Here is a 115,343-nt window from a genome sequence, read left to right as displayed (position 1 = left end):
ACCGCTTCCCGCTCCGTCATCCCCACCCGCGCCAGCGGCGGCGTGATGAAGGTGGTGGCCGGCACCGCCACCCGATCGGCCGTGGACCGGACCCCTTGCCCGGCAAGCTGATCCAGCACGATTCGGTTGTCGTCCAGCGAGACGTAGGTGAACTGCGGACCGCCGTTCACGTCCCCCACCGCGAACACCCCGTCGGCCGTCGTGCGCAGGTGTTCGTCGACCCGGACAGCGCCGCGCTCGGTCAGCTGAACACCCGCCGCGGCCAACCCGAGTCCGTCGGTATTCGGCCGGCGGCCGACCACCACCAGCACCGCGTCCGCCGCGACCGAGCCCGGCCGCTCCCCGACCGTGTAGCGGACGGTGGCGGCATCGGCACCGTCGACGATCTCGGTGACCGATGCGCCCTCCAGCAACGTGATTCCGGTGTCGGTGAGGATCTCCCGGACCGCGGCCGCCACATCGTCGTCCTCCCGGCCGAGGATCGCCGGCGCGCCCTCGAGCACGGTGACCTCGGATCCGAACTCCCGGTACATGTTCGCCAGTTCCAGACCGATCGATCCGCCGCCGATCACCGCCAGCCGGCCGGGCAGCTCGGTGCCGGCGATCAGGTCGGTGCTGGTGAGCACCCTGCGGCCGTCGATGCCGGGGATCTTCGGCAGCACCGGTAGGGCGCCGGTGTTGATCACCACGGTGTCGGCGGTGATCGTCAGCCGGTCGTCGCCGCCGGTCACCTCCACCTGCTTCGGGCCGGTGAAGGTGGCCCTACCGGTGATCGTGGTGACGGTGTCCACCGTGTCCAACATGGCGAAGTTCTTGGCCCGCATGGCCGCCGTCAGCCGGTTCTTGCGGTCGATCGCCGCGGCGTACCCAGCCCGGCGATCGCCACCCCGGACCGATGCCTGATCGGCGTCATGCAGCAGGGTCTTGGTCGGGACGCAGCCGATGTTGATGCAGGTGCCGCCGTACATGTCGGCCGACTGCTCGACCATGGCGACGCGCTTGCCGGACCGGCCGACGGTGCCGGCCAGCGTCTTGCCGCCCTTGCCCCAGCCGATCACCAACAGGTCGACGTGCAGGGACTCCAAGTGCTGCGGCTCCACGGGCAACGGATCCATGGTGGCGCCTTCCGTTCCGCCCGGGTCCGGCGCGGCGGGCTGCCCCGAAATCTACGCCGGATCCGTGTCGCGCATCCGCTCCGCGTGCGCCCTGGCAACCGCCCGCAACGCGGTCTCCGGGTCGTCACCGCGGGCGCCGGCAGCGTAGGCCAGCCGGAAGATCTGTTCGGCAGTGGAATCGCCGTCCGGCAGCGGCGTGCGGTCGTCGAACTTCGCGGCGCGGGAACCGAGCTTGCCGGCCAACGCCACCGCCGGCTGACCGAGCGCCACCCCGTCCAGCACGTGCGCCCGGCCGTTCTTGGCGGTGCGTTCGGCCTTCTTCAGCTCGTCCCAGCGGTCCTGCTGGTCGGTGGCGGTGGTCACCGCTGCGGCCGGGTCACCGGCCGCTGTGCCAAAGACGTGGGGATGACGGCGCCGCAGCTTCTCGGCAAGGTCGCCGGCGACGTCGTCGATGGTGAAACCGCCGTCGGCGGCAGGGGTTTCGGCGGCGATCCGGGCATGGAAAAGCACCTGCAGCAGCACGTCTCCGAGTTCCTCACGGAAGGCCGCCGGCTCCCCGTCCTCGATCGCCTGCACCAGCTCGTAACACTCCTCGATGAGGTACCGCAGCAGCGAGGTGTGGGTCTGCTCGGCGTCCCAGGGGCACCCACCGGGCGAGCGCAACCGGTCCATCACCGCAACCGCCTCGAGCAGCCGAGCGCCGGCGATCTCGGGAACGGTCACCGCTCAGATCCCGGACTGCGCAGGCACTACCTGCAGAGCGACCGGATCCCAGACGCCGAACCGCGGGTTGACCGTGACCGGCTCGTTGCGTACGTACGAGGCCAACGCCAGCCAGGCCAGCGCGAACTGGTCGGCGCCGGTGGCGTTCTGGATGTTGGTGGCCAGCTGGTCGGACTCGACGACCTTGCGCTCGGTGATCCTGGCCAGCGAGGCGCCGTTGTCGATGTCGACCAGCACGATCGAGCCGACCGGCTCGGTGTACAGCCCGAAACCGGCGTACTGCGGCTGGGTGAGCAGGCTGATCGACTGCGTGCCACCCTTCTGTTCGGCGGCTGCCGCGGTGAGTGCGGTCTTCATCGCGGCCGGGTCGGCCAGGAACCGCTCCCGGGCGGCGATCGCCTCGGCCCGGTTGGCGTAGCCGCTGATGATGTCGGCCTTGACCTGCACGTCGGTGGCCTTCTTGCCCTGGTCCCGTTGCGCCAACTGCAGCACCAGCAGGGTGTCGCGGACGGCCTGCGGCACCTGAGCCTCGGTGTAACCGCCGCCGAGCACCTGCAGCAGCTGCTCTGCACCCTCCGAGGTGGTCGCGTTGACCTGGGCCTCGTCGACCGTCAGCTTCTCGGCCGCGGCGGCCTGGGTGATCAGGTCGTGCCGGATCTGGTTGGTGAGCACCTGCCGGTTCCGGAACTGCAACTCGTTGTTGCCCGGCGGAGTCTCGGCGCCGGCCGTCAGCGCGGCGGTGGTCGCCGAAACGAACGACTCGTCGATCCGCTGCCCGTTGACGGTCGCGGCGGAGCCGACCTGGTCGGTGCAGGCGTTCAGTGACAGACCGAGAATGACGGCGGCCGCGACCGCCGTCAGCCGGCGGGTACGGGGCGAGCGCGCGAGTGTGAGGGAGGGCACGTCCCTAGCTTCTCATCCCCGCCGGGCTGACGAACGATCAGGCGTGCTTGCGGCCGGACCGACGCGCGCCGAGCACCACCAGGGTGATGCCGAGCAGGATGATCGCCAGTCCGATGCCTACGGTGAGCCCCACGTTCAAGCCGGCTCCGGTGGAGGCCAGGTCGACGGCCGGCTGGACCGGCACCGGCGCGGGCGGCACCACAGCAGATGAGGTGGTGAGCGGGACGGCCGACGAGGTGGTGAGCGCGATCGTGCTGCCGGTCACCGGGGGTGCCGGGTACGGGGCGACCGTGTCGGCCCAGCCCTGAGCGGCGGATACGACCATCGTCAGCAACGCGACGGCCGTGACGACTGCGGCGGCGGTAGCTTTACGTAACATGCTCGGTTCCCTCATCACACACTCGGGCCAGTTATTAAGTACTGATGGTAACTCTCAGCAGGCAGATTCCGGGTTCAACTGGATATCTTACGCCTATCGAGTGAATCGTGCCTGGCCATTTGTGACCCGCGGCGATCGACTCAGGGCGTCGCCGGGGCGCAGGCCGGGTAACGCTCGGCGTGGTTGTCCCAGAGCCGCGGACCCGGGGTGGTGATCAGCCGGGGGTCGACCAGCGTGCTGCCGTCGCCCGGATCCGGCGCCGCCAGGTCGGCGGTCACGGTGGCCTTCTGCCCCGGCATCAGGTCGAGGGTGACGACCGCGACCTGCCGGCCGTGATCGGTGCCGCGCAGGGTCGGCACCGCCGTGCCGTCAACCAGTACGGCACCCAGCGACCCACCGGTCGGTGCGAACAGCAGGATGTTGGTGCGCAGTTGATAGGGCTTGCCGGTGCCGACGCCGCCGAGCACGTACGGCGACAGCCCGGTCTTCGGCGCATCGTTGGCGAAGGTGGCCGACAGCGCCAACTGCCGGCTGCCGTCCGGATGGCACTGGGTCGCGGACAACCGGGTGATGGCATCCAGGTAGTAGCCGAGCTTCGAGCCGCTGCCGTCGTTGACGAACACCCCGACGCTCGGAACTCCGAGCGGGTCGTCCGGCAGCCGGCCACTCACCGCGGTGGTGAGGATCTCGGCCTGCTCGGTGGGATGCGCGCTCCAGATCAGCACCCGGCGTTGATCGACCATGTCCTTGGTGTTGCTCACCGTCACCCGCAGGTCGCCGCCGCCGGAGGTGAGCGCCTGGAACACCGCAGCGGTGGCCGCACCCAGGTAGGCATCACGGGCCGGCACGTCGCCGGAGCGCGGGAACTGCTGGTAGATGCCGGACAGCAGGAACTCGACGGCGTTCGCGGAATCCAGCTGCTGTCCGTCGGCCAGGGTGATCGGGTCGTGCGCCACCAGCATCCGGGAGACGACCATCGGGTCGATCGCCACCACGCCATCGACCTGACTGCCGGTGCGCGCGGTGTACATCTTCGCGAACGTCGACGCGGCCGATGGGAAGTCGGGGGTGAAATTGACGTCGGTGGGATAGCGCGCGACCAGGTCGGTGTACAGCGATGTGGTTGCCGCGTCGACCTTCTCGATCGGCGGGTCGAAGACCGGGATGTCCCGACTGGCCGCCCCTTGGGCGGTGATCGACATCTTCCCGTCGTCGATCCGGATCGCCGCGTAGGAGCCGAAGATGCCACCGGTGGCGCGCGGCTCGGCCAGGTTCTGGAACACCAGCAGATACGTGCGCGGCCCGTCTGCACCGAGCATCGGGCCGACCAGCCGGCCGAGCCGGGCACCGGCATCGGTCATCCGCTCGACCCTGGGCAGCTCCTGTTGGAACAGCGCCACCGCATCGTCGACCGGGCCGACCAGGTGGCTGCGGTCCACGCCGGCGACCAGCGCCTGCGCCTGCTTCACGGCGCCGTCCATCGCCAGCATGCTGGTGGCACCGGACTGGACGACGGCCAGGTCCATCGCCCCGTTCTTCGGCAGCAGGTGACCGGCATCCAGCGAGCGGGTGAGTTCCGCTGCGGCCGGCAGCGGCGCGGCGACCGCGTCGACGGCCCGGGACACCTGGCCGACAGCGTCGAGGTTGTCGCCCAGCCAGGGCACCACTGTCGCCAGTCGGTACAGCGGGTCGTCGACCGCCGACCGGGCGGCCGCGGCCTCGTCGCGCAGCTTCCCGGCCAGCGCGATCAGCGTGTCCGGCTCGCTGATGCCGTGAGAATCGAACTCGGTCTGCAGGTCTGCGACGACGCCTTTCGCCGCGGTCAGATGGTGATACGCCTGATAGGCACGGAAACCCACCCAGCCGACCACGGCCAGCAGCAGGATGCCGAGCCCGAGCAGGATCCGGCCGCGCAGCCGGCGGCGCTTCCGCCCGGCCCCGATCGGCGACTTGTCGGTCGGTTCGTCCGGCGGCGCGGCAGCGGGCTGCTCCGGCGGCACGGCAGCAGGCTCGTCCGGCGGCACGGCAGCGGGCTGCTCCGCCGGTCGGGCAGCAGCTTCCTCCGTGCTCACACCGTGCTCCACTCACCGGGCCGATCGCGAGAGGCGAAGACCTCCGCTCACCCAAAAGCATGCCACTCTTGTCGCCGTTTCCCGACTGTCAGTCGCGAGTTTGTGCAGTCATCACTCTTTCGGTGGATATGAAACTGAGACCCATGGCTACCTAGCGCAACTTCGCTCGAGGTGCGACACTGACCTCATCAGAGCGTGGCCGGCAGCGGCCGCGGCACCCGGGGGTGGGCCCGGCAGGGCGTCGGCGCAGGAGGAATTCGTGGTGGGCGATCGCGGTGGGCAGCAACTGCCGGCGGGCGTCTTCGTGCACCCGCTCGGGCTCTGCGAGAGTTCGACCGTCGGCGCCGGAACCAGGGTCTGGGCGTTCGCGCACGTGGTGGACGGCGCGGTGATCGGCACCGACTGCAACGTCTGCGACGGCGCCTATGTCGAGTACGGCGCGGTAGTCGGCGACCGGGTCACCATCAAGAACCAGGTGATGATCTTCGAGGGCGTCACCGTCGAGGACGAGGTCTTCCTCGGTCCCGGGGTCGCCTTCACCAATGACCTGCGGCCGCGGGCCGCGATCAAACGCGGGGCTGACGCCCTGCTGCCCACCCTGGTCCGCACCGGTGCCACCCTCGGCGCCCGGGTGACGGTGGTCTGCGGCGTCACCATCGGGGCCAACGCCTTCATCGGCGCCGGCGCGGTGGTGGTCGCCGATGTGCCCGATCACGCGTTCGTGGTCGGCAATCCGGGCCGGGTCCGCGGCTGGGTCTGCAGCTGCGGCGAACGGCTGGACGACAGCCTGCGGTGCGCCTGCGGTCGCCGCTACCAGCGCTCCGGCGACGGTCTCGCGGCGACAGACGGGCTCGCCGACGCCGGAGCGGTACCCGCGGCCGCGACCACCGAGGCCTGATCCGATATGTACGTCACCCTGCGCGGCACCCCCGGAAAAGGTTCCACCACCACCGATTCCGGCCCGGGCCGGTCCATCCGCAAGCGGGTGCCGGGTGCGGTGCTGGGCCTGGGTTTCGTCAGCCTGCTCACCGATATCTCCTCGGAGTCGGTGGCCGCGGTGCTGCCGCTGTACATCACCGTGGTCATCGGCATGGGACCGCTCGCCTACGGCTTCGTCGACGGCATCTACCAGGGCGTCAGCGCGCTGGTCCGGATCGCCGGCGGCTGGTGGGCCGACAGCTCGGATCGGCCGAAGTGGGTGGCCGCGGTCGGCTACGGGCTGTCCGCGCTGTCCCGGTTCGTCCTGCTGATCACCCAGGGCTTCTGGTTCATCACCTCGACCATCGCCGCCGACCGGATCGGCAAGGGGCTGCGCACCGGCCCGCGCGACGCGCTGATCGCGACCGCGTCCGACCCGGATCATCTCGGCCGCAACTTCGGCGTGCACCGGGCGATGGACACCACCGGCGCGCTGATCGGCCCGCTGCTGGCCTTCGCCGTGCTGGCCATGTTCCCGTTCGGGATCGGCGGCTACCAAACAGTTTTCGTCTTCTCCGCGGCGTTCGCGGTGATGGGTGTCGCCGTTCTGGTGCTGGCCGTCCCGGATCTGCGCCGCAGGTCCCGCGATGCGAAGGACGCCGGGGCTGACGGGGCTGCCGAGCCGGTCGCGCCGCCGCGCAAGCTGCGGCTGGCCGACCTGCGGCAGCCCGGCCTGCGCCGGTTGCTGATCGCCGCCGGGCTGCTGAGCGTGGTGACCGTCGGCGACGGGTTCCTCTACCTGGCCCTGCAGGACGGTGGCCAGATCTCCGCGCAGTACTTCCCGCTGCTGTTCGTCGGCACCAACGCCGCCTATCTCGGCCTGGCCATCCCGCTCGGGAAGCTGGCCGACCGGATCGGCCGCGGCAAGGTCTTCATCGCCGGACACGTGCTGCTGCTGGCCTCGTATGCGTTGGCGGCATCGCACTTCGGCGGCCTCGGCGGCGCGGTGGCGACGCTGCTGTTGCTGGGCACCTTCTATGCGGCGACCGACGGGGTGCTGGCGGCGCTGGCCAGCCGGGAGGTGCCGGAGGCGGCGCGGGCGACCGGCATCAGTGCCGCGCAGACCGTGGTGGCGCTGGCCAGGTTCGCCTCATCGATCCTGTTCGGGTTGGTCTGGCAGGTGAGCGACCGGTCGGTGGCGTTGCTGGTGATGGGGGTCGGCATGGTGATCACCGTGCCGATCGCCGGCTGGCTGCTCCGGATCGCCAGGCCCGCATCGGCGGCGGTGACGCAGTGACGTCGGAGAAACAGTGACGGTTCGCGTCCGCCTGGTCGTGCTGGCGGTGGTCTTCGTGCTGGCCATCGGCGCCGCCGTCGGCTACCTCATCTACGCCAAGGCGCAGACTGCCAACGAGGCAGCGGCGGCGCCCGCCGTGCCGGAAACCTCGGACGTGGCAGCGATTCTCGCGGAGAATCACGTGGTCTTCCGGTCCAGCGCGCTGGGCGACAGCTACGGAAAGCTGGCCACCGTTGCGCTGGCCGACCCGGGCGGCCCACGGGCCGTTCTCGGGTCCAGCTGCGAGCGGGTGTACGCGACCTGGACCAACGGGGTGTGCATCACGGCGGAGCGCGGGATCGCGGCGAAGTACGGGGTGCAGATGCTCGACGCACAGCTGCAGCCGACGCTGTCCACCGCCCTCACCGGGCTGCCGAGCCGGGCCCGGATCTCCGCCGACGGATCGATGGTGGCAACCACCACCTTCGTCACCGGGCACTCGTACGCGGCGTCGACGTTCTCCACCGCGACCGTGCTGCAGCGCGCCGACGGCACGGTGATCGGCAACCTTGAGGACTTCGCCACCACCGTCGACGGCAAGCCGTTCACCACCGTCGACCGGAACTTCTGGGGCGTCACCTTCGTCGACGACGACACGTTCTACGCCACCGCCTTCTCGGTCTCGGCGGCCAAGACCTGGTTGGTCAAGGGCAGCATCGCGAAGAAGACGATGACGTCGCTGCGCAGCGACGCCGAGTGCCCGTCGGTGTCCCCGGACCGGACTCGGGTGGCCTTCAAGATCCGGCAAGGTGCGGCCGCGCCGGGCCAGTGGCACCTGGCGGTGATGGACCTGACGACCGGCAAGCAGACCGTGCTGGCCGAGACCCGCAGCGTGGACGACCAGGTGGAATGGCTGGACAACGACCACATCCTGTACGCACTCCCCCGCACCGGCGCCGACGCGACCGTCTCGGACATCTGGTCGGTGCCCGCCGACGGGACCGGCACGCCGGCCGTATTCATCCCGCAGGCTTCGTCGCCGGCGGTGGTGCAACGATGACGGCCGCCGCCGCGCCGCTACCGGCGCCGCTGGATGACGAACCGGCGGAATTCGTCCTCGTTGGTCAGGTCGACGAAATCGCGGCCGGCCGGGCTGGTGCCGGCGCCGGCCGATCGGCTCTCTGAACCGGTCGCGGGCAAGGCTTTCCGGCCGCTGACGGCGTCAAACACCGAGACGTAGCGTTCGGCCTGGGGACGCCAGTCCAGTTCGTCGGCCACCCGGGTGCGGGCGGCGATACCGAGATCGGCCCGCAAGTCCGGGTCATCGAGCAGCTTCTCCACCGCGTCGGCGAATGCCTGAACATCGCCCGATTCGACGTACAGCACCGTGTCGCCGCCGGAGACTCTGGTCTCGACCAGGTCGAAGGCGACCGATGGCAGCGCGTACGCCATGTATTCCATCGTCTTGTTCATCGTCGACACGTCGTTGAGCGGGGTCTTGCGGTCCGGACACAGGCCGACATCGGCGGCGCTCAGGTAATCGGCGACCATCGCCTTGTCGGCCCGGCCGGTGAAGGTGACCACGTCGTCCAGCCCGAGTCTGGTGCACTGGGCCTTCAGGTCGTCCAGGCAGTCGCCGAAGCCGAGCAGCGCGGCGCGCAGGCCGGTGCGGCCGCGCCGGTGCACCAGCTCGTCGATCACCTCCAGCACGGTGTCGACGCCGTCCTGCGGGCCCATGATGCCCAGGTACACCAGCAGGTGCTCGGCCTCGCCCCTGATGTCCTCGGGCGGGTACACCGGGCGCATCTGTCGGGTGTCCGGGCCGCTGCGCACCACGGTGACATCGGCCGGGTCACGGTGGCCGCGGGTGACCGCGATCTTCTTGTACGACTCATTGGTGGAGATCACCCTGGCCGCGGTCCGGTACGTCATCCGCTCCAGCCAGCGCAGGCCGCCGTACTGCACTTTTCCCCCGATCGAGGTCGGTTCGCCGAACCTGGACAGGTACAACTCCGGATTCAGGTCGTGCTGGTCGAAGACGAACGTGACGCCTCGCAGCCGCCAGAGCCGGGCCAGCAGCCAGTAGGTGTCCGGAGGGTTGCAGGCCTGGATCACGTCGAAGCCGCGCTCGCGTCGCACCCGCAGCGACAGCCACGCGGTGCGCAGCCAGGAGTAGACGAACTCGATGACGAAGCCGCCGAGGCCTCGCGCCTCCGGTGCCGGCCGGTATTTGTAGATCGCCACCTCGTCGATCTCCTGCCGGGCCGGGTCGCCGGGCCCCTTCGGGCAGATCACGCTGACGGAGTACCCCGCGGCCGTCAACGCCTGGCATTCCAACCAGACCCGGCGGTCCAGCGGCACCGGCAGGTTTTGGACGATGACGAGAACGCGCTCGCGCATCCCGGTCCTTTCAGCTGATTCGAATCGCGACAACTACGAACCTTTCAGCGCAGCCTCTTGGCCACGCCCTTCAGCTGAACCTTCAGCTGCGATGAGAATGCGGGCACCGGAAGAACTGTCGACCTCATCGAACTCGCGCTGTCGTCGACGCGGACGCTGAACCTGGGCTGCAGCCAAGATCCTGCCGACGAGGCACGCCGATCGCTGGAGAATACTCGGGTATATCCCAGCCCCCTCAGGGAACTCAGCAGTTGTCGGTCGTAGCGCCCCAAAGGCAACGCCGCTTGGTCGACCGGGCGTCCACTGGCATCCGCGATGCGCTCTCGGGCCTCGACGAGCTCGATTTCCCGTTCCTGCGAAGCCATTCCGCGCCAGGGTCGATGGTTCATCCCGTGGGTGCCGATCGTCATCCCCGCTCGGTCGAGGGCGCGAACATCGTCCTCGGCCAGGCTGCCGGGCTGCCCGAGCCGGCCCGCCAGGACGAAGAAGGTCGCATGCAGATCCCTTTCGACCAGTGCGGGAAGTCCGTACTCGAGATCCGACCGATTGCCGTCATCGAAGCTGATCCTGACGTTGCGCCAGGTCGCGATCTCATCGAGGATCCGGTGGAATTGGTCCACCCCGATCCAGTACCGGTCCTCACCCGGTTCCAGCTCGCGGCCGGGCTCCCCGATACCGTGGAAGCAGATGTTCAGCAGTCGATCAGCCATCGGAATCCTCGCCGTCGTTCATGGCTTCCGCCTTTGTTCGGGTCGACTCGTCCCGCCCCCAGGAATCGCCGTTCGATGACGACCGGCGCGCAAGGACGGCAGCGAGGGCGGTGATCCCGACGTACACGACCGCGGCGGGCGCGAGCCAGGGCTGCGGCAGCACCACCTCCCGGAGCCAGGCCCATCGATCCGCGTGCCGCACGTCTACCGCGACCTCGCCGGATCGGCCGGCGGCCCGCATCGCGGCATTCCCGCGGCGTACCCGGACCAACCTGCGCACCAAGTCCCTGGTCCGTAGCGGAGCCGCCACCACCGTCGCGACGGCGGTGGCTTCCTGCTTTTCCGCAGCGTCGAACAGGGAATCGAGGAACAGGTCGTCGGCGACCATTTCCGGGAAGGTGTCGAACCTTCGCCGGCCGGCTTCGGACAGGGCGATCACCCCCCGACCGAACAGACCGCTCCGGAAGGCCGGAAGTCTCTTGTTGATCGCGAAGTAGCCACGAACCAGCAGTGGTCTCCCCCGGACGTCGAGTTCTCGGCGGGGGACGACGGCAAGCACGGGAATGCCTCCGGCCGGCGGCCGCGCGCCCCGATCCAGCGCCTCGACCAACGTCCGCACGACAAAGGTCGACGCCGTGATGTCGGCATCGAGGTAGATCCGTGGATACCCGACGGCGACGGCGTCGCCCAGGTTCAGCGCTTTGGCCTTGCCGGCCTCCGCGGTGTCGACGACTCGCACGCCGGGCCGAGCGGCGGCGACACTCGCGGTCGCATCGGTGCACCCGTTCGCCACCACGGTGACGTCGAGTTCGCCCGGGGCTGCGTCGGCCAGCAGTGCATCGAGACAACGGCCGATGACGGCGGATTCGTTGTGAGCCGCGATCACCACGCTCGTCACGGCGTCGTCCGGATCTGCCCGAGAATGTCGTACACCTGGTCGCCTCTCCGTCGCGATCGACAGCACCTTCCGACAACGCCCAATCCAGTGATCGAGTGCGCTCTACGACAACAGATCGACCACTGAGCGTAACGGAGCCTTCACGTCGAGCACCCTCGTGCAGTACTTTAACCCCATGCCGGTTGTTCGTCCCGCTGTCGTCGAACCGATCACCGCCGCGGACCTACCGTCGGTGGCCGATTTTCTGCACGTCAACCTCAATTCCCGGGTAGATGCGGCGGCCTGGGCGTCGGCACTTCAACCCCCTTGGCACGCCGAACAACCGAACCACGGCTACCTGCTGCGGACCCCGGACGAGGTAGTGGGAGTCTATCTCGCGTTGTACTCCGAACGGGTGATGGCGGGGCGCGCAGAGCGCTTCTGCAATCTCGCAGCGTGGTGCGTTTTGGAGGACTACCGATCGCAAGGTCTGCGGCTGCTCCGCAGCCTGCTCGGTCAACGGGGCTATCACTTCACCGATCTGTCGCCGAGCGGCAATGTGGTGGCCTTGAACCTCCGGCTCAAGTTCCAACAACTCGATACGGCCACGGCTCTGGTCCCCAACCTGCCTTGGCCGCTGTGGCCGGCGCGCGCCCGAATTGTGACCGACCGGCGGGCGATCGCGCAGACCCTCCGCGGCGGCGATCTCGAGATCTACCGCGACCACCTGACAGCGGCCGCGGCCCAGCACCTGGTGGTCCGCCGCAATGACGACTACTGCTACCTCATCTTCCGCAAGGACCGGCGCAAGAACCTGCCGCTGTTCGCGTCGATCCTGTATGTCTCGAACCGGGAACTGTTCCGCGAGACGGCGAGCCTCGTCTACCGGCATTTCCTGTTGCGCCACCGGTTGCCGGCAACCCTCGCGGAACTCCGCGTCGTCGGCGCCGCGCCGAAGCTCTCGGTGGCGCTGAAGAAGCCGCGCCCGAAGATGTTCCGCAGCCAGACCCTGCAGCCGGATCAGATCGACTATCTGTACAGCGAACTCACCAGCGTGGCCTGGTAGACCATGACTGCACGATCAAGGAGCCCGCGGTGATCAGAACTCAGCTGCACCACCTCTTGCAGGACAGCGCCGGCATCCACGGGTCTCGGCCGGCACTCACCTACAAGGATGAGACCTGCAGCTACCAAGACCTGTGGCGCACGGTGCAGTCCGTCGCCCGTGGCCTGATCGGGTCCGGACTCGAGCGCGGCGACCGGGTCGCGATCCTGCTCGACAAGCGCATCGAAACCGTGGCGGCCATCTTCGGCACCTCGGCCGCCGGCGGCGTCTTCGTCCCGATCAATCCGCTGCTGCGCCCGGCGCAGGTCGGCTACATCCTCGGGAACTGCGACGTTCGGGTCCTGGTCACCTCGCCGGAACGACTGACGCAGCTCACGGACGAGCTCGGCGCCCGACCTTCCGTCGAGCTCGTCATTGTCGTCGGCGGCGGCCAATCATCGGCAGCGGCAGGCACTGTGCCCGGCGTCCGGGTGCGTTCGTGGGACGAGGAGTTCACCTCCGACGGGCTCGGCGAGATCGATCGTGACGGCATCGATCTGGATATCGCCGCGATCCTGTACACGTCGGGGAGCACCGGCAAGCCGAAGGGGGTGGTACTGAGTCACCGGAACCTGATCGTCGGCGCCGAAAGCGTCAGCCAGTACCTGGCGAACACCGCCGAGGACGTGATTCTGTCGGCCCTGCCGCTGAGCTTCGACGCCGGATTCAGCCAATTGACCACCGCCTTCGGCGTCGGCGCGCACGTGGTCCTGATGAACTACCTGTTGCCGGCCGACGTGGTCAGACTGTGTGCCCGACACGGCGTCACCGGGCTCACCTGTGTCCCCCCGCTGTGGATCCAGATCGCGGATCTGGCCTGGCCACCGGAGGCGGCGGCCACCTTGCGGTACTTCGCCAACACCGGCGGGCGGATGCCCAAGTCGACGCTCGACAAGCTCCGCGGGCATTTCCCACAGGCGGCGCCGTTCCTGATGTACGGGTTGACCGAGGCGTTCCGGTCGACGTACTTGGATCCTGCGGAGGTCGATCGACGACCCGACTCGATCGGCAAGGCCATCCCGAACGCGGAGATTCTGGTGGTCCGCCCGGACGGCACCGAATGCGATCCCGGCGAGGAGGGCGAGCTGGTCCACCGGGGTGCGCTGGTGTCGCTGGGCTATTGGAACGATCCGGATCGCACCGCCGAGCGATTCCGTCCGGTACCCGGACGGGAGCGGGACGCGAGCTGGCGCGCGCCGGAGCTGGCCGTCTGGTCGGGCGACGGGGTGACCAGGGACGAGGACGGCTTTCTCTACTTCGTCGGGCGCACCGACGAAATGATCAAGACCTCGGGCTATCGGGTGAGCCCGACCGAGATCGAAGAGGTCGCCTTCGCCAGTGGCCTGGTGCGGGACGCCGTGGCACTCGGCATGGACGATGCGAAGCTCGGGCAGCGGGTGCTGCTGGTGGCCAGTCCGGTTGCCGGGCAGGATCTCGACACGAAGGAACTGCTCGCGGTGATGCGCCGGCAGCTGCCGCTGTACATGCTCCCGTCGACAGTGGTGGTCAGGCCAGAGCTGCCCAGATCGCCCAACGGCAAGTTCGACCGGGTACGCCTGCGTGAGGAGATCGGCCAGTGAGTGAGCGCCCCAGCATCGCCGCCTTCGCCGGTCCGGACGGGCGGCTGGCGGTCGGCGGAATACCGGTCGGCCGGCTGACCGAGCGAGTCGGGTCGACCCCCTATTTCGCCTACGACCGTCGGCTCATCACCGAACGGATCGGGCTGCTGCGGAGCACCTTGCCGGCCGGGATCCATCTCAGCTATGCGGTCAAGGCGAACCCGATGCCGGCAGTGATCCACCATGTCGCCGGCTTGGTCGATTCGCTCGATGTCGCGTCGGCGTTGGAGATGCGGGCGGCATTGGACACCCCGACGCCGGGCGACCGGGTGAGCTTCGCCGGCCCTGGAAAGACTGACGCCGAGCTGACCCAGGCCGTGGCCGCCGGGGTGACCATCGAGATGGAGTCGCCGACCGAGGCCGACCGGGTAGTGCGGGTCGGCAACCAGCTCGGCATCCGGCCGCGGGTGGCGATTCGCATCAACCCGGACTTCCAGGTGAAGGGCTCGGGGATGCGGATGGGCGGGGGCCCGCAACAGTTCGGCGTCGACGTCGAGCAGGTTCCCGGGATGCTGACCGATCTGGCCGCCGCGGATCTGGAGTTTCAGGGGTTCCATGTCTTTCCGGGCTCGCAGAACCTGAATGCCGAGATCCTCTGCGACGCGCAGCGCAAGACCGTCGCCCTGGTGCTGGAGCTGGCCGACAAGACACCGTGGCCCATCCGGTATCTGAACCTGGGCGGCGGATTCGGCATCCCGTACTTCGACAAGGACCGACCGCTGGACCTGCCGGCGATCGGTGACAATCTCGCTGCGCTGCTGGACGAGTCGATCCGGCCGAACCTGCCCGACGCCAGGGTGGTCGTCGAGCTGGGCCGCTACATTGTCGGCGAATCCGGGGTGTACGTGACGCGGGTGGTCGATCGGAAGGTGTCGCGCGGCAAGACCTATCTGGTGGTCGACGGCGGAATGCACCACCAACTGGCGGCTTCGGGCAACTTCGGCCAGGTGATCCGGCGGAACTATCCGATCGCCGTTGCCACCCGCTCGCTGACGGACGCCGCCGAGGAGGTGACGGTGGTTGGTTGTCTGTGCACGCCGCTGGATCTGCTCGGCGACAACGTTGCGCTGCCGCGGGCAGACGTCGGTGACCTGATCGTGCTGTTCCAGGCCGGCGCCTACGGTCTGACGGCCAGCCCCACTGCCTTCCTCGGCCATCCGGCGCCGGCCGAGGTCCTAGTGTAGCACCTCACGATCGATTCACCCACCATCCACAGAATGGAGTAGCGAATGGATATCAGCTCGTCGACGCTGGAGGGCGTCAAGGAAGTTCTCGGCACCACGCTCGGGATCCAGGATCGGGTGTCGTCGCTGGAGGCCAGCACACCCCTGTTCGGAAGTATGCCGGAACTCGACTCCCTCGCCGTCGTAGAGTTGGCGGCCGCGCTCGAGGAGCGGTTCGACTTCGTGATCGACGACAGCGACTTCACCGGCGACATCTTCGAGACCGTCGGCAGTTTGGCCGAGTTCGTTCAGCGAAGCGCCACCGGTCCGCAGCCGGTCTGACGACTCAACTCACTTCGGCAGCCAACTGTCGCTGCAGCCGAGCGCTGCAGGACGACGAGACGGGCGGAGAAGCGCGTTTGCGGCTGCCCACGACGCCCGGCGCCCGAGAAGGGCCCGTCGCACCTCGGTGACCACGGCAAGCACGAGGTAGGTCCCCGAAGCCAGCGCCTTGTGCCGCCGACGGTAGATCCGCACCCGATTGACCATCTTCATCACGTGGGTGGTGGTGCTCTCGCCCGAACCGCCGCCGATGTGCATCACCACGGCCGTCGGTGCGTACAGCGTTGTCCAACCTCGGTCGCGGGCACGCAGGCAGAAGTCTGTCTCCTCGGAGTAGAGGAAGTAGGACTCGTCAAAGCCGTCCAATGCATCCCAGCATTCCCGGCGGATGAGCATGACGGCGCCCATCGCCCAGTCGACGACGTGCTCACGCCGATACTCGTCGGGGTCGTAGACGATCTCGGAGAACCGCGGACTCTTGGTGAAGCTCAGACCGCCTACCCGGCCCAGAGTGGGGTCCCGGCGCAGCGAAAGGGAGAGTTCGTCGTCGAGTTCGAAAACCTTCGGCACCACGACCCCGGCGTCCGGTCGGCTCGCCGACGCGGCCACCAGCGCTTCGATCGAACCGGGTCGAAGTGTTGCGTCCGGGTTCAGCGCAAGTACGAAGTCGGCCTCGTCGACCTGCTGGGCCCCCCGGTTCAGTCCGGCGCCATATCCACGGTTGGTTTCGGCGATGACGATGCAGTCTGTTCGAGACCTCGCGAGATCGAGAGTGCCGTCCGTGGATCCGTTGTCGACCACGACGGTCACGCCCGATACCGATCCGAACGCCGCAGGCAAACTGTCGAGAAGGTCGCCAAGGTGGCTCGCACTGTTATAGGTCACGACGACGGCAGCGACCACTGGCATATCGCTGCTCACCGGCGTGCGGCCTTGATTCCGGGCAGGAATCCCGCCTGATCGTCGAAGCTGGTCGCGCTCGTACCTGATCGGTCGGCCAATTGCAGGCGTAACGAGGCGCCGGCCAGGCCGATGAGCAGGAAGAAGGTACCGGCCGACTGCGGGAACGCGAACGTGTCGAAGAATGCCAGCCCGCAGGCACCTGCAGCGACCGATGCCACCAGTGCCTGGGAGAGCTCACGGTCGAAGTCGCTGCGTGCCGCCTTGCGTGCCTGGCGGGCGACCCAGATCGCCGACCCGATGACGATCAGCAGTCCGCCGAACCCCAGAACCCCGCCCTCGATGAGTAAACCGAGATACCCGTTGTCCAGGATCCAATACTTCGGCAAGAAGGTTCCGAACCCTCTTCCGAGCCACGGGCTGCGGCTGATGAATTGCCCGGCGACGTCGAAGCTCCCGGTTCGCGAAGCGATACTCGGATCGTCGGAGGCACCGGTGAACAGATTGGTCAGCGTGCCCAGTACACCCGGCGAGGAAAGGTAGACGACAACGGCGGTGGCGCCGGCGAACGCCAACGCCTTGAGCCGTGCAGCAGCCGACCAAGAGGAACCAAGCACGATCAGTCCGACGGCCGCACAGAGCAGGGCGGACCGGGAGATCGACAGAACGACCGCCAACGCGACGGCGCCGAGGACCACCCTGTACAGCCATCGACGCCTGGGCGCGTGCATCGCATAGGCCACGCACAACGGAAGGACCATGGTCAAAACGACGCCGTACTCGATGGGATGGGTGGAGGTGCCACTCGGCCGGGTGAGGCCGCTGCGCTCGGCCAGGGTCAGTCCGGAGGCTCCGGACGTCAGCCCGGGAATCTGAATCCGATCGATGAACAGTTGCTTGGTCGAGTACTGCAGCAGCCCGAGGATGGCGACGAGTCCGACGCCGATCACCAGTCGACGGATGACCGTGCGATGGCGCTCCAGACTCACGATGCCATCGTTGGCGATGAGCGCAATCCCGGACAACCCAACCAGCTTCAGCATGCCGTTGTCGGCGGGGCTGATCTCGTCACCGGACATCGGCGACGACATGGCGTGCGCGTACACCACGAACATGCTGATCAGCCAGGCCAGGATGGCCATCTTCACGGGCTGGAACCCGTCGAAGAGCCGCCAGTTGCGGTGGAGGTGGAACCACACCCACCAGAAGAGCGCGCCGATCGCCATCACGGTCGATGGCGCGCCGGCCGAACCTAGGGGCGCAAGCCGCATGGCCGACGGGATGGCGAGCAGCAGGACGACGTAGACAGTCAGCACGGACGTCGCATCCAAGCCCGGCGCAGCGCTCGCGCTCGGTCGGAGTCCTGGGGCCCGTGGAGCTGGCATCGGGTCGCCTGCTTACCGCTGGGCGGCTTTTGGGGCTTCCACAGTGGCCCCTGAGTCGTTCACGCTTCGCAAGCGCCCAGGCACGATGTCGTGCGCGATCTCGTCGGCGTCACGGGGCGGAGATTTGGTGGCGCCCGGCTCGTTCCGATGCCCTGGGCTCTTCCGACGTCTTCCCTTTTCGGTCCGCGGACTGGGCCGTTCGAGCTCGTCGGCCTCGGCCGTCTCCTCCGCCTCGATCGCCACCTGGTCGGCCCGCTTGCGTCGGCGGGCCATCAGGCCGTCGAACAAGCCGATCAGCAGCAGGCACACACCGAGAATCCCGACCCCGGCGACGATGCCTGCCCTGATCTGGCCCTTGTGGACGACGGTCGCAACCTTGTCGGCCAACAGCGGGCGCGAGGTGATCAACGCGGCCGACTTCAGGTCCAAGCCGGCCTGCAGGTCACTCAGAATCTTCGGTACGCGTTCGATCACGGTGTTGAGCGCGGCAGTCGCATCCTCGCCCGTGTTCGCGTGAGCTGTGATCAGGATGATCGGAGCGCTGTTCGTGAAGTCCGGCGTGGCCTCGAACGACGAATTCGGCACCTGCGTGGCGACCGCCTCTTGCGTGGACTTCGAGGTCAAGGCCCGGATGACGATGTCGCGTGCCTGCGACACGCCGTTGAGCACCAGGTAGGGGTTTCCTTGTATGGCTTGATCCTCACTGGCCCGCTGAACGGTCTCAACGGGAGGAAACACCAGCACGGACCCCTCGGCCTCATAGGTGGGACCCACGTAGTCGATGATGTACAGGGTGCCGCCAATGGTGATGGCGAGAGCCACGATGAGCAGATACCAGCGCCGGAGAAGAGTCGCTCCGAAGTCCTTGAGCTGCATACAAATCCTCCTCTGGCGCGGGCCAGAGCGAGCTCTGAAGATCCACACCCCGACGGGACCTTGGCCCAGCAGACGGCTTCTAGCCCCGAGCTCCGTTCGCTCGTCACTATCGTATCACTGCTCGACGACGCATACAGCCGAATGGGTGTACGACCTAGCGATCAGCGGTAGGACTGACCACACTCCGCTATGATGAGCCCATCGATTAGGACCAGGGACCGTGGGGAATCATGACATCTCGGGAGTTGCTCTGGCTGCTCGTGAGGCGGTGGTACCTGGTTCTGCTTGGCATGGCATTGACGCTGGTCGTGGTCTGGCCGATGAGCCACCGCGAGGGGGTGTACTGGGCCCAGGTCAACGTCGTGATCGTCCCTCCCACGTACGAGTACTTCCCGAACCAACTCGAAGACCCCCAATACTCTCTTTCGGCGCTCGCGGGAGTGATCGTCGCCGAGTACAACGGCGACAACCAGCCCGTGCAGATGGCTTCGTCCGACACCACGCTGTTCGGCGAGGGGGTGCGATCCGGCACCGAGGTCCGCATGGTGAACCGCGGAAATCAGTGGCAGCCGCTGTACCCCGTCGCACAGATCGACGTGCAATCGGTCGCGAGTACGCCGGATCAGGTCGCCGCCGACGTTGACCGGATCACCACGGACCTGGCCGCCCTCCTCAACCAACGCCAGGTGAAGCTGGGCGTCGCGCCGACAATGCTGGCCCACGCCATCAACACACCTGCAACGCCGTCGGTGTATTACGTCGCCGGCAGTCGGATGCGGGTACTCGGCGCGGGCGCGGTCGTAGGTTTCGCGGTCACCGTCGCCGGTGTGTACTGGATGGAACGGATTCGGCGGCGGCGCACGCGAGCAGATTCGTTCATGGGCACTCGATATCGTCGGGCTGGACCCGGCGTCCGTTCTCGATTGCCGCTAGGCGCGGGTAGGTAGATCGTGTCCGAAGGCGAAAGCCCCGCCGAGCGCACGGCGAATCATGTCCTACTCACCCGGTTCAACCTGCCGTCGGCTGGAGTACAGGAGCTGATCCGTGCGAAGGATGGCTGGTTGCGCGAGCGGGTGTCGCTGTTCGAGCGCTTCACCGTGCCGTCGGTGGTCGGACAGACCAACCGACACTTCACCTGGCTCATCTACTTCGACCCGGCGAGCCCGCAGTGGCTGCGTCAAATGATCGCCAAGTACGAGCACGATGGAACCTTCGTCCCGGTCTTTCGGGAATCCGTATCGACCGAGCAGATGATTTCGGACATCCGAACGATCATCGGGACGCCCGCCGACGATCTGCTCACCACCAATCTCGACAATGACGACGTCATCGCGACCGACTTCATCGCTCGCTTGCAGGGCGGTTCCGTTGCTGAGTTCCAGAGTGCGATCTATGTGCGAAACGGGCTGATCCGTACCGGGGGGCGGCTCTACACGCACAGGTATCCGCGCAACGCATTCAACTCGGTTCGAACGCCCTGGGCCACTCCAACTGCCACCTGTTGGTCAGAATGGCACACGGACTTCGACAAGCTCATGCCGGCGATCGAGATCGGTGGCGACGCCGGCTGGATGCAAGTAGTGCATGGTTCCAACGTCAGCAACCGGGTGAGGGGGCGCCTGGCATCACCCGGTCCGTTCCGGCGGCTCTTTCCGTCCGCCCTGGACGGCTTGCCCGAACCCAGTGCGCGGGAACTGAACCTCGATCGTTTCGTGGTCTCGCCTGCCCGCACTAGCCGGGAGCGAGTTCGGAGCGCCGGCAAGCACCTGATCCTGACGCTCTTCGGCCGCGATGCCCTAGACCGGATCAAGGTCATCCTGCAACCACGGAACGGGTCGGGAGAAGCCGGGTAGTTCGCCTAGCTTGCCGCCGTCCCCCACGCTGCGGCCGGAGCTCACTCCTCCGGTCGCCCGATCGCTGCGCCGTTGTCGTACCGATTGCCGGACCAGGTGTTGCCGTTGGGCTTGCCAACGCCGTTCAGGCTGTTCGTCGGTCCGAAGACGCCACACTTCCCGTTGTAGCCACGTCCGAAGATGTTGTCCGTCACCTTGACGTTCGAGGGAGCGGGATAGGGCTTACCCGGGTAGTAGCCCGGATTCAGGCAGTATCCGGGTTGACGATCGGACGCGTTCGGCACTGCCGAATTGATCCGCGAACCAGCCAGGAAATTGCGGTTGATGGTCACGTTCTGGATCGGCGCGAAGTCACCATAGAAGCCGATGTCCGCGGAACAGCCGGCGTCGCCGCCCGGGCTCGACACCTTGTCCCAGTCACCGCATGATGCCCAGTTGTGGTCGATCACGAACTGATTCGTGCCGTTGCCACCGAAAGCGTTGTAGTGGTACTCGAGGCCCAGATTCATGCCATGGACCCAATTGTCCTTTGCCTCACAATATGAATCGCACTTGATGACGCCCTGACCGCCGTGCGAATTCACGCGGTACACGAAGATATTGCTGCGTCCAATGTTCTCCCACCATGGGAGGTCGGACGGGACCACCTCCGTGTCCGTGACAAGGACCGGACCGTAGTTGTCCTGCTCGGCAAAGATGACACCCTTCACCAGGCTGTTCTTGATCGTCACGCACGGCGTCGAAGCGCTGTGCGTTCCGTTACCCACCTGAACGAGAATGGTGTCATTCACTATCTTCGAGTCGATCACCACACCACAGGACTTGATGGTGGTCGGCCCGGTGTAGTTCGTCAGAGTGACCGGTTTGCGCGTGTCGCCCGGGAGCCCGTGCGGATACCCGGTGTTCTGCGGGCCGGGCCAGCACCCTCCCCACGGATCGGGGCCGCCCGGCGTGTTTGCCGCACCGACACATCCGGCGCTCGTCGGAGGAGGCGTCGAAGTAGGAGGCGTGGTGGTCGGCTTGGTCGTCGTCGGAACCGTCGTCGTCGGCCTGGTCGTCGTCGGCTTGGTCGTCGTCGGAACCGTCGTCGTCGGCTTGGTCGTCGTCGGAACCGTCGTCGTCGGCTTGGTCGTGGTGGGCTTGCTGGTCGTCGGCCTTGTCGTGGTCGGCTTATTCGTCGTCGGCTTGGTCGTGGTCGGCTTGGTCGTGGTGGGCTTGCTCGCCGTCGGCTTGCTCGTTGCAGTCGGCTTGGGAGGTGTCACCGACCCGGTGGCCCCGGTCGATCCGTTCTTGATCCGGACATCGACAAAGTAGTTGGCGTTGTTCCACGTATAGGTCGGATACCCGAGCGCATAGCTGTATACGCTGGATTGTGCCGTCGCGTGACCGTTGCTGACTTGAGACCTACCGCCGAGCGTGTACTGATCCGCCGGGTATCGCCCGGCCGGCGCGGTGTACGACGCAACGTATGACTTGTTTGCGAGAACAGTAACCTGGTGCGGAAGCGTCGCGACCTGCCAGCCGACGGCCGTTGCGCTCGTCGCGCTGAATGTCGCTCGCGCCAACACCTTGCCCTCGGGACTCCACAATGTCGCTGCGGTCGCGGGTTTTGTTTGGGCCAGCTTGTAGTACCGAATCGCGTCGACGGTGCCGGTCTGCAAGGGCTTGAAGCGAACGCCAAGCTCGACCTTCTTCGTGTCGGGGTCAGCGCCCGATCGGGGCTTGGTGGCGTTGGACCAGATCCAATTCCCGGTCGACGCGGGGACCGCGGCCAAGCCAGAGGTACTGACGGCGGCGGTCGCGCCGGCAGTGCCGACGACGCCCGCCACCCCGAGCAACATGAGGATGGACACCAGCAAACGTGGCGCAGCCCGCCTTGCCGAACCCTTGGGCTGGACGGCGTGGCCTCCTGATCGGCGTGGCATCGTAGTAACTCCTAAGAATTCATTCGATAGCAGACTTCGAGAATCTGCGAATAGTTCGTTATCCAGAATTTCTGTCGCTGCTGCCGAAACGTTACCCACTGCCTTGACGGCGATCAACCTGGCGAACGCCCGCGCGGGTGAAGGCCAGCTTCGCGATTCGACACTGTGCCCCGGAAACGAAGACTACCGGGCGATAACGATTCGATAACGGAGATCTCGTCCCCTGATTGCCCTATCGACTAACACGTTCCGTAGCTAGGCGTCGCAGTGAGCCACTGACAGCACGCGTCCGGGGGAATCTCGATGCCAGTCCCGTCGGCCACACCCGAACACCTCGGAGGCCACGGCGTGAGCGCGCCGCCGTATCCCAGGAAACGTAGATCCGGTAGCGCGGCGCTACGTCTAGTGGCGCTCACTCCGCTGCGGAGTTGCCTGGAAGAGCGGGACGGCACGTTGGTCCAACCACTCGTCGGGGAGTCGGCCGGTCACCGGGCCGGCGATCAGCCACCACCCGCCACGCTGGACTCCCGCGATGCAACTGTTGCGAACGCCCGAACGGCTGAGGCGATCGAGATCATTCAGCAACAGGTCGGGCGCAAGGACGGACTCCGTTCCCGAAACAGCGTTGAGCCTGTCGATGAGGTCGTCAATGCTGGTGCAGGTCACAAAGATCACCGGTCTGCCGCGGCGCGCGAGCCGGATCGGCTCTTGATCGAATTCGGCGAAGCCGCCGCCGGTGTCGAGATTGAGCACGTGCAGTGGTGCGTCACGGGAGTAGTCAAGAAGATCAACATCGTGGCGAATGTCGGCGAGCACGACCGGTACCCGCAGTCCTTGACGCAGCTTCGCAGCTGATCCGGACTGCCGCAGCCACCGCAGACGCCACCCGTGCTTGCGAAGGGGGCCGGCCGATTTCCATGGAGCTGGTGTACGGGCGATGGTCCCGCAGGTGGTGTTCACCGGAAGAACGCCCGGGTGCAGTGATGCCACGCGGCGATGCGCCTCGTCCAGTCGGTCCAGGTTCACCGTCAGACTGTTGTGGGTGATCGCGAGATCGATGGCTCCGACTCGCAGCCCCAAGGACTTCATCCGGAGGCCGTATTCGACGGCGTAGGCATGCCAGGCCAGATCCGGATCCTCCGTCAGTGGGTGTTGGAGCACTTGATCGCGCCGGATCATGAAGAGAACCTCGTCGAGGCTGTCCACATCGACCGGTGCCGGAGCGCTCCGTCCTATCAATTGGACGCGATCGCGGAGCCGACCGACGGAGCTCCCGGTCGAGGTCACGCCGTTGGCTCCGAGCACTCCCCAGGTCTCGTCGCTCAGGAAGGATGCAGACTCGACGATTCTGTCCAAGGAATGCAGATAGACGTCCTGGTGGGCGAAGACCACAACGTCGTTGCGCGCGCACCGAGCCCCGTGATTGAGCGCGGCACCTGCCGTCGAAAACGTGTGCGCCGAGTTGTCGACCGGGATGAACTCGATGGCCGCAGTACCGGTGTACGCATCGATGGCTCGGTCGAGACAATCTCGGCGCACGTCGACGTCGTTGAACACGCAGATGATCGTCACGCCCGGCGCCTGGGTGCCGGGGTCCGGCCCGGAAGTCTCCGAGGGACCATCGCCGTCAGTGGGTTCGAACACGTGCACCGCCTGATCCTGCCGACTGGACGATCCGGTTGAGCGTCTCACTGAATGCCTTGGTCGAGAACGACGACTGGGCCCGCTGCCGAGCCGCCACCGCCAACTCGACTCGCTCCTGCTCATCACCGAGCAATCTACGAACGGCGCCGGCGAAGGCAACCGTGTCGCCGGCCGGGACCACGATCCCGGCATCGCCCACCTGCGCTCTGACGCCACCGACATCGAAGGCGACGACAGGCAGTCCGAGCAGCATCGCCTCGAGGACGACCAGCGGGAACGGGTCATCTCTCGAAGGCAACGTGAAGATGTCGAACTGGGACATGTACGAGTACGGGTTCTTCCGCTGTCCGATGAACTCGACGGCCGGCGGTAGGTTGCCCCGGGCACCGGGATCATCCTGGCCGACCCAGACGAACCGCACGTCATGATCGGTCGATGACGAGGCGAGGATGGAGCTGGCCATCTCCACCCACAGATCCGCCCCCTTCCGAGGTTCGACCGCCCCGCAGGCCCCGACTATCAGCTGCCCGGCGGGCTTCGGCATCTCTGCCGTTTCCTCGGCGCGGGTTGCTACTTCGGCATCGTCAGGTACCGACGGGAGCAGCTCGATCGATTCGGGTTCCAGACCCGTGATCTCTGTGAGATCACGGTGGGTGCTCGGGGAGCAGGCGACCAGGTGAACTCTCACCAGCTCGGCAGCGGCACCCGTCTTGGACAAGAACTCGGAGGTCACCGCGCCCGACTCGTGGACATGCAGGATGACCCGGCGGCCGAGCCATCGCGCCGGACGCAGATAGGCCGCCGCCGCCACCGAGTTCACATAGACCAGGTCGGGACGGTGCCGCAGAATTGTTGACGCCGCGACGGCCGAGTCCATGCCCCTGGCGACCGCGTCGAGTATCGGAAACCTGCGCATCCGTCGTCGCAGACGATGCAACGGTTCCACGCTCGTTGGGGCTGCCTCGGCAAAGTCGGCAAGCATCGGCCCGGGGAAGCGGGAGATAACCCGGACGTCGTGCCCTTGACCGGCAAGGGCGCGGGCAGCGGTGACCGCAATCCGCGGTGCACCGCTCCGGGATGCCTCGTGGCTCACCATCAGCACTCGCATGTCGTTGACGTCAGCCTTCTGTCCGACTCGCGTCGACGGGCGTCCCGACCCGACCCCGCATCGAATCCAAACGGCGCTTGGTCGCCGCTCGACCCTGATGAGCCATCGCTCTGACCAACGTTTCGAGACCGAAGACAGTGCGCGCAGCGGTACCGGCACCCCGGCGGATCTCCGCGCGGTACATGCTTACCAACGAGTCAGTGGCGGCGCCGAGGCCGAATTTGGAGATGACGAGTTCGTGGCCGATGCGCCCGAGTTCAACACCGCGTTGCGGGTCTATCAGCGACTCCAGTTGCTCGGACAAGACGGCTATCGGATCGGCAGCAGGTTCAGTTCCATAGAATCCGGACTCAAGAAAGTATGGGATTGTCCGGGGCTCAAGCGCCTTGGCGAAGCCCCTTTCACCCAATACGATGACCGGCTTGCTGTGCGCCATCGCGCGCAGGGCGGAGCCTCCCATTCCCATGACGACATCCGCGGCCGCGTAGGCGGACCGCGGATCGTCTAGTGCTCCGGTGAGCACCACCGCCGGTCGGCGCAATCGGGAGTTCATCGCCTCGGCACGTCCCGCGATCTCATCGAACGCGTCTCCGTCGCCGACGATCACCAGCCGCAGCCGTGGGTGGTCGAGCCTCCCCAAGGCCGCGATCGCATATCCAATACTCTCGGCCTTCATGATCGAGGCGATCCGGCTCACGATCGTCACAACGATGTCGTCGTCAGCGAGTCCGGCGGCGAGTCGGAACTCGGCCGCGCCGCGCGCCCCGGCGAGCTCCGCCTCGATATCGACGGGAGGCTCCATCAAATGGACGGCAGCGCCGTGGAATCCCTGTGCCTCCACCTGCATGGCCCTCGTCCCGACGATCATCGGCGTTTGCCGGGGTGTGTACCTCACGTTTTCCATCGTCCAGTTGGTCACGACAGCGATGCGTCGGGATCGCCCGCCGATCGACGCCACCGCGGCTGATCCGAGCCACGGCGCGAAAACATGGATCACATCTGCAGAATGAGCGTCCGCGAAGCGCCGGATCTGCCTGGTGCGGGCCAGCGCTCCGGCTCGTGCGTCGATGCGGGTGAGAGGAAATCCAGACCGTTCGGCGTAGCTGGCGATCGACACCGGCCCGGGTTCGTCAATCGCGAAAACGTTGACGGTGTGCCCCCTCTCGCGCAGGGATCGGCCGAGGTCCAGTGCGTTGATCGGACAACCACCGAGCGCCATGCTTTCCAAGCCGATCACCACGCTCAGTGGTTGATCCGGGGTGCTGGGGCCGGCACCGAGGTTCACCGCAGACAACGGCTCGGACATCACGTTCCCCCTCACGAGCCGGCCGGCTCGACGCGGCCCCAGCGCGGCACCCAGCTCGGAACGAAGCGCGGTGGAACGAACCTGACGACAATCGGCAGGACAAGGCACGCATAGACAAGAACGCCGACCGTTCCACCGGCGGCCAGGGCCAACCACGGCGACGAGGGCAGCTGGGAGACCGCCCATGCCGCCGCTGCTGCGACGACTGCTGCACCCGCGGGCGGCGCGACGACCCGAATGACCTCCGCCATCGAGATGTTGGCGACGCGGACAACGCACACCAGATAAGCAGGCACTGCCACCAATCCGATCGTCAACACGTGAGCCCACGCCACCCCGGCCAGACCCCAGGCATGTTCGCCGGCGAGCATGCCAGGCACCAGGAACACGACCCAGAGGAACTGGATCGCCAGCAATCGCCCGGTTCGCCCGGCCGCCACCAGAACGTTGACGTACAGCAAGCTGAACGTGTACAGCACCCCGTAGCCGGCCAACACGGCGAGGACGGGGATCGACTCGGCCCATTTGGCACCGAAGAGCGACAGGATCAACGGGCCGGCCAAGGCGAGGGTGAGCGCTCCCACCGGAAATGCGAGCAAGGCGACCAGCCGCGAAGCCATCGTCAGTGCATTGCCCAGCCGCGCTCTGTCGTGGCTGACCCGGCCGAATGCCGGCACCACCACATTGTTGAGTACTGATCCCAGGACAGCAGTCGACCAACTCGCCACGTTGAAGGCGATCATGTAGACGCCGACCTCGGCGGCGTTCACCAACCGGCCGAGGATCATGTAGTCGGCATTGAGCAGCGTCCAGTTCACCAGGTTGGCCAGAGCGAGCGGCAGGCCGAATCGCAGCAGGGGTCCGATGCACTGGCTCCGCCATCCTGGTCGGTAGCGACGGGACGTGCTGAAGTAGAAGACCAGTCCCGTGGCGACCTGGCCGATCACTCTGGACCAGGCAAACGCTGTCGCGCCGCCGCCGTTCACCGCCAGCAGCACGAGAATCGGGTTCGCGACCAGGAACCCGACGACCGTTCCCAGGAAGATGCGGTTCTGCTTGAATTCTCGAACCAATTGCGCGCCAGGAACGGCGAAGATCCCGGTCAGCGCCAGGCAGATGGACAGCACCCGGATCGGCTCGGCAGCTTCGGGTTGGCCGAGTGCCGACGCCAACCAGCCCGCGCTCGCAAACATTCCGATGCCCAATCCGGCGCTGACCAGGATCGACATGGAAGCCGCCGTCGGAGCAATGTCGTCGGGCTCCTTGGCAGAGCGCGCGATCGCTGATCCCAGCCCTACCTCGGAGAGGCTGGACACCACGAGGAACACCGCGAGAGCGATCGCGAAAATGCCGAAGTCGTCAGGAGCCAGGAGCCGGGCAAGAATTGCCGTGATGGCGATGCTGGCGAACCGCATGGTCAGGTTCGAAGCAACCGACCAGAGCGCCCCACGACCAACTTGCCGACCCAGCGAATCAGGCGTCGTCTGCGCACCATCATCCGAGAGATGATCTGTGGCCGGCTCATCTCCAGTGTCGTCGGTGCCCACAAGGGCTTCTGGGTCTCGGATTGTTCTCACCTGTCGGCGTTGACCGCCGAGCGCAGTGCGTCGGCAACGTATGCCTGTTGCGGCCGGGTGAGGTGCGGATAGACGGGCAGGGAAAGGATTCGCCCGGCAGCGGCCTCTGCCACCGGGAAACACCCCTCGCCTTGTCCCAGATCGGCGAAAGCCGGAGTCAGGTGCACCGGGTCGGGATAGTGGATGCCTGCGCCGATCCCAGTCGCCTGCAACGCGCCCAGCACCTCGTCCCGGCGGTCGACCTGAACCACGTACAGGTGCCAGACGTCCTCGTTGCCGTCCAGAGGCCTCGGGAGCACGACCTCGGGCAGGTCGGCCAACAGCTCGGCATAGTAATCGGCCACGGTGCGCCGCAATTGATTCCAGGCTGCGAGCCGCTTGAGCTTGGCAGAGAGCACCACGGCCTGAAGGGTGTCCAACCGGGAATTGAACCCGATGGTCTCGTGGACGTACTTCTTCTCGCTCCCATGCGCTCCGAGCAGCCGGGCGCGGCGAGCCAGGTCGGGATCATTCGTCAGAACAGCTCCGGCATCGCCGGCGGCACCGAGGTTCTTCCCTGGGTAGAAGCTGGTTCCGGCCGCGATGCCGAAAGATCCCGCCGCCTTGCCGTGCCGGCGCGCACCCTGCGACTGCGCCGCGTCCTCGACGATGACAGCTCCGCACTCGGCGGCGAGCGGTTCCAGGAGTTCGACCGGTGCGGTCTGGCCGAACAGATGGACCGGAACGATCGCCTGGGTGCGCTCGGTGACCGCCTCGGCCACCCGATCGGGATCGATGAGCAGATAGGTGGGATCGACGTCGACCAGCACCGGCTTGGCGCCGATACGCACCACGGCTTCCGCGGTTGCGATAAACGTGTTGGCCGGCAGAATCACCTCGCCGGTCGAGTCCACGCCGGCGGCTCGCAAGGCGAACTCCAGAGCATCGGTGCCGTTACCGACGCCGACGCAGTATTCGACGCCGATCTCCCGCGCATACGCCTGCTCGAACTCCGCCACCTGCGGGCCACCGATAAAGGCCGTGGCGGCGAGAACGGCGTCCCACCCCTCGCGCACCTCATCGGCAATCTCGGCCTGCTGTGCGGCCAGGTCGACCAAAGGAACCTTCACTGCTGAGCACCCCTCGCTGTGTATTGAAACTCGTTCTGTGGCAACCCGATCGGGTGGGACGGCACGCCGACCCAGGTCTGGCCAGCTGGCAGATCCGTCAGCAGCACAGATCCCATCCCGAGGGTGGACCGGTCACCCACCCGAACACCCTGCCGGACGGAGGAATTCATGCCGAGATACGTTCCCCGGCCGAGCCGGACAGCGCCGCCGATGCTGACCCCGGCGCAGAGCGTGACGAAATCGTCGACCACCACGTCATGGGTCAGAGTCACGTTCGGCATGGCGACGACGTGCTCGCCGACCGCCACGTCACAGGTGAGGACGACGTTCGCGAGCAGGATCGACCCCGACCCGGTCGTGCAGCCTGTGCCGATCGTTGCGCTGGGATGAACCACTGTCGCGTATCGATCGCCGCCGACGCCACGTCCATTGAGGCGTTCCACGATCGCGGCTCGGGCAATTCCGGACCCGGCGCAGACGACGACCCTCGCATCGATACCTCCGGCGGCCTCCCAGCTACTCCCGAGTACCCGGACGCCGCCCACCTCGCTGTTGTGCAATTCGACGTTGTCGTCGAACAGACCGATCGGGTCCAGCTCGCCCGCCGCTCGAATGGCAGCAAGCGTCTCGCGGGCGAGGCCCCCGGCCGCGATCAACACAACAGGTTCGAGCGCCACCGGTCAGCTCACCGCCGAGCCCGCGCGCAACACATCGATCACCCTGGCCTGCTCGGAGTCCGACATCTGGTGGTACAGCGGGAGAATCAGTGTGTTGTCGGTGAGATGGTCGGTGACCGTCAGCTCGGCACTGCCGTGGTCGCCGTCGGCATAGGCCGGCTGGCGATGGGCTGCCATGATGCCGCGGCGCGCGGAGATCTCGCCGTTGGCGAGCTCCACCAACAGTCCGTCTCGATCCAATGCATAACCAGGGCCCACCTCGACCCAGCAGGACTGGAAGTTGGTGGTCCCCCACTCCGGGTCCGCTACCAGCCGCAGACCGTCGATCTCGCCGACCGCCTTCGCGTATCCGGCGGCGAGTTCGCGACGCCGGTCGACGACGCCCGGTAGTCGACCGAGCTGCACCAGGCCCATCGCCCCTTGCAGATCGGTCATCCGGTAGTTGTAGCCAACTTCCAGGTACTGTTCCGGCGGCGCCAACACGCTGGCGTGCCGGTCGGCGGCCGACACGCTCATCGCGTGCTCGCGCAACAGTCGCGTGCGGCTCCCCCAGTCGTTCCGCGAGGTGGTGACCATGCCGCCCTCGCCGGTGGTGACGATCTTGCGGGGGTGGAACGACCAGGCGGTGATCTCGGCGCCGGCGCCCACCGGCCGCCCTCGATAGGTCGATCCGGCGCCGCAGGCGGCATCCTCGATCACCACGATGCCGCGTGGGTCGCACAGCGCGCGGATATCGGCCAGGTCGACCGGGACGCCGCCCTGGTCGACGGCGATCACGGCCCTGGTCGCCGGGGTCAACGCCGCCTCGACGGTGGCTGCCGTCAAGTTCCCGGTCGTCACGTCGACGTCGGCGAACACCGGGCGGGCACCGACGTACATCGGCGCATTGCTGGTGGCGATGAACGAGAACGACGGGACGACGACGTCGTCGCCCGGCCCGACGCCGGCAACCACCATGGCCAAATGCAGTCCGGTGGTGCAGCTGGAGACGGCGATCGCGTGTTCGGCCTGCATCGCCTGGGCAAAGGCGGATTCGAAGGCTGCGACCTTCGGGCCCTGCGCTACCCAGCCGGACAGGATCACCTCGGTGACGGCGTCGACCTCTTCCTGGCCGAGCAGCGGCTGCATCACATTGATCCGGGCCATCTCAGCCACCCGTCCCCGCAGTCGCCGACACGGCGTCCACGGGTGCGACCACCTGCTGCTCGGCCCGCCACCAGGCCACCAGGTCGGACAGACCGGCTGCCAGGTCAACCTCGGGCGTGAACCCGAGATCCCTTGTTGCGGCAGCAGTGTCGGCAAGCCGACGGGTGACTCCGTTCACCGCGCGCTCCGGGCCGTGCTCCACTCCGAGGTCAGAGCCCATTGCGGCCAGCAGCCCCTCCGCCAGGCCCTTGAGGGAGGTCTCGGCGCCACTGGCGATGTTGTACACGCCCTCCCGAACGTCGCTGGTCGCCGCCAGCAGGTTCGCCCTGGCAATGTCGGTGGTGTAGACGAAGTCCATGGTCTGGGCGCCGTCGCCGAAGATCAGCGGCGGCTCGCCACCGGCAATGCGTTCCATCCAGCGGATCAGCACCTCGGTGTACAGCCCATGAATGTCCATCCGCGGCCCGTACACATTGAAGTAGCGCAAGGCGACGTAATCGATGCCGTACATCGCCCGGAAGCTGCGCAACATGCCTTCGTTGAACGACTTCGCCGCCCCGTAGAAGGTGTCGTTGTTGTGGTGGTGGTGCCGCTCGCCGGTCGGGAACTGCTCGGCCAGGCCGTAGACCGACGCCGACGATGCGGCGATCACCTTGTCCACCTTGTGTTCGGCGGCGGCCTCCAGGACGGTGAAGGTGCCGTCGACCAACACCTGCAGGGCCAGCCGCGGCTCTTCCGCGCACTGGGTGATCCGGATGGCCGCCTGGTGGAAGACCAGGTCGGACCCCCGCACCACGTCGTGCACCAGGTCGACGTCACGGAGGTCGCCGACCACCAACTTGACCCTCGGATCGGGCAACGCGGTTGCCAGGTTCTCCCGGCGCCCCCGGACCAGGTTGTCCAGGACGGTGACGCTACCGACGCCGGCGGTGAGCAACTGGTCGACGATGGTCGAGCCGATGGTGCCTGCGCCGCCCGTCACGAGCACGCTGGCGCCGCTGAGTGATGACATGATTTCGCTCCGTTACTGCAATTAGCCCAGCTGGGTCATGAAGACATCATGACGCCGCCGTTGGTTACGAGCAAGCCCCAACCGGGTGTCAGGGTGTGACGCTTTCGAGTGATACCGGCGCGCCGCCCCGTTCCAGGGAGTGGCTCACCGCGTCCAACACGGACAGCACTCGCAGCCCGGCCGGGCCGTCCGTACGGGGGGCCCGCTGCTCGCGGATGGCCGCGGCGAACTCGCCGACCATCGACGACAGCGCCTCCTTCTCCGGCAGCGCGGGGACGGTGATGTCGCCGAGCCGGTACGACACCGTCGCCGCCCGTCGCTGCTCCTCCGCGTCGGCGGCCTGGATGGCCAGGTCGACGCCACGATCGTGGATCGCAATCCGCTGCTGCGGGTTGAGGTCGTCCCAGACCAAGGTGCGCCGACTGCCGCCGATCACCATCTGCCGGATCTTGGTGGGCGAGAGCCAGTTGACGTTGACGTGCGCGATCGCGCCACCGGGCAGCGGCATCGAGAGGTAGCCGACGCAGGCCTTGCCCGCGCCGAGCGGGTCGGATCCGTTGGCCGACACCGACTCCGGAGCCAGCCCTCCGGGCAGGATGTAGTCGAGGATGGACAGGTCGTGTGGCGCCAGGTCCCAGAACACGTCGACGTCGGGCTGCACCAGCCCGAGGTTGATCCGGACCGAGTCGATGTACAGGATGTCGCCGAGCATGCCGTCGGCGACCACATCGTGGATGTACTGAACGGCAGGAGTGAAGCAGTAGGTGTGATCGATCATCAGCACCCGGCCGGCCTCGTCGGCGGCGGCCACCATCGTGGCAGCCGCTTCCGGGGTGTCGGCCAGCGGCTTCTCCACCAGGACGTGTTTGCCGGCAGCCAGCGCCTTCAGCGCCAGCGGCGCATGGGTGCGGGCGGGCGTCGCGATGGCCACGGCGTCGATGTCGTCTCGCTGCAAGAGCCGATCGATATCGGTCTCCACCTCGACCGTCGACCGAGCGCCGATCACCTTGCGTGCCCGCGCCTCATCGAGGTCACAGACCGCCACCAGGTCCCAATCGGATGACCCGCGGAAGTTCCGGACCAGGTTGGGTCCCCAATAGCCGGCGCCGATGACGGCCCCCCGGTACTGCTCCGTCATTGGTTGTCTCCATTCCCCGACGCGCTCGCGTCGGTAGCGCCGACCTCGTTGCCGGCTGCCGATCCACTGATGATGGTCGTGCTGGTGCTTGCCGCGGTAGTCCCCGTGACTGACTGAGATGTAGTTGTTGCAGTCGACGATGCCGTGGGCGCGGCATCGTCCGTCGGCGCACTGGGGTGCGTCGTGGTTGGTGTCGCCGGCGCGGTCGAACCGGCCGGTGGTGCGGAGCTGGTCGGCGCGCTGCTCGACGACGCTGTGCCCGGCGAGGTGCTCCCCGGCGTCAGTGGCCCCGTCGAGGTCGGAGTCGTCGTGGTGACGGCGGTGGTCGTCGACTCCGGCTCCCGGGTCGGGTTGTCGGCCACCCGGTTCGCCGCGGCCTGATCGGCGGGGTCGTTCGGCACCACCAGGACGATGTCGACCCAGAAGTTCGTCAGCGACGCATTGGTCGGGAAGGCATTGCCCGGATAGTTGTAGACGCCACCGCCGGCCGGAATGTGTAGATACCCGGAATCGATGCCCGCTGCGAGTCCACCGGACGTCACCGCGTAATGACCGTGCGGAGCGGTGTAGCTGGCGGTGTAAGTGGCACCGACCGTGATCGGCACGGGTGTGTCCAGCCGGACGGAGCGCCAGCCAGTGTCGGTGCTGGTCGACTGCCCCGAGCCGATCTTCGCCCCGGTCGCGTCCCAGATCGCCACCGGCTGCGGGCCGGTGTTCCCGGGTCCGGCGTAGAACTTGACGGCGGTGACCATGCCGGCCTTGTCCGAGGTGAATCGGATGCCGAGTGCGACGGAGTCGGAATCGTTCCAGGCCGGCGTGTCCGGGGTGGCGGAATCCGACCAAATGCTGCTGGCCGTTCCCGGCGGCGGCGCTGGGACACTGGCGAATGTCCAGGTTTTCGGCTCGGCCATCGCCACGCCTGAGGCACTTGCTGCCGATACCGAAGCGGTAAACGACGTGCCGTAGGCGAGCGCGGTGGTCGGGGTGAAGGTCGCTGTCCGGGTCGCGGCGTTGTACGCGACTCCGCCCGAAACCTGACCGCCGCCGGACGCCGTCACAGTGAATGTGAGCGATTGTGGGTCGATCGCGCGGGCGAAGGTCGCCGTCACCGGCGCATCGATCTCCGCGGTGGACCCGGCGGCCGGCGTCAGGCTCGTAATTTGCGGAGGCGTGGTGTTATCGGTCTTGAAAACAACGTCCACGTAATAGTTGCTGTTGTTATACGTCGAATTCGGGAATGCGTCGCTACCGTATCGGTAGGTTCCGGTCAACCCGGTGAGTGGTGTGTTGGTGACCGGCTGGTCGAAGTAATCCAGCGCGACGGAGTAGTGCCCGGTGGGCATGAAACTAGAGGCCACGTAGGTGGTCCCGCCGGTGATCGCCACCGGCGTCGAGAACTGGGCGGTCTGCCAGCCGGGTGGCTGCTCGGTGAACGTCAGTGATGCCAGCTTTGTCCCGTCCGCGGTGTACAGCGCCCCGGTATGAGTACCGGTGTTCGCACCATCCCGGTAGTACTTCAATCCGGAGATGAATCCATCGGACTGAGCGGTGAAGCGCAGGCCAACCGTGACAGCTCCGGCATCACCGGAGTCGGAAAGTGCGGGTACCAACGTCGAGGAGAACAGCGAGCAGGGGCACGCAGTAGCGCCAGAGGTGGTGAAGCTGGTGACGGACGGTGCGGACATCGGTGTGCCGGCGAGGCTCTTCGCTCCGGACACCTTCACCGTGTACGTAGTGCCGGACAACAACGGAGTAGCCGGGACGAAGGTCAGTGCCGAACCGATGGACTCCTGGCTCGCCGCGCCGACCACGGCGGCACCGTTTCCGTCGGTCACGGTGATCAATGCCGATCCCGGCTGGATCTGGGTGGCGAAGCTGACCGTGACGGTGGCCGTCGATGGCACCGAGGTGGCACCGTTGCCCGGATCGACCGAGGCGACCTGAGGTGCTGCGGCCGGGTCGACGTTGAAGACGGGATCGACGTAGAAGTTGGTTTGTGAAGTGGACGTCGGCGCACCGGTGCCGTAGGTATAGCGACCGGCGCTGTTCGCTGTGTGCAGCGGCGAGCGGCTGATCGGCGAGACGAGACCGCCCGAGCCGACGGAATAGTGACCCTGAGGTGCGCGATAGGACGCCGTGTAGGTCTGGCCCGGGACCACGTCGACCGGGGTGGCGAAGGTGGCCTGCTGCCAACCGTCGGTGCTCTCCTGGGCAGCAGTGGCGGTGGCAAGCCGGGTCCCGGCGCTGTTCCAAAGGCTGACCGGATGTGCTCCAGGGTTGTCGGATGCCTTGAAGTAGCGAACTCCGGTGATCTGGCCGGCAGTGTCGACGGTGAACGCGGTACCCAGTTCGACAGAGTCGGGGTCGGCCGCTGAGGCGCCGGCCGGAACGTCGCCGTCATCGAAGAGGGTGCACGGACAGACACCGGGTGTCTCGGGAGCCTTCGCCGAGGTGAACGTCCAGGTCTCCGGTGCCGGCATCGGGCCGACTCCCGGCGCGGAGGCGTTGAGCCTGGCGGTGTACGCGACACCTGGCGACAGGGATTGTGTCGGGGTGAAGGTCACCTTGCGGGTCGTGGCGTTGTAGCTCACCGCGCCGGCAACCGGCTGATGGTCGGCAGCAGTGGCGACGGTCAGATCGATGGAGGACTGATCGATCGCTCGGGAGAAGGTCGCGGAGACTGCGGTGGCAACCGGGACGCTGGTCGAGCCGTCGAGCGGAGTCACGGTAGCGACCGACAGCGGCGTCGTATCGGTCGCCGAATAGATGACGTCGACGTAGTAGTTGGTCTGGTCCCATGACGTGTCCGGCATTCCGTTTCCGGTAGCGAACACACCGTTGAGGTTGGTCGGTCCGCCCGGAGCGGTCAGGACGCCAGCGCTGTGCGAGCGCGCGGCGAAGTATCTCGCGTCCGCGGAGTAATGGCCGTTCGGTGCGCGGTAGGCGGCTACATAATTGGCGCCTGCAGAAACGGGGACGGCACTCGGGAACGTCGCTGTTTGCCAACCGGTCGCGGTCTCATCTTTGAATGTCACGGTCGACAGGACGGTGCCGTCAGCGGCGTACAGCGTTCCTACGTGGGTGCCGGTGTTGCCCGCGCCCTTGTAGAACCGAAGGCCGGTGATGAACCCATCTGCCGAGCTGGTGAAGTTCATCCCGATCGTCACCGCATCCGAATCATCCGCGGACGGCGTCGTCGGAACACTCGCCCCGAACAGGCTGCACGGGCAATTCACCGTCAGCGGTAGGTTTGTCGGAACTGCCTGGGTGTTCCCGCTGTCGTCGGTGGCGCGGACACGGACCGCCTGTGCGCCGGTCCCGGTGACGATGCCCGTGTAGCTGTACGAAGAGGTCCCCGATGCGGGGTGCCAGCTCAGCCCGCCGTCGACGGATACCTCGACGCCGGCCACGCGGCCGCCGCCGGAGTCGGACGCCGTGCCGGTGACGGTGATCAACGATCCTTGCGGGATGGCAGAGTTCGGGGCCGGCGCGGTGATGGTCGAGGTCGGGCCCGTGGTGTCGGTCGACTTGCTGGCCGGCGACAGGCCGGCGATCAGCGACGTTGCGCCGGCCCCCATGTCGGCCAGCAGGTTGACGGTCGCCTGCTGCATGCGCGGGTCCGCAGCGGTCGCGGTGCCGTCGTGGTCGCTGTCCAGCCCCCACGCCCACTGCACCGTTCCGGCACCGAACACCAGAGCACCGCTGGGTGCCTTGTACATCGTCAGGTGATGCGTGGTCGTCCCGGGGGCAACCCCAGTTTGCGAGCCGAAGTCCTGCAGATACTGGGGCGTCGGCCCGGTCGTCGTCGACAATCGAACCAGGCCGGCAGGTCTGGACCCGTTGTCGATATCTTCATCGGATTCGTAACCGATGGTGTGTGCTGCGAGGGCCGTGCTGGTCCCCGCCGGCTGACTGGCCAATGCCGTGTTGCGCCACAGCCGGAACTTGCCCTCGTCCGCAGACACCGTGATTGGAAGATCGGTGAAGTTGGACATGTACATCGTGCCGGTGAGCGCGTTCTCGGGGCCGTGCCCGTTGCCACCGAACCGTGGATCGCGCCACGTCGCTGTGGCCTCCACCGGGTCGATCGGCGCGTTCGCCCAGGTGTCCTTGTAACAGACCAGGGTGCGGTTGGCCGTGTTATTTCCGTCTTCGCTGGGTTCCCAGCGGGTCTTCCAGTACACCTCGTTCCCGGAGAAGAATGCGAGATTCACCCCCGCATCCCGGGCGTTCTCCACGTTGGTACGTTGCCCCGCAGACCAGTACTCGTCGTGACCGACCGACAGGAACGCCTTGTGATTGGTGAGCAGGTTGCCACGGATGTCCGTGTCGAGTCCGGAGATGTAGGACAGGTCATAGCCGTTTGCCTCGAGGAATCGGATCATCGGATACTCGTTGGAGAACAGGAAGTCTCGTCCCCCTTCCCAACCTCGGGTGGCGAAGGGGCGGTTGTAGGAGACCTTGTACGCACGGCCGTTGCCCTGACCGACGTAGAAGTCCGACCCACCATAGGTGTTGTACGCCTGCCAGGTCGGATCCGACGTCTGGTAGACGATCTGCGAGTGCGATGAATCGTCGCGGACGATGAACGGAATGTGGCTCTGTCCGCCGTCGTCCGTACGAACGAGGTTGGCGATGTACACACCGGACACCGCAGCGGCCGGGACCGCCCACGAGGCCGACACGCGCCAGGTTCCGCAGTCGTAGATCTCCGTGCTCTCGTCAGTGGCACAGGCCGGTTGATTGTGCGCCAACGAAGCGGTCGGGTTGACCGTGTCGACCAACCGAGCCCCGTCACCCTGGTAGTAGCCGAGCCGATAGATTTCGATCCGGTACGCCGGCGCATCGGTAGTGATCTTGAACTGCACCGTCTGGCCATGATTCACCGAGATCTGCGTCGCGAAGCCTTGGATCGAGTCGTCACCCGCGCCGTCGACGTCCCAGACATCTTCCGGGGTGCCCGGCAGCTGGTTCTCGCAGTAGACCGCGTTGCCGGTGCAGGTCGCTGCCTGCGCTGCGGGCGCGACGAAGATGATCAACCAGAACGCCATGCCGGCCACTGTCAGGATCGACAGTGGCCGTACGAATGCGGATCGTGTCATGTCAGTACGCGCCTCTTCTGCCGAGCACGGCAAAGAAAGTTTTCCAGATGATCAACAGATCACCGGTGAAGGTCCAGTTCTCTACGTATCTCAGGTCGAGTCGGATCGACTGCTCCAGGCTCAGGTCCGACCGACCGTTGATCTGCCACAGGCCGGTGAGTCCCGGAGTCACCAGCAGCCGGCGCTGCCCGGCCAGTTTGAATCCCTCGAGTTCCTTCTCCAGACAGGGCCGCGGTCCGACCAGCGACATGGTCCGGTTCAGCACATTGATCAGCTGCGGTAGTTCGTCGATCGAGTACTTGCGGATGAACGCTCCGACCTTGGTGACCCGCGGATCGTTCTTGCTCTTGTAGAGCACCCCGTTGCCGTCGTTGTCCGCCGTCAGCACATCGTCGCGCTTGTCGGCACCGACGCTCATCGACCGGAACTTCCACATCGTGAAGTGGGTGCCACCGCGGCCGACCCGCGCCTGCTTGTAGAAGACCGGCCCGCGATCCTCGCGCTTGATCGCGATGGCCACGATCAGGAACAGCGGCGAGAGCACAATCATCGCCAGACCCGCCGTCAGCAGATCGGTGGCCGTCTTGAACACCCGCTTCCAGCCGGTGAAGGTCGGTTGCTCAACGTGCAGCAGCGGCATTCCGACGAACGGGCGGATGTGCAGCCGTGGTCCGGCCACCTCGACCAGGCCGGGGTCGACCAACAGCTCGACTTCGGTCCCTTCCAGCGACCAGGCCAGCGTCCGCAGGAATCCCTGGTCGGTACCCGCTGTCACCGCGACGGCGTCGACCCCGAACTCGCTGATCACGGCGGCCACGTCCTCCAGATCACCGGCCAGCGGCAGCTTCGCCTCCTGCACGGCGGTGATGTCGTCGCCGGCGGGCACGCACACGGCAGCGACGCGCATGCCGCTGTGCGCCTCGCGAGCGAACGTGTCGGCGAGCGTGGTGACTGCCCGCGAGCTGCCGACGAGCAGCACACTGCGCACGTCCTGCCCCTTGGACTGCCTGCGGTGCAACGACCTTCGGCTGACCAGACGGACCAGCAGGCTCAGCGCTGCCATCGCCGGGACGGTGACCAGGACCGTGCGCACCCAGGTCTCCGGGAACAGCGCCGCGGCGAAGCCACCCACGGCGACGCACGCCACCAGCGCCTTGAACACCGACCGCAGTTCGTCGCTGCCCACGCCGATCCGGCTGTGGTCGTACCCGTGCAGCATCCCGATCGCCAGCGCCCAGACGGGAGCCAGCACCAGCGCCACCATTGGCAGATCGCCGAACGCGCCGAACATCGACGGAACGGCGTTGGCGATCAACAAGCCGACCGCGCCGACGGCGACGTCTGCTCCGATCAGCAATCCGACGTACCGCCGGCACCATGCCGGGAACCGTCGTGCGCCGTTCCCGCTGCCCGGGTCGACCACGCGTGCCTGGACGGTGTCGGTCGGCTCGCCCTCGAGCGAGCGGGTGTCCTCGTCGTAGTCCAGGGCGTCGATCTCGCGCGCCAGTTCGTCGAGTTCGTCCAGCTCGATCTGCTCGGCCCTCGCCAGCTTCGCCGCCGACCGGCGTGCGAGCAGCGCGGTCTCACCTGCGGTCTTGGTCTTCTGCCCCATGGGTAGCGTCTTTCGCTCGGTGGCTGCCCCAGACGCTGTGCGGGCTCGCTCACTTACTGTGATGGGCGAATCCACTGTGTCCCCCGATTTGGCGGCCGAATTGATCACTGCGAGTAGACCTTATGCCGAGTCTAGCCGGATCCCTATACCCCAATCGGGTCGACGGCTGCTCGAACGAATGAATCTACTACACGGAGTGAGCAGATGGCGTCTTGGATACGCCAATCAGGGGTCAATGCCACACCTGCGAGGAAGAACGATTACTGCACGCCATGGACCCTAGAGCACGCCTGGGTGGCATCGAACGTGTTTCCGCAGGTCGACGTCCTGGATGGATCGAGGGTCTTCGCACCGACGTGGGCGTCACCCCCTCGAATGGAGTAACGATGACGACTCTCTGTCGGCACGACGATGGTCGGCAACATTGCGACGGCTGAGCCCACCCGATCGGCCGCAATCAGGCTCGACAAGGCCACGAAGAACGTGCGGCGAGTCGCGGACGCCAGAGCGAACAGGCAGCGGATCAGGCAGCGCGAATCCAGGCAGCGCGGATCAGGCAGCGCGAATCCGGGCGGTGCGGATCCGGGCGAAGAGAGTCAGGCACCCACCGGCGCCGGCGCGAGATCGCGCAGCACTCGCCCGCAGTACTCCAGCAGCGCGACGTCCCGCAAAGCCGGCGCGGCCATGCCGCTGCCCTCGGTCGGGGTGCGCAGCGTCAGCACGCCGTTCGCCGGCTTGTACTTCGATCCCGGGTACAGACGGGCCATCCGCAGCTGCACCGAGTCCGGGAGCTCGAGCTTGCCGAACCGCAACCCTTGCGGACCGAGCACCACCTCGGTGAGCCCGGCGGTCCTGGCCAGCTGGCGGAAGGTGGCCACCGCGAACAGGTTCTCCACCTCGGCGCCGAACGGCCCGTACCGATCCAGCAGCTCGGCGCGCACGGCCGCCAGTTGTTCGGCATCGGTGGCCGCGGCGATCTTGCGGTAGCCGTCCAGCCGGAGCCGTTCGGTAGGGATGTAGTCGTGCGGCAGGCTGGCGTCGATCGGCAGTTCGATCCGCACCTCGGCCGGCTCCTCCTCGACCACGTCGCCGGACGCCGCCCCGGCGGCCTTCTTGAACGCCGTCACCGCCTCGCCGACCAGCCGGACGTAGAGGTCGAAGCCGACCCCGGCGATGTGCCCGCTCTGCTCGGCTCCCAGGATCGAGCCGGCACCGCGGATCTCCAGATCGCGCATCGCCACTGCCATTCCGGCGCCGAGGTCGGAATGCTGCGCGATGGTGGCCAGCCGGTCGTGTGCGGTCTCCGTCAGCGCCTTCTCGCCCGGGTACAGGAAGTAGGCGTAGCCACGTTCGCGGCCGCGGCCGACCCGGCCGCGCAGCTGGTGCATCTGCGACAGGCCGAGGATCTCGGCATGGTCGACGATCAGGGTATTCGCGTTCGAGATGTCCAGGCCGGTCTCGACGATGGTGGTGCAGATCAGCACGTCGAAGTCCCGCTGCCAGAAGCCGTTGATCACCTTCTCAAGGGCGTCCTCCTTCATCTGGCCGTGGCCGACCGCGACCCTGGCCTCCGGCACCGCCTCGCGGATCCGCTTGGCCACCGCGTCGATGTCCTTGACCCGGTTGTGCACGAAGAACACCTGCCCGTCGCGCAGCAGCTCCCGGCGGATGGCCGCGGCCACCAACTTGTCGTCGAACGCGCCGACATAGGTCAGGATCGGGTGCCGCTCCTCCGGCGGGGTGGCGATCGTGGACATCTCACGGATGCCGGCCAGGGTCATCTCCAGGGTCCGCGGGATCGGGGTGGCCGACATGGTCAGCATGTCGACGTGCGCCCGCAGCGCGGTGATGTGCTCCTTGTGCTCGACGCCGAACCGCTGTTCCTCGTCGACCACCACCAGACCCAGATCCTTGTACCGGATGCTCGGCTGCAGCAGCCGGTGGGTGCCGATGACGATGTCAACGCTGCCGTCCGCCAGGCCGGCAACGGTCTGCTTCGCTTCGGCATCGTCGGTGAACCTGGACAGCCCGCGAACCGTCACCGGGAACGCCGACATGCGCTCGCTGAACGTCGAAAGATGTTGCTGCGCCAACAGTGTGGTCGGCACCAGCACCACCACCTGCTTGCCGTCCTGCACCGCCTTGAACGCCGCCCGGACGGCGATCTCGGTCTTGCCGTATCCGACGTCGCCGGAGATCACCCGGTCCATCGGGGCCGGCTTCTCCATATCGGCCTTCACCTCGTCGATGGCGGCCATCTGGTCGGGAGTCTCGGTGAACGGGAAGGCGTCCTCCAACTCCCGCTGCCAGGGGGTGTCCGGCGCGAACGGGTGGCCGGGCGCCGACGCCCGGGCCGCGTACACCTGCACCAGCTTCGCCGCAATCTGCCGGACCGCCTTGCGGGCCCGGCCTTTGGTCTTGGCCCAGTCGGAGCCGCCGAGCTTGTTGAGCGCCGGCACCTCGCCGCCGACGTACTTGCTCAGTTGGTCCAGCGCGTCCGTGGGTACGAACAGCCGGTCCCCCGGATGCCCGCGCTTGCTGGGGGCGTACTCGACCACCAAGTACTCGCGCTGCGCGCCGCCGCTGGTCCGGGACACCATGTCCACGAACTTGCCGATGCCGTGCTGGGAGTGCACCACGTAGTCGCCCGGGGTCAGCGCGACCGGGTCGATCGCGTTCCGCCGACGGGACGGCATCTTCACCGATTCCGGTGCGGCGCCACGGTTTCCGGTCAGGTCGGCCTCGGTCACCACCGCCAGGTTCGACGCCGTCAGCTCGAAGCCGTCGTCCAGCCGGCCGACCGCGACGGTCACCACATCGGCCCGCGGCTGCTCCGTCATCGGCGGTGTCGCGACGATCACGCCGAGGTCGGCCTCGGCCAGCCGTTCCGCCGCTCGGCTGGCCGTGCCGGCCGCCGGCACCACCAGCACGGTGCGCCCGCCCTCGGCCATCCGGCGCTCGCTGTCGGCCACCGCGGCCTTGATGTCGCCGCGGTAGGGGGTGATGGCCCTGGCGACCGGATGGTCGGCGGAATCCTGGCTGGCGTCCTCGGTGCCGAACGGGGCGAGCCGCCACAGCGGTAGGTCCGCATCCCGCACGGTGTCCAGCACGTCGTCCAATTCCCGGTAGGCAGATTCACCGAGGTCGATCGGCGCCTTGCCGCCGGTGGCCGCCGCCATCCAGGAGGCGGCCAGGAACTCCTGCCCGGTGCGCACCAGATCCTCCGCCCGGCGGCGGATCCGCTCCGGGTCGGCCAGCAGCACATGCGTGCCCTCGGGCATCAGGCTCGGCAGCAGGACCAGCCGGCCCGGCATCAGCGCCGGCAGCAGCGATTCCATCCCTTCCACGCCGACGCCGTCGGCAATCTTCGCCAGCATCTCGGCCAGCGTCGGGTCACCGGTGGCGTTCGCGGACAGCGCCGCCGCGTGCTGCCGGACGTCGTCGGTAAGCAGGATCTCCCGGCAGGGGGCGGCCTCCAGCTCGTCGACGTCGCCCATCGAACGCTGGTCGGTGACGGCGAACTCGCGCAGCTCGGTGACCTCGTCACCCCAGAACTCCACCCGCACCGGGTGCGGCGCCGTCGGTGGGAAGACGTCGAGAATGCCGCCGCGGACGGCGATCTCGCCACGCTTCTCCACCATGTCGACCCGGGTGTAGGCGAGGTCGACGAGGCGGTTCACCAGCTCGGTCAGGTCGACCTCGTCGCCGGCCCGCAGCCGTACCGGCACGATGTCGCCGAGACTCGGCGCCATCGGCTGGATCAGCGACCGGACCGTCGTCACGACCACCTGCAGCGGGGTTTCGGTCGGATGCGCCAGCCTGCGCAGCACGGCCAACCGCCGGCCGACGGTGTCGGCCCGGGGAGAGAGTCGTTCGTGCGGCAGCGTTTCCCAACTGGAGAAGATCATCGCCGTGTCGGGGCCCAGTAGGTCGGTGATCGCGTCGGTGGCGATCTCGGCCTCCCGGCCCGTGGCGGTCACCAGCAGCACAGTGCTGCCGGTGCCGGCCAGCGCGGCGGAGACGAACGGCCGGATGCCGGTAGGACCGACGATGGTCCTGGCCGGGGCACCGGCGCCGGCGGTGATGTCGGTGAAGAACGGATCGGCCAGGACCGTTTCCGTCAGGCCGGACAGTGCTGCTGGATGGCCGACTACTGTGCTCACTCGGGTACCTGCCCTCGATCGACTGCGAACCGCGCACGTCCGGGACGGGGCACGGCAGAAACCCCCGTTCCGCAACCGGAGGGGGGTCGCTACCAGCCTAGCGCTGCCGGCCGCCAGGTGTGGCGGTGACCGGCGGTCAGTGTTGGGCGAACATCGGATGGGTCGGACGCCTCCGGGATCGACCGGCCATCGTGTATCCAAGGGTGCCAGTCGGTTCTCTGGAATGTTGCCGGTCAGCGCCGGAACGACCACATCGACCGGTCGAGCGATCAGGGTTCAGAAGCTGTTGACACGGACGTCCGTTCGCCCAACGATCAAGACGTGGCGGTCCGGTCAGGTGACACGAGCGGCCAACCAGACAGGAGTCCCGATGAAGGCGCTTCTCCGAAAGGGATTAGTTGCCCTAGGTGTGCTGTCACTGGTGGCTGTCGGAGCGGCGACCGGAACCACACCAAGCGTGGCTGCTCCAGCAGGCACGCTCCACTATCCGGACCTGCAGAACATCATTCCGCCGAGCGACATGTCAATCGTCCAGACCGGCACCGGCAGAGAACTGCGCTACACCCATCTTCTGTACAACGCCGGTTCCGGGCCGCTGGAGATCAAGCCGCTGTACAACAACGCCTCCGGCGACTACCAGGGCCTGCAACGGATCTACACGCACGACGCAGCCGGGAACTGGACGATCGCCAAGCAGGTGCGGATCGGTGGGGCGTTCGTCTACCACGCCGAGCACGGGCACTTCCACTTTCCGATGGCCGCCTTCGGTCTGTATACGGTCGCCCCCGGCGGCGGGGTCGGCAATCCGGTAACCATGAGCCCGAAGAACGGCTTCTGCATCGCGGATTCCTACATTCTCGATTCAACGTTGCCGCATTCCGGCACGTTCGGCTACAGCGGCGGCACCTGCACCGACCCGACAGCCATTCGCGGGATTTCGGTCGGTGGCGCCGACGAGTACGACTATCGCGACCCGGGCCAGTCCGTGCCGATCGACGGCGTTCCGGACGGAACCTATTGGTTCCGTGCCCTCGTCGACCCGTTCGATTACTTCCAGGAGAGCAACAAGGCAAACAACGAGACGGACGTCAAGGTCCAGATCAGTGGCACCACTGTGAACACACTGGAGACCGTCCATCCGGACTCGACACCGCCACCGGCCACGTTGACCGCGCCGATCGACGGATCGCGCGTGGCCGGGACAGTCACGCTGGCTGCCGCCACCCCGCCCGTGGGCAGCAAGGGGGTCCAGTTCATTGTGGACGGAGCGCCGGTCGGCAGCGAAGTGACTGCCCCGCCGTTCAGCTACTCCTGGGACACAAATGGGTTGACGAACGGCGCACATTGGCTCGCAGCGCAAGTCACCGATGCCAACGGCACCATCGGTACGTCGCCCATTGCCGAGGTCACGGTTTCCAACGGCGCCGCGCCTCCTCCGCCGCCGCCGGCGGGCGTCCTGGCACTCGACCAACAGGCAAGCAGCGATGGGACCGGCCCGGTGACCGCCGAGCTCTCGACGGGAGCCGCGGGTGATCTGCTGCTGGCTTTCGTCGGTGGAGATGGACCCGGCTCGGCGGCGGAGTCGGCGAAGATCAGCGGCGGTGGCCTGCAATGGTCACTGGTCAAACGTGCCAACAGCCAGAGCGGCACCTCCGAGATCTGGCAGGCAACCGCCCCCGGCCGGCTGTCGGACTCCGCGATCACTTCGACCCTCGGCTACGGCGGGTACGACCAGTCGCTGACGGTCGTCGCATTTTCCGGGGCGGCAGGGGTGGGAGCTGCGGTCGGAGGGGGCTCGCGAACGGGTGCCCCTGGGGTGAACCTCACAACGACCGCGGACGGCTCGTGGGTCTTCGGCGTCGGAAACGACTACGACCGAGGGATGCCTCGCACCGTTGGCGATGGGCAGCGGTTGGTGCACCAATGGGTGGACAGCCGGACTGGGGACACGTTCTGGGCGCAGTCGCGCGTGGCGCCGACTCAGGCTAGCGGAACCCTTGTCCCGCTCGGCGATCCGCAGCCGACCGGAGACCGTTGGAACCTGGCCGCAGTCGAGGTGCTGGCCGGCTCGCCGCCCCCGCCACCGGACACCACCGCACCGTCGGTCACGATCAGTGATCCTGCGGCGGGTGCAACGGTCTCCGGCAACGTGCCGGTCGCGGCGGTCGCGAGCGACGACGTCGGGGTCGTCGGTGTGGCGTTCCGCGTGGACGGCTCACCGATCGGTGTGCCGGTGACTTCCCCACCGTTCATGACCACGTGGGCGACCGGATCCCTGTCCCAAGGGCAGCACACGCTCACCGCGGTTGCCTCCGACGCTGCCGGCAACACGACAACATCCGCACCGGTCAGCGTGAACGTGGACAACTCGGCGGCTCCGATATCCCAGATACGGATCGATGCGCAGGTATCGCGGGACACCTCCAACACCATGACAACACCGGCGTTCTCGACCACGCAGCCGGGCGACGTGCTGGTTGGATTCGTGGCCTATGACGGGCCGAGTTCCGCATCCCAGGCCGCGACGGTGTCCGGGGCCGGGCTGACCTGGACGCTGGTCAAGCGCAGCAACATCCAGGCGGGCACGGCCGAGATCTGGTCAGCGAAGGCGACGGCGGTACTGACCGGTGTCACGGTCACCGCAGTCCCGGGCAGAACCGGTTACCACGGCTCGTTGACCGTCATCGCCTTCAAGAATGCCGGCGACGTGGGCGTCGCCGGCGCGGCCAGCGCGCCGACCGGCGAACCTGATGTCTACCTGCCGGGGGTCGAGCCCGGCTCGTGGGCATTCGCGGTCGCGAACGACTGGGACCGGGCCGTTGCCCGGACACCGGTCAGCGGACAGATGCTCGTGCACCAGCGGGTCGACACGTCCGTCGGTGACACTTTCTGGGTGCAGTCGACTGCAGCTCCGAGTACCACACCCGGGGTCGTTGACATCCACGACTCTGCGCCGGCGAACGACAGGTGGAACTACTCAGCCGTGGCAGTACGTCCGGCCGCGACCGGTTGAGCGACATCTGCCCGAGCACACCCGGTGCAGCTCCAGACCCCGCCCAGTTGCTCCCGCGTCGATGGATCAGTGACCCATCTCGTGGGCGGTCGCCTGAATCCGGGCCAGCCGCTGCGCGGAGGGCCAACGGATGTTCTTGGCCCAGCCGAACTTCTCGAAGATCCAGATGGCCCTGGCCGACATGTCCAGCTGGCCGCGCAGCACCCCGTGCCGGGCGCAGGTCGGGTCGGCGTGGTGCAGGTTGTGCCATGACTCGCCGAAGCTCAGGATGGCCAGCGGCCAGAAGTTGGACGACTTGTCGCGGGCGGCGAACGGCCGCTCGCCGATCATGTGGCAGATCGAGTTGACCGACCAGGTCACGTGGTGCAGCAATGCGATCCGGACCAGCCCGGCCCAGAACAGCGCGGTGAGCGCGCCCTGCCAGCTCCAGGTCACCAGCCCGCCGATCACACCGGGGGCGAAGATCGACACGATGGTCCAGACCCAGAAGTACTTGTCGATCTTGACGATGCTCTTGTCGGCCAGCAGGTCCGGCGCGAACCGCTGCTGATTGGTGTTGTCCCGGTTGAACAGCCAGCCCATGTGCGCGTGCCAGAAGCCCCTGGCCAGCGCCGGCACCGAGGTGCCGAAGGTCCACGGCGAGTGCGGGTCGCCCTCGCGGTCGGAGAACGCGTGGTGCCGACGGTGGTCGGCCACCCAGATGATCACCGGACCCTGCACGGCCATCTGGCCGACGATGGCCAGCCCGTTGCGGAGCCCGCGGTTCGCCTTGAACGAGCCGTGGGTGAAGTAACGGTGGAACCCGACCGTGACGCCCATACCGGTGAAAAAGTAGAAGAACGCCCCGATCAGCACGTCGGACCAGCCCAGCCCGCCCCAACTCCAGGCGAACGGCACCGCGACCAGCACGGCCAGCAGCGGCAGGAAGGCGAACAGATAGACCGCGATCTGCGCGGACATCCCCCGGCGGCCCTCGGTGATCGGCTTCGGACCTTTCGCCGCCGAGACGGTCGGCGCGGTGGTCGCGGCGGACGGTGCTGCCGCTGCCTCCGGGGCCGCAACAGCGGCGGGGGCGGTCTGCGGAGGATTCATAGATTTCCCTTGATCATCGAACGGGCTGACGCCGACGCTACCGGCTCAGGCAGGCACGAGCATCCGGGGTTAGGCCTACCTTACCAAGACGGCTGTCGTCGCGAGCATCGCGCAACCGGGTGAAACGCCACCGATCGTCGTGGAATGATGGACCCGGTTCGACGATCCGCCGTGGTGTAATCGGCAGCACCTCTGATTTTGGTTCAGATAGTTCAGGTTCGAGTCCTGGCGGCGGAGCTTCGCGACCGGTATAACGGCACCGAAGCGCACCGAGGGAGTCAGATGGCAGGCACGGCGCAGTTACCCGACGCCGCCAGCTCCCGGATCGCCGCGGTGATCGTGCTCGCCGCGGGCGCCGGCACCCGGATGCGCTCGTCGCTGCCGAAGGTGCTGCACCCGATCGCCGGCAAGCCGCTGATCTGGCACGCCGCGGCGGCCGCCGGCGCGTTGTCGCCGCAGCACCTGGTGGCGGTGCTCGGGCACGGCCGCGACCGAGTGCAGGAGTTCCTGGCCGCCGCCGGCGATCTGCCGCCGGTGACCATCGCGGTGCAGGACGAGCAGCTCGGCACCGGGCACGCCACCTCCTGCGCGCTGGCCGCGCTGGACGCGGTCCCCGAGGGCACGGTGATCGTCAGCTACGGCGATGTGCCGCTGCTCCGCGCCGAGACCCTGGCCGCACTGGCCGACGAGCACCAGCGGTCCGGCAACGCCGTCACCGTGCTGACCGCCACCGTCGCCGACCCGACCGGCTACGGCCGGATCGTCCGCGACGAGAGCGGCGCCCTGGCCGGCATCGTCGAGCAGAAGGACGCCGACGCGGCGCAACGGGCCATTACCGAGATCAACTCCGGCGTGTACGCGTTCGACGGCGCGGTGCTGGCCGAGGCGCTGCCGCGGGTCGGCAGCGCGAACTCGCAGGGCGAGCAGTACCTGACCGACGTGGTCGGGCTGGCCCGCGGCGACGGCCGCAGGGTGGGCAGCCTGCACGCAGACGACCCGATGGAGACCGAGGGCGTCAACGACCGGGTGCAGCTGGCCCAGCTGGCCAGGGTGCTCAACGATCGGATCATCCGTTCGCACCAGCTGGCCGGCGTCACGATCCACGACCCGGCCACCACCTGGATCCACGCCGACGTGGCCATCGGTCAGGACACCGAGATCCTGCCCGGTACCTCGCTGGAGGCCGGCACCGTCGTGGGTGCCGGCGCATCGATCGGGCCGGACAGCACACTGTCGGCCTGCACCGTGGGTGACGGCGCCCGAGTGGTCCGCTCGCACTGTCTGGGCGCGGCGATCGGCGTCGCCGCCACCGTCGGCCCGTACAGCTATCTGCGGCCCGGTGCGGACCTCGGCGAGGGTGCGCACGTCGGCGCGCACGTGGAGATCAAGAAGTCGACGATCGGGGCCGGCGCCAAGGTGCCACACTTGAGCTACATCGGCGACGCCACCATCGGCGCCGGCAGCAACATCGGCGCCGGCTCGATCACCGCCAACTATGACGGGGTCGGTAAGTTCCCCACGACGATCGGCGAGAACGCTTTCGTGGGAACCAATTCCACCCTGGTTGCCCCGGTCACGGTGGCTGACGGCGCCTACATCGGCGCCGGTTCGACCGTCACCGACGAGGTGCCGGCCGGCGCCCTCGCCGTTGCCCGCGGCCGGCAACACAACTCCGACGGTTGGGTCCTGCGGCGCCGCACCGGCACCGCCTCCGAGACGTCCGCCCGGGCGGCCGGAGCCACCGACCGTGACACTCCCAGCAAGGAGCCATCCGCGTGAACGCCATCTCCATGACGAATAGCAAGAGCCTGATGCTGTTCTCCGGCCGCGGTTATCCCGAACTGGCCGAAGCGATCGGCGAGTACCTGGACGTCACCGTCACTCCACAATCGGCCTACGACTTCGCCAACGGCGAGATCTTCGTCCGGTTCGAGGAGAGCGTCCGCGGCAGCGACGCTTTCCTGATCCAGTCCTGCGGCGTGCCGATCAACACCTGGGTGATGGAGACGCTGATCATGATCGACGCGCTGAAAAGGGCGTCGGCCAAACGGATCACCGTGGTGCTGCCGTTCTATCCGTACGCCCGGCAGGACAAGAAGCACCGCGGCCGGGAGCCGATCTCGGCCCGGCTGGTCGCCGATCTGTTGAAGACCGCCGGCGCCTCCCGGCTGATGACGGTCGATCTGCACACCGATCAGATCCAGGGCTTCTTCGACGGCCCGGTCGACCATCTGTGGGCGCAGCCGCTGCTGTCCGGCTACATCGCCGAGAAATACTCCGGTGACGACCTGACTGTCGTCTCCCCCGACTCCGGCCGGGTCCGCACCGCCGAGCGCTGGGCGGACCGGCTGGGCGGCGCCCCGATCGCCTTCATCCACAAGACCCGCGACCCGGACCAGCCCAACCAGGTGGTGGCCAACCGGGTGGTCGGCGACGTCGCCGGCCGTACCTGCATCGTGGTCGACGACATGATCGACACCGGCGGCACCATCGCCAGCGCGGTCGGCGAGGTGCTGCAGGCCGGCGCCAAGAAGGTGATCGTGGCGGCCACCCACGGTGTGTTGTCCGATCCGGCCGCCGAGCGGCTCAGTACCTGCGGCGCCGACGAAGTGGTGCTGACCGACACCCTGCACATCCCGGACGAGCACCGGTTCCCGCAGCTCACCGAGCTCTCGGTGGCGAAGCTGATCGCCCAGGCCATCCGCGAGGTCTTCGCCGACGGATCCGTCACCAGCCTCTTCGACGCCTGAAACCTCCACCCCCGACGACGTAGCGGGGTTGTCCCGACGGGACAACCCCGCTACGCCTGCACGGTCCAACTCGTCGGCCCCACCGCCGCCGCCGACCGATGTCAGTGAGTCCACCAGTGGCGCGGAAGCATGCGCACCGCCGCGAATTCTCCCGCTGATACACTCGCCTACAGGAGAATCTATCGCCAAAGGACAATTTGATGACTTTGTTTCCGTCTGTCGCCGTCATTGGCGGCAATGCCGAGGTGGCGGCAACCCTCGTCGACCGCGGCTACCCGCTGGTCGACGGCACGACCGCCGGCCTGACCACCGCGGACGTTGCCCTCGTCAGCCCGGAGGCGATCGACGCCGCCACCCTGGACGCTGTGCGCGACGGCCTCGGTCTGGTGGTGCTCGGCGCCGACGTCGAGCTGCCGGCCGCCGGGATCACCGGCGCCACCCACGACGACGGTCACCAGGCGCCGCCGGTGATCCCCACCCGCGAGGAGACCGCCGCCGTCACCGGCCAGGACCTGCTCGCCCGGGTCGACACCGAGCAGCTGCGGGCCACCGGGAACCTGGCGCTCAGCGGCCCGGCCGGAGCACTGCTGCGCTCCGGCGGCGCCGCCGTCGCCGCGATCTCCGAGCTCGGCTCCGGCCGGATCGTGGTGCTCGCCGTCAGCGCCGGGATTTCTGACGCCCCCGGCTCCTATCAGGAGCTGCTGTTCAATGCGGCCACCTACGCGGCCCGTCGTCCGTCAGCCCCGAAAGCCAGGGACGTCCACGCCCTGGCGGCCGATCCGCGCTGGCAGTCGTTGAAGGCTGCCGTGGTGGGGCTGCAGGACCTGCAGATCAAGGACGGCTCGGTGCCGGACGCCGGTCAGCACGAACTGGCCGGCCGGCTCGTCGGCCGGATCTGCGACGACATCAACGATCTCGCCCCGAAATTCCCGCACGACGCCGACTACCTGACCGCCCTGGTCAAGGACTTCACCCGGTGGGCCGACGGCGGCTTCGGCGAGCCCGACTTCCTGGACTCGCTGCAGGCCTTCGCTCCCGCCCAGAACCGGGTCGACGGCCGCGAACACCTGGTGTTGTTCCCGATGTACACCCAGAACGGCAGCCCCGACCGTAAGGTGGAAGCCGTTCTGCTGCAGGTGATCTGGCCGGACTTCATCGCCGAGCTGGAGGCGGGCGACTACTCCAACAAGCTGTTCCTGCCGATCCGGTTCCTGGACTTCACCCCCGGCTACGACACCAACTCTGCGGTGCTGTTCCCGGAAACCGTTGCCATGCGCGAACTTCCGAAGTTCACCTGGGGTGGCATCTTCGCCGACCGGGAGGCCGCCCGATTCCGCCGGGTGGTCGGCAACGCCGCCGAGGTGACGAGTCTGCAGCTGCCGCCGGATGCCGCCCGACTGGTCGCCGACCAGGACCTGGCCGAGCGGACCTTCGTGATGTGGGACCTGATCCACGATCGCACCCACATGCACGGCGACCTGCCGTTCGACCCGTTCATGATCAAGCAGCGGATGCCGTACTTCCTGTACTCGCTCGAGGAGCTGCGCTGCGACCTGACCGCGTTCCGCGAGTCGGTGAAACTCCAGCAGCAGGGCGGTTTCCCGCATGCCCGGATGGTCCAGTACGCAGTGATCTTCGACCGCATCTTCCGGTTCCCGATCACCGGAAACCGGGCCCGCAACTACGACGGGCTCGGCGGGCAGCTGCTGTTCGCCTGGCTGCACCAGCACGGCGTGCTGCACTGGACCGACAACCGGCTGACCATCGACTGGGAGTCGGTCACCGAACCGGTGCTGGAGCTGGGCCGGCGGATCGAGGAGCTGTACTGGAAGTCCATCGACCGGCCGAAAGTCGCCCACTGGCTGGCCGCCTACCAGCTGGTGAGCTCCGTTCTCACCCCGAACCCGCTGTCCGACTGGGCCCGGTACACCGCCGGCGAGCGGGATGCGCTGCCGCTGGCCGGTCCGCCCAAGGGGCTGACGGATCGGGTGCTGGACGACGAGTTCCCGCTGTCGATGTTCTACGAGGCGCTGAACAAGAAGATGAAGGACGTGGTGGCCTCCACCGCCGGGATCACCGGCTGAATCGGGCGGGTTGCCGCCTGCGCCCGGGCGTACCGGCCCGGTCGGCGCGTCAGCGGGGGCCGCTGTCGCGCTGGCCGGGCCGGGTCCGCTTGATCCGGTAGAGGTCGCGGTCGACCAGCCGGAACAGATCGACCGGATCCATCCCGGGCTTGCCGACGGCCCAGCCGATCGAGCAACTCACCGACGTCACCGCGTCCTCCAGCTGCATCGAACGGCCCACCTCGGTGTCGATCACCCGGGCCAGCGCATCCGGATCCGGGATGTGGCCACCGACCACCAGGAACTCGTCGCCGCCCAGCCGGCCGACCAGGCTGTCGTTGCCCACCACCGCCCGGATCCTGGCACCCACCTCGACCAACAACTCGTCGCCCGCCTGGTGGCCGTGGGTGTCGTTGACGGCTTTGAAGCCGTCCAGGTCGATCAGCATCACCGTCACGTCCGCCACGGCCTTGTCCGGCCGGCGGCCCGACCGGCGACCGAGCCGACTGTCCAGCAGGGCCATCACCGCGCCCCGGTTCGGCAGCCCGGTCAGCGGATCGGTCCTGGCCTGCTCGTTGCTGCGGGTGTTCAGCGCCACCGTGTGGTGGGTAGCGACGATCACCACCACGACCACCGGCAACATCACCGGTGCGGTCTGCGAAAGCTCGGCGATCAGCGGCGCCGTGGTGAGCGCGGCCAGCCACATCGCCGTCCGCCGCGCCCCCTCCTTGGCGATGTGCCACCACCCCTGGACGCCGGCCAACCGCTGCGCGGTGGTGATCAGGGCAACGTTCACCACCTCCCAGATCGCGGCCACCGTCAGCCCGCTGATCAGCAGGACGGTGGCCGACGGTCCGACGGCCGGGTCGAAGGAACCCCAGATCAGCTGCAGCACCGCGGCGGCGACCAGGCCCTCGATCACCACCACGGCAATGTTGAACACCATCCGCCACTTGGCGCCGCCCAGGCTGACCACCGCGATCACCGTGACGAACGGGTACGCCAACAGAGTGGCCGGGCCGAAGCCGATCAGGGCCGCCGACAGCAACGCTGCCGACCAGTGGATCCGCATCTGGCCCCGCACGTCGCGCAACCACGGCGTCAACGGATAGGAATCGGTGACCAGGATGAGGGCCAACAGGATCCACAGCGCCGGTTGGGAGAACGTCCGGCCGACGTGCTGCCACCCGACCAGCACCACCACCAGCACGAGCCCGGCGACGGCCACCGCGACGACCAGGAAGAAGTACCAGCGCAGCGCGGGCGGGCTCTGGCGCAACGGAACGGCGCGTGCGGACTGCGACTCGCTGGTCAACAGCTTCACCGGCACCCCCATCTGATCCGGCACCCACCGCAAGGATCGACCCCTGCACAGTACCGCCGGTCCGTCCCACTGCCCCGGCCGAAGACACCGCTGACCAGGCCGGTGGATAGGCTCGGGCCATGAGCAGACCGGCACGTGAATCGGTGATCCTGGTGACCGGGGCGACCGGCGACGCCGGCCGGGCCGCCTGCCGGGCGCTGGCGGCGGCCGGGCACCAGGTGGTGGCGGTCGGCCGGAGCGGCGCGGCGCCGGCCGAACTGACCGGCGACCGGGTGCAGTTCCGGGCCTGCGACCTGACCGATGTGGAAGCCGTCGGCGACCTCGGCCTGGCCGTCCGCGGCGAATTCGGTCTGATCGACGGGCTGGTGCACCTGGTCGGCGGCTGGCGCGGTGGCCGCACCTTCGAGGCCAACACGGATGACGATTGGGACGTGCTCTCCAGCAGCCTGATCCAGACCCTGCGGCACGTGACGCTTGAGGTGCACGACGACCTGCTGGCCTCCGACGCCGGCCGCGCGGTGATCGTTTCTTCCACGGCGGTGACGAACCCGACCGCCGGCAACGCGAACTACGCCACCGCCAAGGCGGCCGCCGAGACCTGGATGCTGGCTCTCGCCGATTCGTTCCGGCGCAACCAGTCGGGCCGCAGCCAGGAGCCACTGCCGCAGACCGCTGCCGCGGTGATCCTGGCGGTCAAGGCGATCGGCGACAAGCCCGGTTTCACCACCGCAGACGCGCTGGCCGGCAAGATCGTCGAGGTATTCGCCGGGTCCGCCGACGAGCTGAACGGATCGCGGATCGACCTGACCGCCGGGCTGTAGATGGCGATCCCCGACTTCGTCCTGGAACTGCGCCGGCACGTCGGCACCATGCCGCTGTGGCTGATCGGCTGTACGGCGGTGGTGCTCCGCGACGGTGCGGCAGGCGCCGCCGGTGCTGCCGAGCCCGAGTTGCTGATGGTGCGGCGGGCCGACAACGGCGCCTGGACAGCGGTGACCGGCATCGTCGATCCGGGCGAGCACCCCGCGATGGCCGCGGTCCGGGAGACGTTGGAGGAGACCGCGATCACCGCCGAAGTGACGGCCCTGGTGCAGGTCGGGGTGACCGGCACGGTCACCTACCAGAACGGTGACCGCACACAGTATCTGGATCTGACGTACCGGTGCCGGTACGTCGCCGGGGACCCGCACCCGGCTGACGGCGAGAACGCCGAGGTGCGTTGGGTGTCGCTGGCCGCCCTGGGCGCGCTGCGACCGGCGATCACCCCGCACATGCGGGCCAGGATCGACGCCGCGCTGGCCGACGACCCACAGCCACGCTCCGTCCCACTCGAACGCGATTGACCCGCCCCCCAACAACTACCGACTCGTGAAGGACCTTCCGTGAGCACGTTGCACGACACCGGCTACCGCGGCTTCGCCTCCGACAACTACGCCGGGGTGCACCCCGAGGTGCTGACGGCGATCGCCGAGGCCAACGGCGGCCACCAGATCTCCTACGGCGAGGACGCCTACACCGAGCGGCTGCAGCAGGTGCTGGCCGGGCACTTCGGTGCCGGCGTCTCCGGGTGGCCGGTGTTCAACGGCACCGGCGCGAATGTGCTGAGCCTGCAGGCGATCCTGCCCCGCTGGGGGGCGGTGGTGTGTGCCGAGACCGCACACATCAACACCGACGAGAACGCCGCCCCGGAGCGGGTCGGCTCGCTCAAGCTACTGACGGTGCCCACCCCCGACGGCAAGCTGACGCCGGAGCTGATCGACCGGCAGGCCTGGGGTTTCGGTGACGAACACCGCGCTCAACCGCTGGCCGTGTCCATCACCCAGACCACCGAGCTGGGAACCTGCTACACCGCTGACGAGATCGCCGCGATCTGCTCACATGCCCACTCACTGGGGATGAAGGTGCACCTGGACGGATCGCGGATCGCCAACGCCGCAGCCACTCTCGGGGTCGATCTGGCCGAGTTCACCTCGAAGGCCGGGGTCGACCTGCTGAGTCTGGGCGGCACCAAGAACGGTGCGCTGGGCGCCGAGGCGATAGTGCTGCTGGACCCCGCTGCCGGCGACGATGCGTACGGACTGAAGTACCTGCGCAAGATGAATATGCAACTGGCGTCGAAGATGCGCTTCGTCTCGGCGCAGTTGATCGCCCTGCTGGAGGGCGATCTGTGGCTGCGATCGGCAGCCCATGCCAACGCAATGGCTGGGCGGCTGGCCGCCGCGGTGGGCAACCTGGACGGTGTCCGGGTGACGCAGCCGGTGCAGGCGAACGCGGTGTTCGCCATCCTGGACAAGGCGGCGGCCGACCGGGTCCGCAAGGATTTCCGGTTCTACGACTGGAATCCGGCCACCGGTGAGGTGCGCTGGATGTGCGCCTGGGACACCACCGAGGGCGACGTCGATGCCTTCGCGGCGGCGATTGCTGCCGAGGTGGCGTAGCAGGGTTGTCCCGCCGCCCCCCGCACACGTAGCAGGGCTGTCCCGCCGCCCCCCGCACACGTAACAGGGGTGTCCCCGCCGCCCCCCGCACACGTGTCAGGGGTGTGCCGCGGCGCGGGACACCCCTGTTCCGCCTCTTACCCGGCTACGCGGACAGCACTCAGACGGACGTACGCCTGGGCAGCACCCAGTCGGGGCGCGGGAAGTGGCAGGTGTAGCCGTTCGGGAGCTTCTCCAGGTAGTCCTGGTGCTCCGGCTCGGCCTCCCAGAACGGGCCCGCCGGCTCGATCGTGGTGACCGCCTTTGCCGGCCACAGCCCGGAGGCGTCCACATCGGCGATGGTGTCGCGGGCGATCTGTTCCTGCTCCGGCGTCACCGGAAAGATCGCCGATCGGTAGCTGCTGCCGATGTCGTTGCCCTGCCGGTCGCGCGTCGACGGGTCGTGGATCTGGAAGAAGAACGCCAGGACGTCCCGGTAGGTCGTCTTCGTCGGATCGAAGACGATCTCCACGGCTTCGGCGTGACCGGGGTGGCTGCGGTACGTGGCATGGTCGTTCCGGCCGCCGGTGTATCCGACACGGGTGTCGAGCACGCCCGGCTGGCGGCGGATCAGATCCTCCATGCCCCAGAAACATCCGCCGGCCAGCACCGCCGTCTCGGTCTGGGGCCTGCGGGTGATCTCTCCGGTGTCGTGAATGCCACTGGTCATGATGCTTGCTCCTTCGTGCTGGTGGTGTGCCGTGTGTCGATCGGCAAGGTGTCGAACTGCGAGCGGTACTCGCCGTAGCCCTGCGCCCCGAGTTCGTCGACCGGGACGAACCGCAACGCGCCCGAGTTCATGCAGTACCGCTGTCCCCCGGCATCGGCCGGGCCGTCGTCGAACACGTGCCCGAGATGACTGTCGGCGCCGGCAGACAATGCCTCGGTGCGGATCATCCCGTGCGAGCTGTCGGTCCGGGTACGAACAGCATCCTCCTCGATCGGTCGGGTGAAGCTGGGCCACCCGGTGCCGCTGTCGAACTTGTCGTTCGACGAGAACAGCGGCTGGCCGGAGACCACGTCAACGTAGATCCCCGGCTCGTGATTATCCCAGTACTCGTTGTCGAAGGCCGGCTCGGTGCCGCCCTGCTGGGTCACTCGGTACTGGTGGTCGGTGAGGCGGCTCAGTGCCTCCGGGGTCTTGCGGTAGTGGTGGGACACGTTTCCTCCTGCTCTGACATCGCTGATTGCGGCGTCACCATTGATAACAACGCAGGGGCCGGATCTGGTCCCGGCACTCGCGCCGCTGCCGGGCGACGTCGAGTTCACCGTGGCGGCAACCCTGCACGCGATCCGCTGCCCCCGGTCCGGGCCTCCTCATTTCATCGCTTGAAATCTGAATTCATTGCCGGAGTATTCTTCGCGAGGGCCAACCAACCGGGTTGCAACGCACGGAGAGACAACAGATGGACGAGCTGCACATCATCGGCGGCCGCTTGATCGACCCAGCCGGCGGACTGGACGCCTTCCACGACCTGGCGATCAAGGACGGCAGGATCCGCGCCGTCGGCGAGCTGGACACCGGGCAGGCACGTCAGGTGCTCGACGCCACCGGACTTCTGGTGACGCCGGGGCTGATCGACATGCACACCCATCTGCACGCCGGAGGCTCCTTCTGGGGGTTGGAACCGGATCCCGTTGCCTGGTACACCGGCGTCACCCACTGGGTGGATGCCGGCAGTGTCGGCGCATACGGGATGGCGGGATTCCTCGAGGCCAGGAAGGACTTCCGCGTCAACACCTCATTGTTGCTGCATATCTCGGCGCAGGGCCTATCGGCACAAACCGGTGAATCACGGGACCTCGCCTTCCTCGATGTCGATGCTCTGGTCGCCGCCGCCGCCAACCGACCCGACATCGTCAAGGGCATCAAGGTCCGGATGGACGGCTCGACGGTCGGGGACAATGGACTGCAACCGCTCCGGACTGCGCTGGCCGCCGGTGAGGCAACCGGACTTCCGTTGATGATGCACATCGGCCCGGCGCCGTTCAGCCTCGATCAGCTGGTGGATCTGCTACGCCCCGGGGACATCCTGACGCACTGCGCCGGCCGTACTGCCGACGGGATTCTGCGGCCCGGCCGGATTCGGGACAGCCTGCGGGAAGCCCACCGACGAGGCGTGATCTTCGACATCGGTCACGGCGCCGGCGGGTTCAACTTCGAGGTGGCCGAGGCGTATCTCGCGCAATCGCTGCCACCACACGTCATCTCGACGGATCTGCACGCGCTCAGCGCCAGCGGGCCGGCGTTCGATCTACCGACCGTCATCGCCAAGCAGCGCGCCATCGGCATGTCGCTGGTGGACGCGATCCGCGCGACGACGGCGACCCCCGCACAGGTACTGGGACTGGCCGGCGGAACCCTGGCCGTCGGATCAGCGGCCGATGTAGCCGTCTTCCGTCTGGTCGACGGGCCGTTCGCGGTCGCCGACACCCAGGGCGCCACCCGGACCGCGCCCGAACGCCTGGTGAATGTCGCGACCCTGGTCGCCGGGAACCCGCTGCCCCCGGCCCTGCCGCCGGCGCCGCCGACCTGGGTCAACCTCTCGCCCGCGCAGCGTGTCGCGTTGAAGTCCAGGGAGCAGCGCTTGCGCGACATGCTCACCGAACAGCTGGTTCCGGTCGACGGGGTCGCAGACCCGTTCCGTCGGGAGTCCTCCAGCTGATCGGGATCCCCGTCACGCTCGCGGCGCCGGCCGCGCGGCCGTCACCATGGTGAGTCCAGACTCGGATCGAACGGCCGACGGCCTGGCCGTCGACTTCGTGGCAGAGGCGGGCCGCATGCAGCTCACCGAGATCGTCCAGCGGGTACGTGACGGACGCCTGCGGACGAACATTCGCCCGGTCGCGTCTCTTGACGATGCGGTTGCCGCCTTCAACCTGGCCCAGCGGGCCAAAGGGAGGACGAGCGTCGGCATTCGTTAGTGAATCTCCGCTGGACCTTTGAACCTCCTCGGGCTGACGGGCGGAACTCTGGCATTCCGATTACCCGGTCAACATGGCAGTTCTTCCGTCACTGTCGACGGGCTCGCCGTCGGTGACCGCCCGTCGGCGGGCATCGGCACGCTGGTCCGCCGCTGTCATCCGAGTGCCTCCGTCGTAGGGACGTCCGTCGGATCGCGAAAGGCCGCGACCGGACCGAATGCACCGCCTTCTTCGAGTTCGGCGAGCCGCCCCTCGGTGTACCCGATCAACTCGGTAAGCACGGATCTGGTGTGCTCACCGCGCTGTGGCGCGCGCGCGGGCGGGGCGTGGTGACCGGCGACCCGAAGCGGTGTCGCCACCTGGCGTACCGTTCCCCATCGCGGGTGTTGGACCTCGATCACGCTGCCTCGTGCCAGCGTCTGCGGGTCACGCATCGCTTCTTGGACGGATTGCACCGTGCCGGACGGAACCCCGTGCGCAGCCAAGATTTCGCTCCACTCGGCGGCGGTCCGTGACCGGAAGATCGGCTCGAGCTCGGCCAGGAGAGCGTCCCGGTGTTCATCTCGGGCGGCGAAGTCGACGAAGCGCGGATCGGTGGACAGGTCTTCTCGTTGCAAGGCGGTCGCCAACCTGATGAAGAACTTCTCCTTCGGTGCGGCCACAACGATCCATGAGTCTGACGCCTCGAAGACCTGGAACGGAACCAGCGAAGGGTGCGCGGACAGGGTGGTCCTGGCCGGCGAATACGCGGCCGTGAGGTGCCAGGTGCCTAGATAGCTAAGCATCGCCAGCGCGGCCTCGAAAAGGCTGATGTCGCAGTCGGTTCCCTTACCGTCGCGCCTGGCTTGATGAACCGCAGCGAGCATGGCCAGCCCGGCGTAAAGTCCGCCGGAGAAGTCGACCAGCGAAAGGCCGGTCTTCGCCGGCGGTCCTCCTGGCTCTCCGGTCAGCGTCATCCACCCAGCAAGCGCCTGCAGAATGTAGTCGTAGCCACCCTGCTCACGACGAGGACCGGTCATCCCGAAACCTGACAGCGAGCAGCAAACGATCGCCGGGTTGTACTCGGCAAGATCGCGGTACGTGATCCCCAGCCGCTCCGGTACGTCGCCACGGAGGTTGGAATATACGGCGTCGCTGACACTCACCAAGTCGGTGAAGGCGCCGCGGCCGGCTGCCGTCGACAGATCCAGCGTAAGGGAACGCTTGCCCCTGTTAAACGATTCAAAGAACAACGAGTCCTCTCCCTCGGCGTACGGCGGCACATAGCGCCCGACGTCTCCCCCCACGTTGGGATCTTCGATCTTGATCACCTCGGCGCCGAGGTCGGCCAGCTGCATGGATCCGAAGGGGCCGGCGCCGTACTGTTCGATGGCCAAGACGCGAATGTCGGACAGCGGGCCGACGCGTTCGTCACGAGTTCCGACCAATGGCCGGTCACCGGCGGAGTGGTCACCTGCCACACGCCGGCCGGAAACCCCGCACGGGTCAGACATCCGCGCTACCGCCACATCGTTCGGCGCCGATGCTAACGACCGGGTCCGGGAACACCCCGAGGCGATGGGCCCTGTCCGGCACCAGGAAGGTCCGGCGGAACCGGAGGAACTCTACGCCGTGCTGATTAAGCCCACGGGTCACGACCGAGACCACCCCGGATCCGGGACGAGACACCGATGGTCGCACTCCCGTCACCAGACTCTCGGTGTAGACAGTGTCGCCGACGAACAACGGCGCCACCAACTCGATGTCGGTCCATCCAAGGTTGGCCGTAGCGTTGGCACTCAGATCCGACACACTCATTCCCAGAACCAAGGCGACCGAGAAGCCTGAGTTGACCAATGGCCTTCCGAATTCGGTGCGGGCGGCGAATTCGGCGTTGAAGTGCAGCTGGTTGGTGTTCATCGTCAACAGGGCGAACCAGCTATTGTCGGCCTCGTTCACGGTGCGCCCCAAGGGGAACCGATGCACATCTCCGACCGCGAAGTCGTCAAGAAAACGGTTCAACGGCCCTACCGCGATCTCGGAATCCAATCCCACTCCTTGCTCAACGTTGCCCGTGTAGTATTAGTATCGGATACCATCCTGGGTGTCAAGACCCCTGGGTGCTGGTGGAGCGTCGGTGATGTCTGACCACGACCACCTGACAGATCTCCGTCAAATGCCCAAGAAAGGCGTCAAATGAGTCGCAGTGAACGCGTGGTCGGAAAGACGGCGGCGAAGGGCCAACGCGGCATGGTGGCCAGCCACAACCCACAGGCCGCAGAGGCTGGTGCGCAAGTGCTCGCAGACGGTGGTAGCGCGGTCGACGCCATCACCACAATGTCGTTCCTGACCGGAGTGCGAGAGGTGGCGATGAACTCCGTCGGCGGCGTCGGAGTCCTGCTGCACCACTGCGCAAGTACCGGCACCACCGAGGAGATTTCGTTTTACGGCCGGACCCCAGCAGCTCTGGCGGAAGATACCTTCGTCCCTTACCTGCTGCCGCGTGAATCTGGTTCCGCAGCCTTCGGCTGGCGCCCGGTTCGCGATGACGTTCACGAACGCGGACCACTGTCAGTCGGCGTTCCCGGACATGTCGCCGGCATTTCCGCCCTGCACACCAGGCATGGCTCGGCGCCATGGGCGGATCTACTCGCCCCAGCGGAACGGTTGGCCCGCAGCGGGTTCGATCCAGATGGCGAGGACACCTTCCACTTCGGATCGGAGTTCAATCATGTGCAGCGCTACGATGAGATGAGAAGGGTCTTCCTCAGCGGAGGCATCCCTCGGCCGGCCGGTTTCTATCAGGGGCGGACGATTCCGGTAGTCCAACCGGACCTGTCGGACAGCATCGCAGCGGTCGCAGCGGGCGGTGCCGACGAGTTCTATAACGGCGAGCTCGCCGCCCGGATCGCTGCCGGAGTCCAAGCCGAGGGCGGACTGCTCAGTGCCGACGACCTCGCTCGGTTCCGTCCAGACTTCGGCGACGGCCTGCGAGGCTCCTACCGCGGCTACCGGGTCATCAGCAGCTCAGGTCCGAACGGCGGCGTTACCCTCCTGGAAATGCTCAACCTGGCCGAGAACTTCGATCTCGCCGCACTCCCGAGGTTCTCGGGTCAGTGCCTCCACCTCCTCGCGGAGATCATGCGGCAGGCGTGGACCGACAGATTCGTCCACGTCGGGGATCCGGACCGGACACCGGTGCCGCTCACCGGTCTGATCGACAAGCGCTACGCATCGGACCTCGCCACCGAGCTCCCCAAAGAACATCGTGGTGCCTGGACGACACCGGGCGATCCATGGACATTCGATCCAGCCCGACGACCGGCGGACCGTTCGGTACCGGCCGGCGACCTGGCCGGCAAGGACACGACCCACCTACTGGCCGCGGACGCCGACGGCAACGTCGTGAGCTTGACCCAGACACTCGGGCTGGCGTTCGGCTCCTGCTTCATCCCGCGCGGCACCGGCCTGAATCTCTACGATGTCACGATGTGGATGAATCCCGAGCCGGGTACCCCGAACTCCGTTGCGCCGTGGGTCAAGCAGGTCGGGCATGCGACGCCGACACTGCTGCTCAAGGACGGCAAGGTAGTAGCCGCCCTTGGTGCCCCCGGGGGGCGCCGGGTGGTGACCGCGATGTTCCAGACCGTGATCAACATCGTTGATTTCGGCATGGACGTCGCTGAGGCGATTGCCGCCCCGCGACTGCATTGCGAAGGCGCTGCACCGTCGGCACCAGTCGGACCGACCGTGGCCGACGTGCTGGTCGACGACCGGGTCCCGGCCGAGGCCTTAGCCGACCTCACCCGGCGTGGCCACCTGGTACGGCAGTGTCGCGAGACCGAGACGCAGTCGTTCCTGGCCAAGCCTCTCGGCGTCCAGTACACAGACGACGGTCTGATCGGCGGAGCGGACGTCTTTCGGCGTTCCTTGGCGATCGGTGTGTGAGGTGAACGTAGCCGTCGATGCATCCGGTGACGAGCCTGAGCCGGCCGGCTCGAAATCCGAACTGGTCTACCAGTGGCTTCGCAGCGAGGTCGGGAACGGCAATCTGCGACCGGCAGACCGGGTCAACGCCGACCGGGTATCGCGCGAGCTGGAAGTCTCCAAGGTCCCGGTTCGAGAAGCGATCGCCAGACTGGCGGCCGAGCGGGTACTCCTGGTGTCCCCCAACGCCGGTGCCGTCGTAGCCCCGCTGTCCTGGCGTGAATTAGCCGACATCCAGCAGGCCAGGCTGGTTCTCGAACCGCCGACAGCGGCGTCGGCCGCCGGGAACGCGACCAAAGCCCGGATCGGGGAGCTACGTGTGATGATCACCGGGCTCCGGCGCTGGGCCCGGACGCACGACGGCGATCCGTTCGCGATGAACCGCTCCTTCCACCTCGCGTTGGTGGCGCTCGCCGGCAACGAACTGTTGACCGAGATGCTTGACCTTGTCCTGCAACGGGTGAGCCGGTACCGGATGATTGCCCAGCACACGAGCGCCTCTGTCGGGTCAACCGCGAGGGAACACGCTGCCATCGTCGATGCCCTAGCGGACGGCGATGGCCCTTCGGTACAGCGCCTGCTCAGCGCTCACCTGCAATCGACCCACAGCGTCACCGGCAGTGCACACGAGGTCGACCCTCGATACTTCGTCGACGAGCCCGATGAACAACGTCCGATGATCTGCTGAAGAATGATGAATGCACACCGGTCACGGCACGATCTGGTGATCAGCGCGCTGTTCTGTCCGGCGAACCGACCCGACCGCTGTCTGAAGGCGACGCGATCGGGTGCCGATCTGGTGATCGTCGATCTCGAGGACAGCATCGCTCCCGCCGGGAAGGCCGCGGCACGGGTCGAGATGCAGCGGTTGTTGGTCCAACGGACTGCAGTCCCGCTGTGCCCCCGGATCAACGCGATCGGGTCACCGTGGTTCGCCGACGACGTCGAAGTCCTGGCCGCGTCGCAGCACTTCTCCCAGGTGATGATGCCCAAGGTGCAGACACCAGACGAAGTCGCGGCGCTGCGCGGCCGGATGCCGGGAGTCCGAGTGCGGGTGCTGATCGAGAACGCCGTCGGTATCAGAAACATGGCGGCGATCGCGGCTACAGACGGCGTTCTGTCCATGGGGATCGGCGAGGCCGATCTTGCCTCCGAACTCGGAATCACCGACCCGAAGGCGCTCGAACCGATTCGGGTCGGCCTCGTGGTCGCCTGCCGCGCGGCGGGCCTGCCGGCACCGATGATGTCGGCCTATACCGACCTCAACGACGATGGCGGTCTGGTCGCTGCCTGTCGGCGCGCACGCGGCCAGGGATTCCTCGGCGCCCAGGTCGTTCATCCTCGCCAGGTCCCGCTGGTCGTCGACGCCTTCACCCCTGGCGCTGCTGAGGTTCGCGGCGCCCAAGAGGTACTCGCGACGCTCGCGGCCGCAGCAGAGCATGGATCATCGGTCGCGGTGCTGCAGTCCGGCGCGATGGTCGACGCCGCGATGGCTCGCGGCGCCCAGCTCACGCTGGAGCTGGCGAGTCAGCGGTCCCGCCGGCCGACGTGACGCCCAGGACCGGCTTAGCCGGGTTCGACATCCGGGCGCACCGAACGAGCGGTCCGGCGCAGTGCGTAGTTCCGAGCGCGCCTGAAACAGGCTGCCAGCCAACGGCTCCGAGGCACTTCGATCGACGTCGTAGCCCTCCTTCGCCGTGGTGATCAGCAGATCACCGCAGCATGTCAGTACATCACCCAGCCGCCGTCCACGCAGATCACCTGACCGGTGATGAACGCGGCGTCGTCGCTGGCCAGAAAGGCGAACGCGCCGCTGAGATCGTCGGCATAACCGCGCCGTTGCAGCGATTGCTTGGGAAGGATCCTCGCCGCGACGTCATCGGCGTCGGGCGCCATCTCAACCTCCTGCTCGGTCCGGATAGCACCCGGCATGACGGCATTGATCCGAACCCCGTCGGGACCCATCTCGCGGGCGAGCTCCCGGGTCATCCCGAGGATCGCCGCCTTCGATGCCGTGTAGTGCAGCGCGTCGGGTTGTCCGGTCATCACCATCACCGAGGTGAGGGTGATCATCGAGCCGTGGCCCGAGGCCTTGAGATCCGGGTAGGCGGCCTTCGCGAGTAGCCAGGTGCCACGGGTGTTGACCGCCTGCACGAGATCCCACTCCTGCAGCGACAACTCGGTGAAGTGCCGGCGACCGGACGCGGCCGCGTTGGCGACCACGATGTCAAGCGGTCCCAACTCGCTCCTGGCCGCGGCGACCAGTCCGTCGATGCCCGCCGGATCGGCCAGGTCGGCGCCCAACGCGACGGCACGTGCGCCCTGTCCGACGAGCTCCGCGGCGAGATCACCAGCCAGACGGGCCATCTCAGCTGTCGGCTCATGACCGATGGCTACGGCGGCACCCTCGGCCGCGAACCGACGCGCGACCGCCGCCCCAATACCTCTCGAGGCCCCGGTGATCAACGCTGTTCTGCCGACCAATCGTCGTGGTGTGGGAGCCATCGCGCCAGCCCTCTCTTCAGTGCAGCGGACCGAGGTCGATTCGCGGGAAAACCGCAAATTTCGCTTGTTGAAATTTGCGGTTCATTATCGGAGACTGGAGCCGAGGGGTCAAGAGGCGCACACCACAAGCAGTCGGAGGCACAGATGGACGACCTACGGATCCTGAACGGACACCTGATCGACCCAGCCGCGGATATGGACGCCGTCGCCGACATTGCGGTCAGGAACGGCCGGGTCCGTGCCGTCGGCGTCCTGGATGCCGAACCGGCGCGTTCAGTCGTCGATGCCTCGGGGCTTCTGGTCATCCCTGGATTGGTCGACCTGCATACCCATCTTCATGCGGGTGGCACCTTCTGGGGTATGGAGCCGGATCCGGTTGCCTGGTACACGGGAGTCACCAGCTGGGTCGACGCAGGCAGCGTCGGCGCCTACGGGCTTGCCGGACTAATGGAGGCTCGGAAGGACTTCCGTGTTCGTAGCGCAATACTGCTGCATATCTCGGCCCATGGTCTGGCCGCCCGCACGGGTGAATCGAGGGACCTGAGTTTCCTCGATGTCGACGCGTTGGTTGCGGCTGCCACCAAGCATCCGGAGGAGGTCCGCGGCATCAAGGTGCGGATGGACGCATCGACGGTCGGCGACAACGGGCTGGAACCCCTGCGGATCGCGTTGCGCGCCGGCGCGGCTACCGCGCTCCCGGTCATGGTGCATATCGGGAGCGGCCCGTTCACCCTGGACCAGATCGTCGACCTGTTGCGACCCGGCGATATTCTGACCCACTGCGCCGGTCGCGGGGCTCGTGGTGTCACCCTGCCAGGGCCAATCCGGAACAGCCTGCGCGCTGCCCACGAGCGCGGCGTGATCTTCGATATCGGACACGGTGCGGGCGGATTCAGCTTCGAAGTGGCGGAAGCATATCTCGCGCAATCGATGCCCCCGCACGTGATCTCGACGGACCTGCACGTACTCAGCGCCAGTGGCCCGGCGTTCGACTTGCCAACGGTGATGGCCAAGCTGCAGGCCATCGGTATGCCGTTGGTGGATGTGGTTCGGGCCACGACATCCGCCCCGGCAGCAGCACTCGGGCTCGACGCCGGGACGCTCACTGTTGGAGCGCCTGCCGACATCGCGCTGTTCCGCAGGGTCGACGAAGCAATGGAAGTCGGAGATGTCCATGGAGTCGCGCGCACAGCGTCCGAACGACTGGTCAACGCCGCGACATTCGTTGCTGGAGAATATCTACCACCGACATTTCCGCCGGCACCACCCAGTTGGGTGTCGCTGTCCGACGCGCAGCGGACTGCACTGAATGCCCGGGAGCGGCGGCTGCGCGAGCTGCTCACCGACCCGCTGGTTCCGATTTCGGGCGTGGCCAATCAGATCCCAACCACCACCGCGGTCAACCAGGAGTGACCGGACGGCTCGGACGCGCCGATCAAAACCCCCGTTCGACGTCCGGGTCGAAAGGCCAGATTGGTCGAGGGATACGGCTGAAGGGAAGTGAGAGAAGGTCGTGCTGTGCCGGCCCGCGCATATCGACATCGATTAGCTCCGAGCCGATGTGCTCGTACCCTTCGTGGTACTGACCAGCGGACTTCGCCTGCACCATCCAGGCTCCGTCGACGTCCAGCCCAGCCGCCCGGTAGAGCCGGTCGTCGGTCATCGAGGTGGCCAGCTCACTGATCACCAGGCTCACCTCGCCGATCCGCAGTACCGCGAACCGGCCGGTGCTGATCGGCCTGCCATCGGGTGCAGAACTGTTGTCGCCGAATGAGACCACTGTGCCGGTGATCTCGATCGGGGAAAAGAAGTGCGGCGATAGCGTGCCGCCGACCTTGACAGTCGTCTTCGCGCCAGTGCCGGCTTCCACACACGCCTGCAATGCCGGAGCGTCGGTGACGGAGCAGAGCACCGGGCCGCCGATCGGTTCGTCCAGCACTGCCTGCAGCAACACCGAACTGTCGCCGGTGCTGCCGGCCGACGGACTGTCGGCGCCATCACCGAGCACGACCGGGCCACCGATGCCCTTCGCATCGCGTGCCCTGGCCAGCGCGTCGGCGAGCGACTCCTTGTGGACCACCAGCCGTTCCCGTCGGTCGAACAGTGACGCGGCCAGTTCGTCGGCGTATCCCTGCGCCCTAGGCTGGTCTCCGTCGGTCACCACGACGACCGACCAGCCGAAGTCAGTGACGTCCAGCCACGGCTGCGTGCAGAAGATGCTGGCGTCCAGAACGCCTGGCAGGGACTGGATGTGGTGCAGACGGATCATCACCTCCGACACTGGCCCGGTGGTGGTGTTGTGCACTTCGGAGGCAGACATCACCGGGATCTTACGGAAGCCGATGGTCGGCCTCGTGCGCCCCTGGATCGCGTCGATCAACATGGCCATGGCCCGGCGGCCGGTCTGCACCATGTCGATGTGCGGATAGGTCTGGAAGCCGGCAATCATCGGAGTAGCCGCGGCCATCGTCGCAGTGCCGTGGGTATGCAGGTCGAAGCTGCCCGAGATCGGGAAGTCCGGTCCCACGATCTGCCGGAGCGACGCCATCAGATCGCCCTCGACGTCGTCGCAGCCCTCTGCCGTGAAAGCACCGTGCAACCGCAGGTAGATCCCATCTACCTCGGGCAGTACGGCCGTCAAACCGTCGAGTACCAGCCTCTTCAGTTCGGCGTGGTCCTCGGCGCGCACCGATGGACCGCTGATGCTGCGGGCGTGAAAGGTCGGAACCACAGCGACGCCACGTTCGGAGGCGACCTGCAGCGCACCGGCCAGTGAATCGTTGAGCCTGCCGACTTCCAGCACTTCGTCGCCCTGCAGGAAGCTGTTGGTGCGAAAGTCGTCGATCGTGCCGACGCCTCCGGCAAATGTGTTGCCTTCGCGGGCCAGACCGGCCACGGCGATCTTGATACCTGGATTCATCCTTCTCCTTCAGTATCCAGCGGTGAGGTCGATTCGGCCGATCAGGTCACGGCCGGAGGCAAATCGTGTGGCGTTGTCTCGTACCCGATCGGCGAGTGCTGCTTCCAGCCCGGCCCTTGGGTTCGCGGCGTGCGGGGTGATCAACACACCGGGGGTGGTCCACAGCGGGTGACCGTCGGGCAGCGGTTCGGGGTCGGTCACATCCAAGGCAGCACCGGCGATCCGGCCGCCGGCCAGTGCGTCCACGAGCGCGTCGGTATCGATCAGTCCGCCGCGGGCGACGTTGACGATCCAGGTTCTCGGCCTCAAACGGGCCAGCACGGCGGCGTCGATCAAGCGCACGGTATGTGACGTCTGTGGTGCCGCAATCACAACGTGATCCACCTGGTCCCACAGTTCGTCGAGGTCGGCGGCGGCCACGGTGCGATCGGCGCCAGGCACGTCCCGCCCGCTGCGGTTGACGGCGATCACCGTCGCCCGGTACGGCGCCAGCATCTCAACCACCCGGCGACCGATCCCGCCGGCACCGACGACCGCAATCGTCGTGTCGGCCAGCCCGGAGACCGTGTCCGCCACGGCTTTTCCCCGCCAGGTTCGAAGCCCCGCGGCCACCACCAGCCCGCGCACGCCAGCCAGCAGCAACCCGACCGCATGCTCCGCGACGGTCTCCGAGTACGCACCGGCCGCCGAGGTCCACACCCGCCTGTCGTCGAGCCGTCCGTCGGCGAGGTATGTCTCAATCCCCGCCGCGGGCAATTGAACCCAACGCACCCGTGCCGGGAGGTGCGGTAGCGAGGCCGGTCCGGTCAGGTGGACGTAACCATCAGCGTCGGCGAGGGGCCCGACCTGGCAGCCGCCGGCCGAGATAGCCTCCGGCAACCAGGCCGGTGGACTGTCGGACACCGCAATCACCGGGCGGTCGTTCGCCTCCGGGTTGTCGGGCATGATTCAGATCTCCTGATGGTTCTGGTTGGTGGGATTGGACATGGCCTGGGCAGGAACACCAGGGACATCGGGTCGCAGTCGTCGCCCGGGTCGGCCGCCGAGAAACTGGCCGTCACGGACTGCCATCTTGCCGCCCTGGTACACCGCGGATATGCCAGCCGGCGGCACCATCGGGTTCACGTAATCGGCCCGGTCGAGCACCGCGGCAGCATCGAAGAGCACCAGATCAGCACAGTATCCGGGCTCGACCCGGCCGCGTCTCGGCAGGCGGAAGGTCTCGGCGGGCAGGGACGTCATACGGCGCACCGCTTCCGGTAGCGTCAGGACACCCTCGTCCCGGACGTACCGAGCCAGGATTCGCGGGAAGGTGCCGGACGTCCGTGGGTGCGGCTTCCCCCCGGTGCCGGGAGGAAGACCGTCTGAACCAATCATCGTCCGCGGATGTCGCATCGCCGTCTGTAGGTCGGCCTCGTCCATCTGGTGCACGACCATCGACACCCGCAACCGCTCCCGGGTCAGCATTCGCACCACCGCGTCGAAGGGCCCGCAGCTCCAGTCGTCAGCGATGTCGGCGACCGACCTGCCCACGTCCTGACCGCTACCGGTCGAGGCCACGACGATGTTCGACCAACCGCCGGCCCATGCCATGTTCTCCCACGTTCCGAGCGGCCCGTTCGCAATCTGCTCCCCCGCGCGTTCCCGGTCCGCAGGGTCCGCCAACCTGGCCAGCACCGCCCGGTCGCCACCTTCCTGGAACCATGGCGGCAGCAGCGCCGTCATCATGGTGGACGAGGCGGTGTACGGGTAGACGTCGTGGTTGATATCCACCCCGTCCGACCTGGCCGCATCCAGCTCCGCCAGCGCCGGCGCGACGGTTCCGTGGTATGGCTGCCCGGCCGCCTTCAGGTGCGACACCTGCACCCGGCGTCCGCTGTCTCGGCCGATCCGGATGGCCTCCCGGATGCTGTCCATCAGGTTGTTCCCCTCGCCGCGGATGTGGCTGACGTAGATGCCGTGCTCGGGCAGGCAGCCGGCCAGCTCGCTGAGCTCTTCGGTGCGGCTGAACATCCCAGGCGGGTAGATCAATCCGGTGGACAAGCCGAAGGCACCCGCTTGCATCGCCTCGGACAGTCCGTCGGCCATGGCCCGCAGTTCGCGCTCGTTCGGCGCCGCATCCACCATGCCCATGGCGAGGATCCGCAAGGCATGGTGGCCGACCAACGGCGCCATGTTGGTAATGTAGCCGCGCTCATCGAGCACCCGATACAGGTCGGCGACGCTGCGCCAGGAGGCGTCCAGGGGCGGAAAGATCCGACTGAGCAAGGCATCGAGACCGGCGTCGACCGGCCCGCGCGGCGCCAGGCTGAACCCGCAGTTGCCCACCACCTCCGTGGTGACGCCCTGCAGAATCTTGCTGAGATCGGGTTCGTCCAGCAGTGGCGCGTTGTCGGCATGCGAATGCACGTCGACGAAGCCGGGCGACAGCACCAGCCCGGTGCAGTCGACCGCGGTCGCACCCGCGGTGGTCAGATCGCCCGCCGGCACCACCGCGGAGATCTGTTCGCCGCCGATCAACACGTCGCACCGACGCAACGGCCCACCGGACCCATCGGCCACCTCGGCGTTCAGCAGAGCCGTTCTGGTCATCGTGCGCTCCATCCGCCATCCACGATCAGATTGTGTCCAGTGATGAACGATCCGGCGTCGGACGCCAACAACAGCACCGCGCCCGCCAGGTCGTCGGGCTCCCCGAGCCGACCGATCGGGATCGACTCACGAAAGCGTTCGGCCTGCGGCGCTGGCAGGCTCGATTTCGGGATCTGCCCGGGGCTCAGGCAATTCACGCGGACTCCTGTGGTCGCCCACTCCATTGCCAGGGCCCGTGCCATATTCACGATGGCACCTTTGGCGATGTGGTAGTCGGCGGCCGAGCCCTCCCAACTGTCGTCGTAGGCCCGCCGATCCGAACCCAGCGAACTGTGAATCGAGCCGATAAGGATGATCGACCCAGCCCCGGCGGCAATCATCGGCCAGGCCGCCGAGCGGATGCAGGCGGCCGTCCCGAGGACGTTCAGTTCCATGGACGACCGGATTTGCACATCGGTCAGCTCGGTGAACGGCCCGCGCGCCGACGAGCCGCCCGCGTTTGCCACCAACACATCCAGCCGGCCGGAGTCGGCAGTAATTTCACCCACCACTCGTTCGACAGCCATCGAATCGGTGACGTCACACTCGTGACCTTGAGCCTGGAATCCGCTTTCGGACAGGCCATTCGCCACTCTCTGACACCGTGCGCCGTTGCGCGCCATCAGGTGTACCCGGGCGCCAGCAGCTGCCAGCGCCCCTGCCATGGCGGCACCCAGATGTGTTCCACCGCCGGTCACCACCGCCACCCGGCCGTTGAGGTCGAACAACTTGTCAGGTCGCAGTGGCGTGGTGACCGGCGCTCGTGTCATCCCTTCTTCGCGCCCTTGAGCACGATCCGGTCGTCGACATCGCGCGTCACCCCGGTGACGCTCTTCGCCGTCGCAATGAGCGAGATGTTGGTACAGACCGGGATCCCGAAGGCCTGCTCGGTGATCACCCTGTTCAACTCGGCGTAGGCCTTCTGAACCGCCTCCGGGGTGGTGGCTGACTCGGATGCCTTGATGGCGTCGATGTACTCCTGCGGTGTCTTGTCTTTGAGGACCGGATTGTCGACGATTCGGAAGATCGAATTGGTCGCGATACGGGACGGGCTCTTGCTGGTGTTGCCCAGACCACCCATCAGCAGGCCGAAGTCGCCGGCCAGCAACCGCTCGGTGAAGGTCGCCGAATCCAGCGTCTTGATCTGGAGGTCGAATCCGACGGACTTCAGATCCTGCTGGAGGATCTGAAGGATCGATAGAGCGGCGGCGTTCGAACTGTCTGCGACTGCCTCGCCAGAGGCAGGCGAACCGGCTTCCGCCCACAACTTCTTGGCGGCGTCCAGGTCGTGCGAGTTCTTCTCGGCGTAGCTCGAATCGTTGGCCGGCGAGTTCGGACCCCACGGCAGGAAGAGGGGTTGCCCGTAGCCGAAGTAGACTTCATCGACGACGCGCTGCCGATCCAGCGCCCGACCGATCGCCTGCCGCAGTTTGATGTTGTCGAACGGTGCCACGTTGATGTTCATCCGCACGCAATCAACCAGCGCGCCTGGGTACCCCTCGATGATGGTGAACTGGTCCTTGAGCTGAGCAGCGTTCTTCGCCGGGAACCGGTAGATCACATCGAGTGCGCCGGATTGCAGCGCGGTGACCATCGAATCGGCATTGTCGAAGATGCGGAACGACAGTGTGTCCAGGCTGACGGCTCCGGCATCCCAGTAGTCGGCGAATCGACTCAGCGTCACCGTGTTCCCCGGGTCGCGGTCCTTGAGCTCGAACGACCCGGCACCATCGCCCTTGGCGGCGAAGAAGTCTGAATTGTTCGTCGCCTTCGTGGTCACCGGGAAGTTCTCCAACAGGTCGGTGACCAGCAGTTCAGCAACTGGTGAGTTAAAGGTCAGCACCACCGTGTTGTCGTCCGTGGCCTTGAAAGACTTGACGATCGACATCGGGCCATTGAGTTGCTGGCCCTGGTCGGGGTCAGCCGCCCGCTCGAATCCCTGTACCAGATCCTGCGCGCTCCACGTCGACCCCGACTGCATGGCAACGTTCTCGCGAAGGGTCAGCGTTATCTGCGTGTTGTCGTCGTTCAACTTCCAAGCGGTGAGCCCAGCCTCATGCGCGGTGAGTTCGTCGTCGTAGTCAAGCAAGAACGTGTTCATGTTCTGGAGGAGGATGAAGTTCGGGGTGCCGTTGTAGTACGGATCGAAGTTCGAGATGTCTGCGACGACGCCGACGGTCAGCTCGCCGCCTCCCCCACCCTCGCTTCCGCCGCCACCTCCTCCGCTCGTTGCGGCGGCTGAGCTGCCGACTGACGGGCTGCCTGCGTCACTGGAGGTGGCGGCTGCTTCGGACGGTGTGGATGCACTGCCGGATCCAGTACCGGCGTCATTGCTGCCACAGGCTGCGAGCACCCCTGGACCCAGGATGAGTGCGCCGCCGGCAGCGAAGGTGAACTTGAACAGGCGTCGCCTGTTCAACAGCGGGTGGTCAGCAGGAAGCTGACCGCCGACCGCGCGATCTTCGGGGGAATTCTCGTTCATGTCGGGCCTTTCGTGCCGGAGGGAATGATGGGGTGCGGCAGAACTTTTGTGACCGTAATGAAATTGCAGGTGCAGCAGGTTCAGGAATTCGCTAACTCAGGCGGACCCTGGGGTCCAGGAACGCGTAGAGCACGTCGACCAAAAGGTTGATGACCAGAAAGGCGAGAATCGTGAACAGCACTGCCGCCTGGATGATCGGGTAGTCCCGGGCGGTGATCCCCGAATAGATCATCCGACCAAGTCCCGGATAGGAGAAGACCACTTCAGTGACTACCGTGCCGCCAAGGAACTCACCGATCATCAGGCCGACGATCGTGACGGTGGGCAACATGGCGTTGCGCATGGCGTGTCGAGAAATCACGGCTCCTTCAGGCACTCCCTTTGCCCGCGCCGTCCGAACGTAGTCCTGACCCAATGCGTCGCGCAGCGACGCGGTGATGAACCGGGCGATGATCCCGGATATGTAGATGCCCAAACACAGGGCAGGTAGCAGGGTGTTCCTGATCGCGCCGATCGGATCGGACCAGATCGAGACGTAGTTGGAGATCGCTGGGAACACCTGGTTCTTCACCGATAGTCCGATGATCAACAGGATGCCCACCCAGAAGGTGGGCACGGCCAGTGCAACCGCTTGATAGAGGTTGATCACCTTGGTCGCGATCGACCGGGGTTTCACCGCGGCAACGACACCCATCGGGAAGGCGAGCACCAGACCGATCACCATCGCGAACAGGGCGAGTTGCAGCGACGCCGGGATGCGAGACGACAACTGCTCCATCACCGGTTGGCCGTTGATGGCCGAATTCCCGAAGTCCAGATGGATGGCCTGTCCGATCCAGGTGAAGTACTGCACGATCACCGGGCGGTTCAGGCCGAGTCTTTCCTCGATGGCGGCGACGGTCTCCGGCGTGGCGTTCTCGCCGGCAAGCGCGGCGGCGGGCGAGCCGGGGACGGCGTACACGATGGCCCACACCGCGATCGATGCAAGGATGACGACCGGGATGAACTGCAGGAACCGCCGGATCACATAGCTGCCCATCAGCCCATGCCCCCGACCTTCGCTCGGCCTGTCGTCTTGGTTCCCAAGGCTGTCTGCAGGCCGCGGCCGACGCCATCGAGGGCGGCGATGGTGATAGCCAGGGCTACGCCGGGCAGAATGGCATACCAGATCTGCTGGTACAGGAACGATCGGGACGTCTGCAGCATGCCGCCCCAGCTAGGTGCGGGCGGAGGGGTGCCCAGCCCGATGAAACTCAAAGCCGCTGCCGCGAGGATGGCCACCGACGCGGTGACGATGATTTGCACGATGATCGGTCCCATGGTGTTGGGAGCGATGGTCCGCGCCATGATGTCGGCCTTCGATGCGCCCATACTGCGCGCCGCTAGTACATACTCGCGTTCCTTCAGTCCGAGGGTCGAGGCCCGCGACAGCCGGATGAAGGCAGGGATGGCCCCGATGCCGATGGCCAGGATGAGGTTGATGATGCCGCTGCCCAGGATCGCGATCAGCACCAGTGCGAACAGGATGCCGGGCACGGCGAGCACGAAGTCTGTGACCCGCATGACGATCGCGTCGATCCACCCGCCGAGATAGCCGGAGAGGACGCCGAGCGGCAGCCCGACCGCGCACGCGAGCAACGCGGCGCCGGCGGCCGTTTCCAGCGATAGCCGAGTGCCGTACACCAACCGGGAGAACAGGTCCCGGCCCAGTTCGTCGGTACCGAACCAGTTCTGAGCGCTTGGTCCCTGCAGCGCCTTTCCGGCCCGTTCCAACGGATCGAATGGTGCGATCAGTGGCGCGAAAACAGCCACCAACACCAGGATCAATAGCACGATTGCACCCGCGACACCCGGTGCGCTACCCAGGAACTTGCGCCGCACCGTCGCCCGGCGAATCACCGGAGCGGCTGCCGATGACTCCTTCGCTGCTGTGGTCACCCGGCACCTCCCGCCGGCCCCGGGAAATGGCAGGCCACGGGTTGTGCGCCGGTCCGGATCTTCAGCACAGGTGCTTCGACGTCGCAGATGTCCTGCGCCCGGTGACAGCGGCCTGCGAAGCGGCAGCCCGCGGGCGGATCGACCGGGCTCGGAAGATCGCCCTTGAGCACGATCCGCTCGCGCTTCGCGTCTGGGTCGGGAATCGGCACCGCGGACAGTAGAGCCTGGGTGTACGGATGCAGCGGGTTGGTGAAGATCTGTTCCTGGTCGCCGATCTCGACGATCTCGCCCAGGTACATGACCGCGACCCGGTCGCACAGGTGCCGGACGACCGACAGATCGTGGCTGATGAACAGGAAGGCGATGCCGAGGTCGGACTGCAGACGGCGCAGCAGATTCAGCACCTGCGCCTGCACCGACACGTCGAGCGCAGAGGCCGGTTCGTCCAGGATGATTACCTTGGGCGACAGCGCTAACGCCCGGGCGATGCCGATCCGCTGCCGCTGGCCGCCGGAGAACTCGGCGGGAACACGTTCCACCTGGTCGGCCCGCAGACCAACTTGATCGAGCAACTCGGTCGCTCTGGCTCGGCGCTCCACGGCGGTGCCGGACTTGTGGATCCGCAGCGGCTCCGCGACGTTGGCCACCGCGGACAGCCGCGGGTTCAGCGAACCCATCGGATCCTGGAACACCATCGACATCCCGCGGGCCAGATCCTTTGCCCTGGTCTCGGCGGTCAATGGCCTCCCGTCCAGCATGACCGACCCGGCCGTCGGTTCCACCAGCCTGATCACCGCTCGCCCGGTGGTGGTCTTGCCGCTGCCGGACTCGCCCACCAGCCCAAGAGTGCGGCCGGCGTACAGATCGAAGCTGACGTCGTCGACCGCGTGAATGGCACCGACCTGTTTGCCGAAGACACCGCGCCGGATCGGGAAATGCTTGACCAGGTTCTGCACCCGCAAAACCGGCTCGGTTGAGGTGGTCTCGATCTGCGCGGCAGGCTGCGTCCCGGTGCCCGAACCCGGGGGCCGGTCGGCGTCATGCACTTCGGTGCTGTCCCCTTCGGCTAGTTTCTCTGCGTCGGTCATGACGGCTCCCGCACCAGGTGCTCGCGGGCCGACCACGCGGTTGTCTCGTCAGCAAAGTGGCACGCCGCCCAGGACCCGGCTGCCGCGGAATCGGCGGCGGCGGCCGCGAGTTCCGGGCGGTCGCTGGTGCAGATGTCGCGATCCGCGGACAGCCCACATCGTGGTTGGAACGCACAGCCCGGTGACCGGATCAGCAGGTTGGCAGGCGATCCGGGGATCGGCACCAGTTCCTCGACGGTACTGTCCAGTCGAGGCAGGCACGACAGCAGGCCGACGGTGTAGGGATGCTGCGGGGCGCGGAAGATGTTCCGCACCGGCGCGGTCTCCACCACCCGCCCGGCGTACATCACGGCGACGCGATCCGCGACCTCGGCGACCACGCCGAGGTCGTGGGTGATCAGTACGACGCCGGCGCCGGTCTCCTCCCTGGCCACTTGCAACAGATCCAGCAACTGCGCCTGGACCGTCACATCGACCGCCGTCGTCGGTTCATCGGCGATGATCACCCGCGGGTTGTTGGCGATGGCCATGGCGATCACGACACGCTGACACATCCCCCCGGAGAACTCGTGTGGGTACTGGTTGAAACGCACGTCGGGCTGTGGAACTCCGACCAAGGCGAGCAGCTCGATCGCCCGGCCCCGCGCCCCCTTGTTGGTGAGCTTGCGGTCGTGCACCACGAGTGTCTCGGCGACCTGCCGACCCACTGTCATCACCGGGTTCAGCGCCGACATCGGGTTCTGGAAGACCATGGTCAGGTTGCTGCCCAGCAGCCGCCGGAGCTTCTTGTCCGGCAGCCGGAGCAGATCGAGACCGTCGAACATCACCCTGCCGCTGACGATGCGCCCGGCGTCGAGCAATCCGAGCGCAGCCAAGACGGTCACCGACTTACCGGAGCCGGTTTCCCCGACGACGGCGAGGGTTTCACCGGCGTCAACGCTGTAGCTGACTCCGTCGACCGCGCGTAGAACACCTTCCGGGGTGGTGAACTCGACCGCAAGATCCTCGATCTGAAGCACCGGCGTCACCACGGCGACTCCAGGTCAGGATCGAACGGGAACAACGGCCGGACCGGTTTGGTGTACGGCAGGCGTTCCAGCCGGGAATCGGCGGGCCCCGTGGTATCGACGTCGATGCAGTCTGCGGCCAGTGGTTCGTAGTAGCCGCGATAGCCACCGGCCGACTTGACCACGACGATCCTTGCTCTGGTTGGCTCCAGCCCGACCCGGCGGAACGGCTGCAGGTCCAGTTGGCTGGCCGGGCGGCTGGTGATCACCACGTCGACAGCGGCGTCCTTCCCCGGCTCGATCCTGAGCACCGCGGTCGTGCCGACGTCGGCCGGGGCCGGCGGGTACATCGAGAGGTATCGGCCATCGCTGACGGTCATCACAGTGCCGGTGACCTTCACCGGCCGATGGAAGGCCGGAGCCAGCGTGCCGCCCAGCTCGACCGCCGCGGTCCGCCCGACGCCAAGGGCGGCGAGTTCGAGGGCGGCAGGCGCATCGGTGACAAGCGCAATTGCCTGGCCCGGTACCGGATCGGCTACCAGACCGGCCAAGATCTGCACCCCGTCGCCGGTCGCGCCGGCCGACACACTGTCGGCACCATCGGAAAGCACGAACGGTCGTCCATCGTCCGGTGCATTGCGGACCTGTTCCAGCGCCGCGCGCAAGTCCACCTTGAGCGCCTCGATCCGGTGTCGGCGATCCCAGGCCATCCGGGCGAGTTCGTCCGCGCGGTCCTGGGCACGGTCGGGATCGCCATCGGTAATCACCAGGGTTGCCCAGCCCAACTCGGTGACGTCCAACCACGGTTGGGTGGCGAAGACGCAGGCGTCCAGTACACCCGGTTCGGCAATGATCTCGTGCACCCGGTCCATCACCTCAGACATCGGTGGCACATTGGTGTCCTGACCTTCCGCCGAGGTCACCATGGCAATCTTGCGCCAGCCCAGCGCCGGTTTGGCGCCACTGATCGCGGCCAGCAGCAACGCCATCGCCCGGCGTCCGGTCGATGCAATGTCCAGATGCGGGAGCGTGTGGTAACCGGCGACCAGCGGTGTCACGGCGGCCATCTTCGCGGTGAAATGCGTATGCAGGTCGGCGGAATAGGCGATCGGAACCTCGAGTCCGACCAATTCGCGCACGGCTTGCAACAGGTCGCCCTCGGTGTCCTCACAGTCCCGCGCGACCATCGCGCCGTGCAGCGACAGGTAGACGCCGTCAATGTTCCCGACATGCGGTCGCAGGCTGGCCAGCAGTCGCTCGCGGAGTACCGGATAGACACCGGCGGCCACCGGAGGCCCGGACATCGCACCGGCTTGCCAGGTCGGAATGATCCTCGCTCCGGCGGTCTTCGCGACCTCTGCCGCGGCGGCCAGCGAGTCAAGCCCGCCACCGGCCGCCAGCATCGCGTCCCCGGTGGACGCTCGGCGCTCGAAGTCGTCCAGGTCGGTAGTGCCCGGCGCGAAGGAGTTCGCCTCGAACATCAATCCTGCCAGGGCTATCCGTGGTCCGGGTGTTGCCGACGCCTGGTCATCGGAATCCATGGATCTCACCACCTTTCCGGTTCCAGCAAGCGAAACCTGAGTTTCTGCTTGCCGCAATCTATCGATCCCTGTGTTCCTGGTCAACGGTTCCGACGGACGGCAATCCAACCGAGACACTGTGGTGACGTGCACGCCTTCGGACAAGTCTTGACGCAGGCCGGGTTTTCGCTGGCATCAAGTAGCGACGGGGATGTGCGCTATCACGTCGACCTCGAACTTGAGAGTGCCGAGACCTCCGGACAAAGAGGTCCGGGCGGGCAGCGGTTCGGTGAAGTACTTGCGGTACTCGCGGTTGTACTCGTCGCGGTAGGAAGTGTCCCCAAGATAGGCCTTCACCTGCACGACGTCATCCATGGTTCCGCCGGCCGCCGCAAGGATCCGCTCGACGTTCGAGAACGACAGCGCCATCTCTTCGGCGAAGGTCCCGGGAACATAGGCACCGGTGTCGTCGACCGACGCCTGGCCGGAAACGAACACCAGTTCCCCGGCGCGTACCGCGGGCGTGAAGGGCAGGTGGCTGGACGGTACGTCACCAGTGATGGGGATGCGTGGCATGGAGTCCTCTCCTATCGGGTCGCTGGGACCCTGGTTCCGGGTCAAACGGCGGAGTTCGACCGATAGCGGGTTTCGGGTTCGAACGGGTACATAGGTTCGCGGCGGTTCCGGTAGCTGAAACCGATCACCGAGTTGCGGGTCACCCCGGGCGTGTCAGCCACCACCAGGCCCTCGCAGATCTCGGAGTACCCGGCACGGGGTCCGTTGACGCCCTTGCCGATCACTGCCCTGAGCTGCTCGGGCTCAATTCCGACAACCCGGTACTGGGTCGGCGAAATCGGCTGGACCACGATGGAAGTCAGAACGACGGAGACTCCGTCGTCAGTGCGGATCCCGACCATTTCGCCGCCGTCGAAGAACTGGAACCCGCCGTGGGCGATCTTGGGCTCGGAGTATTGCCCGACGTGCCGGCCGGTGATCACACCGGTCAACTGAACCTGCTCACCGTCCTGCTCGGCCGACCGTCCGCCCGCAGGAATGTCGACTCGTCCGCCGACCGGGGTCCCCTGCAGTGCCGCCACCACCAGGGGATCGAACAAGGTGATCCCGACGCCGGCCACCCGGCGCCGCAACACCTCTGCCAGCAGCACGGTCGAGTCCCCGGGACCGCCGCCACCGACGTTGTCGCCGACGTCAAGGACGAGCAGGGGCTTTTCGCCACGATGGGCATCGATCACGGTGACGACGTCGGACACCGGCCGCCCCGCGCCCTGTAGCTCAGCACGGCGATCCCATACAGCTGACGCCACACGGCGAGCGGCGTCCGCTGCCACGTCACGGTCCGGATGGGTGGCGAGAACCGACATCCCCATCTGCGCGGTGTCGGCGTACGGGAACCCCTCCAGGATGCTGACGTCCAGCATCCCTGGTTCTGACTCGACCTCGCGAGCGTATCGCAGCAGCCCTGCCATCGGTTCGGTCGACGTGTCCTGTTGGACGATGGTGACCACCAAGGGCAGTGGCTCGAGCACTATCGCCGGACGCGCACCGGTACGGACGATATCGAGCACCCGTGCCCGGCATTCGGCGCCGACGATTCGGGCGTCGATGTGTGGGTTCGTCTGATAGGCCAACAAGACGTCGACGGCATCCACCAACCGCTGCTCGACATTGGCGTGCATGTCCAGCACCGATCCGATCGGCACGTCGGGCCCGACCACAGCGCGCACCCGTTCGGCGATGTCGGCGTCGGCCGAGAGTTCTCCGTTCGCGACGGCAGCGCCGTGCAACACCAACAGGACGGCATCAACTGGGCCGGCGTCCTCGAGGTCGTCGCAGATGCGCTCCAATAAGGTGCTGTAGGCCTCGGCACTGATCGGTCCGCACGGTGTCACGAAACCCACGCCGAGCGGCAGGATGTCGACGTCAGCGTCGGCCGAACCTGCTGCGGTGTCTGAGCTTTCCTGCAGGAATCCACCAACCACAGCGTGCGAGCTCCGGTAGTGCTCGACCATGTCGCTTCCGGTGTGCCAGCCCGTCGCGAGGTAGCTGTCCAGCGTGGCTTCCACGCCCGAGAAAGTGTTTGTCTCGTGCAACAGACCGGTGATGGCCAGCCGAATCACAATGTGCCCTTTCGTTGTGCGATGGCCAGATAATCGGACACCCGGCCGGCCAGGTCGGCGATCGTGGTGATCTCGGCCGGCGATGCGGGCTTGGTGAAGCGACGCAGGTCCTTGAGCCCGTTGCCGGACAACACGACGCAGGGCCGATCGTCGGGGCCGAGTCGACCGGTCCGGACATCCTCGGCGACTGCCGCCAGACTCACGGCGGCGGCGGGTTCGACGAAGATGCCCTCACTTGTGGCCAGCAGATCCTGCGCTTGCCATACCATTTCGTCGCTCATCGTGGTACCCCAACCACCGCTGGCCCGGACTGCTTCGGCAGCAGCCGGCCCGTCCGGCGGCTCCGGCAGTTGCAGGCCCGAGACATCGGTATCGCACCGCGACACGATCGGCTCGGGCAATTCGCCGGCCAGATGGCGGGCCACCGGCGCACAGCCAGCCGGTTGGCACGCAACCACAATCGCATCGGACCCTCCGCTGCGAAGCCCCGCGGCGGTCGCGACCAGTAAACCTCCCCCACCGACCGGGACGTAGACGTGGGTGATCCCCCCGATTGCAGCTAGTTCGGTACCAATGCCCTGGGCACCGTGCATGCCCTCGGGATTATGGACGTGAGTGGTGATCGTGAGCTGCAGGTTCTCTTGCTCGGCGATCCGGCCGAGTTCGGCCATCACCACCGGGCCCATCGTCGACATCGCAACCATCTCGACGCCGTACGGCCGGATTGAGGCAAGCTTCTCCACTGGCGCGTCCGACGGCACGCAGATGAACCCGGGTAACCCAGCCCGCTGTCCGTGCGCAGCCATTGCCGCGCCACCGTTGCCGGACGAGGTACCGATCCAGCCGCGCCTCCCGGCGGTAAGGGCAGCGGCCATGGTGGCGGCGGCGATGCGGTCCTTGTAGGAGCCCGTCGGGTTCAGGTGTTCGGCCTTGGCCACCAAGGCAGGCAGCCTCCACCGCTCGGCGAGTCGCGGCAGCGAGATGACCGGGGTATTTCCAGCACCCAGATCGAGATCCGTTGGTGCAGGGGTACCCCCACTTCTCCCTGGATGCGTGGTCACGTCGTCACTTCCGCGTCTGAGTGCGAACCGACCTCGGCTGCGACGATTGCCAGGGTGTCGCCGGCGATCACCCGCGCAGGCGCTCGGAGCAGCATCACACGACCCGCGATCGGTGCGGCGACCTCAGCGACAAGATCAGCGTGCTCACCGAGGATCCGGCCGAGCGACTGTCCGGCGACAACAGGTTCACCGACCTCAACGTCGCAGACGAAGTATCCGGCGACGACGGCCACGATGCCTTCGTCGGTATTTCCCTCACCCCGGACGATGACCGATGGTCCGGCCGCGACAGGTGCGTCGACAATCATGCCCAGGTGCTGCAGGACCCGCAACACGCCGCCCGTGTAGCAGTCGAGATCCCGTTGCCGAAGCCGACCGCCGCCACGGCCCTCCACGTAGATCGACGGGATGCCGAGTCCGGCTGCCGCGGACAGGCTGCGACCGTCCGAGGATTCCGGATGCTGCCAGGTGATCGGCGCGGCGAATGCCGTCGCAACGGCGGACGCGCGCTCGGCCAGCGAACCGGTGCTGTGAAAGCCGACCAACAACGGCATGTCAAAGCCGAGACCGGCGGAATGCAGGTCGATCAACAGATCCGAGTCGGCAATCAGGTTCTCGGTGAGGTGCGCGGCGATCTGCCTGGTCGGTGAACCGGATGCATCCCCGGGGAACACCCGGGCGAGATTCTCCTGGTCAAGCGGGCTGCTACGGCAGTTCGCCGCCCAGGCCGCCGGGTGCGCAGGGGCGGCCCAACGGACGGTGCCGGCAAGACTGTCCACCCGGAGCCCGGACACCGCGGAGCGCACTGCCAGCACGCCCTCCAGTTCATCGCCATGGACGCCGCCGAGTAGCGCAACGGTCGGACCGGCGCCGCTACCCGTCAGCGTTTCGATGCTCGGGAGGTGGAACATGTCAGGCGGGTCCCGGGCCGTCGCCGACGGTGGCCGACAACGCCTCGGCGAAGGCCTGCACCGTGGTCGCGACATCATCGGCGGTGTGTGCCGTCGACAAATACCAGCGGCCGCCGGGGAGCGCGAAGACGCCGCGGCGCAACAGGTGCACGATCAGCCGGTCGTAAAAGACCTGATCCCCGGCGAAGAACTGATCCAGGGTCGAGCCGTCTCCGGTCCCGAAAAGCACCTGCACGACAGGTCCGATCTGGTTCACCGCACCGAGCACACCGCTGGCCGCGATCGCGGACCGCATTCCGGTGGCGAGTTCCTGGCCGCGAGCCTCGAAGGCTGGGTAGATCCCGTCGGCGCCCAGCGCTTCGAGTGTCGCCACCGTAGCAGCGAGCACCACCGGATTGCCGTTGTAGGTGCCGGCGTGTACCACTCCGGACGTCACCTGTTCCAGCAGCGAGGCCCGGCCCGCAATCGCCGACACCGGATAGCCGCCGGCGATCGCCTTGGCCAGTACCACCAGATCCGGCTGCACTCCGTAGCGCTCGACGGCGCCGCCGTAAGCCAGCCGGAACCCGGTGATGACCTCGTCGAATACCAGTACGGTGTCGGTCGCATCGCACAGTTCACGCAGCCCGGCGAGATAGCCCTCAGGTGGTGCAATCACACCGGAGTTGCACAGCACGGGTTCGACGAACACAGCGGCGATATCCGACTCCTGGTTCTTCAATACCGCTGCCGCCGCGTCCAAGTCGCCGAACGGAACCAGGCTGACGTCCGACAGAGCCGAGTCCAACTGCCCCGCACTGCCCAACGATTCGACCGAACCGGCGCTGTCGGGGCGGTATCCGAGCAGGAACGTATCGGACCAGCCGTGGTAGTGCCCGAGCATCTTGGCGAACCGCTTGCGCCCAGTTGCCGCCCTGGCCAGTCGTAGTGCCACCTGATTGGCCTCGGAACCGGTGTTGGACCACAGCACCCGCTCGACTCCGGGGATCGCTGCGACCACCCGCTCCGCCGCTTCGTACTCCAAGGCGTGGCCGGCGCCGTACGTTGCGCCCAGACTGATCCGGGAAGCGACCGCCTCGGTCAGGCCGGGATGCCCGTGGCCCAGGATCACCGGTCCCCAGCCGAGAACATGGTCGAGGTACGTATTGCCGTCCAGGTCCGTCATTCTCGGCCCCGAGGCCGAGGAGAAGAACAACGGGTGCGGCTTCATCGACGCCCGCATCCCTGTCGAGACGCCACCGGCCAATGACTTTTTCGCCCGCGCCCACGCGGCCTCCGATGCGGGCCACGACTCGATCAACATCTCACGGCCTCCCGGCTCCAGGTTCAGCTAGTGAAACTTTGCTTTCGCTCACTGGATACTACTGCTGAGACGGAAGTGTGGTCAATGGATCGACCGGGACGTTGGCATCTCTGTTGTTGACGGGTTCGACTCCCGACCGCTACCGTCCGGTGCGAAGCGACTGATCCGCCAGCCAAAACGGTGATTCCACTCGCTAGACCGCTGGCGACGGCCGCCCATCGATCGCGCATCACCGGAATGTCCGCGGGAGTCGTCATGTTCGATCTGGTCATCCGCAACGCCACCGTGATCGACGGAACGGGTGTGCCCGGCCGTCGAGCCGATGTCGGTGTCCGCGATGGCCGCATCGAGTCGATCGGGGTTCTCCCCGGAGAGACTCCGGCTGCCCGTACGATCGAAGCCGCCGATCGGGTCCTGGCTCCCGGCTTCATCGACATCCACACGCATTCCGACCTGCACCTGATTGCCGATGGCCTGGGCGAAAGCAAACTCAGGCAGGGCGTCACAACCGAAGTAACCGGAAACTGTTCGTTCGCACCCTTCCCGATCGAGTCGGCCCGGATCGGCCTGCACATGGACCACCTCGCCCGCGCCACCGCGCCGATTCCCCTCGACTGGTCGGATCTGGATGGCTATGCCCGGGCGCTGGATCGCGCGGGTCTCGGTCTGAACGTGGCCCCTCTCGCTGGCCACGGAACCCTGCGGGTCTGCGCCATGGGAGTTGATCAACGCCCGCCGAACCCGGACGAGCTCACGAGGATGAAGCGGGAACTGGATCGCAGCCTGGAACAGGGTGCATGGGGCCTCACCACCGGACTGACACACGTGCCGTCGGCATACGGCGAATTTGATGAGGTCGAAGAATTGGTGCGCCTGGTTGCGCGCCATGGCGGTCTCTACGCATCGCACGGCCGAGCGTCGGGCGCGGTGACCGAAACCGTCGACATCGGAAAGGCCACCGGCGCCCGCGTCCAGCACAGCCACCTGGCCCTCAATGATCCGGCGAAATGGGGCACTGCTGCAGCGTTGCTCGCAGATCTCGAAGACGCGGCCGCCGCCGGCGTGGACATAGCGTTCGACGTCTACCCGTACGTGGCTTCGTCGTCGGCCTTGACCCAGTATCTGCCGCCGTGGGTGCAGGCCGGTGGGACCGATGCGATGCGAGCTCGGCTGTCGCAGCCCACGGAACGTGCTCGTGCCCTGCGCGACATGGCTGCCGGATGGTTCGGCGGGATTCCCTTTCTGTGGGACCGGTTCACGATCTCCGACTCGCCCGACGGCTACGGCATCGCCCGAACCATCGACGATCTCGCTGCTGAGACCGACACCGACCCCTACGAATTCACCCTCAGTCTGTGCGAGCGGTATGGCAACACCGTCGGCGTGGTGCTCTTCTACCGCTCCGAAACGGACGTGGAGGCGTTTCTGGCCCACCCGATGGGATGCGTGGGCTCGGACGGCAACGCCGTTCCGCTGCGTCAGGGCAGCGCCCGAATCCATCCCCGCTCGTTCGGGACCTTTCCGCGGGTCCTGGGCCGGTACGTCCGGGAGCGCGGCACGCTCAGCCTGGCGAGTGCCGTCAACAAGTTGAGCGGCCGACCCGCCGAGGTCCTCAGACTCAAGGGTCGCGGGCTGATCCGCCTCGGATACGCCGCCGATCTCGTCCTGCTCGATCCGGAAACCGTCGCCGACACCACCGATTTCGGCCAGCAGCCGTCCGCTCCGCTGGGGATCGATCTGGTCGTCGTCAACGGCACAGTGATGGTGGACCATGGCGTCGTCGGTACGGACCGACCCGGCCACGTCCTGCTCCGGGGTCAGTAGCGCCTCGCCCGACGGCCATCGAAGGTTGGCGCCACCCGACGGCAGGACTCGGTGGTCATGGCATTCCGGTGGACAATCCGGCGCCCAGCAAAGCCGGTAGGCACAACGCGGAGTACTGAGCCAGTGCGCCTGTGTGGGCCGGTCTGGGGGGCTGCCAACGCGCGCGTCGTGCGTCGAGTTCCCGACCAATGGCGACCGCATCCGCCTGCACGCCTGCGATCCCGACCAGATCGAGACCGCCGGCGCCGATGTCGATCTCGATGAGATCGCCATCGACGACGAACGCGAGCGGACCGCCGTCCAGCGCCTCCGGGTAGGCGTAGCCCACGCAGGGTCCGCGACTCGCCCCGGAGAACCGGCCGTCGGTGACCAACGCGGTGGTGGCACCCAGGCCCGGATCAGCGGCCACCAGCTCCGACAGGAAGAACAGCTCCGGCATCCCCGTGGCCTTCGGACCCTGGTAGCGCACCACGATCACGTCACCGGCGTCGACCCGGCCGGACACCACCGCGTCGACGGCGTCGGGTTCGGTGTCGAATACTTTGGCCGGACCGACATGTCGCTGCATGTTCTCGGCAACTGCATGGGATTTGACCAGCGCACCCTCCGCGAGGTTCCCGGTCAACAGAACGGTGGATCCGCTGGCGTACACCGGCTCCCCCGCTGAATGGATCACTTGTCGGGCCTGGACGTGGTAGTTCCCCAGGAACAGGGCGGCCTGGCGCTGCAACTGTGATCCGGAGAGCCGTTCCAGGTTCTCACCAACGGTGCGACCGCTGACGGTGATCGCGTCCAGGTGCAGGCGGTCTGCGAGTTGCGTCATCAGTTGCGGGACTCCCCCGGCGTACCAGAACAGTTCGGTCGGGTAGCGGCCCGCGGTCTTTGCATCCACCAGTACCGGAGTGCTCCGGTGGATGCGGTGGAAGTCTTCGGCGGTCAGCTCGATGCCCGCTTCCCGGGCAATGGCGATCAGGTGCATCACCCCGTTCAGCGAACCGCCGATGGCCGCATGCACCATGATCGCGTTCTCGAAGGCTTCTCGGGTGAGCACCGTCCTCGCCGTGATCCCCGCTTTCAGCAGCGCCATCACACCGATGCCTGCTGCCCTGGCCGCCCGCCGGAGTTCGGCCATGGTCGCCGGTACCAACGCCGACCACGGCAGTGCCATGCCGAGGGCCTCGGCCATCACCTGCATAGTGGCGGCCGTGCCCATGTATTGGCAGGCTCCGCAACCCGGACAGGCGAATCGCTGGAAGGCCAGGAATTCTTCCCTCGGCAGGGTGCCCCTGGTGACCTCGACGCTCATGTTCCACAGTTCCTCGTTGGACCGCAGCTGCGGCCCAGAGGCCATCGCCCCGCCGGGGACGTGGATTGCCGGCAGGTCAAGACGGGCGAGAGCGATCAGGTGCGCGGGTCCCGCCTTGTCCCCGGACGAGGACGTGACGACCGCATCGAACGGTGTCGCCCTGGCATGGATCTCCACCATGTCCGCGATGAATTCACGCGACGCCAGCGGGAAGTTCATCCCGCTGTGAGCCTGCGCGATGCCGTCGCAGATATCGGTGGTGGTGTAGTCGGCGGGCTTGCCACCGGCCTGCAGCACGCCCTTGCCGATCTCGTCAGCCAACTCCCCTAGGTGGTAGGAACTCGGGTGCGACGAGCCCGCAGTTGTTTCCACCAAGATCTGCGGCAAAGACAGGTCTCCCACCGACCAGTCCATGGACAACCGCAGCGCATCGCCCTCGAAACTCACCGTCCTGGTCCGCTGGCTGGCGAGCCTGTTATCGACGTCCGGCAGGATCTCGGCGTGGTCTTCAGTGGGCTGAACGATCATGGCAGACTCCGTTCTTTGTGCACCTTCACCGTTCTCGACGGTGCTCCGACATCGCGGCCAGCGGTCTCCGGCTGGGCCGCCGACGTCACCGGGCCAGAAGCCCCTTGACGATCGCCGCCACCGCACCCACCGCGGTGAGCGCGATCAACATCCAACGGAGATTGGCACCAGACCAGCGCCGGACGATGAATTCGCCGGCCACCGTCCCGATCAGCAGCGCACCGATGGCGACCACCAGGTCTGTCCACGGCAGTGAGGGGAAACCCTTGAACCCCAGCGACAACGCGTTCATCACGATCGCACAGACAGGCACGGTGGCAACGAACCCTGGTCCGGTCCAACGTTGCGCCAGGCCGTACAAGGCCAACGCCGGGCCACCAACCCCGGCGAGCACGTTCAGCGTCGCCGAGAGGACCCCCGCGGGAAGGGCCCCGAGACGGCCGGCCAGGATCCGCGGCGGCGCGGTCCGGAGCACCAGCAGGATGGCGACCAGCAGCAACACCCCGATCAAAAGCGATAGGGCAGCCTGCGGCAGTCCACGGGCCAGCAGAGCCCCTGCCGGCACCACCACCAGCGCCGGCAGCGAGAGTTCGGCGGCCCGGCGCCACTCGATCCGCTTCCAGTGGGTGGCTACCATTGCCAGCGCGGTGATCAGACTGAGCAGGTTGCACAGCAGGACACCCTGGAAAGGTCCGAGCAACAGCACCAGCAGCGGCGAGGCCACCAGCGCGAAACCCAGTCCCGTCAACCGGACCACGATCGCACCGGCGATCACACAGGCGCCGATCACGATCAACGTCATGAGAGGGGCTCGTGAGCATCGCTCACGCCCGCGTGTCGTCGGGGCGGACGCCTGCCGGCCAGTAACGGCAACTCGCTCCGTGGCCACCGTCGAACAAGTGCCACTCCGGCGAGCCGTCTTCCCGGTGGTTCCGACCGAATACGCATTCGCCCTCCGGTTCAGGTGCCGACCGCAGATCTGCCTGCACCGGTGGCGCCGCCAACCGAGCACGCTGCACGTCTGGATCGGGCACCGGCACCGCATCCAGCAGGATCCTGGTGTACGGATGCCGCGGCCGGGCGTAAACGTCGGCCACGTCGCCGAGCTCGACGATCCGGCCGGCGTACATCACCGCGACCCGATCGGCGATCTGTTGTACGACAGCCAGATCGTGCGCGATGAACAGGTACGACACGCCCAGCCGCTGCTGCAGCGAGGTGAGCAGCTCGACGATCTGTGCCTGGATCCGGACGTCGAGTGCCGAAACCGGCTCGTCACAGACAACGAAGTCCGGGTCAACAGCCAGCGCCCGGGCGATGACGATCCGCTGACGCTGGCCGCCGGAGAACTCGTGCGGATAGCGGCGCCGGACCTCGGCATCCAGGCCGACCAGGTCCAGTAATTCGTCAACCCTGGCGTCGATCCCGCTCGCCGGAACCGTCCTGTGCACCCGCAGTGGTTCGGCCAGGATCCCCTCCACCGTCATCCGGGGATGCAGGCTGGAGTACGGGTTCTGCAGCACGAACTGCATATGTCGCCGCATGCCACGCAGTTCGCCCGGGCGCATCCCCCCGAGCTCACGACCGAGCAACCGCACCGATCCGCTCGACGGCAGCAGCTGCAGGATCGCCCGGCCGGTCGTCGTCTTGCCCGAACCCGACTCGCCGACCAGACCCAGCGTCGTCCCAGCAGGGATGTCCAGGTCCACCACGTCGACCGCGGCGACGGCCGAATGCCCCCTGCGCGCCGGAAAGGTCACTCCGAGGTCGCGCACCATCAGGACCGGCTCGCTATCGGACTGCCCGGCTTCGACGGGGGGAACGCGATGCTGCTGGGAGATCGGCACGGACATCAGGTTCCCTCCGGCAGTTCGATCCGTGGGACCGCTTGGATCAACGCCTTGGTGTAGTCCTCGCGAGGCGAATGCATGATCGCATCGACGCTGCCGGATTCCACCACCTCGCCGCGGTACATCACGTAGACCCGGTCGACCATTCCGGCGATCACGCCGAAGTCGTGGGTGATGAGCATCAACGACATGCCCAGTTCTTCCCGCAGCCGGATCAGCAGCCGCAGGATCTGCGCCTGCACGGTGACATCCAGCGCGGTGGTGGGTTCGTCGGCGATCAGCAGTTCCGGTTCGCAGGACACGGCGACGGCAATCAACACCCGTTGCCGCATGCCCCCGGAGAACTGGTGCGGGTGGTCGTTGGCCCGCTGCGCCGGCTCACGAATGCCCACCAGGTCGAGCAACTCAACGGTCCGGCTTCGCGCGGCTCTCCGGGACCATCCTCGGTGCCGCCGCAGCATGTCGTCGATCTGGTCGCCGATCGTCAGCACCGGGTTCAGCGAGGTCATCGGATCCTGGAACACCATGCCGACCTGTCGGCCGCGGATGTCCTGCATCTGTTTGTCCGACAACCCCAGCAGCTCTCGGCCATTGAACAGCACCGACCCGGTCCGTTCGATGGTGGATCCCTCAGGCTCCAGTCCGAGCACGCTGCGAGCGGTGACGCTCTTGCCACTGCCGGACTCGCCGACGAAGCCGACCGATTCGGCCCGGCCGACTTCGAAGTCGATGCCGCGCAGGGCGGGCACCCTGTGGCCGTGGCCCTCGAAGGTGGCTGTCAAGCCGCGAACCCGGAGCAGGGCAGCGGCCTCGCCCTCCACGGGAGCATCATCCTTCGGCAGGACCGGATCGCCGGACATCATCGTTGCCCCGCAACGTCAAACCGGTCCCGCAGCCCGTTGGCGAGCACGATGAAGGTGAGGGTGGCGAAGACGATCGCCGCGGCCGGCGCGATCACGTTCATCGGTGCGAGTTCCATGAACTGCCGACCGCTGGACAGTTCCCCACCCCAGTTCGGGTCGGGCGGGGGCGGGCCGAGGCCGAGGAACGACAGCGCGGTGATCGTAAAGATCGCTCTGGAGAGCATCAGGCTGGTCTCCACCAGGATCGGTGAGACCACCATCGGCAGGATGTGCCGCGTCGCGATCCGGAACTCGGAGAGCCCGACACTACGGGCCGCCTCGACGTGGTCCCAGCGTTTCACCGACAGCACCGGCCCGCGGACCACCCTGGCCATGCTGGGGGTGTACACGATCGCGATGGTCAATATCAGGTTCGGGATGGTCGGCCCGAGGGCCGCGACGACGGCGACGGCCAGCAGGAAGGCGGGGAAGGCGAACAACACGTCCAGCACCCGCATGATCGCCTGATCGACTGCACCGCCGAGGTAGCCGGCGAGCAATCCGAGGATCGCGCCGATCAGTAGCGCCAGAACGACTGCTATGACCGTGATGGACAGGGTCGCCCGGCCGCCGATGATCATGCGGCTCAACACATCCCGGCCGATCGAGTCGGTGCCGAGCAGATGCTCGGCGCTCGGGCCCGCCAGCGATTGGGGGCTGGTCAGCTCGGCCGGGTACGGCGCCAGCCACGGGCCGGCCACGACGATGGCCAGCAGGACGAACGCCATGACCGACCCGAGGATCAGTAGTCCGCGACCGCCGCGGCGACGGCGGGCCACAGGAACCGGAACAGCGAGTGGGGTACCGACGATGTCACTCATAGCTCACCCGCGCATCCACCCGGGCGTAGGCGATGTCGACCGCGACGTTCACCAGCACGACCACGACGGCAACGAGCAGCACGATGCCCTGGATCACCGGGTAATCCCGGCTGGTGACCGAATCGAACAACAACTGCCCCATACCCGGGATGTTGAAGATGGATTCGACAACGATGCTGCCGCCCAGCAGCGAGGCGTACTCCAGACCAGCGACGGTGATCACCGGCGTCATCGAGTTCTTGATCAGGTAGCGGCGCAGGATGTTTCCTCGCCGCAACCCTTTCGCCCTCGCGACCATCACGAAGTCCTGGCTGGATACCTCCAGCACCGCGGCCCTGGTGTTCTCGGAGATGGTCGCGGAGATGGCCAGCGCCAGGGACAACGCCGGCAACAGGAGGCTGCCGATGTTCGCCAGCAGATCCTCTGAGATCGGTGTGAACCCGAACACCGATAGCTGGGGCAGGTACAGCCCGGCCAGCAGGACGATCAGCGTGGCCACCACAAAGTTCGGCACGGCGACCAGAAAACCGTTGAGGCCGCGGACTATCCACTCGGCCTTGCCGCGCAGCCGGGCTGAGATCAGGCCGGTGGTGCCGCCGAGCAGCAACGCCAGGATCGCCGCAATCAAGGTGAGCTCCGCAGTTACCGCCAATCGGCCGAACAGCTCGGTGGTGACCGGTCGATTCGTGGCGAACGAGGTGCCGAGGTCGCCTCCGAAGGCACTGGTCAGCCAACTCCAGTACTGCTGCCAGATCGGGCCGTCCAGGCCGAGGTTCTTCCGTTGTTGATCGAGCATCTCCGGAGTGGCACCCGGCATGGTGCCGGCCACCTGCTCTGCGAAATCGCCGGGCAGAGCACGAACCAACAGGAACGAGACGATCGACACTCCGAAGAGGATCGGGATCGCCCACGCCAGCCGGACCAGAACCAGACGACGCATCGCCTACTGATCCCGCCAGGTGCTGCGCACATAGGTCCGGCTGTTCGCCGGCAGCGCCACATAGTCGTGGATGTAGTTCCACCACATCTCCCAGCGCAGCGGATATTGGTAGATCTGCAGGCAGTACACCTGGTCGGCAACCATCTTCTGCAGATCCTGGTACAGGGCAGCCCGCTTGGTGTTGTCCAGCTCGGCGCGGGCCTTGTCTGCCAGCTCGTCGTAGGCGGTGTCGGTCTGTCCCATCGCCTTGCCGTAGGTGCTGGTGCTCCGCAACCGGTCGCAGATCGCATCAGGGTCAGGGGACCACGACAGCGCGACCGACAGCAGCCCGTAGTCGCCGCTGGACCACATCTCCAGCAGTGGAGCGGTTTCGATCGGCTTGAGCGCTACCGTGATGCCGGCCTCGGCCCACTGTTGCTGCAGGATCTGCGAACATTGCACGTCGAGGTCATTGGCCGCCACCACGATGTAGTCGCCGAGGTCGATCCCGTCCGGATGGCCGGCATCGGCTAGCAACTTCTTCGCCTGCGCCACATCGCGCTGGTAGTAAGGGAGTTCGGTCGTGCCGTCGTAGCCGCCCACCTGGCTCTCCGGGATCATCGCACCGACCTTGCCGGATCCGGCGAGAACCGTTTGCACGCAGACATTCCGGTCGGTCGCCAGACTCAGCGCCCGACGGACCTGGACGTCGTCGAACGGTGCCTTGGACTGGTTGATCCAGATCGGGAAGGTCCGTGACGTCTGCCCGGGCGCCGATACCAGCTCCGGTGCGGATTTGACGATCTGTGCGGCGACCTTCGGATCCTTCAGCCACGTCATATCGATGGCTTTGGATCGCAGCGCCGAGGTGATCGAGGACTGATCCTTGAAGAACGTGAACACGACGGTGTCCAGCAGCGGCAGGTCCTTCTCGAAGTAGCTGTCGAAAGTGGTGAGGGTGAATTTTTGGTTGGGGGTGTAGGAGTCGAATTTGAACGGGCCGGACCCCACGGGTTTGGTGTCCTGCCCGGCAACTCCCTTGGGCACGATCGACCCGATCGCCGGCGAGGCCAGGTAGGCAAGGAACGCGGCATCCGGCGTCTTCAGTTCGAATTTCACGGTGAGTTCGTCGACCACGGTTACCTTTTTCACCGTCGCGTAAATCGAAGCATGCGAGCTGGCGTTCTTCTCGTCGAAGATGAAGTCGAAGGTGTACTTGACGTCGTCGGCGGTCAGGGCCTGTCCGTTATGGAACTTGACGTCGTCGCGCAGCTTGAAGATGTACGTCGTGTCGTCAGGAGTCTCGTACGAAGCAGCCAGGTCCGGTTCGATCTCCATCTTTGGGCTCCACTTCAGCAGGCCGTTGAACAACAGCGCAATGAAGTCGTAGGACGAAAACGCCGTGGTGGTGTGCGGATCGAGGCCGATCGGGTCCGCGTCGGCACCGATGGTCAGCGTGCCGCCGCGTTGTGACTGCCCCGTGCTGGTCGCGTCGCCGGCCCCGGCGGCGCTCGTTCCGGCCGCGGTGGCCGCTGAGCTTTCGGCGCCTGCCGCGCCATCGGTGCCACAGGCGGCCAGCAGGGCCGGGCCGAATACGACCGCGCCGGCCGCGGCGCCGTACCGGAACAGCGACCGTCTGTTCATCACCCAGGCGGCGGCAGACATGCGAGAAGTCGACTCGCTCATGACTTTCCCTTCACGGAGGTTTGTGCGGTGTGCGCAGGGTCAGTGGTGCGGTGGGTATGTCGTTTCCGGTTCGAACGGGTACATCGGGCGCGGGCGGCGCCGGTAGCTGAATTGGTCGATCGACGCCCGGGTGACGCCAGGCGTATCCACCATCAACATGGTCGGGCAGATCCGGCCGTAGCCTGCCTTCGGGGAGTGGACACCCTTGCCCACGATGGCGGTGAACTCGGTCGGCTCGACGCCGACCATCCGCAGCAGTTCCGCCGAGGTGTTTCCCTGCGGATGGGTGGTCACCACCACGGCGTTGCCGATGCTGGTCCGCAGCGCGACTGTTGGGCCGACGTTGAACCGGCTGAACCCGCCGTGAGTCGGTCCGGAGTCGGTGAACTCGCCGTCGGATCGTCCGGTGATCACCGCTTCGACAGTCTGCGGCGTTCCATCCTGTTCGGCGCTGCGCCCACCAACTGTGGCCGTCACCCGGGCGCCGATCTCTTGGTCGGCCAACGCCCGCACGCAGGCAGGATCCCAGAGGGTGAAAGCGATACCACCGACCCCCTGCTCCTGGGCGGCCTGCAGCAAAACAGTGGAGTCGCCGCAACTGCCGCCACCGACGTTGTCACCGACGTCCAGTAATAGGATCGGACCAGGCCCGGTGTGGACGCAGACGGCGGCAAGCGCGTCGTCGACACTCGGTGCGCTGTCCTGCAGATGGTCCCTCGCCGCCCAGATGGCTGCGGCAACATCGGCGGCCGCTGCCCGAGCCACCGTCTCGTCGTCGTGGTGGCTGGCCACCACCGCCATGCCCATCTGTTCGACATCGGCGTACGGGAATCCCTCCGCCACGCTGACGTCCAGCATGCCCTCTTCGGATTCCCACTTCGCGCATCGGGCGAGGATCTCCGCCATAGGTTCATCCTGGGTTCCCTGGCGCAGGATGTTCACCACCAACGGCAACCGCTCGAGCACCGTGGCCGGCCGCGGCTGTCCGGAGGCAATGGCGATGACGCCGGCGCGGCACTCGAGCGCCTGCCGGCTGGCGTCGATGTGCGGGTTCGTCTGGTAGATCCGCAGGACGTCCACGGCGTCGACCAACTGCTGATCCACGTTGGCGTGCATGTCCAGCACGACGCCGATCGGCACATCCGGTCCGACCGTCGCCCGGACCCGGACGGCTATCTCGGCGTCGGCATGCTCGACGTCCTCTGCGACGGCGGCACCGTGCAGGCCGAGCAGTACACCGTCCCAGCTCTCGCCGGCCAGCGAACGACAGATCTCCCGGGTGGTTTCCGCAAAGGTGTCGGCGGTGAAGGTGCCCATCGCGCCGGCTCGAAAGCTGACCAAGGGAACCAATTCGACCCCGTCCGGCACGTCTGGGTCGAGAAATCCGGCCAGCGTCGACGTCGAACCCGCGTAGTGCTCGGTGATCTGCTGGCCGAGATGGATATCGCCGCGATTCCGCATCCCCTCAATCGTCGCGTGGACGCTGGAGAACGTGTTGGCTTCCAGGCTGAGGCCCACCACTGCAAGACGCATCGCTGCCCCTGTTCACCGGAACTTCGGGTTTGATCGGACACTGGGTCGGAACGAAGGTTCGATTTCATTGGATGCAACCCAGGTCCCATTCTTAGCATCCGCGGACCCAGCGCGCAATACTTCGCAGGCCGGGACGATGTTTCCACCTGATGGACAGGCTCCCGCGTGGGCGGCGCTCGCCCGGGTCGTTGACCGACGTCTGTAGAGACTGCATACTCAGACCGTGATTCCATCATCTGGAACGGAACGGGGAGGCGCAGTCGTGAGACCGACCTGGAACGTCACCTTGAGGAGGCAGCGCTATGGCAGCTGACGCCGATTCCCCGACGGCCTATCCGATCCGTTCGGTGGATCGGGTGTGCGACATTCTGGACACGCTCGCGAATTCTTCGATGGGCGTCACCCTCACCGAGGTCTCCGAGGCGACCGGCCTGCCAAAGAGTTCGACCTTTCGCTACTTGTCGGCCCTTGAAGCCCGCCACTACGTGGAACGCGCGAACGACAACGTCAGTTACCGCCTGGGCCCGGCGTTCCGTCCGCAGCACACCCGGAGGATCTCGCAGCTGGCCGAATTGGCCCGCCCCGCCCTGGAACGACTACGCGACAAGATCGACGAGACGACCAACCTCGGGCTGCTCGACGGAACAAGTGTCGTGCACAGCGTTGTGTGCGAGAGCAAGCAGATGATGCGCTTGGCCGCGCACGTCGGCGACCGGGGGTACGTCCATGCGACTGCTCTCGGCAAGGCCATGGCGGCGACCTTGCCCGACGACCGCGTCCGGTCGATCCTGACCGCCGCTGGGATGCCCGTCATCACCTCCGAAACGATCACCGATCCAGACGCGTTCCTTGCCGAACTCGGGGACATCCGGGAGTCCGGGTACGCCATCGACCATGCGGAGAACCAGGGCGGCGGACTGTGTGTCGCGGCAGCGATCCAAAAGATCGGCTTCCCGGCGGCCGTCAGCGTTTCGGCCCCGTCCAGCCGATTCACTCCCGACCAGGTGCCGGCGGTGGCGAAGTCGCTGCAGAAGATCGCCAAAGACCTGTCGCGACAGATGCGGAGCTAGCACCTTCATGGACGCGACCAACCACTGGCTGATCCCCGACGACCAGCGGATCGACTGGCGCAGCAAGGCCTTCGGTCCCGGTCAGCTGGGACGCACCATTGGCGATTTGGTGGCCGACCAGACCGTCGTCAGTGACCTGCCGACCCCGTTGGTCACCCTGGACGCCGCCGCCCTGGAATACAACATCGAGGTCATGGCCGAGTTCCTCAACGCCGGCGACCTCCTCCTCGCGCCACACGGCAAGACCACCATGGCCCCGCAACTCTGGCATCGGCAACTTCGGGCAGGAGCCTGGGGAATCACTGTCGCGACGCCGTGGCAAATGCGGGTCGCCGTTCAGCATGCTGTCCCAACTATCATGCACGCCGGGGCGATGTTGGCCCCGGGCGATCTGGCCTTTGTCGCCAGGCACCTCGACGCCGACCCGCGGGCGCGCGTGCTCGTGTGGGCCGACTCGCCGGCCGTGGTCGCTGTGATCGCTCATGGATTTCCGACGAGCGGACGCAAGTTGGAGGTGTTGGTCGAAAGGGGCGGCCCAGGAGCCCGTACTGGTGCCCGCACCCTGGAGGAAAGCCTGCACACAGCAGAAGCGGTCGCGGCGGCGCCGAACCTGACGTTGGCCGGCGTCAGCGCCTGGGAAGGGTCGCTCGTCGGGACGTCCGGACCGAACGGCCGGGACGTCGTCGCCCGATTCTGCGACGGAGTCGCCGACACCCTCGAATCAGCTGTCCAGAACGGACTACTCTCCCCGGACGATCGCCCGGTGCTGACCGGTGGCGGCAGCGCCTACTTCGACATCGTGGCCGAACGGTGGGGCAGGCTGCGCGGTCTGGGTGCGCAGATCGTCCTTCGGTCAGGGTGTTACCTGACACATGACGACGGCGGCTATGCCAAGTCGTCACCGTTCGGTCGCACCGTCGGCCGACCGCTCCGGGCGGCCCTGCACGCCTGGGGCCAGGTAGTGTCACGGCCGGAGTCGGGGCTCGCCCTGCTGAACTTCGGTAAGCGGGATGTCACGTTCGACAGCGCTTTCCCTGTGCCCCAAGCGATCCGCGGCCGCGACGAGACCGGGATCGATGCGGCTCTGGCCGGAGCACACATCAGCGAAGCGAATGATCAGCACTCGTACCTGCGACTGGATCCTGACTCTGATCTCAAAGTCGGCGAGGTGGTCCGCTGCGGCATCGCCCACCCGTGCCTGACCTTTGACAAGTGGACAGTGATCCCAGTGCTCGATCGGACCGACGTGGCCGAGCCGCGCATGATCGGCGCGGTCCGCACCATTTTCTGAGCCGCGACATAACTCTGCACCAGCGGGCCGGTTATGCAACATCACTCGCGACGGTCGTGGCCGTCGAGACTTACCGGTACCTGGAACATGGCGAATCGACTCGCTCCATCGCTAGCACAGTCGGCGTGCAGCTTCCAGTGCCGCACGGACTATCTGCCGGGCTTGCCGCTCCACTCGGAGTAGAAGGTCCAGATCTCGTTCCAGGCCTGTTCCGGAACGATCTCCCCAACCCGGGTCTGCAGGGCGATCGGGTCAGCGATTCCGGAGGTGAACACCTTGTCGAAGTCCGGATGGTCGGTCGTCATGGTCACCGAGGCAGCCGGCCCGCTGGTGCCACTTGGTTCCCCGTCACCGGCAAGCATGACGGCGATCCGGCATAGGTTCTCGCCGTGCAAATCCGCCTCGTCCAGGGCGAAGTCGACGCTCTTGGTCTGGCGGTCATCGGGACCGCCGACGTGCATGGTCAGGACGCCCTGGGTGTTGTCGAACTCGAGCTCCCATTCGTAGAACGTGGCCGGGTCGTTCTCACCGTTCGTGACGGTCATCGTGCCCAGGACCAGGGCTGCACACTGGCCACCGGGAGACGAGGCGCCCGGCAGTTGGACGGTGGTCCGGTCGCCGCCGCTGGTCGAACCCGACTGTTGGGCGAGCCAGTTCCGGAAGTCGGCCATGATGTTTTCCAGCAGTTCCGGCGGCAAGGAATCCAGCACGTCGTCCTCGAAGCCGGCGGCGGTCTTCTCGTCCAACTCCGAACGGCCCTGTTCCCCGCTGCCCAGAGTGATGGCGGCGTAGGCCCGCTTGTCGTCCGTGTCCTTCTCCCCGTCCTTCGCGCCGTGGTCGGCCACCATGGTGCAGAGCCGGAAATCGCGGTCGGCGTCAGCAGGCACGTCGTAGGTCCAGGACTTGGCCTTGTCTCCGGATTCCAGTTTGAACAGCCCGGGTTCGCCGGGGTGCAGCGTCAACCACCAGCGGTACCGATTGCCGGTGTCCTGGTCGATCTCGAACTCGAGCACCAACTCCTGATACTTCCCACACTCCGCGGTCGACGCCTGCTCCGGAAGATTCGCATCCGCGGATCCTGGTGTCGCAGTCACGTCCGAGGAGGTCGATGCCGCCGGGGACGACACAGACGACACAGACGACGGCACCATCGGCTCTCCGGCTTGCTGGGTCGAGCAACCGGCAAGCACTGTCGAGCCCGCGAGCACGGCGACGGCCACTCGGAGCATCGGGAATCGGAGGTTACGGACAGTAATGGTCATACCGGTGAGACGGCCGGCGTCGCCGGAAAGATCCGATATGGCGCAGAACGTTCCGAACTGTCCGTTATTGGTGAATCGTGCTCTGCCGGGCCCAACACAGCGGGTTTTGCCTGCTCGCGGCCAGCCGGTAAGGTGGGGAGGTTGCCTCGGCGAGGGCGGAACAGTCCAGCGACGGACAGGTTCGGCCGTGATCGACGCGGTGGGTTCGGTCCCGCCTGTGTCGTCGTCCCAGGCACGGAGACCACGCACCACCGCAGCAGACCACATCATCACCCGAGGGAGTACCACCGTGTCCGAGACCCAGACCCGCCTGAGCGCCGAAGTCCGCACCGAGTTCGGCAAGGGCTTCGCCCGCCGCGCCCGCAAGGCCGGCAAGATCCCGGCCGTGCTGTACGGCCACGGCGCGGATCCGCGCCACCTGTCGCTGGAGGCGCGCGAGTTCGCCCGCGCCATCAAAGGCGGCGCCAACACCATCCTCACCCTGAACCTGGGGGACGGTGAAGAGCTCGCCCTGCCGAAGTCCGTGGTGCGTCACCCGCTCAAGGATTACGTCGAGCACGTCGATCTGCTGGTGGTCAGGCGGGGCGAGAAGGTCACCGTCGACATTCAGGTGCACGTGACCGGCGAGCCGGTTCCCGGTGCCCTGGTGGTCAACGAGCAGTCGGTGCTGTCCGTCGAGGTCGACGCCCTGCAGATCCCGGATCGCTTCGAGATCGACGTGACCGGCGCACCCGTCGGGACGCAGTTCCTCGCCGGTCAGGTCGCCATTGGCGAGTGCACGCTGGTGACCGATCCGGAGGCGCTGATGGTCGCGATCCAGCACGCGCCCACCGCCGAAGAGGTCGAGGCTTCTGACGCCGGTGCCGCCGCCGAGCTGGGCATCGAGCAGGATCAGCCGGAGGCCGCCGAGGGCGAGAAGTCCGAGGGCAGCGAGAGCTGATCGCGAGTTCATTCCGCAGTGCCTGACGAAGGCGCCATCCGCATCGCGGGTGGCGCCTTCGTCGTCCCCCTGGACGTTGCCCCAGACCTCGCCGAATCCACCAGAGCTGACGGCGCCGGTAGCGCGTTGGTCCCGACCCCACCGGGAATCCCTGAGATCAGCCATCCGGAGGCGATACCGAGTCGGTGAAGCTGACCACAGATCCAAGGTTCGCGTCATCTCCGTCGGTCATCTGGGGGACTCATGTCCGCTGTATCGTTCGTGTCGCCGCTGCGTCATCGCCGCCCGCTGGGCGTGGTGTTCATCGCTCTGCTGGCCGGGATACTTGTTGCGCCGCAGATCTCCGCGCCGACGACACCGCCGCCCGGCACGACCCCGGCCGCCGCGGCACCGGCGGCTGTCGCGGACGGCAGCGCGGATGCGACCACGGATCCGGCACCGGACCCGGCGACAACGGATGCGGCGCCAAGCGATCCGGCAACAACAGACACGGCGACAACGGATCCGGCAACAGCAGGCACCACCACTACAGATTCGTCCGGCACCGATCCGGTCGCCGGGAACACAGCACCCACCGAGCCCGCAAACCCCGCCCCCGCAACCTCGAACACCTCGAACACCTCGAACAGCAACCAGAGCCCGGCCTCCGACAACTCCACTGGCGCCGGCCCGGCCGGCACGAGCACGGGATCGCCGAAAACCCCTGCCGCCGAACCGATCGACGCCGCCGCCATCGCCGATCCGGTGAGCGCGAAAGTCGTCTTCCGGGACACCACCGGCACCGTCCCCGCCGGGTACGTCCGGGATGCCGGAGCGGCCTACACGGAGCCAAGCGGGATGGGCTGGGTGACGCAGGCCAGCCTGGCCGACGACACCCACGCGCCGATCGACGGAACCCGGAACGTCCGCACCCGCGCCTGCACCACCATGCCGGCCGAGCAACGCGGCCTGATGCACCTGCAGGCCCCCAACCCGGCGACCGCCGACACCACCCCGATGGCCTGGGAGTACGCGCTGCCGAACGGCGTGTACCAAGTGTCCGTCAGCGTGGGCGATGCCCAGCTCGGCGGCGACGCCGAGTCGCATGTGCTGCACGTCGAAGGCGTCACCGCCTTCAACGAACTGCCCAAGCCGGCCACCGGAACCGGCTGTGCCACCACCGATCTGCACACCACCACGGTGTGGACCACCGTCGACGACGGCCGGTTGACCATCGACGCGATCGGCGGCACCAACACCAAGCTCAACTTCGTCACCATCGACTCGGCCTCGGTCGGCAACCTGACCGCCGTCGGTAGCAGCACAGCCGTCACCCTGGACTGGGACGACGTGGCAGACGCGCCCGGGTACCGGATCTGGCGCTCCGACCGGCTTCCGGTGGTCACCACCGGCACCCCGCTTGCCACCCCGGACGCATCGACCTTCGTCGACGGCACCGCGGTCAAGGGTCAGCTCTACTACTACGCGGTGGCCACCGCCGCCGGCGCCGGATCGGCGATGGCCGCCGGTATGGCCGACGATCCCACCCCGGCCACCCTGGCCCTGCCGGCCAAGATCAACTTCCAGGCCGCCGGCGCCACCCCGGCCGGATACCTCGCCGACACCGGCCAGAACTACGCCAACCTCCGCGGCTACGGCTGGGTATCGCCCGGAACACAGGACCCGGTGGACCTGAGCGGCAACGGCCGGATCCGCCCGGCGCAGTCCGGGGTGCCGGCCACCCTGACCAGCACGATGCACATGCAGGGCAACCAGATCATCAGCTTCTACCCGGGTGATGCCACCCACCGGCCGGTCGAAGGCAGCTGGCAGCTGGCCGTGCCCAACGGCAGCTACGACGTAGAGGTGGCCGTCGGCGACTCGGCCCCTGGCTCGGACCCCACCACGCACGTCATCAACGTCGAGGGCCAGAACGTCATCACCAAGGCAATGGTGCTGACCCCGGCGCCGGCCGGCGACGACAGGTTCGTGATCGCCACCAAGACCGTCGTGGTGGACGATGGATTCCTCACCGTCGACGCCGACGGCGGCACCAACACCAAGATCGACTACCTGGTGGTCGCGCAGACCCCCGCGGATCCGCCACCGGCGGCCCCGACCGGGCTGGCCGCCACCGCCGGTGACGGCTCCGTCGCGCTGAGCTGGACGGCGAACGCTGAACCGGATCTGGCCGGCTACAACGTGTTCCGCAGCACCGCCGCCACCGTCCCGACCTCGGGAACCCCGCTCAACGGAACCACCCTGCTGACGACTCCGTCGTACACCGACACCACAGCTGCCAACAACACCAGCTACCACTACGTGGTGGTGGCCGTCGACGAGGCCGCGCAGGCATCGGCCGCCTCTGCCGTCGCGACGGCGAAGCCGGACGCCACGGATCCGGCGCTGGCCCCGTTGCCGTTGTTCGTCAACTTCACCACCAAGACCGCCGACCCGTTCCCCGGATACACCGCCGACTACGGCGAACCGTTCACCAACACCGTAGGCCGCGGCTGGGTCCAGCCGGGCACCAGCACTCCGCGGAACATCGTCGGCAACGGACGACTGCGCGCCGCTCGCACAGGTGTGGACGTCTCGCTGCTGCAGCGCGGCCTGATGCACATGCAGCCGCAGGGCATCACCAACTTCGACGGGGTGCCTGAGCCGGCCTCGTACGAGATCGCCGTGCCCAACGGCAGTTACGACGTCACCGTCAGCGCCGGCGACCAGCCCGGCAGCACGGTCGCCGGCTGCCCGGCGCCGTGTTACGACTCGGTGCACGGCATCGTCGTGGAGGGCGCCGGCGCAATCCACGACTTCCAGGCCACCGCGGCCAAGGAGTTCGACGTCAACACCGTGACGGTCCTGGTCGACGACGGCCGGCTCACCATCGCGGCTGACGGCACCAACACCAAGATCAACTACCTGACGGTGGCCGCCGCCGACGTCACTGCACCCGGGGTGCCGGCGGACGTCACCACCACCGCCGGCGACGGCTCCGTCACCCTGAACTGGAGCGCCGTCGCTGCCGCGGATCTCAAGGGCTACCAGGTCTATCGCTCCACCGAGTCGCCGGTCGAGCTGACCTCGGCCAACCGGTTGACCGCAGATCCGATCACCGCCACCACCCTCACCGACACCGCCGTGGCCAACGGCACCAGGTACCACTACGTGATCACCTCGATCGACACCACCGGCAACGAATCCGCGGCCTCGGACGCGGTCGAAGCGCAGCCCGCGGACGCCACGGCGCCGGCCGGCCCGGTCGGTCTGGTCGCCATCGCCGGCGACACCGAGGCCGTCCTGCGCTGGACACCGAACATCGAGCCGGATCTGGCGAACTACCGGATCTACCGCTCGACCAGCACGCCAGTAGCGATCGACACCGACACCTTCGTCGGCACCGCAGCTGCCGCCGAATTCACCAGCACCGGCCTGATCAACGGCAGCACCTACTACTTCGCGGTCACCGCGATCGACGCGGCCGGCAACGAATCCGCACTGTCGGGCGAGAAGTCCGTCGTGCCAACCGCTGTCCCGGACCTGGTGGCGCCGGCGGCGCCGGCGAACCTGACCGCCGTCGCCGGCGACCATCGCGTCAGCCTGGCCTGGGACGCGAACACCGAGGACGATGTCGCCACCTATCAGATCCAACGGTCGGCGACCGGCGGCAGCGGATACACCCAGCTGGCGACCGTGCCGGCCGGGCACACCGACTACGTCGACACCGACGCCGCCAACGGCGCGCAGTACTACTACGTCGTCACCGCCACCGATCTGGCCGGCAACGTCTCGGCGATCTCCAACGAGGCGTCCGCCACCCCGGCGGACGCCACCGCACCGGCGGTGCCGGTCGGGCTGACGGCAACCGCGGGCATCCAGCGGATCGTGCTGACCTGGACCCCGAACACCGAGCCGGACCTGCGTGGGTACCGGATCCACCGGTTGGCCGACCCCACCGACGAGCCCGGTGACGACAACCTGATCGGCATCCTGATCGAGCCCGGCCGCACCTTCGTCGATGCCGACCTGACGGCCGGCACCAGGTACTACTACGCGATCGTCTCCTACGACCGCACCGGCAACCTGTCCGCCGCCACCGCAGTGGTGGATGCGGTGCCCGACGACACGCCCGACACCACCGCGCCGGACGCCCCCGCCGGTCTCGCCGCGACCGTGTCCGACGGCGCCGTGACGCTGAGCTGGACCGCCGTCACCGCCGCCGATCTGGCCGGCTACACGGTCTACCGCTCGGACACCGCCACCGGTTCCCGGGTGAAGCTGACCAACACCCTCGGGGTCGGCACCAGCTTCGTCGATACCTCCGCCACGCCGGGCGCAACCTCCTACTACGTGGTGACCGCGGTCGACAAGGCCGGCAACGAATCGACCGCCTCGGACCAGGTTTCCGCGGATGTCCCGGCGTCCGGGATCGACGTGAAGTTCAGCTTCCAGCCGGACAGTGCGCCGGCGATCACCGGCTACACCAAGGAACTGGGTGCCGCCTACACCGACGCCCGCGGCTACGGCTGGGTCACTCAGGCCTCGCTCGGCTCGGCCACCCACGTCCCGCTGGACCTGACGGCGAACACCCGGCTCCGGACCCGGACCGCACCCGTCACCGCCCTGCAGAACCGACTCATCCATATGCAGTACGACACCATCGTGCCGCTGCCGACCAACAACGGGACGCTGACCTCCGGCGCCTGGGAGTACGCGGTCCCGGCCGGCCGCTACACCGTGACGGCCAGTGTCGGCGATCAGCCGGGCGGCGCGAAGACCGGTTGCGCGGCACCGTGTTACGACAGCCTGCACACGGTGCGGGCCGAGGGCACCGCGCTGATCGACAAGTTCCAGCCGACCGCCGCTGCCGAGTACAGCACCGGGACCGCGACGGTCGACGTCACCGACGGCCGACTGACCGTCGACGCCATCGGCGGTAGCAACACCAAGATCAACTGGGTGAGCATCGTCGGCGCCGGCCCGGTCGCTCCCGACACCACCGCACCCGGCGCCCCGGTCGGCCTCACCGCGATCGCCGGCGACGGCACCGCCACCCTGTCCTGGGGCGCGCCCGGCGACCCCGATGTGGTGGGCTACAACGTCTACCGGTCATCGGCCGCCGAGGTTCAGGCGGTCCCGGCGAACAAGCAGAACACCGCGCTGCTGACGGCGAACACCTTCACCGATGCGGGCCTGACGAACGGCACCACCTACCACTACGCGGTGACCGCGGCGGATGCGGCCGGGAACGAGTCGGTGCTGTCCACCCCCGTGCCGGTGACGCCGGACGCGAACGCCGCCGACTCGGTGCATCTGAAGGTCAACTTCGCCGACGCCGCGACCGCGCCGCCCACCGGGTACGTCACCGACTTCGGCCAGGCCTTCGGGCCGCGGACCGGCCCGAACCAGGGCGCCGGCAACACCTATGGCTGGGTGAAGATCGGTACCTCGACACCGGTGTCGATCGAAGGCAACGGCCGCAACCGCAACACCGGCACCCCGTCGGCCAACCAGCCCGACCCGCGGCTGGCGACGATGATCCACACCCAGCTGCCGACCAACGCCACCGACGGCGTGCACCAGGACGCCACCTGGGAATACGCCGTGCCCAACGGCATCTACCAGGTGACGGTCGCCGTCGGCGACGCCGGCACCGCCGTCGACAGCTCACACTGGCTGAACATCGAGAACCAGAACGCCATCGCGGCGTTCGTCCCCAGCAGCACCGGGAAGTTCGCCACCGCGTCCCGCACCGTGGCCGTCACCGATGGCCGGCTCACGCTGAGCCCGACGGGCGGCACCAACACCAAGATCGACTATGTCGACATCGATTCGGTCGACCGCGACGGCCGGCCGTACACCACCGCGGTGACCCCGGCGAACCTGGCCACCAACGTGGTCGACAACACCTCGATCGCCACCGACAACAACCTGAACGCCACCGTCGGCGCGGTCGACGCCACCACCCTCGGCGGCGGAAACGTCACCCTGACCCGGGTGGTCGACGGGGCGAACATCCCCGGCACCGGCGCCACCAGCGGTGGCGGCGACACCATCTCCTTCCTGCCCGCCGAGCCACTGGAAGGCGGCGTGCTGTACCGCTTCTCGGTGACCAGCGGGGCCAAGGACGTCAGCGGCCGGGCCTTCCTGCCGTTCTCCTCGGTGTTCACCACCGCCAACGGCTCCGGAACCGGCGGCGACCTGTCGTCGGTCGCCTTCGACAAGACGGACAGCGGCGCCGGCCTGGGAAAGAGCTACACCTCGCTGGTGATCGGCCCGGACGGAAAGCTCTACGCCGGCAGCATCTACGGACAGATCTACCGGTGGACGATCAACGCCGACGGCACCCTGTCCGGCATGCAGACCATCGACACCGTGCGCACCCACGCCAGTGCCAAGGGCTGGGAGGGCGCGCCGAACCGCACCGTCATCGGACTGGCCTTCGATCCGGCCTCGACCGCCGACAACCCGATCCTGTGGATCACCGACAACTACGCCTACCTGGGCTCCGACGTGCCCGACTTCACCGGCTCGATCGCCCGGCTCACCGGGCCGAACCTGGAGAACTACCAGGAGATCGTGGTCAATCTCCCCCGCTCCATCAAGGACCACGAGACCAACTCGATCGCGTTCAAGGACGGAAAGCTGCTCATCACCCAAGGTTCGATGAATGCGATGGGCGCCCGCGAGGGCACCTGGCGACGCGACGAGCACCTGATGTCGGCGGCCATGCTGCAGCTGGACCCGGCGAAGCTGCCGGCCTCGCTGCCGGTCGACGCGGCCACCCCGGACATGGCGGTGCCGGCCCGCGGCGGCGTCCCGGCACACACCGGCAGCTACAGCCCGTACACCGCTGACGCACCGGTCACCTTGTACGCCACCGGCATCCGCAACGCCTTCGACCTGGTGGTGCACTCCAACGGCCGGGTGTACGCCGGCACCAACGGCTCGGCCGCCGGCGGCGCGACGCCCGCCTCGCCGGCCAGCTATCCGGCGTCCTGCGCCAATCGGCCGGACGGCGGCTACTCGGGTCCGGCGGTACCCGCGATCGCGAACAACCAGCAGGCCGAGACCGACTACCTGTTCGACATCCACCAGGGCAAGTACTACGGACACCCGAACCCGATGCGGTGCGAGTACGTGCTGAACGCCGGTAATCCCGCCGGCTACACCGGCAATCCGCTGTTCAAGGTGAACGGCTACCCGCTGGGTCAACTCGCCGATCCGAACTACGACCTGGCCCATGTGCACGACGCCGGGCTGCACGCATCGGCGAACGGCACGATCGAGTACCAGAACACCGTCGCCTTCGGCGGCGCGCTGGCCGGCAAGGTGATCGTGGTGCGCTACAGCGCCAACCAGGAGATCGTCGCGTTCAACGTCACCGCCGGCGGCAGCGTGTCCGCCCCGATCACCGGGATCACCGGCTTCACCGGCTTCCGGCAGCCGCTGGACATCGCCCAGGACGCGACCACCGGCAACCTCTACGTCAGCGAGCTGACCGACAATCCGGCGACCACCGGGATCAAGCTGCTCAAGCCGCAGGGCGGCGGCAGCGCCGCGAAGGTGCAGGCCTCCCAGCGGCTGGTCTTCACCGACGTCAAGGGCGGTGCCGCCGCTGCACCGAAGTCGGTGTCCGTCAAGAACATCGGCGGCCTGCCGCTGGTGATCTCGGCGGCCACCATCGCCGGCACCGACGCCGCGCTGTTCACCCGCTCCGGCGGGCCGGCGCTGCCCGTCACCGTCGCACCGGGGACCACGGTCACCTTCCCGGTGACGTTCGCGGCCACCGCCGCCGGGCCGCGCGGGGCGAACCTGATCCTGACCTCCAACGACCCCAGCGCCCCGACCACCTCGGTGACCCTGCGCGGTCTTGGCACCGACGGCCTCGGCGGCAGCGCCGAGCCGTCACTGCAGTGGATCCTTGACACCCTGCAGATCCCGGTGGACGTCGGCGACCCGGACAAGACCGACAACGTCATGCCGGACACCTCCGCGGCGATCGGCGACGAGGTACTGATCCCGTCGTTCAGCAAGCTGCTGTTCGACCGCGCGGTCGGCATCACCCCGCTGTCGCTGTTCGGCCCGGCCGGACCGGCCGGCAACCCGAACGTTGCGGTGCTGGCCGCGCACAGCACGGCCGACCCGAGCGCCCGGACCGTGCTGTTCAACGGGCCGAACACGTCCAACCAGACGGTGCTGCCCGAGGTGAACACCGTCGGTGAGTACGACCTGGACGCGCCGTTCGGCTTCGACGTGACCTGGCCGGGCCTGAGCAACCGGGTCACCTACAGCGAGGACGCCCTCAACACCTGGTCCGCCGCCGCGCCGCACAAGGTGCGGGTCTACCCGATGAAGAACCCCGACGGCAGCGCCGTTCTGGGTAGCTACATCGTGGCGCCCGAGGATGTGCCCAGCGGCGTCGACTTCCAGGACGCGGCCTTCGTGGTGAGCAACGTGAAGCCCACCCCGACCGCAGGTGCCGGCAAGATCACCGTGTCCCCGGCGGAACTGGTCTTCAGTGGCGTCAAGGGAACCAGCAGCGCCGCCCGTCAGGTCGTCGTCAGCAACAACGGCAGCACGCCGTTGCAGCTCGCTTCGGTGACCGTCGCCGGCACCAACCCGGGATCGTTCACGGTGACCGGTGGCGCACCGCAGTCCGTCGCCGCCGGCGAGACCGCAACGCTCTCCGTCACTTTCACCCCCGGCAGCAGCACCGTCGGGCCGCAGAGCGCGACGTTGCGGATCGACTCGGACGATGCTGCGACGCCTCGCGTCGAGGTCGGGCTGCACGGCCTGGCCACCAACGGTGAGCAGGGCAACAACGAGCCGCCGCTGAAGTCCGTTGTCGATGTCCTCGGCTACCCAATCAACGTCGGTGGCAGCGGCCTGATCCTCGGTGTCGACCCGCGACCGATCGGCGACGAGGTGCCGGCCCCGCTGTTCACCAAGGCCGGGGCGGAGCCGGTGACCATGACACCGGTCGCCCGGTACTCACCGGACGAGCTGCTGCCGTTCGGCTGGTACAGCCCGAACACCGGTGATCCGGTGACGCACGAGCTGGCCACCATCGGGCTCGGCCAGGAGCAGACGCTGAACCCGCAGATCGTGGCCGGCGGCGACGACTCGTTCGACCCGGGCGCCACAGCCTTCGGGTTCTATGTCGACTCCCACTCGTTCAACCGCAAGAGCTACACCCAGGACAGCCTCAACACCGGTACGCCGCATGCGGTGCGCAGCTACCCGGCGAAGAACCGGGCCGGTGAGCTGCTGCCGAACACCTATCTGGTCACCTTCGAGGACGCGTCCAACGGCGACTATCAGGACTACGTGTTCGTGGTCACCGGGGTGGAACCGGTCGGCGGCGCATCGACGGGTGTCCCGGTGGCGCGCATCGACTTCCAGCCGGCGAGCTCCACCGTCAGCCCCGGGTACACCGCAGACACCGGCGCGCCGTACACCGCGGCAAGGGGCTTCGGCTGGGTGCAGCCCGGAACGTCGACGCCTTATGACATGACGGCGCAGACCCGCGACCGGGCCGGCAGCACCGAGGCCAGACTTCGGACGCTGATTCTGCTGCAGCCGACGGCTGCCCAGGCACCGGGCGGGCCGGGGGCCTGGCAGTACCAACTGCCCAACGGCACCTACACGGTGACCGTCGGGGTCGGCGATCCCGGCTATACCGACTCCACCCACCGGGTGCAGGTGGAGGGCCAGACGGCGATCCCCGGTTTCGTGCCCACCTCCGGCAACCTGTTCGCCACCGGCACCGTCACCGTGCAGGTCACCGACGGCATGCTGACCGTCGATGCCCTCGGCGGCGACAACACCAAACTCACCTACCTGGAGATCTACCGGCCGGACACCGCGCCGGACACCACTGATCCGACGGTGAGCGTTGACATCTCGGGTCTGCAGGCGGCCGCCGGGGTGTACCGGAACAGCGCGACCATCACCGCCACCGCGACCGACGCCGGCAGCGGGGTGTCCGGGATCTCCTACAGCCTGGACGACGGCCCCTTCCAGCCGTACACGGACCCGGTGCAGGTCACCGCGCCCGGATCGCACACCGTGCGGGCCCGCGCCGCCGACGTCGCCGGGAATGTCGCCACCAGTGCCGCGGTCACCTTCAGTGTGGTGACCGCCGATGCCGGCCGGCCGGTCCTGTCCCTGGAGAACCCGGAGGGTGTGCCCTATCCGGATCGGCTGGTGATGTCCCGGATCCAGAATCCGCAGACCGGCAGCACCTGTCGGGACGCCGCGAACTGCGACCCGGTCACCGGTCCGTTCTTCCCGGCGAACGTGGTGCACGACACCGCATCCCTGGTGATCCGCAACACCGGCATCGACCCGCTGAACGTCACCTCGCTGGCTGTCACCGGTCCGTTCACCCTGGTGGACCCGCCGACGCTGCCGACCATGGTCGCCGTCGACGACACGTTGACCCTGCAGGTGCGGTTCACCGCCACCACCAACGGCGCCGGCAACGGCCTGTGGACCGGCGCTCTGACGATCGGGTCCGACGATCCGGCGCGTCCCAGCGTCCCGGTCGAGCTGGCCGGGTTCTGGCAGTCGGTGTCCGAGGGCGGCCAGGAACCCAGCCTGCCCGAGATGGGTGCCTTGTTCGGCTACACCACTGCCTTCACCGCGGCCGGCGACGCCCTGAACCAGCACGGCGCCGTGCACGCCAGCGGCGACGAGGTACTGAGCCCGTACTGGTTGCGGGCCGACAGCAGCAAGCCGATCTCCGTGCGGCAGTTGGCCGCCTACCACACCCAGGGCAACACGGCGACGCTGTTCTGGCACCCGAAGACCTCCGGCAGCGCCACCTCCATCGTGACCCACGCCGGGGCCGACGGGCAGTCGATCCTGCCGCACCGCAACGGTTCTGCCACCGCGCCCGCGGCCGGCACGTTCTCTCCGACCGGCGCGTTCGGTCTGCGGATCGACGGCGAGTGGAGCGATCCGACCCGGAACAACCAGGCGGCGGACCAGGCCAACGGCTGCGTCGGCGAGTGCGGACATCACCTGCGGGTCTGGACGGTGCGGGACCGCAGCGGCGCCGTGGTGCCGGACACCTGGCTGGTCGGCATGGACTACTCGGGCATCAATTACGACTACAACGACAACCTGTACCTGATCAGCAACATGAAGCCGGAGGCGGCCACCGATCCGGCGTCGCCGGCCCTGCTGCCGGGCGCCGCCGCCCTGATGCTGAACTTCGACCAAGCGGTGGCGGGCACGCTGGCCGATGCCACCGGCCAGGGCAGCGGATTCGTCAGCACCCAGCCCAACAAGCTGGACGTGGCACCGGGTTCCAACTCCTACGATCCGACGCGCCTGCACCTGGCGCCCGGGTCGCCGGGGACGCTGACGGTCGATTCCGCCGGCAGCGCGGCGGCCGGAACCAACGGCAGTGCCGACAACACCCTGGTGAACGGCCTGCAGCTGCCGTTCGACGCCTCCGGTGGCACCTTCTCGGTGACGGCCCGTACCCTCGGCCCGGTCACCGAGCTCAACGCCGGCAGCGAGCAGCAGGCGATCATGTTCGGCGCCGACCAGGACAACTACGTCAAGGTCGCCGCGATCCACAAGTCCGGTGCGCCGAGCATCGAGTTCTACAACGAGATCGGCGGCACCGGCACCACCATCGGGACGGCGGTTCCGATCCCGTCGCCGGGCACCGTCGCCGACCTGGATCTCGCGCTGATCGGCAACCCGGCCGCCGGCACCGTCCGGGCCGGCTACCGGATCAACGGTGGCGCCTGGGTGGTGCTGCCGACCGCCTGGACCGCACCGGCCGCGGCCGTCGGCAAGATCTTCGGTACCCGTACCGGCGCCGGCATCCTGGTGTCGAACAAGGGCGGCACCGCGTTCTCCGCCACCTACGACTCGTTCGCGGTGGTCGACGGTGACCTCACCACGACCGCAGTCGAGCGGGCGGCGCTGTACCGACTCGATGTCGGCGGCTCCGCGCCGTTCGTCGACGCGAAGGGCCGGACCTGGGCCCCGGACAGCGGCCGGTTCAGCCCCACCACCGCGGTCGCCGAAGGAGCAACGACCACTCCGTCGGAGATCCAGGGCACCGATGACGACCCGCTGTACCGCACCTACCGCGGCAACGTCGGCAACGTGCCGCAGGCCGACCGGGTGCTGCGCTACGAACTCCCGTCCTTGGGGGCAGCCACCGTTGATCTGCGGCTGCACTTCGCCGAGCGGGCGGCCGGCAACAACGCCGCCGGCAAACGGGTCTTCGACATCGAGGTGGAAGGCGCGACCGTGCGCCGCAACTTCGACATCTTCGCGGCCGCCGGCGGGCAGAACACCGCCACTGTGCTGCCGATCGACAATGTGACCATCACCGGTGGCCGGCTGAACCTGGCCCTGCGGGCGTCGGTCGACTACCCGTCGATCGCGGCCATCGAGGTGCTGTGCCATGGCGCCTGCCCGGTGCCCGACGACACCGCGCCGGCCACCCCGACCGGCCTGAAGAGCGCCTCCGGCAACGCCATCAAGCTGAGCTGGACGGCCAACGACGAGCCGGACCTGATGGGCTACCGGGTGTACCGGTCGACCTCGCAGACGGGTCCGTTCACCGCGGTCGGCCCGGCGCTGGTCACCGACCCGACGTTCACCGACGGCACGGCGCCGGCCGGAAGCACGCTCTACTACCAGGTCCGGGCGATCGACTCGTCGGAGAACCACTCCGCGGCGTCTGCCACCCTCGAGGTGGAGCCGCCGTTGCCACCGAGCATCCGGATCAACACCGGTGGCCCGGCACAGGCGGTCGGCGGCACGTCCTGGTCGGCATGTTCCTCGTCGACCGCGTGCAGCGGCTGGGTGAGCGGTGGAAACGCCTATTCCGAATCCGACACCGTCACCGGGGTGCCGAGCGGGATGAACAACACCATCTTCCAGACGGAATGGACGGGCGGACAGTCGACGGCGGTCGGGGCCAAGATCTTCGGCTACGCCGTGCCGGTGGCGAACGGGCCGTACCTGGTCCGGTTGCACTTCGCCGAACTGAACAAGACCGCCAAGGGCACCAGACTGTTCGACGTCAAACTCGAGGATTCGACAGTTCTTTCGAACTTCGACATCTGGGCCGAGGCCGGGGGCATCGACAAGGCCATCGCCGTCGACTTCCCGGTGGCGATCACCGACGGCGTGGTCAACCTGGACTTCGTCAAGCGGGTGGAGAACGCCAAGATCTCGGCCATCGAGATCATCGCCGTCGCTCCGGATGCCGTCGCGCCGGCCGTGGTGACCGGCGTGAAGGCGACCGGAGCCGGCTCCGGCATCACGGTCGACTGGTCCCCCAGCACCGCCGACGATGTGGTCGGCTACCAGGTGTACCGGTCGGCCTCAGCGACCGGCGCCTTCAGCAAGGTGACGCCGAACCCGGTGCGCGGCACCGGTTTCGTCGATATCGCTACCGCCGAGGGCGCCACCGCCTACTACCGGGTGACGGCGATCGACAGCTCCGGCAACGAGTCTGACGTCTCCGCGACGGTCAACGCCACCCGACCGGACACCACCGCACCCGCCGTGGTGACCGGGCTGACCGCCACCGGATCGGCCACCGGTGTCGCCCTGAAGTGGACGGCTTCCACCGCCGATGATCTGGCCGGCTACAACGTGTACCGGTCGGCCACCGCGGGCGGCAGCTACGCCAAGGTGAACAGCGCGCCGATCGCAGCAACGAGCTACCAGCACAGCACCGCCCCGGAGGGAACGTCCTACTATCGGGTGACGGCGATCGACAAGACCGGCAACGAATCTGTGGCGTCCGGCACCGTCGATGCCACCCGTCCCCCGGCGACGGCCACGGCGGTGCGGATCAACACCGGCGGTCCGGCCCAGACGGTCGGCGGCACGTCCTGGACGGGCTGCTCCTCGCTGACGGCCTGCAACGGCTGGGTCAGCGGCGGCAACGCCTACTCCGAGAACGACACCATCACCGGAGTACCCAGCGGGATGAACAACACCACCTTCCAGTCCGAATGGACCGGCGGCGGATCGACCGCGGTAGGCGCCAAGGCATTCGGCTTCGCCGTCCCCGTCCTCAACGGCAACTACCAGGTCCGGCTGCACTTCGCCGAACTCAACAAGTTCGCCGCCAAGACCCGGCTGTTCGACGTCAAACTCGAGAACACCACGGTGCTGTCGAACTTCGACAT

81 protein-coding genes, 1 tRNA gene and 1 pseudogene (1 of these 83 running past the window's edge) are annotated in these 115,343 nt (G+C 67.2%); 28 read left to right on the top strand and 55 right to left on the bottom strand.

Going from position 1 to position 115,343, the window contains the following annotated elements:
- The 5 genes from K340_RS0116640 to K340_RS30795 form a co-directional block, all read right to left on the bottom strand.
- Window positions 1-1,115 carry the 5' portion of a dihydrolipoyl dehydrogenase family protein gene (locus K340_RS0116640; protein WP_051266601.1) on the bottom strand. Its footprint begins 316 nt before the window's first position, so only the first 1,115 of its 1,431 coding nucleotides appear in the window; it begins with the start codon at window positions 1,113-1,115; the stop codon falls past the left edge of the window.
- Between the two features lie 51 nt (window positions 1,116-1,166).
- Window positions 1,167-1,838: a MazG family protein gene (locus tag K340_RS30805; protein WP_037365184.1), complete on the bottom strand. Its 672-nt coding sequence runs from the start codon at window positions 1,836-1,838 to the stop codon at window positions 1,167-1,169.
- Between the two features lie 3 nt (window positions 1,839-1,841).
- Window positions 1,842-2,741 (bottom strand): SurA N-terminal domain-containing protein, encoded by a 900-nt coding sequence (locus K340_RS30800; RefSeq protein ID WP_037365182.1) that lies wholly within the window; start codon window positions 2,739-2,741, stop codon window positions 1,842-1,844.
- A gap of 37 nt (window positions 2,742-2,778) precedes the next feature.
- Window positions 2,779-3,120: a hypothetical protein gene (locus tag K340_RS0116630; protein ID WP_154674311.1), complete on the bottom strand. Its 342-nt coding sequence runs from the start codon at window positions 3,118-3,120 to the stop codon at window positions 2,779-2,781.
- A gap of 140 nt (window positions 3,121-3,260) precedes the next feature.
- A complete protein-coding gene (locus tag K340_RS30795) occupies window positions 3,261-5,192 on the bottom strand; it encodes a DUF4012 domain-containing protein (protein WP_051266599.1) in 1,932 nt (643 codons plus the stop codon).
- A gap of 259 nt (window positions 5,193-5,451) precedes the next feature.
- Here K340_RS30795 and K340_RS36710 point away from each other — a divergent pair, with 259 nt between their 5' ends.
- Genes K340_RS36710 through K340_RS0116610 form a run of 3 tightly spaced genes read left to right on the top strand, consistent with a single transcriptional unit; the run spans window position 5,452 to window position 8,446 of the window.
- Window positions 5,452-6,090, top strand: a complete 639-nt coding sequence (locus tag K340_RS36710) for an acyltransferase (RefSeq protein ID WP_211229495.1) — start codon at window positions 5,452-5,454, stop codon at window positions 6,088-6,090.
- A 6-nt stretch (window positions 6,091-6,096) separates the two neighbouring features.
- Complete coding sequence (locus K340_RS0116615; protein WP_029137544.1) at window positions 6,097-7,407, top strand: MFS transporter; 1,311 nt, start codon at window positions 6,097-6,099, stop codon at window positions 7,405-7,407.
- A 13-nt stretch (window positions 7,408-7,420) separates the two neighbouring features.
- Window positions 7,421-8,446 carry a TolB-like translocation protein gene (locus K340_RS0116610; protein WP_029137543.1) on the top strand — a complete coding sequence of 342 codons (1,026 nt, stop codon included), beginning with the start codon at window positions 7,421-7,423 and terminating at the stop codon, window positions 8,444-8,446.
- A gap of 17 nt (window positions 8,447-8,463) precedes the next feature.
- Here the strand turns inward: K340_RS0116610 and K340_RS30785 are convergent, their stop codons facing one another.
- From K340_RS30785 to K340_RS30775, 3 genes are read right to left on the bottom strand one after another with little or no spacing between them, the layout of a single operon-like run.
- A complete protein-coding gene (locus tag K340_RS30785) occupies window positions 8,464-9,786 on the bottom strand; it encodes a glycosyltransferase family 4 protein (protein ID WP_037365180.1) in 1,323 nt (440 codons plus the stop codon).
- Window positions 9,787-9,830: 44 nt separating this feature from the next.
- Window positions 9,831-10,496 (bottom strand): polysaccharide deacetylase family protein, encoded by a 666-nt coding sequence (locus tag K340_RS30780; protein ID WP_051266597.1) that lies wholly within the window; start codon window positions 10,494-10,496, stop codon window positions 9,831-9,833.
- Window positions 10,489-11,394, bottom strand: coding sequence for a glycosyltransferase (locus K340_RS30775; RefSeq protein WP_037365178.1), 906 nt, complete (start codon window positions 11,392-11,394; stop codon window positions 10,489-10,491). The genes K340_RS30780 and K340_RS30775 overlap by 8 nt, the downstream gene beginning before the upstream one ends.
- A gap of 175 nt (window positions 11,395-11,569) precedes the next feature.
- On the opposite strand from K340_RS30775, the gene K340_RS0116590 reads away from it, so the two are divergent.
- From K340_RS0116590 to K340_RS0116575, 4 genes are read left to right on the top strand one after another with little or no spacing between them, the layout of a single operon-like run.
- Entirely contained in the window at window positions 11,570-12,439 is an 870-nt protein-coding gene (locus tag K340_RS0116590) for a hypothetical protein (RefSeq protein WP_029137542.1), read from the top strand.
- 29 nt (window positions 12,440-12,468) lie between these two features.
- Window positions 12,469-14,058, top strand: coding sequence for an acyl-CoA ligase (AMP-forming), exosortase A system-associated (locus tag K340_RS0116585; protein WP_211229493.1), 1,590 nt, complete (start codon window positions 12,469-12,471; stop codon window positions 14,056-14,058).
- The gene (locus K340_RS0116580) at window positions 14,055-15,281 is read left to right on the top strand and encodes a pyridoxal-dependent decarboxylase, exosortase A system-associated (protein ID WP_029137540.1); all 1,227 of its coding nucleotides are present in this window, start codon (window positions 14,055-14,057) and stop codon (window positions 15,279-15,281) included. The genes K340_RS0116585 and K340_RS0116580 overlap by 4 nt, the downstream gene beginning before the upstream one ends.
- Window positions 15,282-15,326: 45 nt before the next feature.
- Complete coding sequence (locus K340_RS0116575) at window positions 15,327-15,602, top strand: acyl carrier protein (protein WP_029137539.1); 276 nt, start codon at window positions 15,327-15,329, stop codon at window positions 15,600-15,602.
- Between the two features lie 9 nt (window positions 15,603-15,611).
- Here K340_RS0116575 and K340_RS30770 read toward each other — a convergent pair whose 3' ends face one another.
- The 3 genes from K340_RS30770 to K340_RS0116560 all read right to left on the bottom strand — a co-directional run bounded on the left by K340_RS30770 (window position 15,612) and on the right by K340_RS0116560 (window position 18,763).
- Window positions 15,612-16,511, bottom strand: coding sequence for a glycosyltransferase family 2 protein (locus K340_RS30770; protein ID WP_037365174.1), 900 nt, complete (start codon window positions 16,509-16,511; stop codon window positions 15,612-15,614).
- 8 nt (window positions 16,512-16,519) lie between these two features.
- On the bottom strand, window positions 16,520-17,818 hold the full coding sequence (locus K340_RS30765) for an O-antigen ligase family protein (protein WP_154674308.1): 1,299 nt from the start codon (window positions 17,816-17,818) through the stop codon (window positions 16,520-16,522).
- Window positions 17,819-17,899: 81 nt separating this feature from the next.
- Window positions 17,900-18,763 carry a YveK family protein gene (locus K340_RS0116560; protein WP_029137538.1) on the bottom strand — a complete coding sequence of 288 codons (864 nt, stop codon included), beginning with the start codon at window positions 18,761-18,763 and terminating at the stop codon, window positions 17,900-17,902.
- A gap of 230 nt (window positions 18,764-18,993) precedes the next feature.
- Here K340_RS0116560 and K340_RS0116555 point away from each other — a divergent pair, with 230 nt between their 5' ends.
- Together K340_RS0116555 and K340_RS0116550 are read left to right on the top strand one after the other, a co-directional pair.
- The gene (locus tag K340_RS0116555) at window positions 18,994-19,710 is read left to right on the top strand and encodes a hypothetical protein (RefSeq protein WP_029137537.1); all 717 of its coding nucleotides are present in this window, start codon (window positions 18,994-18,996) and stop codon (window positions 19,708-19,710) included.
- 3 nt (window positions 19,711-19,713) lie between these two features.
- Window positions 19,714-20,616, top strand: a complete 903-nt coding sequence (locus tag K340_RS0116550; RefSeq protein WP_029137536.1) for a glycosyltransferase — start codon at window positions 19,714-19,716, stop codon at window positions 20,614-20,616.
- A gap of 41 nt (window positions 20,617-20,657) precedes the next feature.
- On the opposite strand, the gene K340_RS35265 is transcribed toward K340_RS0116550, so the two are convergent.
- From K340_RS35265 to mfd, 13 genes are all read right to left on the bottom strand, one after another.
- Entirely contained in the window at window positions 20,658-22,469 is a 1,812-nt protein-coding gene (locus K340_RS35265) for a DUF4082 domain-containing protein (protein WP_161632125.1), read from the bottom strand.
- 474 nt (window positions 22,470-22,943) lie between these two features.
- Complete coding sequence (locus K340_RS34440) at window positions 22,944-24,191, bottom strand: glycosyltransferase (RefSeq protein ID WP_051266591.1); 1,248 nt, start codon at window positions 24,189-24,191, stop codon at window positions 22,944-22,946.
- Window positions 24,169-25,281, bottom strand: coding sequence for a glycosyltransferase family 4 protein (locus K340_RS0116530; RefSeq protein ID WP_245599594.1), 1,113 nt, complete (start codon window positions 25,279-25,281; stop codon window positions 24,169-24,171). Before K340_RS0116530 ends, K340_RS34440 begins: the two co-directional genes overlap by 23 nt.
- A 22-nt stretch (window positions 25,282-25,303) precedes the next feature.
- Window positions 25,304-26,599 (bottom strand): glycosyltransferase family 4 protein, encoded by a 1,296-nt coding sequence (locus tag K340_RS36000; RefSeq protein WP_029137533.1) that lies wholly within the window; start codon window positions 26,597-26,599, stop codon window positions 25,304-25,306.
- An 11-nt stretch (window positions 26,600-26,610) separates the two neighbouring features.
- Window positions 26,611-28,146: a lipopolysaccharide biosynthesis protein gene (locus tag K340_RS0116520; protein WP_281170734.1), complete on the bottom strand. Its 1,536-nt coding sequence runs from the start codon at window positions 28,144-28,146 to the stop codon at window positions 26,611-26,613.
- 26 nt (window positions 28,147-28,172) lie between these two features.
- Window positions 28,173-29,285 (bottom strand): DegT/DnrJ/EryC1/StrS family aminotransferase, encoded by a 1,113-nt coding sequence (locus tag K340_RS37075; RefSeq protein WP_037365168.1) that lies wholly within the window; start codon window positions 29,283-29,285, stop codon window positions 28,173-28,175.
- Window positions 29,282-29,962 carry a NeuD/PglB/VioB family sugar acetyltransferase gene (locus K340_RS30750; protein WP_037365166.1) on the bottom strand — a complete coding sequence of 227 codons (681 nt, stop codon included), beginning with the start codon at window positions 29,960-29,962 and terminating at the stop codon, window positions 29,282-29,284. The genes K340_RS37075 and K340_RS30750 overlap by 4 nt, the downstream gene beginning before the upstream one ends.
- A gap of 3 nt (window positions 29,963-29,965) precedes the next feature.
- Window positions 29,966-31,108: a DegT/DnrJ/EryC1/StrS family aminotransferase gene (locus K340_RS0116505; RefSeq protein WP_029137530.1), complete on the bottom strand. Its 1,143-nt coding sequence runs from the start codon at window positions 31,106-31,108 to the stop codon at window positions 29,966-29,968.
- A 1-nt stretch (window position 31,109) separates the two neighbouring features.
- Window positions 31,110-32,120 carry an NAD-dependent epimerase/dehydratase family protein gene (locus K340_RS0116500; protein WP_029137529.1) on the bottom strand — a complete coding sequence of 337 codons (1,011 nt, stop codon included), beginning with the start codon at window positions 32,118-32,120 and terminating at the stop codon, window positions 31,110-31,112.
- 88 nt (window positions 32,121-32,208) lie between these two features.
- A complete protein-coding gene (locus K340_RS0116495) occupies window positions 32,209-33,258 on the bottom strand; it encodes a Gfo/Idh/MocA family protein (RefSeq protein WP_029137528.1) in 1,050 nt (349 codons plus the stop codon).
- Complete coding sequence (locus K340_RS30745; RefSeq protein ID WP_051266589.1) at window positions 33,255-38,360, bottom strand: DUF4082 domain-containing protein; 5,106 nt, start codon at window positions 38,358-38,360, stop codon at window positions 33,255-33,257. The genes K340_RS0116495 and K340_RS30745 overlap by 4 nt, the downstream gene beginning before the upstream one ends.
- 1 nt (window position 38,361) lies before the next feature.
- Window positions 38,362-39,972 carry a sugar transferase gene (locus tag K340_RS30740; protein ID WP_051266587.1) on the bottom strand — a complete coding sequence of 537 codons (1,611 nt, stop codon included), beginning with the start codon at window positions 39,970-39,972 and terminating at the stop codon, window positions 38,362-38,364.
- A 596-nt stretch (window positions 39,973-40,568) separates the two neighbouring features.
- Window positions 40,569-44,135 (bottom strand): transcription-repair coupling factor, encoded by a 3,567-nt coding sequence (gene mfd / locus K340_RS0116480; protein WP_029137527.1) that lies wholly within the window; start codon window positions 44,133-44,135, stop codon window positions 40,569-40,571.
- A 457-nt stretch (window positions 44,136-44,592) separates the two neighbouring features.
- On the opposite strand from mfd, the gene K340_RS0116475 reads away from it, so the two are divergent.
- Window positions 44,593-47,148 (top strand): Ig-like domain-containing protein, encoded by a 2,556-nt coding sequence (locus K340_RS0116475; protein WP_161632124.1) that lies wholly within the window; start codon window positions 44,593-44,595, stop codon window positions 47,146-47,148.
- A 66-nt stretch (window positions 47,149-47,214) separates the two neighbouring features.
- Here the strand turns inward: K340_RS0116475 and K340_RS30735 are convergent, their stop codons facing one another.
- Window positions 47,215-48,240: an acyl-CoA desaturase gene (locus tag K340_RS30735; protein WP_084614549.1), complete on the bottom strand. Its 1,026-nt coding sequence runs from the start codon at window positions 48,238-48,240 to the stop codon at window positions 47,215-47,217.
- A gap of 165 nt (window positions 48,241-48,405) precedes the next feature.
- On the opposite strand from K340_RS30735, the gene K340_RS0116465 reads away from it, so the two are divergent.
- The 4 genes from K340_RS0116465 to K340_RS0116450 all read left to right on the top strand — a co-directional run bounded on the left by K340_RS0116465 (window position 48,406) and on the right by K340_RS0116450 (window position 53,074).
- A tRNA-Gln gene (locus K340_RS0116465) sits at window positions 48,406-48,477 on the top strand.
- Window positions 48,478-48,522: 45 nt separating this feature from the next.
- Entirely contained in the window at window positions 48,523-50,019 is a 1,497-nt protein-coding gene (gene glmU / locus K340_RS0116460; RefSeq protein WP_051266585.1) for a bifunctional UDP-N-acetylglucosamine diphosphorylase/glucosamine-1-phosphate N-acetyltransferase GlmU, read from the top strand.
- Window positions 50,020-50,030: 11 nt separating this feature from the next.
- Window positions 50,031-50,990 carry a ribose-phosphate diphosphokinase gene (locus K340_RS0116455; RefSeq protein WP_037365230.1) on the top strand — a complete coding sequence of 320 codons (960 nt, stop codon included), beginning with the start codon at window positions 50,031-50,033 and terminating at the stop codon, window positions 50,988-50,990.
- Window positions 50,991-51,757: 767 nt separating this feature from the next.
- Window positions 51,758-53,074 (top strand): DUF6421 family protein, encoded by a 1,317-nt coding sequence (locus tag K340_RS0116450; RefSeq protein WP_029137523.1) that lies wholly within the window; start codon window positions 51,758-51,760, stop codon window positions 53,072-53,074.
- Window positions 53,075-53,123: 49 nt separating this feature from the next.
- On the opposite strand, the gene K340_RS0116445 is transcribed toward K340_RS0116450, so the two are convergent.
- Window positions 53,124-54,401, bottom strand: a complete 1,278-nt coding sequence (locus K340_RS0116445; RefSeq protein WP_154674304.1) for a GGDEF domain-containing protein — start codon at window positions 54,399-54,401, stop codon at window positions 53,124-53,126.
- 95 nt (window positions 54,402-54,496) lie between these two features.
- Between K340_RS0116445 and K340_RS0116440 the strand changes: the two genes are divergently transcribed.
- Genes K340_RS0116440 through K340_RS0116430 form a run of 3 tightly spaced genes read left to right on the top strand, consistent with a single transcriptional unit; the run spans window position 54,497 to window position 56,815 of the window.
- Window positions 54,497-55,198, top strand: a complete 702-nt coding sequence (locus K340_RS0116440) for an SDR family NAD(P)-dependent oxidoreductase (RefSeq protein ID WP_029137521.1) — start codon at window positions 54,497-54,499, stop codon at window positions 55,196-55,198.
- Window positions 55,199-55,720 (top strand): NUDIX hydrolase, encoded by a 522-nt coding sequence (locus tag K340_RS0116435; RefSeq protein WP_029137520.1) that lies wholly within the window; start codon window positions 55,199-55,201, stop codon window positions 55,718-55,720.
- A gap of 39 nt (window positions 55,721-55,759) precedes the next feature.
- Entirely contained in the window at window positions 55,760-56,815 is a 1,056-nt protein-coding gene (locus K340_RS0116430; RefSeq protein WP_029137519.1) for a threonine aldolase family protein, read from the top strand.
- Window positions 56,816-56,975: 160 nt separating this feature from the next.
- Here K340_RS0116430 and msrA read toward each other — a convergent pair whose 3' ends face one another.
- Window positions 56,976-57,524: a peptide-methionine (S)-S-oxide reductase MsrA gene (msrA, locus tag K340_RS0116425; RefSeq protein ID WP_029137518.1), complete on the bottom strand. Its 549-nt coding sequence runs from the start codon at window positions 57,522-57,524 to the stop codon at window positions 56,976-56,978.
- On the bottom strand, window positions 57,521-58,015 hold the full coding sequence (gene msrB, locus K340_RS0116420) for a peptide-methionine (R)-S-oxide reductase MsrB (protein WP_029137517.1): 495 nt from the start codon (window positions 58,013-58,015) through the stop codon (window positions 57,521-57,523). Before msrB ends, msrA begins: the two co-directional genes overlap by 4 nt.
- A 245-nt stretch (window positions 58,016-58,260) precedes the next feature.
- Between msrB and K340_RS0116415 the strand changes: the two genes are divergently transcribed.
- Window positions 58,261-59,520, top strand: coding sequence for an amidohydrolase family protein (locus K340_RS0116415; protein ID WP_029137516.1), 1,260 nt, complete (start codon window positions 58,261-58,263; stop codon window positions 59,518-59,520).
- Between the two features lie 25 nt (window positions 59,521-59,545).
- Window positions 59,546-59,779: pseudogene (locus K340_RS37570) on the top strand (NADP-dependent oxidoreductase); the annotation flags it as partial.
- 155 nt (window positions 59,780-59,934) lie between these two features.
- On the opposite strand, the gene K340_RS30730 reads toward K340_RS37570, so the two are convergent.
- Both K340_RS30730 and K340_RS30725 read right to left on the bottom strand, forming a co-directional pair.
- On the bottom strand, window positions 59,935-61,206 hold the full coding sequence (locus K340_RS30730; protein WP_051266630.1) for a CaiB/BaiF CoA transferase family protein: 1,272 nt from the start codon (window positions 61,204-61,206) through the stop codon (window positions 59,935-59,937).
- Between the two features lie 58 nt (window positions 61,207-61,264).
- Complete coding sequence (locus K340_RS30725; protein ID WP_211229490.1) at window positions 61,265-61,807, bottom strand: MaoC family dehydratase; 543 nt, start codon at window positions 61,805-61,807, stop codon at window positions 61,265-61,267.
- 147 nt (window positions 61,808-61,954) lie between these two features.
- On the opposite strand from K340_RS30725, the gene K340_RS0116390 reads away from it, so the two are divergent.
- From K340_RS0116390 to K340_RS0116380, 3 genes are read left to right on the top strand one after another with little or no spacing between them, the layout of a single operon-like run.
- Window positions 61,955-63,706 carry a gamma-glutamyltransferase family protein gene (locus tag K340_RS0116390; RefSeq protein ID WP_029137514.1) on the top strand — a complete coding sequence of 584 codons (1,752 nt, stop codon included), beginning with the start codon at window positions 61,955-61,957 and terminating at the stop codon, window positions 63,704-63,706.
- Window position 63,707: 1 nt separating this feature from the next.
- Window positions 63,708-64,433 carry a GntR family transcriptional regulator gene (locus K340_RS0116385; protein ID WP_037365163.1) on the top strand — a complete coding sequence of 242 codons (726 nt, stop codon included), beginning with the start codon at window positions 63,708-63,710 and terminating at the stop codon, window positions 64,431-64,433.
- A 3-nt stretch (window positions 64,434-64,436) separates the two neighbouring features.
- Complete coding sequence (locus K340_RS0116380; RefSeq protein WP_051266582.1) at window positions 64,437-65,297, top strand: HpcH/HpaI aldolase/citrate lyase family protein; 861 nt, start codon at window positions 64,437-64,439, stop codon at window positions 65,295-65,297.
- 173 nt (window positions 65,298-65,470) lie between these two features.
- Here K340_RS0116380 and K340_RS0116375 read toward each other — a convergent pair whose 3' ends face one another.
- Window positions 65,471-66,211 (bottom strand): SDR family NAD(P)-dependent oxidoreductase, encoded by a 741-nt coding sequence (locus tag K340_RS0116375; RefSeq protein WP_161632123.1) that lies wholly within the window; start codon window positions 66,209-66,211, stop codon window positions 65,471-65,473.
- On the opposite strand from K340_RS0116375, the gene K340_RS0116370 reads away from it, so the two are divergent.
- Entirely contained in the window at window positions 66,128-67,663 is a 1,536-nt protein-coding gene (locus K340_RS0116370) for an amidohydrolase family protein (protein WP_245599591.1), read from the top strand. The genes K340_RS0116375 and K340_RS0116370 overlap by 84 nt on opposite strands.
- Before the next feature lie 22 nt (window positions 67,664-67,685).
- On the opposite strand, the gene K340_RS0116365 is transcribed toward K340_RS0116370, so the two are convergent.
- The 15 genes from K340_RS0116365 to K340_RS0116295 all read right to left on the bottom strand — a co-directional run bounded on the left by K340_RS0116365 (window position 67,686) and on the right by K340_RS0116295 (window position 85,249).
- Complete coding sequence (locus K340_RS0116365) at window positions 67,686-69,170, bottom strand: M81 family metallopeptidase (protein WP_029137509.1); 1,485 nt, start codon at window positions 69,168-69,170, stop codon at window positions 67,686-67,688.
- A gap of 9 nt (window positions 69,171-69,179) precedes the next feature.
- Entirely contained in the window at window positions 69,180-70,115 is a 936-nt protein-coding gene (locus K340_RS0116360; RefSeq protein ID WP_051266578.1) for a D-isomer specific 2-hydroxyacid dehydrogenase family protein, read from the bottom strand.
- 3 nt (window positions 70,116-70,118) lie between these two features.
- A complete protein-coding gene (locus K340_RS30720) occupies window positions 70,119-71,762 on the bottom strand; it encodes an N-acyl-D-amino-acid deacylase family protein (protein WP_211229489.1) in 1,644 nt (547 codons plus the stop codon).
- Window positions 71,759-72,571, bottom strand: a complete 813-nt coding sequence (locus K340_RS0116350) for an SDR family NAD(P)-dependent oxidoreductase (RefSeq protein ID WP_051266576.1) — start codon at window positions 72,569-72,571, stop codon at window positions 71,759-71,761. The genes K340_RS30720 and K340_RS0116350 overlap by 4 nt, the downstream gene beginning before the upstream one ends.
- Entirely contained in the window at window positions 72,568-74,283 is a 1,716-nt protein-coding gene (locus tag K340_RS0116345) for an ABC transporter substrate-binding protein (protein ID WP_029137506.1), read from the bottom strand. Before K340_RS0116345 ends, K340_RS0116350 begins: the two co-directional genes overlap by 4 nt.
- 91 nt (window positions 74,284-74,374) lie before the next feature.
- On the bottom strand, window positions 74,375-75,322 hold the full coding sequence (locus K340_RS0116340) for an ABC transporter permease (protein WP_029137505.1): 948 nt from the start codon (window positions 75,320-75,322) through the stop codon (window positions 74,375-74,377).
- Window positions 75,322-76,221: an ABC transporter permease gene (locus K340_RS30715; protein WP_211229488.1), complete on the bottom strand. Its 900-nt coding sequence runs from the start codon at window positions 76,219-76,221 to the stop codon at window positions 75,322-75,324. The genes K340_RS0116340 and K340_RS30715 overlap by 1 nt, the downstream gene beginning before the upstream one ends.
- Entirely contained in the window at window positions 76,218-77,309 is a 1,092-nt protein-coding gene (locus K340_RS0116330; RefSeq protein ID WP_084614545.1) for an ABC transporter ATP-binding protein, read from the bottom strand. The genes K340_RS30715 and K340_RS0116330 overlap by 4 nt, the downstream gene beginning before the upstream one ends.
- On the bottom strand, window positions 77,306-78,337 hold the full coding sequence (locus tag K340_RS30710) for an ABC transporter ATP-binding protein (RefSeq protein ID WP_211229487.1): 1,032 nt from the start codon (window positions 78,335-78,337) through the stop codon (window positions 77,306-77,308). Before K340_RS30710 ends, K340_RS0116330 begins: the two co-directional genes overlap by 4 nt.
- A complete protein-coding gene (locus K340_RS0116320) occupies window positions 78,334-79,857 on the bottom strand; it encodes a M81 family metallopeptidase (RefSeq protein ID WP_084614544.1) in 1,524 nt (507 codons plus the stop codon). The genes K340_RS30710 and K340_RS0116320 overlap by 4 nt, the downstream gene beginning before the upstream one ends.
- Window positions 79,858-80,031: 174 nt before the next feature.
- The gene (locus tag K340_RS0116315; RefSeq protein WP_029137502.1) at window positions 80,032-80,412 is read right to left on the bottom strand and encodes a RidA family protein; all 381 of its coding nucleotides are present in this window, start codon (window positions 80,410-80,412) and stop codon (window positions 80,032-80,034) included.
- Window positions 80,413-80,453: 41 nt separating this feature from the next.
- Window positions 80,454-81,974 carry a M81 family metallopeptidase gene (locus tag K340_RS0116310; protein ID WP_029137501.1) on the bottom strand — a complete coding sequence of 507 codons (1,521 nt, stop codon included), beginning with the start codon at window positions 81,972-81,974 and terminating at the stop codon, window positions 80,454-80,456.
- The gene (locus K340_RS0116305) at window positions 81,971-83,035 is read right to left on the bottom strand and encodes a pyridoxal-phosphate dependent enzyme (RefSeq protein WP_084614543.1); all 1,065 of its coding nucleotides are present in this window, start codon (window positions 83,033-83,035) and stop codon (window positions 81,971-81,973) included. Before K340_RS0116305 ends, K340_RS0116310 begins: the two co-directional genes overlap by 4 nt.
- A complete protein-coding gene (locus K340_RS34435; RefSeq protein WP_029137499.1) occupies window positions 83,032-83,946 on the bottom strand; it encodes a succinylglutamate desuccinylase/aspartoacylase family protein in 915 nt (304 codons plus the stop codon). Before K340_RS34435 ends, K340_RS0116305 begins: the two co-directional genes overlap by 4 nt.
- A 1-nt stretch (window position 83,947) precedes the next feature.
- Entirely contained in the window at window positions 83,948-85,249 is a 1,302-nt protein-coding gene (locus K340_RS0116295) for an aspartate aminotransferase family protein (RefSeq protein ID WP_029137498.1), read from the bottom strand.
- 255 nt (window positions 85,250-85,504) lie between these two features.
- Here K340_RS0116295 and K340_RS0116290 point away from each other — a divergent pair, with 255 nt between their 5' ends.
- Entirely contained in the window at window positions 85,505-87,073 is a 1,569-nt protein-coding gene (locus K340_RS0116290; protein WP_037365160.1) for an N-acyl-D-amino-acid deacylase family protein, read from the top strand.
- A gap of 55 nt (window positions 87,074-87,128) precedes the next feature.
- Here the strand turns inward: K340_RS0116290 and ilvD are convergent, their stop codons facing one another.
- The 8 genes from ilvD to K340_RS0116250 form a co-directional block, all read right to left on the bottom strand.
- The gene (gene ilvD, locus K340_RS0116285) at window positions 87,129-88,907 is read right to left on the bottom strand and encodes a dihydroxy-acid dehydratase (RefSeq protein ID WP_051266568.1); all 1,779 of its coding nucleotides are present in this window, start codon (window positions 88,905-88,907) and stop codon (window positions 87,129-87,131) included.
- A gap of 85 nt (window positions 88,908-88,992) precedes the next feature.
- Window positions 88,993-89,709, bottom strand: coding sequence for a sulfite exporter TauE/SafE family protein (locus K340_RS0116280; protein WP_029137495.1), 717 nt, complete (start codon window positions 89,707-89,709; stop codon window positions 88,993-88,995).
- A 22-nt stretch (window positions 89,710-89,731) separates the two neighbouring features.
- On the bottom strand, window positions 89,732-90,760 hold the full coding sequence (locus K340_RS30700; protein WP_084614540.1) for an ABC transporter ATP-binding protein: 1,029 nt from the start codon (window positions 90,758-90,760) through the stop codon (window positions 89,732-89,734).
- Window positions 90,760-91,578, bottom strand: coding sequence for an ABC transporter ATP-binding protein (locus tag K340_RS30695; RefSeq protein WP_211229486.1), 819 nt, complete (start codon window positions 91,576-91,578; stop codon window positions 90,760-90,762). Before K340_RS30695 ends, K340_RS30700 begins: the two co-directional genes overlap by 1 nt.
- 38 nt (window positions 91,579-91,616) lie before the next feature.
- Window positions 91,617-92,480, bottom strand: coding sequence for an ABC transporter permease (locus tag K340_RS0116265; protein WP_037365158.1), 864 nt, complete (start codon window positions 92,478-92,480; stop codon window positions 91,617-91,619).
- On the bottom strand, window positions 92,473-93,420 hold the full coding sequence (locus K340_RS0116260; RefSeq protein WP_029137493.1) for an ABC transporter permease: 948 nt from the start codon (window positions 93,418-93,420) through the stop codon (window positions 92,473-92,475). The genes K340_RS0116265 and K340_RS0116260 overlap by 8 nt, the downstream gene beginning before the upstream one ends.
- Window positions 93,421-93,423: 3 nt before the next feature.
- Window positions 93,424-95,064, bottom strand: a complete 1,641-nt coding sequence (locus K340_RS0116255; protein ID WP_211229485.1) for an ABC transporter substrate-binding protein — start codon at window positions 95,062-95,064, stop codon at window positions 93,424-93,426.
- 60 nt (window positions 95,065-95,124) lie between these two features.
- On the bottom strand, window positions 95,125-96,618 hold the full coding sequence (locus tag K340_RS0116250) for a M81 family metallopeptidase (RefSeq protein ID WP_029137491.1): 1,494 nt from the start codon (window positions 96,616-96,618) through the stop codon (window positions 95,125-95,127).
- A gap of 302 nt (window positions 96,619-96,920) precedes the next feature.
- Between K340_RS0116250 and K340_RS0116245 the strand changes: the two genes are divergently transcribed.
- Together K340_RS0116245 and K340_RS0116240 are read left to right on the top strand one after the other, a co-directional pair.
- Window positions 96,921-97,688, top strand: coding sequence for an IclR family transcriptional regulator (locus tag K340_RS0116245; RefSeq protein ID WP_029137490.1), 768 nt, complete (start codon window positions 96,921-96,923; stop codon window positions 97,686-97,688).
- A gap of 7 nt (window positions 97,689-97,695) precedes the next feature.
- On the top strand, window positions 97,696-98,979 hold the full coding sequence (locus tag K340_RS0116240; RefSeq protein ID WP_051266564.1) for a type III PLP-dependent enzyme domain-containing protein: 1,284 nt from the start codon (window positions 97,696-97,698) through the stop codon (window positions 98,977-98,979).
- 149 nt (window positions 98,980-99,128) lie between these two features.
- Here K340_RS0116240 and K340_RS0116235 read toward each other — a convergent pair whose 3' ends face one another.
- Window positions 99,129-100,073 carry a hypothetical protein gene (locus K340_RS0116235; RefSeq protein WP_154674300.1) on the bottom strand — a complete coding sequence of 315 codons (945 nt, stop codon included), beginning with the start codon at window positions 100,071-100,073 and terminating at the stop codon, window positions 99,129-99,131.
- 457 nt (window positions 100,074-100,530) lie between these two features.
- On the opposite strand from K340_RS0116235, the gene K340_RS0116230 reads away from it, so the two are divergent.
- Window positions 100,531-101,181, top strand: a complete 651-nt coding sequence (locus K340_RS0116230; RefSeq protein ID WP_037365205.1) for a 50S ribosomal protein L25/general stress protein Ctc — start codon at window positions 100,531-100,533, stop codon at window positions 101,179-101,181.
- 243 nt (window positions 101,182-101,424) lie between these two features.
- The coding region (locus K340_RS30690) for a malectin domain-containing carbohydrate-binding protein (protein ID WP_154674299.1) at window positions 101,425-115,343 on the top strand (13,919 nt) is incomplete at its 3' end.

The sequence above is a fragment of the Nakamurella lactea DSM 19367 genome, from assembly GCF_000426645.1.
GTDB classification, from domain to species: Bacteria; Actinomycetota; Actinomycetes; order Mycobacteriales; family Nakamurellaceae; genus Nakamurella; species Nakamurella lactea.
This window is presented reverse-complemented; position numbering and strand designations above follow the sequence as displayed.

Bases quoted from the DNA above. Each gene is read 5' to 3' on its own strand.
- K340_RS0116365 (WP_029137509.1), bottom strand. From the start codon at position 69,170: ATGAATCCAGGTATCAAGATCGCCGTGGCCGGTCTGGCCCGCGAAGGC.
- K340_RS30780 (WP_051266597.1), bottom strand. From the start codon at position 10,496: ATGGCTGATCGACTGCTGAACATCTGCTTCCACGGTATCGGGGAGCCC.
- K340_RS0116250 (WP_029137491.1), bottom strand. From the start codon at position 96,618: ATGCGTCTTGCAGTGGTGGGCCTCAGCCTGGAAGCCAACACGTTCTCC.
- K340_RS36000 (WP_029137533.1), bottom strand. From the start codon at position 26,599: ATGTCCGAGCCGTTGTCTGCGGTGAACCTCGGTGCCGGCCCCAGCACC.
- ilvD (WP_051266568.1), bottom strand. From the start codon at position 88,907: ATGATCGTTCAGCCCACTGAAGACCACGCCGAGATCCTGCCGGACGTC.
- K340_RS0116280 (WP_029137495.1), bottom strand. From the start codon at position 89,709: ATGACGTTGATCGTGATCGGCGCCTGTGTGATCGCCGGTGCGATCGTG.
- K340_RS0116575 (WP_029137539.1), top strand. From the start codon at position 15,327: ATGGATATCAGCTCGTCGACGCTGGAGGGCGTCAAGGAAGTTCTCGGC.
- K340_RS0116320 (WP_084614544.1), bottom strand. From the start codon at position 79,857: ATGGATTCCGATGACCAGGCGTCGGCAACACCCGGACCACGGATAGCC.
- K340_RS0116435 (WP_029137520.1), top strand. From the start codon at position 55,199: ATGGCGATCCCCGACTTCGTCCTGGAACTGCGCCGGCACGTCGGCACC.
- glmU (WP_051266585.1), top strand. From the start codon at position 48,523: ATGGCAGGCACGGCGCAGTTACCCGACGCCGCCAGCTCCCGGATCGCC.
- K340_RS30700 (WP_084614540.1), bottom strand. From the start codon at position 90,760: ATGTCCGTGCCGATCTCCCAGCAGCATCGCGTTCCCCCCGTCGAAGCC.
- K340_RS30735 (WP_084614549.1), bottom strand. From the start codon at position 48,240: ATGAATCCTCCGCAGACCGCCCCCGCCGCTGTTGCGGCCCCGGAGGCA.
- K340_RS0116315 (WP_029137502.1), bottom strand. From the start codon at position 80,412: ATGCCACGCATCCCCATCACTGGTGACGTACCGTCCAGCCACCTGCCC.
- K340_RS0116295 (WP_029137498.1), bottom strand. From the start codon at position 85,249: ATGTTGATCGAGTCGTGGCCCGCATCGGAGGCCGCGTGGGCGCGGGCG.
- K340_RS0116240 (WP_051266564.1), top strand. From the start codon at position 97,696: ATGGACGCGACCAACCACTGGCTGATCCCCGACGACCAGCGGATCGAC.
- K340_RS0116555 (WP_029137537.1), top strand. From the start codon at position 18,994: ATGACATCTCGGGAGTTGCTCTGGCTGCTCGTGAGGCGGTGGTACCTG.
- K340_RS0116330 (WP_084614545.1), bottom strand. From the start codon at position 77,309: ATGACCGACGCAGAGAAACTAGCCGAAGGGGACAGCACCGAAGTGCAT.
- K340_RS0116380 (WP_051266582.1), top strand. From the start codon at position 64,437: ATGATGAATGCACACCGGTCACGGCACGATCTGGTGATCAGCGCGCTG.
- K340_RS0116440 (WP_029137521.1), top strand. From the start codon at position 54,497: ATGAGCAGACCGGCACGTGAATCGGTGATCCTGGTGACCGGGGCGACC.
- K340_RS0116630 (WP_154674311.1), bottom strand. From the start codon at position 3,120: ATGTTACGTAAAGCTACCGCCGCCGCAGTCGTCACGGCCGTCGCGTTG.
- K340_RS30785 (WP_037365180.1), bottom strand. From the start codon at position 9,786: ATGCGCGAGCGCGTTCTCGTCATCGTCCAAAACCTGCCGGTGCCGCTG.
- K340_RS0116260 (WP_029137493.1), bottom strand. From the start codon at position 93,420: ATGCGTCGTCTGGTTCTGGTCCGGCTGGCGTGGGCGATCCCGATCCTC.
- K340_RS0116500 (WP_029137529.1), bottom strand. From the start codon at position 32,120: ATGTCATCACTCAGCGGCGCCAGCGTGCTCGTGACGGGCGGCGCAGGC.
- K340_RS0116340 (WP_029137505.1), bottom strand. From the start codon at position 75,322: ATGGGCAGCTATGTGATCCGGCGGTTCCTGCAGTTCATCCCGGTCGTC.
- K340_RS0116495 (WP_029137528.1), bottom strand. From the start codon at position 33,258: ATGACGGAGCAGTACCGGGGGGCCGTCATCGGCGCCGGCTATTGGGGA.
- K340_RS0116370 (WP_245599591.1), top strand. From the start codon at position 66,128: ATGACCGATGGCTACGGCGGCACCCTCGGCCGCGAACCGACGCGCGAC.
- K340_RS0116455 (WP_037365230.1), top strand. From the start codon at position 50,031: ATGACGAATAGCAAGAGCCTGATGCTGTTCTCCGGCCGCGGTTATCCC.
- K340_RS0116360 (WP_051266578.1), bottom strand. From the start codon at position 70,115: ATGCCCGACAACCCGGAGGCGAACGACCGCCCGGTGATTGCGGTGTCC.
- K340_RS0116590 (WP_029137542.1), top strand. From the start codon at position 11,570: ATGCCGGTTGTTCGTCCCGCTGTCGTCGAACCGATCACCGCCGCGGAC.
- K340_RS0116290 (WP_037365160.1), top strand. From the start codon at position 85,505: ATGTTCGATCTGGTCATCCGCAACGCCACCGTGATCGACGGAACGGGT.
- K340_RS0116560 (WP_029137538.1), bottom strand. From the start codon at position 18,763: ATGCAGCTCAAGGACTTCGGAGCGACTCTTCTCCGGCGCTGGTATCTG.
- msrA (WP_029137518.1), bottom strand. From the start codon at position 57,524: ATGACCAGTGGCATTCACGACACCGGAGAGATCACCCGCAGGCCCCAG.
- K340_RS0116390 (WP_029137514.1), top strand. From the start codon at position 61,955: ATGAGTCGCAGTGAACGCGTGGTCGGAAAGACGGCGGCGAAGGGCCAA.
- K340_RS0116415 (WP_029137516.1), top strand. From the start codon at position 58,261: ATGGACGAGCTGCACATCATCGGCGGCCGCTTGATCGACCCAGCCGGC.
- K340_RS30720 (WP_211229489.1), bottom strand. From the start codon at position 71,762: ATGACCAGAACGGCTCTGCTGAACGCCGAGGTGGCCGATGGGTCCGGT.
- K340_RS30745 (WP_051266589.1), bottom strand. From the start codon at position 38,360: ATGACACGATCCGCATTCGTACGGCCACTGTCGATCCTGACAGTGGCC.
- K340_RS30770 (WP_037365174.1), bottom strand. From the start codon at position 16,511: ATGCCAGTGGTCGCTGCCGTCGTCGTGACCTATAACAGTGCGAGCCAC.
- K340_RS0116615 (WP_029137544.1), top strand. From the start codon at position 6,097: ATGTACGTCACCCTGCGCGGCACCCCCGGAAAAGGTTCCACCACCACC.
- K340_RS0116530 (WP_245599594.1), bottom strand. From the start codon at position 25,281: ATGGTGAGCCACGAGGCATCCCGGAGCGGTGCACCGCGGATTGCGGTC.
- K340_RS0116345 (WP_029137506.1), bottom strand. From the start codon at position 74,283: ATGAACGAGAATTCCCCCGAAGATCGCGCGGTCGGCGGTCAGCTTCCT.
- K340_RS34435 (WP_029137499.1), bottom strand. From the start codon at position 83,946: ATGTTCCACCTCCCGAGCATCGAAACGCTGACGGGTAGCGGCGCCGGT.
- K340_RS0116505 (WP_029137530.1), bottom strand. From the start codon at position 31,108: ATGGCCCGGATCAATGTGATGCAGCCGCTGCTCGGCCAGGAAGAGGTC.
- K340_RS0116255 (WP_211229485.1), bottom strand. From the start codon at position 95,064: ATGTCTGCCGCCGCCTGGGTGATGAACAGACGGTCGCTGTTCCGGTAC.
- K340_RS0116265 (WP_037365158.1), bottom strand. From the start codon at position 92,480: ATGAGTGACATCGTCGGTACCCCACTCGCTGTTCCGGTTCCTGTGGCC.
- K340_RS30740 (WP_051266587.1), bottom strand. From the start codon at position 39,972: ATGGGGCAGAAGACCAAGACCGCAGGTGAGACCGCGCTGCTCGCACGC.
- K340_RS0116350 (WP_051266576.1), bottom strand. From the start codon at position 72,571: ATGACACGAGCGCCGGTCACCACGCCACTGCGACCTGACAAGTTGTTC.
- K340_RS0116245 (WP_029137490.1), top strand. From the start codon at position 96,921: ATGGCAGCTGACGCCGATTCCCCGACGGCCTATCCGATCCGTTCGGTG.